This window comes from Streptomyces sp. 5-10, from assembly GCF_014712245.1.
Lineage (GTDB): Bacteria > Actinomycetota > Actinomycetes > Streptomycetales > Streptomycetaceae > Streptomyces > Streptomyces violaceusniger.
In genome coordinates this window covers 279,273-391,844 of sequence record NZ_JACVYG010000001.1, presented here as the reverse complement: position 1 = coordinate 391,844, position 112,572 = coordinate 279,273, and the positions used below count along the sequence as shown (strand labels likewise).

At 72.3% G+C, this 112,572-nt stretch carries 103 protein-coding genes and 1 pseudogene (2 of these 104 running past the window's edge); 51 read left to right on the top strand and 53 right to left on the bottom strand.

Features of this window, described 5'->3' with window-relative positions:
* A protein-coding gene (locus IEJ02_RS01840; protein WP_191063007.1) for a sodium/solute symporter crosses the window boundary here: on the top strand, window positions 1-178 show its 3' end. Its footprint begins 1,421 nt before the window's first position; 178 of the gene's 1,599 nt are visible here — the last part of the coding sequence; its start codon lies beyond the left edge, outside the window; its stop codon occupies window positions 176-178.
* A 37-nt stretch (window positions 179-215) separates the two neighbouring features.
* Here IEJ02_RS01840 and IEJ02_RS01835 read toward each other — a convergent pair whose 3' ends face one another.
* A complete protein-coding gene (locus IEJ02_RS01835; RefSeq protein WP_191063006.1) occupies window positions 216-797 on the bottom strand; it encodes a CGNR zinc finger domain-containing protein in 582 nt (193 codons plus the stop codon).
* Between the two features lie 57 nt (window positions 798-854).
* On the opposite strand from IEJ02_RS01835, the gene IEJ02_RS01830 reads away from it, so the two are divergent.
* Entirely contained in the window at window positions 855-2,117 is a 1,263-nt protein-coding gene (locus IEJ02_RS01830; RefSeq protein WP_191063005.1) for an MFS transporter, read from the top strand.
* 123 nt (window positions 2,118-2,240) lie between these two features.
* Here IEJ02_RS01830 and IEJ02_RS01825 read toward each other — a convergent pair whose 3' ends face one another.
* Window positions 2,241-3,218, bottom strand: a complete 978-nt coding sequence (locus IEJ02_RS01825) for a transposase (protein WP_191063004.1) — start codon at window positions 3,216-3,218, stop codon at window positions 2,241-2,243.
* Between the two features lie 508 nt (window positions 3,219-3,726).
* Between IEJ02_RS01825 and IEJ02_RS01820 the strand changes: the two are divergent.
* Window positions 3,727-4,212, top strand: a pseudogene (locus IEJ02_RS01820) (PTS transporter subunit IIC); the annotation flags it as partial.
* A gap of 51 nt (window positions 4,213-4,263) precedes the next feature.
* Here IEJ02_RS01820 and IEJ02_RS01815 read toward each other — a convergent pair.
* Window positions 4,264-6,513 (bottom strand): ATP-binding cassette domain-containing protein, encoded by a 2,250-nt coding sequence (locus tag IEJ02_RS01815; protein ID WP_191063003.1) that lies wholly within the window; start codon window positions 6,511-6,513, stop codon window positions 4,264-4,266.
* 135 nt (window positions 6,514-6,648) lie between these two features.
* On the opposite strand from IEJ02_RS01815, the gene IEJ02_RS01810 reads away from it, so the two are divergent.
* A complete protein-coding gene (locus IEJ02_RS01810) occupies window positions 6,649-7,383 on the top strand; it encodes a MerR family transcriptional regulator (RefSeq protein WP_191063002.1) in 735 nt (244 codons plus the stop codon).
* Window positions 7,384-7,440: 57 nt separating this feature from the next.
* Entirely contained in the window at window positions 7,441-7,923 is a 483-nt protein-coding gene (locus tag IEJ02_RS01805) for a VOC family protein (RefSeq protein ID WP_191063001.1), read from the top strand.
* Window positions 7,924-8,125: 202 nt separating this feature from the next.
* Here the strand turns inward: IEJ02_RS01805 and IEJ02_RS01800 are convergent, their stop codons facing one another.
* The gene (locus tag IEJ02_RS01800; protein WP_191063000.1) at window positions 8,126-9,076 is read right to left on the bottom strand and encodes a serine/threonine dehydratase; all 951 of its coding nucleotides are present in this window, start codon (window positions 9,074-9,076) and stop codon (window positions 8,126-8,128) included.
* Window positions 9,077-9,111: 35 nt separating this feature from the next.
* Between IEJ02_RS01800 and IEJ02_RS01795 the strand changes: the two genes are divergently transcribed.
* The gene (locus IEJ02_RS01795; protein WP_191062999.1) at window positions 9,112-9,762 is read left to right on the top strand and encodes a TetR/AcrR family transcriptional regulator; all 651 of its coding nucleotides are present in this window, start codon (window positions 9,112-9,114) and stop codon (window positions 9,760-9,762) included.
* A gap of 58 nt (window positions 9,763-9,820) precedes the next feature.
* On the opposite strand, the gene htpG is transcribed toward IEJ02_RS01795, so the two are convergent.
* From htpG to IEJ02_RS01755, 8 genes are all read right to left on the bottom strand, one after another.
* A complete protein-coding gene (gene htpG, locus IEJ02_RS01790) occupies window positions 9,821-11,764 on the bottom strand; it encodes a molecular chaperone HtpG (RefSeq protein WP_191062998.1) in 1,944 nt (647 codons plus the stop codon).
* Window positions 11,765-11,922: 158 nt separating this feature from the next.
* A complete protein-coding gene (locus IEJ02_RS01785; protein WP_165556222.1) occupies window positions 11,923-12,078 on the bottom strand; it encodes a hypothetical protein in 156 nt (51 codons plus the stop codon).
* A gap of 145 nt (window positions 12,079-12,223) precedes the next feature.
* Window positions 12,224-12,670, bottom strand: a complete 447-nt coding sequence (locus IEJ02_RS01780; protein ID WP_191062997.1) for a nitroreductase family deazaflavin-dependent oxidoreductase — start codon at window positions 12,668-12,670, stop codon at window positions 12,224-12,226.
* A gap of 150 nt (window positions 12,671-12,820) precedes the next feature.
* Window positions 12,821-13,009 (bottom strand): hypothetical protein, encoded by a 189-nt coding sequence (locus tag IEJ02_RS01775; protein ID WP_191062996.1) that lies wholly within the window; start codon window positions 13,007-13,009, stop codon window positions 12,821-12,823.
* A 169-nt stretch (window positions 13,010-13,178) separates the two neighbouring features.
* Window positions 13,179-13,856 (bottom strand): SCO2207 family protein, encoded by a 678-nt coding sequence (locus tag IEJ02_RS01770; protein WP_191062995.1) that lies wholly within the window; start codon window positions 13,854-13,856, stop codon window positions 13,179-13,181.
* Between the two features lie 188 nt (window positions 13,857-14,044).
* Window positions 14,045-14,752, bottom strand: a complete 708-nt coding sequence (locus IEJ02_RS01765; RefSeq protein ID WP_191062994.1) for a dienelactone hydrolase family protein — start codon at window positions 14,750-14,752, stop codon at window positions 14,045-14,047.
* Between the two features lie 229 nt (window positions 14,753-14,981).
* Window positions 14,982-16,043, bottom strand: a complete 1,062-nt coding sequence (locus IEJ02_RS01760; protein ID WP_191062993.1) for an aldo/keto reductase — start codon at window positions 16,041-16,043, stop codon at window positions 14,982-14,984.
* Window positions 16,044-16,182: 139 nt separating this feature from the next.
* Window positions 16,183-17,721, bottom strand: coding sequence for a Rieske 2Fe-2S domain-containing protein (locus IEJ02_RS01755; RefSeq protein ID WP_191062992.1), 1,539 nt, complete (start codon window positions 17,719-17,721; stop codon window positions 16,183-16,185).
* Between the two features lie 232 nt (window positions 17,722-17,953).
* Between IEJ02_RS01755 and IEJ02_RS01750 the strand changes: the two genes are divergently transcribed.
* The 5 genes from IEJ02_RS01750 to IEJ02_RS01730 all read left to right on the top strand — a co-directional run bounded on the left by IEJ02_RS01750 (window position 17,954) and on the right by IEJ02_RS01730 (window position 23,513).
* Complete coding sequence (locus IEJ02_RS01750; RefSeq protein ID WP_191062991.1) at window positions 17,954-18,652, top strand: histidine phosphatase family protein; 699 nt, start codon at window positions 17,954-17,956, stop codon at window positions 18,650-18,652.
* 52 nt (window positions 18,653-18,704) lie between these two features.
* On the top strand, window positions 18,705-20,186 hold the full coding sequence (locus IEJ02_RS01745) for an FG-GAP-like repeat-containing protein (protein WP_263407891.1): 1,482 nt from the start codon (window positions 18,705-18,707) through the stop codon (window positions 20,184-20,186).
* Between the two features lie 103 nt (window positions 20,187-20,289).
* Window positions 20,290-21,699 (top strand): serine/threonine-protein kinase, encoded by a 1,410-nt coding sequence (locus IEJ02_RS01740; protein WP_191062989.1) that lies wholly within the window; start codon window positions 20,290-20,292, stop codon window positions 21,697-21,699.
* Entirely contained in the window at window positions 21,696-22,058 is a 363-nt protein-coding gene (locus IEJ02_RS01735; RefSeq protein ID WP_191062988.1) for a hypothetical protein, read from the top strand. Before IEJ02_RS01740 ends, IEJ02_RS01735 begins: the two co-directional genes overlap by 4 nt.
* Window positions 22,059-22,196: 138 nt before the next feature.
* A complete protein-coding gene (locus tag IEJ02_RS01730; RefSeq protein WP_498067024.1) occupies window positions 22,197-23,513 on the top strand; it encodes a S1 family peptidase in 1,317 nt (438 codons plus the stop codon).
* On the opposite strand, the gene IEJ02_RS01725 is transcribed toward IEJ02_RS01730, so the two are convergent.
* From IEJ02_RS01725 to IEJ02_RS01700, 6 genes are all read right to left on the bottom strand, one after another.
* Entirely contained in the window at window positions 23,492-24,532 is a 1,041-nt protein-coding gene (locus IEJ02_RS01725) for an SMP-30/gluconolactonase/LRE family protein (RefSeq protein WP_223863195.1), read from the bottom strand. The two genes, IEJ02_RS01730 and IEJ02_RS01725, sit on opposite strands and share 22 nt — an antisense overlap.
* A 4-nt stretch (window positions 24,533-24,536) precedes the next feature.
* Window positions 24,537-25,181: a diguanylate cyclase gene (locus tag IEJ02_RS01720; protein WP_191062987.1), complete on the bottom strand. Its 645-nt coding sequence runs from the start codon at window positions 25,179-25,181 to the stop codon at window positions 24,537-24,539.
* A gap of 171 nt (window positions 25,182-25,352) precedes the next feature.
* Window positions 25,353-28,481 carry a glycoside hydrolase family 2 TIM barrel-domain containing protein gene (locus IEJ02_RS01715; RefSeq protein ID WP_191062986.1) on the bottom strand — a complete coding sequence of 1,043 codons (3,129 nt, stop codon included), beginning with the start codon at window positions 28,479-28,481 and terminating at the stop codon, window positions 25,353-25,355.
* A gap of 221 nt (window positions 28,482-28,702) precedes the next feature.
* Window positions 28,703-28,948, bottom strand: coding sequence for a hypothetical protein (locus IEJ02_RS01710; protein WP_137976290.1), 246 nt, complete (start codon window positions 28,946-28,948; stop codon window positions 28,703-28,705).
* Window positions 28,949-29,023: 75 nt separating this feature from the next.
* Complete coding sequence (locus IEJ02_RS01705) at window positions 29,024-30,193, bottom strand: cation diffusion facilitator family transporter (protein WP_191062985.1); 1,170 nt, start codon at window positions 30,191-30,193, stop codon at window positions 29,024-29,026.
* 179 nt (window positions 30,194-30,372) lie between these two features.
* Entirely contained in the window at window positions 30,373-30,972 is a 600-nt protein-coding gene (locus IEJ02_RS01700) for a hypothetical protein (RefSeq protein WP_191062984.1), read from the bottom strand.
* Between the two features lie 157 nt (window positions 30,973-31,129).
* Between IEJ02_RS01700 and IEJ02_RS01695 the strand changes: the two genes are divergently transcribed.
* Window positions 31,130-33,100, top strand: a complete 1,971-nt coding sequence (locus IEJ02_RS01695) for an APC family permease (RefSeq protein WP_191062983.1) — start codon at window positions 31,130-31,132, stop codon at window positions 33,098-33,100.
* 72 nt (window positions 33,101-33,172) lie between these two features.
* Here IEJ02_RS01695 and IEJ02_RS01690 read toward each other — a convergent pair whose 3' ends face one another.
* Entirely contained in the window at window positions 33,173-34,504 is a 1,332-nt protein-coding gene (locus IEJ02_RS01690; RefSeq protein WP_191063116.1) for a radical SAM protein, read from the bottom strand.
* 227 nt (window positions 34,505-34,731) lie between these two features.
* Here IEJ02_RS01690 and IEJ02_RS01685 point away from each other — a divergent pair, with 227 nt between their 5' ends.
* The 4 genes from IEJ02_RS01685 to IEJ02_RS01670 are packed head-to-tail and all read left to right on the top strand — an operon-like array spanning window position 34,732 to window position 39,576.
* Window positions 34,732-35,817 (top strand): NAD(+)/NADH kinase, encoded by a 1,086-nt coding sequence (locus IEJ02_RS01685; RefSeq protein ID WP_191062982.1) that lies wholly within the window; start codon window positions 34,732-34,734, stop codon window positions 35,815-35,817.
* A gap of 2 nt (window positions 35,818-35,819) precedes the next feature.
* Window positions 35,820-36,446, top strand: a complete 627-nt coding sequence (locus tag IEJ02_RS01680; protein WP_223863194.1) for a 2Fe-2S iron-sulfur cluster-binding protein — start codon at window positions 35,820-35,822, stop codon at window positions 36,444-36,446.
* Window positions 36,443-37,441, top strand: a complete 999-nt coding sequence (locus IEJ02_RS01675; protein ID WP_191062981.1) for an FAD binding domain-containing protein — start codon at window positions 36,443-36,445, stop codon at window positions 37,439-37,441. The genes IEJ02_RS01680 and IEJ02_RS01675 overlap by 4 nt, the downstream gene beginning before the upstream one ends.
* A complete protein-coding gene (locus IEJ02_RS01670; RefSeq protein ID WP_191062980.1) occupies window positions 37,438-39,576 on the top strand; it encodes a xanthine dehydrogenase family protein molybdopterin-binding subunit in 2,139 nt (712 codons plus the stop codon). The genes IEJ02_RS01675 and IEJ02_RS01670 overlap by 4 nt, the downstream gene beginning before the upstream one ends.
* 85 nt (window positions 39,577-39,661) lie before the next feature.
* Here the strand turns inward: IEJ02_RS01670 and IEJ02_RS01665 are convergent, their stop codons facing one another.
* The 8 genes from IEJ02_RS01665 to IEJ02_RS01630 form a co-directional block, all read right to left on the bottom strand.
* On the bottom strand, window positions 39,662-40,900 hold the full coding sequence (locus IEJ02_RS01665; protein ID WP_191062979.1) for a S1 family peptidase: 1,239 nt from the start codon (window positions 40,898-40,900) through the stop codon (window positions 39,662-39,664).
* Window positions 40,901-41,010: 110 nt separating this feature from the next.
* Window positions 41,011-42,036: an ABC transporter ATP-binding protein gene (locus IEJ02_RS01660; protein ID WP_191062978.1), complete on the bottom strand. Its 1,026-nt coding sequence runs from the start codon at window positions 42,034-42,036 to the stop codon at window positions 41,011-41,013.
* Complete coding sequence (locus IEJ02_RS01655; protein ID WP_191062977.1) at window positions 42,033-43,091, bottom strand: ABC transporter ATP-binding protein; 1,059 nt, start codon at window positions 43,089-43,091, stop codon at window positions 42,033-42,035. Before IEJ02_RS01655 ends, IEJ02_RS01660 begins: the two co-directional genes overlap by 4 nt.
* Complete coding sequence (locus tag IEJ02_RS01650) at window positions 43,069-43,992, bottom strand: ABC transporter permease (RefSeq protein ID WP_191062976.1); 924 nt, start codon at window positions 43,990-43,992, stop codon at window positions 43,069-43,071. Before IEJ02_RS01650 ends, IEJ02_RS01655 begins: the two co-directional genes overlap by 23 nt.
* Entirely contained in the window at window positions 43,989-45,008 is a 1,020-nt protein-coding gene (locus IEJ02_RS01645) for an ABC transporter permease (protein WP_191062975.1), read from the bottom strand. The genes IEJ02_RS01650 and IEJ02_RS01645 overlap by 4 nt, the downstream gene beginning before the upstream one ends.
* A complete protein-coding gene (locus IEJ02_RS01640) occupies window positions 45,005-46,594 on the bottom strand; it encodes an ABC transporter substrate-binding protein (RefSeq protein WP_191062974.1) in 1,590 nt (529 codons plus the stop codon). Before IEJ02_RS01640 ends, IEJ02_RS01645 begins: the two co-directional genes overlap by 4 nt.
* A gap of 359 nt (window positions 46,595-46,953) precedes the next feature.
* Window positions 46,954-47,907: a DsbA family oxidoreductase gene (locus IEJ02_RS01635; protein ID WP_191062973.1), complete on the bottom strand. Its 954-nt coding sequence runs from the start codon at window positions 47,905-47,907 to the stop codon at window positions 46,954-46,956.
* Window positions 47,904-48,314 carry an RrF2 family transcriptional regulator gene (locus tag IEJ02_RS01630; RefSeq protein ID WP_037959306.1) on the bottom strand — a complete coding sequence of 137 codons (411 nt, stop codon included), beginning with the start codon at window positions 48,312-48,314 and terminating at the stop codon, window positions 47,904-47,906. The genes IEJ02_RS01635 and IEJ02_RS01630 overlap by 4 nt, the downstream gene beginning before the upstream one ends.
* Window positions 48,315-48,409: 95 nt before the next feature.
* On the opposite strand from IEJ02_RS01630, the gene IEJ02_RS01625 reads away from it, so the two are divergent.
* A complete protein-coding gene (locus IEJ02_RS01625) occupies window positions 48,410-48,916 on the top strand; it encodes a cupin domain-containing protein (protein ID WP_191062972.1) in 507 nt (168 codons plus the stop codon).
* Window positions 48,917-49,034: 118 nt separating this feature from the next.
* Window positions 49,035-49,271, top strand: coding sequence for a hypothetical protein (locus IEJ02_RS01620; protein ID WP_191062971.1), 237 nt, complete (start codon window positions 49,035-49,037; stop codon window positions 49,269-49,271).
* Between the two features lie 28 nt (window positions 49,272-49,299).
* Here IEJ02_RS01620 and IEJ02_RS01615 read toward each other — a convergent pair whose 3' ends face one another.
* Window positions 49,300-49,896 (bottom strand): helix-turn-helix domain-containing protein, encoded by a 597-nt coding sequence (locus IEJ02_RS01615; protein ID WP_191062970.1) that lies wholly within the window; start codon window positions 49,894-49,896, stop codon window positions 49,300-49,302.
* An 88-nt stretch (window positions 49,897-49,984) separates the two neighbouring features.
* On the opposite strand from IEJ02_RS01615, the gene IEJ02_RS01610 reads away from it, so the two are divergent.
* A complete protein-coding gene (locus IEJ02_RS01610; RefSeq protein ID WP_191062969.1) occupies window positions 49,985-50,629 on the top strand; it encodes a class I SAM-dependent methyltransferase in 645 nt (214 codons plus the stop codon).
* Window positions 50,630-50,688: 59 nt separating this feature from the next.
* On the opposite strand, the gene IEJ02_RS01605 is transcribed toward IEJ02_RS01610, so the two are convergent.
* The 3 genes from IEJ02_RS01605 to IEJ02_RS01595 all read right to left on the bottom strand — a co-directional run bounded on the left by IEJ02_RS01605 (window position 50,689) and on the right by IEJ02_RS01595 (window position 53,705).
* The gene (locus tag IEJ02_RS01605; protein ID WP_191062968.1) at window positions 50,689-51,783 is read right to left on the bottom strand and encodes an acyltransferase family protein; all 1,095 of its coding nucleotides are present in this window, start codon (window positions 51,781-51,783) and stop codon (window positions 50,689-50,691) included.
* Between the two features lie 171 nt (window positions 51,784-51,954).
* Window positions 51,955-52,656, bottom strand: a complete 702-nt coding sequence (gene dhaL / locus IEJ02_RS01600; RefSeq protein ID WP_191062967.1) for a dihydroxyacetone kinase subunit DhaL — start codon at window positions 52,654-52,656, stop codon at window positions 51,955-51,957.
* 50 nt (window positions 52,657-52,706) lie between these two features.
* Window positions 52,707-53,705, bottom strand: coding sequence for a dihydroxyacetone kinase subunit DhaK (locus IEJ02_RS01595; protein ID WP_137976273.1), 999 nt, complete (start codon window positions 53,703-53,705; stop codon window positions 52,707-52,709).
* Between the two features lie 328 nt (window positions 53,706-54,033).
* On the opposite strand from IEJ02_RS01595, the gene IEJ02_RS01590 reads away from it, so the two are divergent.
* The 3 genes from IEJ02_RS01590 (at window position 54,034) to IEJ02_RS01580 (ending at window position 57,439) form a co-directional block, all read left to right on the top strand.
* Window positions 54,034-55,041: a 1-aminocyclopropane-1-carboxylate deaminase gene (locus tag IEJ02_RS01590; RefSeq protein WP_191062966.1), complete on the top strand. Its 1,008-nt coding sequence runs from the start codon at window positions 54,034-54,036 to the stop codon at window positions 55,039-55,041.
* Between the two features lie 161 nt (window positions 55,042-55,202).
* Window positions 55,203-56,000, top strand: coding sequence for an SDR family oxidoreductase (locus tag IEJ02_RS01585; RefSeq protein WP_191063114.1), 798 nt, complete (start codon window positions 55,203-55,205; stop codon window positions 55,998-56,000).
* 266 nt (window positions 56,001-56,266) lie between these two features.
* Complete coding sequence (locus tag IEJ02_RS01580; protein WP_191062965.1) at window positions 56,267-57,439, top strand: sialidase family protein; 1,173 nt, start codon at window positions 56,267-56,269, stop codon at window positions 57,437-57,439.
* Between the two features lie 34 nt (window positions 57,440-57,473).
* Here IEJ02_RS01580 and IEJ02_RS01575 read toward each other — a convergent pair whose 3' ends face one another.
* Complete coding sequence (locus tag IEJ02_RS01575; protein ID WP_191062964.1) at window positions 57,474-58,091, bottom strand: TetR/AcrR family transcriptional regulator; 618 nt, start codon at window positions 58,089-58,091, stop codon at window positions 57,474-57,476.
* Window positions 58,092-58,170: 79 nt separating this feature from the next.
* On the opposite strand from IEJ02_RS01575, the gene IEJ02_RS01570 reads away from it, so the two are divergent.
* Both IEJ02_RS01570 and IEJ02_RS01565 read left to right on the top strand, forming a co-directional pair.
* Window positions 58,171-59,721 (top strand): nitrilase-related carbon-nitrogen hydrolase, encoded by a 1,551-nt coding sequence (locus tag IEJ02_RS01570; RefSeq protein ID WP_191062963.1) that lies wholly within the window; start codon window positions 58,171-58,173, stop codon window positions 59,719-59,721.
* Window positions 59,722-60,042: 321 nt separating this feature from the next.
* Window positions 60,043-62,061, top strand: coding sequence for a spermine/spermidine synthase domain-containing protein (locus IEJ02_RS01565; protein WP_317985695.1), 2,019 nt, complete (start codon window positions 60,043-60,045; stop codon window positions 62,059-62,061).
* Between the two features lie 105 nt (window positions 62,062-62,166).
* Here the strand turns inward: IEJ02_RS01565 and IEJ02_RS01560 are convergent, their stop codons facing one another.
* Together IEJ02_RS01560 and IEJ02_RS01555 are read right to left on the bottom strand one after the other, a co-directional pair.
* Window positions 62,167-63,246: a hypothetical protein gene (locus tag IEJ02_RS01560; protein WP_191062961.1), complete on the bottom strand. Its 1,080-nt coding sequence runs from the start codon at window positions 63,244-63,246 to the stop codon at window positions 62,167-62,169.
* Window positions 63,247-63,533: 287 nt separating this feature from the next.
* The gene (locus IEJ02_RS01555) at window positions 63,534-64,511 is read right to left on the bottom strand and encodes a D-2-hydroxyacid dehydrogenase family protein (RefSeq protein WP_191062960.1); all 978 of its coding nucleotides are present in this window, start codon (window positions 64,509-64,511) and stop codon (window positions 63,534-63,536) included.
* Between the two features lie 306 nt (window positions 64,512-64,817).
* Between IEJ02_RS01555 and IEJ02_RS01550 the strand changes: the two genes are divergently transcribed.
* The gene (locus IEJ02_RS01550; RefSeq protein WP_191062959.1) at window positions 64,818-65,621 is read left to right on the top strand and encodes a prephenate dehydrogenase; all 804 of its coding nucleotides are present in this window, start codon (window positions 64,818-64,820) and stop codon (window positions 65,619-65,621) included.
* An 8-nt stretch (window positions 65,622-65,629) separates the two neighbouring features.
* Here the strand turns inward: IEJ02_RS01550 and IEJ02_RS01545 are convergent, their stop codons facing one another.
* Together IEJ02_RS01545 and IEJ02_RS01540 are read right to left on the bottom strand one after the other, a co-directional pair.
* Window positions 65,630-66,322: a response regulator gene (locus IEJ02_RS01545; RefSeq protein WP_191062958.1), complete on the bottom strand. Its 693-nt coding sequence runs from the start codon at window positions 66,320-66,322 to the stop codon at window positions 65,630-65,632.
* A complete protein-coding gene (locus IEJ02_RS01540) occupies window positions 66,319-68,004 on the bottom strand; it encodes a sensor histidine kinase (RefSeq protein WP_191062957.1) in 1,686 nt (561 codons plus the stop codon). The genes IEJ02_RS01545 and IEJ02_RS01540 overlap by 4 nt, the downstream gene beginning before the upstream one ends.
* 240 nt (window positions 68,005-68,244) lie before the next feature.
* Between IEJ02_RS01540 and IEJ02_RS01535 the strand changes: the two genes are divergently transcribed.
* The 3 genes from IEJ02_RS01535 (at window position 68,245) to IEJ02_RS01525 (ending at window position 71,039) form a co-directional block, all read left to right on the top strand.
* Window positions 68,245-69,057, top strand: a complete 813-nt coding sequence (locus IEJ02_RS01535) for an ABC transporter ATP-binding protein (protein WP_137976264.1) — start codon at window positions 68,245-68,247, stop codon at window positions 69,055-69,057.
* The gene (locus tag IEJ02_RS01530; protein ID WP_086881822.1) at window positions 69,050-69,925 is read left to right on the top strand and encodes an ABC transporter permease; all 876 of its coding nucleotides are present in this window, start codon (window positions 69,050-69,052) and stop codon (window positions 69,923-69,925) included. Before IEJ02_RS01535 ends, IEJ02_RS01530 begins: the two co-directional genes overlap by 8 nt.
* A gap of 82 nt (window positions 69,926-70,007) precedes the next feature.
* Window positions 70,008-71,039 (top strand): ABC transporter substrate-binding protein, encoded by a 1,032-nt coding sequence (locus IEJ02_RS01525; RefSeq protein ID WP_191062956.1) that lies wholly within the window; start codon window positions 70,008-70,010, stop codon window positions 71,037-71,039.
* Between the two features lie 191 nt (window positions 71,040-71,230).
* On the opposite strand, the gene IEJ02_RS01520 is transcribed toward IEJ02_RS01525, so the two are convergent.
* The gene (locus tag IEJ02_RS01520; RefSeq protein ID WP_191062955.1) at window positions 71,231-72,331 is read right to left on the bottom strand and encodes an MGDG synthase family glycosyltransferase; all 1,101 of its coding nucleotides are present in this window, start codon (window positions 72,329-72,331) and stop codon (window positions 71,231-71,233) included.
* Window positions 72,332-72,466: 135 nt separating this feature from the next.
* On the opposite strand from IEJ02_RS01520, the gene IEJ02_RS01515 reads away from it, so the two are divergent.
* From IEJ02_RS01515 to IEJ02_RS01505, 3 genes are read left to right on the top strand one after another with little or no spacing between them, the layout of a single operon-like run.
* Entirely contained in the window at window positions 72,467-73,285 is an 819-nt protein-coding gene (locus tag IEJ02_RS01515) for an SDR family NAD(P)-dependent oxidoreductase (RefSeq protein WP_191062954.1), read from the top strand.
* A gap of 6 nt (window positions 73,286-73,291) precedes the next feature.
* Window positions 73,292-74,245 carry a DMT family transporter gene (locus IEJ02_RS01510; RefSeq protein ID WP_191062953.1) on the top strand — a complete coding sequence of 318 codons (954 nt, stop codon included), beginning with the start codon at window positions 73,292-73,294 and terminating at the stop codon, window positions 74,243-74,245.
* On the top strand, window positions 74,242-74,973 hold the full coding sequence (locus IEJ02_RS01505) for a polysaccharide deacetylase family protein (protein ID WP_191062952.1): 732 nt from the start codon (window positions 74,242-74,244) through the stop codon (window positions 74,971-74,973). The genes IEJ02_RS01510 and IEJ02_RS01505 overlap by 4 nt, the downstream gene beginning before the upstream one ends.
* Before the next feature lie 8 nt (window positions 74,974-74,981).
* Here the strand turns inward: IEJ02_RS01505 and IEJ02_RS01500 are convergent, their stop codons facing one another.
* Both IEJ02_RS01500 and IEJ02_RS01495 read right to left on the bottom strand, forming a co-directional pair.
* A complete protein-coding gene (locus tag IEJ02_RS01500) occupies window positions 74,982-76,451 on the bottom strand; it encodes a class II fumarate hydratase (RefSeq protein WP_191062951.1) in 1,470 nt (489 codons plus the stop codon).
* A gap of 144 nt (window positions 76,452-76,595) precedes the next feature.
* Window positions 76,596-77,546 (bottom strand): sensor histidine kinase, encoded by a 951-nt coding sequence (locus tag IEJ02_RS01495; RefSeq protein WP_191062950.1) that lies wholly within the window; start codon window positions 77,544-77,546, stop codon window positions 76,596-76,598.
* A gap of 151 nt (window positions 77,547-77,697) precedes the next feature.
* On the opposite strand from IEJ02_RS01495, the gene IEJ02_RS01490 reads away from it, so the two are divergent.
* From IEJ02_RS01490 to IEJ02_RS01480, 3 genes are all read left to right on the top strand, one after another.
* A complete protein-coding gene (locus IEJ02_RS01490; protein WP_191062949.1) occupies window positions 77,698-78,579 on the top strand; it encodes an alpha/beta fold hydrolase in 882 nt (293 codons plus the stop codon).
* A gap of 220 nt (window positions 78,580-78,799) precedes the next feature.
* The gene (locus IEJ02_RS01485; protein ID WP_137976259.1) at window positions 78,800-79,123 is read left to right on the top strand and encodes a hypothetical protein; all 324 of its coding nucleotides are present in this window, start codon (window positions 78,800-78,802) and stop codon (window positions 79,121-79,123) included.
* Window positions 79,124-79,176: 53 nt separating this feature from the next.
* Complete coding sequence (locus IEJ02_RS01480; protein ID WP_191062948.1) at window positions 79,177-80,010, top strand: SAM-dependent methyltransferase; 834 nt, start codon at window positions 79,177-79,179, stop codon at window positions 80,008-80,010.
* 94 nt (window positions 80,011-80,104) lie between these two features.
* Here the strand turns inward: IEJ02_RS01480 and IEJ02_RS01475 are convergent, their stop codons facing one another.
* From IEJ02_RS01475 to IEJ02_RS01465, 3 genes are all read right to left on the bottom strand, one after another.
* The gene (locus IEJ02_RS01475) at window positions 80,105-82,882 is read right to left on the bottom strand and encodes an AfsR/SARP family transcriptional regulator (protein WP_191062947.1); all 2,778 of its coding nucleotides are present in this window, start codon (window positions 82,880-82,882) and stop codon (window positions 80,105-80,107) included.
* A gap of 167 nt (window positions 82,883-83,049) precedes the next feature.
* Window positions 83,050-83,985: a TauD/TfdA dioxygenase family protein gene (locus tag IEJ02_RS01470; protein WP_191062946.1), complete on the bottom strand. Its 936-nt coding sequence runs from the start codon at window positions 83,983-83,985 to the stop codon at window positions 83,050-83,052.
* Between the two features lie 377 nt (window positions 83,986-84,362).
* Complete coding sequence (locus IEJ02_RS01465; RefSeq protein WP_191062945.1) at window positions 84,363-85,256, bottom strand: LysR family transcriptional regulator; 894 nt, start codon at window positions 85,254-85,256, stop codon at window positions 84,363-84,365.
* An 88-nt stretch (window positions 85,257-85,344) separates the two neighbouring features.
* On the opposite strand from IEJ02_RS01465, the gene IEJ02_RS01460 reads away from it, so the two are divergent.
* The 6 genes from IEJ02_RS01460 (at window position 85,345) to IEJ02_RS01435 (ending at window position 90,733) form a co-directional block, all read left to right on the top strand.
* Entirely contained in the window at window positions 85,345-85,722 is a 378-nt protein-coding gene (locus IEJ02_RS01460; protein WP_191062944.1) for a YybH family protein, read from the top strand.
* Entirely contained in the window at window positions 85,722-86,912 is a 1,191-nt protein-coding gene (locus tag IEJ02_RS01455) for a flavin-dependent oxidoreductase (RefSeq protein ID WP_191062943.1), read from the top strand. Before IEJ02_RS01460 ends, IEJ02_RS01455 begins: the two co-directional genes overlap by 1 nt.
* A gap of 203 nt (window positions 86,913-87,115) precedes the next feature.
* The gene (locus IEJ02_RS01450) at window positions 87,116-88,258 is read left to right on the top strand and encodes an inorganic phosphate transporter (protein WP_191062942.1); all 1,143 of its coding nucleotides are present in this window, start codon (window positions 87,116-87,118) and stop codon (window positions 88,256-88,258) included.
* Between the two features lie 34 nt (window positions 88,259-88,292).
* Window positions 88,293-88,532: a hypothetical protein gene (locus tag IEJ02_RS01445; protein WP_191062941.1), complete on the top strand. Its 240-nt coding sequence runs from the start codon at window positions 88,293-88,295 to the stop codon at window positions 88,530-88,532.
* Window positions 88,533-88,609: 77 nt separating this feature from the next.
* A complete protein-coding gene (locus IEJ02_RS01440; RefSeq protein WP_191062940.1) occupies window positions 88,610-89,452 on the top strand; it encodes a pentapeptide repeat-containing protein in 843 nt (280 codons plus the stop codon).
* Between the two features lie 105 nt (window positions 89,453-89,557).
* Window positions 89,558-90,733, top strand: a complete 1,176-nt coding sequence (locus tag IEJ02_RS01435) for a damage-control phosphatase ARMT1 family protein (RefSeq protein WP_191062939.1) — start codon at window positions 89,558-89,560, stop codon at window positions 90,731-90,733.
* A gap of 79 nt (window positions 90,734-90,812) precedes the next feature.
* Here IEJ02_RS01435 and IEJ02_RS01430 read toward each other — a convergent pair whose 3' ends face one another.
* The 3 genes from IEJ02_RS01430 to IEJ02_RS01420 all read right to left on the bottom strand — a co-directional run bounded on the left by IEJ02_RS01430 (window position 90,813) and on the right by IEJ02_RS01420 (window position 92,014).
* The gene (locus IEJ02_RS01430; protein ID WP_191062938.1) at window positions 90,813-91,070 is read right to left on the bottom strand and encodes a hypothetical protein; all 258 of its coding nucleotides are present in this window, start codon (window positions 91,068-91,070) and stop codon (window positions 90,813-90,815) included.
* Window positions 91,071-91,278: 208 nt separating this feature from the next.
* A complete protein-coding gene (locus IEJ02_RS01425; RefSeq protein WP_191062937.1) occupies window positions 91,279-91,542 on the bottom strand; it encodes a hypothetical protein in 264 nt (87 codons plus the stop codon).
* Between the two features lie 208 nt (window positions 91,543-91,750).
* Window positions 91,751-92,014: a hypothetical protein gene (locus IEJ02_RS01420; protein ID WP_191062937.1), complete on the bottom strand. Its 264-nt coding sequence runs from the start codon at window positions 92,012-92,014 to the stop codon at window positions 91,751-91,753.
* A gap of 234 nt (window positions 92,015-92,248) precedes the next feature.
* Here IEJ02_RS01420 and IEJ02_RS01415 point away from each other — a divergent pair, with 234 nt between their 5' ends.
* Entirely contained in the window at window positions 92,249-92,917 is a 669-nt protein-coding gene (locus IEJ02_RS01415) for a pentapeptide repeat-containing protein (RefSeq protein ID WP_191062936.1), read from the top strand.
* Window positions 92,918-92,968: 51 nt separating this feature from the next.
* Here IEJ02_RS01415 and IEJ02_RS01410 read toward each other — a convergent pair whose 3' ends face one another.
* The 3 genes from IEJ02_RS01410 to IEJ02_RS01400 form a co-directional block, all read right to left on the bottom strand.
* Window positions 92,969-93,730 carry an ArsR/SmtB family transcription factor gene (locus IEJ02_RS01410; RefSeq protein ID WP_191063113.1) on the bottom strand — a complete coding sequence of 254 codons (762 nt, stop codon included), beginning with the start codon at window positions 93,728-93,730 and terminating at the stop codon, window positions 92,969-92,971.
* A gap of 87 nt (window positions 93,731-93,817) precedes the next feature.
* Window positions 93,818-94,324: a mycothiol transferase gene (locus IEJ02_RS01405; protein ID WP_191062935.1), complete on the bottom strand. Its 507-nt coding sequence runs from the start codon at window positions 94,322-94,324 to the stop codon at window positions 93,818-93,820.
* A gap of 133 nt (window positions 94,325-94,457) precedes the next feature.
* On the bottom strand, window positions 94,458-95,279 hold the full coding sequence (locus IEJ02_RS01400) for a maleylpyruvate isomerase family mycothiol-dependent enzyme (RefSeq protein WP_191062934.1): 822 nt from the start codon (window positions 95,277-95,279) through the stop codon (window positions 94,458-94,460).
* 244 nt (window positions 95,280-95,523) lie between these two features.
* Here IEJ02_RS01400 and IEJ02_RS01395 point away from each other — a divergent pair, with 244 nt between their 5' ends.
* From IEJ02_RS01395 to IEJ02_RS01370, 6 genes are all read left to right on the top strand, one after another.
* Window positions 95,524-96,255, top strand: coding sequence for a dienelactone hydrolase family protein (locus IEJ02_RS01395; protein ID WP_191062933.1), 732 nt, complete (start codon window positions 95,524-95,526; stop codon window positions 96,253-96,255).
* Window positions 96,256-96,284: 29 nt separating this feature from the next.
* Window positions 96,285-97,268 (top strand): ABC transporter substrate-binding protein, encoded by a 984-nt coding sequence (locus IEJ02_RS01390; RefSeq protein ID WP_191062932.1) that lies wholly within the window; start codon window positions 96,285-96,287, stop codon window positions 97,266-97,268.
* Window positions 97,265-98,074 carry an ABC transporter permease gene (locus IEJ02_RS01385; protein ID WP_191062931.1) on the top strand — a complete coding sequence of 270 codons (810 nt, stop codon included), beginning with the start codon at window positions 97,265-97,267 and terminating at the stop codon, window positions 98,072-98,074. The genes IEJ02_RS01390 and IEJ02_RS01385 overlap by 4 nt, the downstream gene beginning before the upstream one ends.
* The gene (locus tag IEJ02_RS01380; RefSeq protein WP_191062930.1) at window positions 98,071-98,895 is read left to right on the top strand and encodes an ABC transporter permease; all 825 of its coding nucleotides are present in this window, start codon (window positions 98,071-98,073) and stop codon (window positions 98,893-98,895) included. Before IEJ02_RS01385 ends, IEJ02_RS01380 begins: the two co-directional genes overlap by 4 nt.
* 79 nt (window positions 98,896-98,974) lie before the next feature.
* A complete protein-coding gene (gene mdlC / locus IEJ02_RS01375; RefSeq protein WP_191062929.1) occupies window positions 98,975-100,609 on the top strand; it encodes a benzoylformate decarboxylase in 1,635 nt (544 codons plus the stop codon).
* 7 nt (window positions 100,610-100,616) lie between these two features.
* Complete coding sequence (locus IEJ02_RS01370) at window positions 100,617-101,393, top strand: ABC transporter ATP-binding protein (protein WP_191062928.1); 777 nt, start codon at window positions 100,617-100,619, stop codon at window positions 101,391-101,393.
* On the opposite strand, the gene IEJ02_RS01365 is transcribed toward IEJ02_RS01370, so the two are convergent.
* Window positions 101,390-104,071, bottom strand: coding sequence for a carbohydrate-binding protein (locus IEJ02_RS01365; RefSeq protein ID WP_191062927.1), 2,682 nt, complete (start codon window positions 104,069-104,071; stop codon window positions 101,390-101,392). The genes IEJ02_RS01370 and IEJ02_RS01365 overlap by 4 nt on opposite strands.
* Window positions 104,072-104,376: 305 nt before the next feature.
* On the opposite strand from IEJ02_RS01365, the gene IEJ02_RS01360 reads away from it, so the two are divergent.
* Together IEJ02_RS01360 and IEJ02_RS01355 are read left to right on the top strand one after the other, a co-directional pair.
* Window positions 104,377-105,012 carry a TetR/AcrR family transcriptional regulator gene (locus IEJ02_RS01360; RefSeq protein WP_191063112.1) on the top strand — a complete coding sequence of 212 codons (636 nt, stop codon included), beginning with the start codon at window positions 104,377-104,379 and terminating at the stop codon, window positions 105,010-105,012.
* A gap of 90 nt (window positions 105,013-105,102) precedes the next feature.
* Window positions 105,103-106,338, top strand: coding sequence for a cytochrome P450 (locus IEJ02_RS01355; RefSeq protein ID WP_191062926.1), 1,236 nt, complete (start codon window positions 105,103-105,105; stop codon window positions 106,336-106,338).
* On the opposite strand, the gene IEJ02_RS01350 is transcribed toward IEJ02_RS01355, so the two are convergent.
* The 3 genes from IEJ02_RS01350 to IEJ02_RS01340 are packed head-to-tail and all read right to left on the bottom strand — an operon-like array spanning window position 106,328 to window position 108,707.
* A complete protein-coding gene (locus tag IEJ02_RS01350) occupies window positions 106,328-106,609 on the bottom strand; it encodes a non-oxidative hydroxyarylic acid decarboxylases subunit D (protein ID WP_191062925.1) in 282 nt (93 codons plus the stop codon). The genes IEJ02_RS01355 and IEJ02_RS01350 overlap by 11 nt on opposite strands.
* 47 nt (window positions 106,610-106,656) lie before the next feature.
* Window positions 106,657-108,081 carry a non-oxidative hydroxyarylic acid decarboxylases subunit C gene (locus tag IEJ02_RS01345; RefSeq protein WP_191062924.1) on the bottom strand — a complete coding sequence of 475 codons (1,425 nt, stop codon included), beginning with the start codon at window positions 108,079-108,081 and terminating at the stop codon, window positions 106,657-106,659.
* Between the two features lie 32 nt (window positions 108,082-108,113).
* On the bottom strand, window positions 108,114-108,707 hold the full coding sequence (locus tag IEJ02_RS01340) for a non-oxidative hydroxyarylic acid decarboxylases subunit B (RefSeq protein ID WP_191062923.1): 594 nt from the start codon (window positions 108,705-108,707) through the stop codon (window positions 108,114-108,116).
* Window positions 108,708-108,857: 150 nt separating this feature from the next.
* On the opposite strand from IEJ02_RS01340, the gene IEJ02_RS01335 reads away from it, so the two are divergent.
* Window positions 108,858-109,748 (top strand): helix-turn-helix transcriptional regulator, encoded by an 891-nt coding sequence (locus tag IEJ02_RS01335; RefSeq protein WP_191062922.1) that lies wholly within the window; start codon window positions 108,858-108,860, stop codon window positions 109,746-109,748.
* 147 nt (window positions 109,749-109,895) lie between these two features.
* On the opposite strand, the gene IEJ02_RS01330 is transcribed toward IEJ02_RS01335, so the two are convergent.
* Entirely contained in the window at window positions 109,896-111,956 is a 2,061-nt protein-coding gene (locus IEJ02_RS01330) for a phosphocholine-specific phospholipase C (RefSeq protein WP_191062921.1), read from the bottom strand.
* Window positions 111,957-112,349: 393 nt separating this feature from the next.
* Here IEJ02_RS01330 and IEJ02_RS01325 point away from each other — a divergent pair, with 393 nt between their 5' ends.
* On the top strand, window positions 112,350-112,572 hold the beginning of the coding sequence (locus IEJ02_RS01325; protein WP_137976237.1) for a SigB/SigF/SigG family RNA polymerase sigma factor. Its footprint extends 584 nt past the window's final position; the window shows 223 of its 807 coding nt (coding positions 1-223); its start codon is at window positions 112,350-112,352; the stop codon falls past the right edge of the window.

Here is a 112,572-nt window from a genome sequence, read left to right as displayed (position 1 = left end):
GGTCTTCCCCGAGCGCGACTTCCACTGGTTCCCGCTCCGCAATCCGGGCCTGATCACCATCCCCGCCGGGTTTCTGCTCGGCTGGCTCGGCTCCCGGATCGGAGGCCGCGGACGGCGGGCCCGGCATGTTGAGGACCCGGCGCAGGGGGACACGTCGTATGCGATGCACACCGGCTGACGGGTGGGTCCACGTGGGTCCCTTTACGTGGGATCCTTTACGGGGTTCGGGACCCGGCCCTGGCCTTGGCGCGCCGGTGGGCGGCCACCCGCTCACGGGTCGCGCACCGGCGTGAGCAGTAGCGCCGCTCCGGTCCGCTGCCCACGGTGAGGAAGACATCGCCGCAGCTGGGGGAGGAGCACAGACCGCCCGGTGGGCGCTGACCCTCCCAGAGCAGCACGGTCAGCGCCATGCACGACGAGGCGAGGAACCACTCGCCCCAGGGTGCCTCGTCATCGCTGTCCAGGTGCGGGTGCCAGGGCGAGCGGCCGTCGTGCGAGCTGAGCCGGAGCGGGCCCGTGCCCTCGCGCAGCAGCCGGTTCAGCACCCCGGCGGCGTCGTCGACACGACCGGCGGCGAACACCTCGCGCAGCCGCAGCGCCGCGGCGCGCATCCCCGCGACATCGTCGGCGGTGAGCTCGAGCGGGCCGGACTCACCGTGATCGAGCAGGAGCCCGGCGATCGCGGCGGGGTCCGGGCTCGGCTCCGCGGTCAGGGCATTGACGAGGGCGGCGGTGCGCCGGGCGGTGGCCCGCACCGAATGCCGGGTGGACCAGTCGTCGTTCGAAGGCGGTGACACGTGGCTCAATGTAACGCACCTGGTGAGGTTTTGCGTTAGCCCCGTAACGTGCTCGGCATGATGAGGCGTTACGCGCTGGGGTGCTATCTGGGCGGGGCGGCCGCCGCCCGCGCGGGGGACGAGATGTCCGGCCCCGCGCTGCTGCTGGCCGGGCCGGCGCTCACCGGCTCGCCCTCCTCCGGCTCATCGCTGCTGGCGGGGATCATGGCCGCGGCCGCGGTCGGCGGACCCCTCTTCGGGGTGCTGCTCGACCGCTCCGCCCGGCCCGGCCGACTGCTGGCCGTGGCGCTCGCCCTCTACGTGGCGGGGCTGGCCGCGATCCTCCTGGGCCTGGGACGGGTGCCGTTCACCCTCACGGTTCTCCTGGCGGTGGGCGCGGGGTTGCTGGGACCCGCCCTGTCCGGCGGATGGACCTCCCAACTGCCCCGAGTGGCACCGCCACCGGGCCTCCCACGCGCCACGGCGCTCGACGCGATGACGTTCAGCCTCGCCGCGCTGGTGGGGCCCGCACTCGCCGGAGCCGTCGCGGGGACGGCCGGTGCACCGGCCGCCGTGGCCGTGTCCATCGCGCTGATCGGCCTCGCGCTGCCCGCCGCCTGGACGCTCCCCGCGCCCGCGCGATCCGCACCGCCGGGCGCGTCGGCTCCACCGCCGGGCGCGTCGGCCCCACCGCCGGGCGCGTCGGCCCCACCGCCGGGCACGTCGGTCGTCGCCGATCTCACCGCCGGGCTGCGGGCCATCGTCCGCAACCGGTCCCTGGCCCGGGCGACCGCCACCTCCGTCGTCTCCTGCGTGGGTCAGGGCGCGCTGCTCACCTGCTGGCCGCCGCTCGGCGCGGCCGTGTTCGGCGGCGCCGACCGCGGCGCCCTGCTGCTGTCCGCCACCGCAGCGTCGGCCCTCGTGGCGGGCGCGGTACTCTCCCGCCACCCCCGGCCGCCGCGCCCGGACACCGTGCTCCTCGGCGGCACCCTGCTGCTCGTCCTCGCGCCCCTGCTCGCGGCCACCGGCCACCCGGCCGCGCTGATCGCCGCCGTGCTGCTCACCGGTGCCGCCGAGGGCCCCCAGCTCACGGCCCTGTTCGCGATCCGCCACCGGGAGGCGCCCGAGCGGCTGCGCGGCCAGGTCTTCACCACCGGCGCCAGTCTGAAGATCACCGGCTTCGCCCTCGGCGCGGCCCTCGCCGGTCCGCTCGCCACCTGGTCGCTGCCCGGCGCCCTGGTGGTTGCCGGGGGGTGCGAGGCGTTCGCGGTTCTGGTCTTCGTATGCTTGCCGGACCCTGCGGAGGCTGTCGCTCCGTTTTCGCCCCCCGGGGCTGTGTGACAGAGCCATGTCATCCATGATGACCTGCATGGAAGATGTGAAAGACCTGCTCCCCGTCGAAGCCGTCCGGCTCGACGTACGGGCGGCCGACTGGCGTGAGCTCACCTGGGTTTTCAACCGTTCCTAGGGCCGTTGGCCAGCGCTGGCCAACTCGCCGTAATCCGGCCCGATGGCCCGGTGACCCTCCAAACGGTCTTGAGGGTCGGGGAACAGCGCGAGTTGGTCACCTCGGCGTGGCCGGGTCTTGCCGCCCTTGGTGGGCGCGCCCGCCGTCCTGGGTGGACTCGCGGTCCCGCACGCCCGTGGGAGGGACACGGTCTGGCCGGTAGCTCTCCGCTCCACCATCCTCCGGTGGTGGGCGGTCACACCTGGCCGACGCCGGATCCCGTGCCCGAGGGCGCGCCGTCCGATGGCCACCGAAGCACTGTGGTGCCGAGTGACCGTAGTCCTCCGCGACTGGTCCTGAAGAGGCCGGGTCCAATGCTGTCCGCCCCAGCGACTGGTGTACGCCGGGTCGACCGCGATGACGACCAGGCCCCGGTGGTAGGCCATGCCACGCAGCCGCTCACGGAAGCGGCCGGTGGGGATGCCCGACACCGTGCGGCGGAACATCGTGCCACGCCTGCCGCGCCCCATGGTCTCGCGACCGGTGGCGCGGGCGTCGGCAAAGTCCAGATCCTCGATCGCGATCCCCACGCAGCCGTGCTCGTGAGCGAGGGCGATCAGCCCACTGATCGCGGCGCGCAGCCGTCCGTCCCGCGTGGTCGCCGGGCCGGTCAGGTCCAATGGGATCGTGACCGGTTCGCCGATCGGGTTGCCGTGCCGGTCGAGCACGCAGGCGGCCAGGTGATCCGAGTTGAGGTCGACTCCGAGTAGCCGCGCACCTGGGGTCTTGACCTCATTCAGGTTGGGCGGCTCGGCCGTGTCGGCCGTCCAGGACGCGTCCAAGTACCAGCGGTCACGGGCCGGGTCACAGGTGATGTCATAGCGCACGGCCCGGTGGGCGGTGACGCGGTCCAGCCACTCGCCACGCCGGTGCTGGAAGACCACACCGGAGCCCAGCCGGTAGCGGCCCCTTGGGGCGTTGGCCAGATGCCGCAACGGCTCGGGCGCAGGCTGGCGCGCTCGTCGTACAGGCAGCGCATCGACAGCTGGAACTGGTTCTCGCTGGCCCGGGTCATCGCCCCGGCCCAGCGGGCTGAGGACACCTTGGTGAGCTTCTTCTTCCGCTCGGCCCACTGCGTGTCCTTCCCGCTGGCCCGGCCGATCCGGACCCGCTCGGCCAAGTCGGCCCGCTGGTGGCGGCCGAGGTGCTCGCCCACCAGGCGCAGGACCTTCTCATCGGCCGGACTCAGCCTCAGGCGGCCCCTGATCCGCGCCCCCGGTGGCGCGGCCACGACGAACGGAGCGGCCAGCACACGAATTGCACGCTTTCTGCCACGTTCGCGTGCCACCTGTCGCTCCCCTCCGCCAGTCGCGTCGAACTCAACCGCCGTCACCGATCATGCGTTCTGGACACCTGCACGGCCTCGGGAACTGGTCTCGTTCACCCGTACGAAGGACATGATGGCCGACCACGGCCTAAACCCCAGAGTCAACACTTACTTACCCGGCCTTCGGCCTCGCCCTGGTGCTGCCCGGTCTGGTGCCGCACTTCTTCACCGGCGGCGCGGCCGGGGTCTACGGCAACGCGACCGGGGGCCGGCGCGGCGCGGTGGTGGGGGCGTTCCTCAACGGGCTGCTCATCACCTTCCTGCCCGCCCTGCTGCTCAAGGCGCTCGGCGCGTTCGGCGACCAGAACACCACCTTCGGCGACGCCGACTTCGGCTGGTTCGGCGCGCTCATCGGCAACGCGGGCAAGGCCGGTGGCGCCGCCGGGATCGTGGTCATCGTGCTGCTCGGCCTCGCGGTCCTCGGGGCCGCGATCCTGGTGCAGAAGCGGGTGGCGGACACCGGCTGGGACCCGGGCGCGGCGCGTGACGCCCTGATGCCGCGCGAGAGCGCGGTGGCGCCGGCCGAGCCGGGCACCACCACGGCCGCCTACGCCAAGATCCCGCCGCCCGCGGGCGCTCCCGCACCCCCGCCAGCGCCCTGACGCGGCGTGCCGCCCCGGTGGTCCCGTCGGCGGGACCACCAGGGCGGGGCCTCACACCTGCTTGACGTAGTCGCGCAGGTGGACGGCGGTGAGGGAGCCACCGGTGTCCACGAGGTCGGCGGGGGTGCCGGTGAACACCACCTGACCGCCGTCGTGCCCCGCCCCCGGACCCATGTCGACGATCCAGTCCGCATGGGCCATCACGGCCTGGTGGTGCTCGATGACGACGACCGTGTTGCCCGTGTCGACAAGCCGGTCGAGCAGGGCGAGCAACTGGTCCACATCGGCGAGGTGCAGTCCGGTGGTCGGCTCGTCCAGGACGTATGTCGTGCCGCTCCGCGCCATGTGGATGGCCAGCTTCAGCCGCTGGCGCTCGCCCCCGGAGAGCGTGGTGAGCGGCTGGCCCAGCGCCAGATAGCCCAGCCCCACCGCGGCCAGCCGGTCCAGGATCACCCGGGCCTGACCGGTGGTGAAGAACTCCAGCGCCTCGGCCACCGACATGCCCAGGACCTCGCTGATGTTCCGCCCGCGCAGCCGGTACGTCAGCACCTCGGGCCGGAACCGCCTCCCCTCGCAGTCCTCGCACACCGAGGCCACCTCGGCCATCATGGCGAGATCGGTGTAGATCAGCCCGATGCCCTTGCACCGCGGGCAGGCGCCCTCCGAATTGGCGCTGAACAGCCCCGGTTTGACGCGGTTGGCCTTGGCGAACGCCGTCCGGATCGGATCGAGGAGCCCCGTATAGGTGGCCGGGTTGCTGCGGCGGGAGCCACGGATCGCCGACTGGTCCGCGACGATCACCTCCTCCCGCCCGGACAGCGACCCGTGGATCAGGGAGCTCTTGCCCGATCCGGCGACACCAGTGACGACGGTGAGCACACCGAGCGGGATGTCCACGCTCACATCCCGCAGATTGTGCAGCCGCGCGCCCCGGACCGGCAGGTGCCCGGTAGGCTGCCGCACCTTCTCCCGCAGCCGCACCCGGTGGTCCAGATAGCGCCCGGTCAGGGTGTCGGAGGCGCGCAGGCCCGCCACATCGCCCTGGTAGCAGATGCGCCCGCCCGCCACTCCGGCGCCGGGCCCCAGGTCCACCACGTGGTCGGCGATCCGGATGGTCTCCGGTTTGTGCTCCACCACCAGCACCGTGTTGCCCTTGTCCCGCAGCTGGAGCAGCAGCCGGTTCATGCGCTCGATGTCATGCGGGTGCAGGCCGACCGTGGGCTCGTCGAAGACATAGGTGACATCGGTGAGGCTGGAGCCCAGGTGCCGGACCATCCGCACCCGCTGGGCCTCGCCGCCGGACAGGGTGCCGGACTCCCGGTCCAGGCTCAGGTACCCCAGGCCGATCTCGACCAGTGAGTCGAGGAGCGCGCGCAGGCTCTCCAGCACCGGCCCGACGGAATCGTCCCGGATCCCGCGTACGAACTCCGCCAGATCGCTGATCTGCAGGGCCGAGCAGTCCGCGATGGAGCGGCCGTCGATCCGGCAGGACCGGACGGCCTCGCACAGCCGGGCGCCCTCACACTCGGAACACTCGGTCAGGGTCATGGCCCGGTCGGCGAACGCGCGCATGCGCGGCTGCATCGTCTCCCGGTCCTTCGCCAGGTACTGCCGGCGGACCTTGGTCACCAGCCCCTCGTAGGTGAGGTTGTTCTTCCCCACCTTGATCTTGGTGGCCGGTTTGTGGAGGAAGTCCTCCCACTGGGCCGGGGTGTAGTCCCGGAGCCTGGTATCGGGGTCGAAAAGGCCGGAGGCCGCCATAACCTGCCAGTGCCAGCTGTCCACCTCGAATCCGGGGACGGTGATCGCCCCCTCCTTCAACGACTTCTTCCTGTCGATGAGTTGGCCGATGTCGATGTCGGTGACCCGGCCGAGCCCCTCGCACCGCGGACACATGCCCTCGGCGGTGTTGAAGCTGAAGGCGAGGGGAGGGCCGACGTACGGGCTGCCGATCCGGCTGAACAGGATCCGCAGCAGGGTGTGGGCGTCGGTGGCGGTGCCCACGGTGGAACGGGAGTTGGCGCCCATCGGCTCCTGGTCCACGATGATCGCCGCGCTCAGATTCCGCAGCGAGTCGACGTCCGGACGGCCGAGGGTCGGCATGAAGTTCTGGACGAACGCCGTATAGGTCTCATTGATCAGCCGCCTCGACTCCGCGGCGATGGTGTCGAAGACGAGCGAGGACTTACCGGATCCGGAGACACCGGTGAAGACCGTGAGCCGCTGCTTGGGAATGTTCACACTCACGCCCTGGAGGTTGTTTTCCCTGGCGCCACGGACCTTGATTTCGCTGACATCCATGCCTTCAAGTGTTTCATTGAAGTGCACGTTGAGACTTTTCCCGGCTTTCTGCCCAACCCCCGCCGGACGCACCGCGATGGAGCCGACGCTAACCTTCAACTCGCCCGTGAACCCCCGATCCGAAGGTGACGAACCGTGAGCCGTACGGACGCCGCGCTGCGCCCCGTCGATCTGGCCCGTATGGCGGGTGTCTCCACCCAGCAGATCCGCAACTACGTCGACGCGGGCATCCTGCCCCCGGCCACCCGCACCCCCGCCGGATACCGCAGGCTCGACGACCGGCACCGCAGAGCCCTGGTGACCTATCGGGCCCTGATGCCGGGGTACGGCGCGGAGACCGCCCGCGCGGTCATGCGGGCCGTCCACGACGGGGACGTCGCCCTGGCGCTCACCCTGGTCAACGCCGGCCATGCCGCGCTCCACGATCAGCGGCTCTCCCTCGAGGCGGCGGGGAAGGCGCTCGAAGCGGTCGCCGAGCAGACCCCGGACACCTCGGTGCCGTCACGCTCCGGGCCGCTGCGCATCGGCGAGGTGGCCGCACGTCTGGGGCTGCGCACCTCGGCCCTGCGGGTGTGGGAGTCCGCCGGTCTGCTGCGCCCGCGGCGCGACCGGAGCACCGGCTATCGCGTCTACGGGCCGTCCGACGTCCGGGACGCCCGGATGATCGACCTGCTGCGGCAGGTCCGCTATCCGCTGCCGCAGATCCGGCCCGTCCTCGACGGGCTGCGCCGCACGGGCAGCAGCGAGGCCCTGCGCACGGTCATCGCCCGACGTCAGGAAGGGCTCGCCCAGCGCGCCACGGCGATGCTCGAAGGCTCCTGCCGGCTGCACCACTACCTGACGGAAAACGGGTCGGCCGAGGACCGATGAGTTCCCGGCGGGGGAGCGGTCTCTATGGGTAAACGCTCCCCAGCGCAGGAGGTACCGATGGCCAGCGACGGATTCACCACGTGCCTGTGGTTCGACGGCCGGGCCGAAGAGGCGGCGCAGCACTACGTCTCGATCTTCAAGAACTCCAGGCTCGGACGGATCACGCACTACACCGGGGCCGAGCCCGGCGGCCCGGCGGGGAGCGTGCTGACCGTCGAGTTCGAGGCCAACGGACAGAAGTTCGTGGGGCTCAACGGCGGGCCGGAGTTCACCTTCAACGAGGCCATCTCCTTCCAGGTCCACTGTGCGGACCAGGACGAGGTGGACTACTACTGGAGCAAGCTCTCCGAGGGTGGCGAGGAGGGGCCCTGCGGCTGGGTGAAGGACAAGTTCGGGGTGTCCTGGCAGGTCGTCCCCACCGTCCTGCTCGACATGATCGGCGACGCGGACCCGCGGAAGGCCAAGCGGGCCACCGAGGCGATGATGAAGATGGGCAAGCTCGACATCGCCGCGCTCCAGGCGGCGTACGACGGCGCGTAGTCCATCGTGGTGGACGGCCGCCCGTTACGGCATCCGGTCAGCCTGCCGTACGGGCGCGTCCGCCGAGTCTTTCCCCTCCCCGCCTCTTCCCACAACTGGGGCTCCGCCCCAGACCCGGGGTCCAGGGGCGAAGCCCCTGGTAGCGGGAAGGGGCGGGGAGGGGAACAGCGCGCCGCAGGCGTCACGCTCCGTCGGACGCCGCTCAGCGGCCGTGGGTGAGGTCCGCGGGGTCGGTGTTGGCGCCGCAGAGGAGCACCGCGACCTTCTCCCCGGGGCGCGGCCGGTACGCGCCGGAGGTCAGGGCCGACAGCGCCGTGGCCGCCGCGTGCTCGACCGCGATCCTGCGGTCGTCCCACAGGGCCTGGCGCGCGGAGACGATCGCCTCGTCGGACACCAGGACGGACCGCACCCCGTCCTTGCGGGCCCACTCCAGCGCGGCCGAGGACACATGGCGGGCCCCGAGCGAGTCCGCCGCCACCGAGTCCACCGGGACGTCGACCACCGCACCGGCCTCCAGCGCGGCGTTCAGGGCCCGGCAGCCGTACGGCTCCACCGCGACGACCTCCACGCCGCGCTCCAGGGCGGACACCGCGACCCCGGTGAACAGCCCGCCGCCCCCGACCGCCACCACCACGGTGTCCAGGTCGGGCCGGGCCTGGAGGATCTCCTCCATCACGGTGCCCGCCCCGGCGGCGATCAGCGGGTGGTCGTACGCGTGCGAGAGCAGGGCACCGGTCTCGGCGGCGTGCTTCTGGGCGGCGTCCCGCGCGTCGGCGTACTCGGTGCCGATCTGGTGGACCTCGGCGCCGAGCCGGCGCAGCCGGTCCACCTTCACCGCGGGCGCGGTCTCGGGCACGAACACGGTGGCGGGCACGGAGTGCCGGGCGGCCGCCCAGGCGCATGCGAGCCCGGCGTTGCCGCCCGAGGCGATGATGGCACCCGCGTCCGGCAGGGTGCCCGCCTCCCGGTGGACCCTGATGAAGTTGAACGCGCCCCGCGCCTTGAAGGTGCCCGTGTACTGAAGGAACTCCAGGGCCAGCCATCCCTCGGCCGGACCCCATGCCCCCTGCTCCACCGGCGCGAGCGCCACGGGCCGGATATGTCCCGCGACCCGCTCGGCCGCGGCGGTTACGTCCTCAATGGAAACTGTCACTGAAACACTGTAACAACCACTGGTACGCTCGGGACGTGCGTAACAACCGGGACCGAGCCGACCAGCCCACCCTGGAGGCCATCGCCGAAGCCGCCCTGACCGTCGTCGACGACGAGGGGCCCGAGGCGCTGAGCTTCCGCAGGGTGGCGCAGCTGCTGGGGGTCTCCCACGCCACGGTCTTCCGCCGCTGTGGCGACTTCGACGGCCTGGTGAACGCGTGCGCGGACCGGCTGGCCGCGCGGATGCCGCTGGTGGGACGGGACCAGGACTGGGCCACCGCCACCGAGGCCCGCTTCCGCGCGTTCTACGAGGCGCTGATCGAACATCCCGGGCTGGTGGCGCTGCGGTCGGGCCGCGCCTGGTGGGGCCCGCATCTGCTCAGCCGCCTCGTGGAGCCACAGCTGGCGCACAGCATCGCCGCCGGAATGACGCCCGAGGCGGCGATCCGGGTCTACCGGCGGCTGTATCTGCTCACCCTCGGCGCCGTCGCCTTCGTCGACCACCGCAACGCGAAGCAGGTGCGCACCGCCGCGCGCACCGCGCTCGCCGCGCTGGACCCCGAGGACTTCCCGGCCCTCACCGGACACCTGGACGTGATCGTGTCCGCGCAGACCGACCACGAGGTCTACCACGGCGCGCTGCGACAGCTGATCGACGCCTCCGCGGCGGCCTGTCTCGGGCGGTGACCGACGCGAAGCGGGGCGGGTCCCGAGTGGACCCGCCCCGCTTCACGCCAAGGAATGGCTACAGCGTCTGCTGCACCCGCTCCGCCACCAGCTTGATGAAGCGCGACGGATCGCTCAGCTCACCGCCCTCGGCGAGCAGCGCCATGCTGTAGAGCAGCTCCGCCGTCTCCCCGAGATCGCTGTCGTCCTTGCGCTCGGCGTGGGCCTTGCGCAACCCGCTGACCAGCGGATGGGTGGGGTTCAGCTCCAGGATGCGCTTGATCTGGGGCAGGTTCTGGCCCATGGAGCGGTAGATGTTCTCCAGGGCCGGGGTGACATCGAAGGTGTCCCCGACGATGCAGGCCGGGGAGGTGGTCAGCCGCGAGGACAGCCGCACCTCCTTGACCTGCTCGCTCAGCGTCGACGTCATCCAGGAGAGCAATTCGGCGAAGTCCTTCTGCCGCTGCTCCCGCTCGGCCTCCGCCTCCTCGTCCTTCTCGTCCTTCGAGTCGAGGTCCACCTGCCCCTTGGCGATGGAGCGGAGCTGCTTGCCGTCGAACTCCGGCACGGCGTCGACCCAGAGCTCGTCGATGGGGTCGGTGAGGAGAAGCACCTCGAAACCCTTGTCCCGGAACGCCTCCATATGGGGCGAGCTCTCCACGATCGACCGGGACTCTCCGGTCATGTAGTAGATGTGCTCCTGCCCGTCCTTCATGCGCTCGACATAGCCGCGCAGCGTGGTCGGCTGCTCGGCGTCATGGGTCGAGGCGAAGGAACACACCTCGAGAATCGCCTCGCGGTTCTCCAGATCGCTGAGGAGGCCTTCCTTGAGAACGCGGCCGAATTCCTTCCAGAAGGTCGCGTAGCGCTCGGCGTCGGAGGACATGATGTCCTTCACCGTCGAGAGCACCTTCTTCACCAGACGGCGCCGCATCAGCTGAATCTGGCGGTCCTGCTGAAGGGTTTCCCGCGAGACGTTCAGCGAGAGGTCCGCGGCGTCCACCACGCCCTTGACGAAGCGGAGGTACTCCGGCATCAGCGCTTCGCAGTCGTCCATGATGAAGACGCGCTTCACATAGAGCTGCACACCCCGCTTGCGGTCCTGCATATACAGGTCCTGCGGTGCCCGGGCCGGAATGAACAGCAGCGACTGGTATTCGAAGGTGCCCTCCGCCTGCATGCGGATGGTCTCGAGCGGATCGACCCAGTCGTGGCTGATGTGCTTGTAGAACTCGTGGTATTCCTCGTCGGTGACCTCGTCCTTGGGACGGGCCCACAGCGCCTTCATCGAGTTGACGGTCTCGAGCTCGGGCGCCTTCTCCTCGCCCTCCTCCGCCTTCTCCGCGTCCGTGGTGGCCGGGGCCTGGGCGGGGGCCATCCTGATCGGCCAGGTGATGAAGTCCGAGTGCTGCTTGACGATTTCCCGGATCTTCCAGGGCGAGGCGTAGTCGTAGAGGTGGTCCTCGGTGTCCTCCGGCTTGAGCTTCAGCGTCACGGAGGTGCCCTGGGGGGCGTCGTCGATCGGCTCGATCGTGTAGGTGCCCTCGCCGCTGGAGACCCAGCGGGTGCCCTGGCTCTCCCCGGCGTGACGGGTCTCCATGGTCACCTCGTCGGCCACCATGAAGCTGGAGTAGAAGCCCACCCCGAACTGCCCGATGAGATCCGCGGAAGCGGCCGCGTCCTTCGACTCCCGCAGCTCCTTGAGGAATTTCGCGGTGCCGGAGTTCGCGATCGTGCCGATGAGCTCCACGACCCCGTCATGCGACATGCCGATGCCATTGTCGCGGACGGTCAGCGTGCGTGACTCCTGGTCGATCTCGATGGCGATATGGAGATCAGAGGTGTCCGCCTGAAGGCTTTCGTCGCGGAGCGATTCGAGGCGCAGTCTGTCCAGCGCGTCGGACGCGTTGGAGATGAGCTCGCGCAGAAAGACGTCCTTGTTCGAGTAGATCGAATGGATCATCAACTGCAGAAGCTGTCGTGCCTCGACCTGAAACTCGAAAGTCTCGACCCCTGTAGTCAACTGTTTCCCCTCGTGAGATAAGTGTCGACGCCATCAAGCACAGTGCGTCGTCGGCAGCTTATCGAAGGTGAGGGGCGTCGAGCGGCCTTCCGGGCAGATGACGGACGGCCGCTCATGGAGCCGGATGCGGTGGCCCCGGGCGACGGGGCCGGGGTGCGTCAGCCGCCGCCGCGCACCTTGCTCCAGTCCAGGGCCTCGGCGGCCTCGCGCTGGATTTCCTCGGCCGCCTCCCGGGCCTCCGCGGGGACGTCGCCGTGCTCCGCCACGAGGCTGTCGTAGATCGGCGCGAAGTCTGATGTGTCTGTCGTGGTCATGTGGCGCACTTCCTTGGGGTACGGATTCCGGGTCGGCTCCCGGCTACCCGATCTATCCAACAGGCATGCTTTGACGTCGATCACATGGGGGCTCCCGGTGATCCACAGGCGCCCCGGCGCGCCGGAGCGCGCCGGGACCCGCGGGTCAGTGCGGGGTGGCGGCCGGCTCCAGCACGAAGACCGGGATCTGGCGGTCGGTCTTGGTCTGGTAGTCGGCGTAGTCCGGGTACGCCTCGACCGCGCGCTTCCACCACCGGGCCTTCTCCTCGCCGGTGACCTCGCGCGCGGTCATGTCCTGCCGCAGCGGGCCGTCCTGCAGCTCGACCCGCGGGTCGGCCACGATGTTGTAGTACCAGACCGGGTGCTTGGGGGAGCCGCCCAGCGAGGCGACGACCGCGTAGGTGCCGTTGTGCTCCACCCGCATCAGCGGGGTCTTGCGGATCTTTCCGCTCTTCGCGCCCAGCGTCGTCAGGACGACCACGGGCATGCCCCGCATGGTCGTGCCCTCGGTGCCACCGGAGCTCTCGATCAGCTCGACCTGATCGCGTACGAACTTCTCCGGGCTCGGCTCGTACTCACCCTGCAACGGCATGATGTCCGTCCCCTCGTCTCGTGTGCGAAGACTCGCCTTGCGTCTCCCCGTGCCGATGAACAACACGGGGAGTACGCGAGATCATCCCGGCGGCTCCGGCCGTCGGGGCGGCGACGCGAGGGGATCGGTCGCGGGCTGGGGGTTCGTCCGTCACGCCGCCAAGCGGCGCTGCTCCGGGGAGGGGGTGGGGGCGGAGGTGGGGGTTTCCTTGTCACCGTTCCGCTCCGCCGCGCGCTTCGACTCATCGGAGTGACGTCCCTGAGGGGGGAAGGTCAGGTCCGGTACGTCGACGACCGGCGGCAGATCGGGAGTGAGCATCGGCTGCTCATTTCTGTCCATGGCGAGTGGGTACCCAGGTGTGGCGGCCTCACCCTGCGATACCGGTCACAGTCGGACATGGTGCCCAGATCGGCGGTTCGCGCCCATGCGGGACGGACCGCCGAACGGCCGGTGTGCACCCCCGTGGCACACCGGCCGCGGCCGCCGCGCGGCGGCCGGTGTGGCCGGATCAGCCCACGCGTTCGATGCGCGCGTTGCGGATCAGGAATTTGCCCGGCTCACGGACCTGCTCGAAGGCGGCGTTGTTGAGCAGGGCGCAGCTGCCCGAGGTCGAGGTGACGGAGACGGTTGTCGACTTGTCGTTGTCGAGGTTGGTCACCTTGAGCTTGGTGCCGACCGGGAACTCATTGCTGGAGGCGGCCGGGGCCCCGCCCTCGCCGGACAGGGTGACGGTCGACCCCGCGCAGACGACCTCGCCCGAGGCGCCGGCGTCACCGGCCCCGGAGTCCGAGGCCCCCGCCGATGCGGAGGCCGATGCGGAGGCGCCGCCCTCGGCCGGGGCCGCCGCCTCGTCCTGGCCCGCGGCCCCCTCCGCCTGGCCCGCGGCCTCGTCGACGGCGCAGCCCGAAGCCCGCTGCTTCCGCTTGATCTCCTCGATGACGTCCTGCCGGTTGGCTATCCGCGCCGGTGACTGCGCATCCGGGTTGGCCTGCTGATCGGCGATGAACTTCTCGTTGTTGGCCAGCGCCTGCTCCAGCCCGGCGCAGGCCGTCGAGGACTGCGCCGCCCCCTCGGTGCTGGCGTTGCTGGTGGCGGCCAGCACCCCGGCGCCGGTGCCCGCCAGCGCCAGCGAACCGATCAGCAGGCCGAGCTTCTTCTTGCCGCTGAGTGTCCTTTTGCGTGTCATGTCGACTCCTTTTCGAGCTGTCCGCCATGGCATACGGGCGGATGCCGGAGTCGTCTCAGGGCCGGACGGAAATTTTTCGGGGAAATGTGGTTGAGAATTGAACGGCGGTGGGTTCTCCGGGCCCGACCTTAAAAGGGCCTTAAGGCTTCATGAAGCCTTAAGGCCCTTTCCGGGGCAAGCCGATTTCATCAGTCCAGCCGCTGGTGCAGGAAGCCCAGCGTGCTCCGCCAGGCGGATGCCGCGGATTCCGCGTGATAGGACGGGCGCTCGTCATTGAAGAAGGCGTGACTCGCGGGGTAGAGCCGGAAATCCGGCTCCACGCCGGACTCCTCCCGCACGACCCGGCGCAGCCGCTCCAGACCGTCCAGCGGAATGGAGTTGTCGTTCTCCCCGAAATGGCCCAGGATGTCGGCCCGCAGTCCGGAGAAGTCCGGCAGCTCGCCCTGGATGACGCCGTAGAAGGGCACCGCCGCGCTGACCCGGGAATCGGCGGCGGCCAGATACAGCACGAAGCCGCCGCCCATGCAGAAGCCGACCGCCCCCACGGTGGCGGAGGTGACCTCGGGCCGGCCGAGGAGATGGTCCACCGCCCCGGAGAGCAACTCGACCCCGCGGCCCACCGGCAGTTCCCGCATCATCCGGTACGCCTCGTCGGCGTTATGGGCGACGCTGCCCCCGTACAGATCGGGCGCCAGCGCGACGAAGCCCTCAGCGGCCAGCCGGTCGGTGACATCGGCGATGTGGTGGTCCAGGCCCCACCACTCCTGGATGACGATCAACCCGGGGCCCTGCCCGGACGTCGGCAGCGCCAGATAGCCGTGCGCGGTGGCCCCGGCGCTGGGGAAGGTGACGTTCTGGCGGGCGGGGGAGCCGGTCGGCTTCGGGGCCTCGGGCATGGCGGATCGCTCCTGTCGTACCGGTCGTCGCTGGCCCCACCCATCGTAGGGACGGCCCGTGCCACCAGGGCGCGGCGCGCGCTGCCGCCGAACGCGCTCCTACGGGGTGGCCGCCGCGTGGCAGATGGCTTCGCCCCCGCACCCCGGGGCCTGGGGCGGAGCTCCAGCTGAGGGAAGGGGCGGGGAGGGGAACAGCCCGCCCCAGGCGTCGAGACCCGTCGGACACCCCCTAGAGGATTCCGCTCGTGGCGCGGCGGTGGGTGGAGCGGCGGTCGTCGATCTCGGCCCAGCGGTCGCCGTAGATGTTCTCGGTGATGCCCGGGTCCCGTACGAAGTCGTGCGGGAAGCCCAGCGGCACCGCGCTGACCTCGTCCAGTCGCGCCACCGCGGCGGCGTCGAGCCGGACGTCGACGGACCCGAGGGCGTCGGCGAGCTGGGACTCCCGGGTGACGCCGACGATCGGGACCACGGTGCCGGGGCGGCCGCGCAGCCAGGCCAGCGCCACCTGGGCCGGGGTCCAGCCGCCCTGTTCGGCGATCTCCAGCACCGCGGTGATGGTGGCCTCCTCGTTGTGTTCCGTGCGGTCGTCCCAGGTGGCGTGGGTGGTCAGCCGTCCCGGTTCACCACGGCGGTACTTGCCGGTGAGCTTGCCGCCCGCGAGCGGGCCCCACGCCAGCACGGCCAGGTCGAAGGCGCGCGCCTGCGGGAGGAGTTCGCGCTCGGGGGTGCGCTCCAGCAGGTTGTAACGGAGCTGCGAGCCCGCGAAGCAGGTCCAGCCGCGCAGTTCGGCGAGCGTGTTGGCCTGGGCGATCTCCCAGGCGGGCCAGTCGGACACCCCGATGTACAGCACCTTTCCGGCCCGTACCAGATCGTCGAGCGCCCGCATCACCTCCTCGACGGGGGTGAAGTTGTCCCGGGCGTGCACCCACAGGACATCGAGGCGGTCGGTGCGCAGCCGCTCCAGGCTGTCCTCCACCGAACGGACCAGGTTCTTGCGGTGATTGCCCGCCGCGTTCACATCGCCCGCGCGGGTCGCGCAGGTGTACTTGCTGGCCAGGACGAAGCTGTCCCGGCGGCCCTGGAGCAGCTCGCCGAGAATGGCCTCCGAACTGCCGCCGGTGTAGTTGTTGGCGGTGTCGACGAAGTTGCCGCCCGCCTCCGCGTAGCGGTCCAGCAGCCGCCGGCTGGTCTCCTTGGCGGCCCCCCAGCCCCAGTCCTCGCCGAAGGTCATGGCGCCCAGGCTCAGCTCGCTCACCCGGAGGCCGGTCCTGCCGAACAGTGTGCAGCGCACGGTGGTCCCCTTGCGTCGGTCGTGTCGTGACGTGCGCCGACGCTAGGAGTTGAAGAGCGCTCCAGGGCAACTCGGCGGGCCGTGGTGGCGATCGCCGCCACGGCCCGGCCCGGCGGGGGTCACGGCCCGGCCCGGCGGGTCACGACACGGCCGAGGCGCGGATGTCGTGTCCGTCCGCGGTCAGACAGCGGCCCGTGGTCAGGTCGTAGCGCCAGCCGTGCAGGGTGCAGGTGAGCACCTCGCCCTCGATCTGCCCGAACCGGCCGAGATCGGCCCGCAGATGGGGACAGCGCCGCTGCACCCGCCAGCCGTCCAGCACGATGTCCTGGCCGTCGTCCTGGCAGGAGTCGTAGTAGTTCTCCACGTACTCGATGCGCTCCATCGACAGGCACTTGAAGAACACATACAGGAACTCGTTGTACGGCCCGATCCGGCTGGCGGTGAACCGCATCGACAGCAGCAGGCTGTTGGACCAGTCCACCTCGCGCCGCTCGATGTTGGTGGCCACCAGATCGGCCGAGGTGGAGAGCGTGTAGCGGCAGCGCTCACCGTCCCAGAGGCGGACCTCCCGCGCCGGGAAGTCGATCACGATCGGCACCTCGCCCACATCCAGCCGCGCCGGGCCGCCGACGCCCGCGCAGATCCGGTCGGCCCTGGTCAGCAGCGGTTCCCACCACTGCTTCAGCTCGGCCAGCAGCCGCTCGCGCGGCAGTGCGGGTGACCGTGAGGCGCGCTCGGCGGCGAGCGCGGGCTGCTGCCGGCGGGCGAACTCCCGCAGGTACGCGGGCTTCTCGCCGAAGATGTGCTCGATCTCCGTCTCGGTGTAGCGGTGGGTGAGCTTGCACGCGGTGCCCTCCGGCTCCGCCACCGTACCCGGCAGCAGCAGATGCGCCGTCACCCGCGGGCGCGCCCGGCCCAGCCGGCGCAGGAACTCCAGCTGGTCCACGAAGATGCTCTCCCCGTCCTGACCGGTGCCGTTGTGCTCGAAGAGCTCGTCGTCCAGGAAGCACGGCGGGCCCGCGTTGGGGAACACATGCTTGGCTTCCACCGCGTCGATGTAGCGCAGCGCCCGCTCGAACTGTCCCTGCCGCTTGCGCGCGGCGAACTCCTTCTTGGCGGAGAGCGGCAGCTGGTACACCATCGGGTACCAGATCGCCCCGGAGAACTGGACGAAGTACGCGTCCACCTCGCCGAACTCCCGGATCGCCGCGATGTCCAGCGGATGGGCGTCGTTCTGGTTGAGCAGCACGGTCCGGCCGTCGTCCAGCGAGAGCGCGGAGTCTCCGATGGGTCCGTCCCCGGGGCCGGTCAGCGCGGTGATCATGATGCGCAGACCGTCGCGCTCGACCGGTGTCCCGGAGGGGACGCGGAGGAAGTTGGTGAAACCGAGCGCGCTCAGCTCGCGTTCCAGCTCATCGGTGGCGAAGGCCGGAAGCAGCACGGTGACGTTCTTGCGTACGCTCCGGCGCAGGTTCTCCGCGTCGAAGTGGTCGCGGTGGAGATGGGAGACATAGAGATAGTCCGCCGCGCGCCCGTAGTGCGCCCAGTCCAGATCGGTGTTGTCGGGGAAGGGAAACCAGGAGCCGAAGAAGGCGGGGTTGACCCATGGATCGCAGAGCACCGACCCCGCCGCGGTCTCGATGAACAGCCCAGCATGCCCAAGTCCGGTCACGCGCATACCACAGCACCCCAAACGGGTCGGTGATGTCCGATATCTCCACCGTGTCGGGGTTCATGGCCATGTGCATCCGCGGCTGGGCTTGCCGGGTGGCGCGATCCGCCACCCGGGTCACGCCGGTGTCTCCGCCATGAGACGGTGGGCGCGACGGTCGTCCGCCGCTCCGGCGCGGATCCCGGAAGGCGCCCTCGGCATGGGCGAAGGGTGCGGATCGCGGATGAGGAGGGGCTGGGTGGTGCGGATCACGTTGGTCGCGCCCGCCGTCAACGCGGCGCTGCGGCAGGTGCGGTTCGACGACGCCGCGCCGGACGCGGCCGGATTGCGCCGGGCCGCGGCGGCGGCCACGGCGCTGCCCCACCACGACATGGCGTTCACCGCGCCCTCCGAGCGCTGCCGCGGTACCGCCACGGCCCTGGGACTCGACGCCGCCGTGGCGCCCGAGCTGGGCGATCTCGACGTGGGCCGCTGGCGGGGCCGTTCGCTGGACGAGGTGGGGCAGGAGGCGCCGGAGGAGGTGGCCGCGTGGCTGTCCGACCCGGCCGCGGCGCCGCACGGCGGCGAAACGCTGCTGGAGCTGGTGGAGCGGATCGGTGCCTGGCTGGAGACGCGGCGGGAGGACCCGGCACAACCCGCACCCGCCCGTGCGACGCGCAGGGAAAGCCCGGCACCGGCCGCACCGCCGACCTCCGCCGGTGAGATACGCCGGGAAGGCCCGCCCCCGGCCGCACCGCCCGCCCCCGCCCGTGCGGCGCGGCTGCTCGCCGTCGTGGAACCGGCCGTGGTCCGGGCCGCGCTCGTCCACGCCCTCGGCCTTCCCGCGCCCACCTTCTGGCGGCTGGACGTCGCCCCGCTCACCGCGACGGAGCTCAGCGGCCGCGCGGGCCGGTGGAATCTGCGCTGCGGACATCCGCTGGCGGGGAGCGCGCCGTAACGAAATGATCTCTCCGATGGCGTGTCGCCACCGGATGCGCTGTCGTGTCCTGATGGCATCCCCCACCACCGGGCTCCGCCCCGCCACCGCCACCCTCTGCGCCGCCGCGCTGGCGTTGCTCACCGCCTGCGGCGGTGGCGGTGGCGACGACGAGACCAAGGGTGGCGACGGGGCCGGGAAGAGCACGGCCTCCCCCGTCGTCACCCCCACCGCGACCGCTCCCGTCCCCCGGGGCAAGGGCAGCGCGCTGGCGGACGACCTCAACGGCGACGGCCGCCCCGAGCTCAGCATCCCGATCGCCTCCGGCGACGAGGGACTCGGCGGCCTGCGCCGCATCGCCTATGTGTACGGCTCGGCGAAGGGCCCCGACCCCGCCGTCCGCACCGTGCTCGGCCGTGACGACCTCGGCCTCCCCACGGGCGCCGGGTGGAAGGGCACCGCGGGCGAGATGGACTCCGCGACCACCGCCGACCTCGACGGCGACGGCTACGCCGATGTGATCGTCACCGCCACCAAGGAGCGCGACCCGGCCAGTGGCGAACGCGTGCACATCACCACCCAGACGCTGCCCTACATCGCCTGGGGCGGCCCCGGCGGGCCACGCCGGGGAACCCCCGCCACTCCGGTGCGGCTGGCCGACGCCGACGACGGCCTCGGGAGCTCGCGGCCCCTGGCGACGGGCGACTTCAACGGGGACGGACACCACGACCTGGCCGCCGTGCGCCAGAGTGGCAAGGACTTCCACGTGCTGTACGGCCCGTTCGGCCGCGACGGCGAGGCGGCCCGCACCGAGACGTACGCCAACCCCCTCGGCCCCAGCGGCCAGATCGCGGAGCTGTACGCCGACGCCATCGACGGCGACCGGCCCACCGGTCTGGTGGTGCACGAGCAGGGCGACGCCGACCAGACCAGGTCCGCGCTGCTCACGGCGGGTCCGGACGGCCTCGCCCCCACCGGCCGCCCCCTCCGCAAGGGCAACGCGATCGCCTTCGGCGACTTCGACGGCGACGGGAAGCGGGATGTGGCGGTCGCCGACACCGGCAGCCGCAATGACGAACCGGGCTATGAGACCGAACCCGCGGACGTCAGCCAGTCGGTGAGCGTGTACACCCGGCGCACGGCCGGATCGACCCCCGAGCCGATCAGGATCCCCGCGCTGGGCGGCGATGTGCTCGCCGCCGCCGACACCGATGGCGACGGCACCGACGAACTGGCCGTCTCGCTGCGCACCGGCGGCACCGAACTGCTGACGATCCGCCCGGACGCCCCCGGAGAGATCGCCCACCGCCGCACCCTCGACCGCGCCGTCCCGTCCCGCGTGGACGGCCGCGAGGTGCCGAAGAAGCGGCGCGCCGTCAGGCTCTACGGCGCCGGGGACTTCGACCACGACGGCAAGGACGAGGTCGTGCTGGCCTGGGGGCCGGACCCGTTCTTCGCGCTCTACGGGGAGAAGCCGCAACGGTTCTGGGTGACCGACGGCACCGATGACACGGTGGTGTTCACCAGCGCGCCCTACGGCAAGGGCGGCGCATGAGGCCAGGTGCTCCACCGCACGCGTGTCCGTGCGCACGACCCTCTTCGCCCGGCCCCGCCGACGCCTTACTGTGGGCGTCAGCCGGCCGGTGAGGGGGAGGCGGATGACGACCGGGGGAACCTCCGGTGAGGATGAGCGGGGGAGTGGTCCGGGATCGCCGCACGGGACCGTGATCGGCGGCCGGTACGAGCTGCGGGGGCGCATGGGCGGGGGCGGCCTGAGCACGGTGTGGGACGCCTACGATGCGGTGTTGGGCCGCCCGGTCACCGTCAAGGAGCTGCACCCGGTCGAGGATCCGGACCCGGCGGAGTACCGGCGGTGGGTCGAACGGCTGCGCCGTGAGGTGCGCCTCCTCGCCACGACCGCGCATGAGCACCTGCCCGCCATCTACGACCTGGCCGAGCGGGACCGCCGGGTCTGGATCGTCATGGAGCGCCTCGACCGGCGTTCCCTGGCGGACCGGCTGCGGGAGTGGTACGGGCGGCCGGACGTGTCCGAGATCGCCCGGATCGGCCTGGGGGTGCTGGGCGGATTGCGCGCACTGTACGCGTTGGGCATGGCCCACGGGGACGTCAAGCCGCTGAACGTCCTCTTCCGCCCGGACGGCGGCCCGGTGCTGGTGGACCATCTCGGCCTGGTCTTCGAGCGCGAGGGCATGGTGGCCGGGACACCCCGCTACATGGCACCGGAACGGTTCACGCCCCCGTCCTCCCCGGCGGCCGAGGAAGCGATGATCGAGGCCGACCTGTGGTCCCTGGGCGTGACGCTGTACGAGGCCGTCGAGGGCCGCGCACCGTTCGAGGGGGACACGGTGTCCGAGGTGATGAGCGCGGTGCTCAACGACCCGCCGCCGCCCATGAGATACGCGGGTCCGCTGCGGCCGCTGATCGAGGGTCTGCTGGTCAAGGACCCCGAAGGACGGCTGACGGCCGACCAGGTCGAGGCGGTGCTCCGCGACCTGGCCCGGGATGAGCCCATGTCCGCCCCCATGGCCGGGGCGGCGGCCCTCCCGGCCCCCGCGGGGGCCGCGACGCCGTCGGCCCCCCGGGCGAGCCGCGCGGGCGCCGGAAGCCTCGCCCCGATCGCCGCCGTGCTGGGGGTCCTCCTGGCCGTTTCCGGGGCGGTGGCCCTGCCCTCACTGACCCCGGGCTCCTGGGACGACGTTCCGGGGTGGGTGGGGCCCGGATGTCTCGGCCTGCTGTGGCTGTGGCTCGCGGCGCGCGGCTTCGCGTCGGCCAGACAGCGGGACCGGCGGGCGCGCTGGCTCGACGCCCTGCGCCCGGACGCCGGGGAGGGACCCGCCCGCCCCGCCGGGCCCTGGCAGGCGCTGCGCGAGGGATATCTGGCGTCCCTGGCGGTGCCGCGGCCCCCGGCCCGACGGGGGCGACGTCCGGTGGAGCGAGAGATGGAGCGGGACATGGCCGACTTCCTCACCGCGCTCGGCCCGCCACCGCCACGGGCGGCGGGCCCGGACTCCGCACCCCGTCCGGACCGTCCGGGGGAGGCTCCGTGACCGAGAACACGAGTGAGAACCCCACGCCGGGCAGCCCGCCGGAGACGGCGGTGCCCTGGGGCGACCGGCTGCCGGTGGAGCAGGCCAGGGAGTGGGAGGCGGTCAGGCCCGGCACGGTGGAGTGGATGCTCACCGAGCTCCAGCGGGAGCGTGAGCACCGCCGCCGCATGGACTGGGTCCACACGGGGCTGCAGGCGTTCGGCTCGCTGCTGGGCGCGGGCACGGTCGTGGCGTACATCTGGGTGGCCACGTACTTCCTCGCCCACGACGCCGCCACCCAGGGCGCGGCCATCCTCGGCGGCGGCACGGCCGCCCTGGTCGGGGGGTTCCTCGGCAAGCGCTACGGCGACCGGCGCTGATCCCGGGAGCCGCGGGCCCCCGACGGGGATCCGCGGCTTACGTCCGGGGAGTGAGCAGGACGTCGCTTCCTTACGTATGAGGGGGTGGGCCTTCGCCGTCCGAGGCCCCCGGCTGGATCGACGTAAGGAGACAGGGTGGTGAAGCACATGCGGCGCGGCGTGCGCCGGGTCGTGCGGTTCGCGGCTGTCGGGGCACTGGTCTGTGGCGGGGTGATGGTCTCGCAGGCCGGGCCGGGCGGATCGGCCCACGGGACGACCGGAGGCGACGGTACGAGAGCCCTGAGCGCGGACCGGACGGACGATGTGGGCGGACGGCTGGTGTCCGCGCTCGGCGCCTCCCGTACGGCGGGCAACTGGATCGGCGCCGACGGCCGCCCGGTGGTCGCGGTGACGGACGACAGGGCGGCGGACGAGGTCAGCCGGGCCGGGGTCACCGCCAAACGGGTGCGCTACAGCATGGCGGACCTGGACTCCGCGACCGAGAAGCTGCGCTCGGCGCCCCGGGTGGCGGGCACCGCCTGGATGGTGGACCCCAAGTCCAACCAGGTGGTGCTGGTCGGCGACAGCACCGTCTCCACCGCCCGCTGGTCGAAGATGAAGGACCTCGCCGCGGAGGTGGGCGGCGAGGTGCGCGCACAGCGGACGGAGGGCTCCTTCACCACCAGAGCCGCCGGTGCCTCGCCCATGTTCACCAACGGCAGCCGCTGCTCGGCCGGTTTCAACGTGACCAACGGCCAGACCGGTTTCATCCTGACGGCGGGACACTGCGGCCCCAACGGCACCCCCTGGTTCACCGACGGCACCGGCTCCACCCGCATCGGCACCACGGTCCAGAGCAGCTTCCCCGGCAATGACTTCTCGCTGATCCGCTACGACAACGCCTCGCTCGACCAGCGCAGCGTGGTCGACGTCGGTGGCGGCCAGACGGTGCGGGTCACCGGTGTGGCCGATCCGGTCGTGGGCCAGGAGGTGTTCCGCAGCGGCAGCACCACCGGGCTGCGCTCGGGCAAGGTGACCGGGCTCAACGCGACGGTCAACTACCCCGAGGGCACGGTCACCGGGCTCGTCCAGACCACCGTGTGCGCCGAGCCCGGTGACAGCGGGGGGCCGCTCTTCGCCCAGGGCGTGGCCCTCGGCGTCACCTCCGGCGGCAGCGGCGACTGCGACCGGGGCGGGGTGACCTTCTTCCAGCCCGTGACCAAGGCGCTGACCGCGCTCGGGGTGTCCATCCCGGGTGCCAAGGCCCAGAGCCCCAACCCGTCCATCGCCTCCGGCGCCTCCGGCGGCTCGGGGATCGACGACGACGTCTCGACGCTCGACGACGTCGTGGCGTACGCCCAGAGCTTCGGCCCCGGTCTGGCCGTCATCGTGGTGGGGTTCGTGGGGCTGCTGTCCACGCTGACCATCCGGCCCCGGCGGCGCCGCTACCGCGGCTACTCCACCGGCTGGGGGTGAGCCGGTGAGGTGGCCTCCCGGGGCGGTGGCAGCGGGCAGATCGCGATGCCCCGTTCGAGGAGGCTGCCCATGACGAGGAGGCCGCCGAGCGCACACACGCTCGTGGCCATCCGGTACGGGCTCCGGCGCCGCACCAGATGGCGGACGACCCGGCCGTCGGGGCCGATCGCCAGGGCGCGCACCGTGCGCCGCGGGCGGGGGCGGAGCCGGGTGGCGACGGGCACCGCCGCCCTCCTGAGCGGGGCGGGTGCGCGGTGCAGCAGATCGAGGGCGGGCTCCCGTGGCGCGGCCATGGCCACCCAGATCACGCCGTCGGGGCCGCGGGTGAGATTGTCCGGGAAGCCCGGCAGATCGCGGAGGAGAAGGTCCCGTGTCCCCGCCCGGCGGCCGGTCAGCCACAGCCGGCTGATCCGGTAGGCGCCGCTCTCGACCACGGCCACATACGACTCGTCGGCGGCGAGGGCGACCCCGTTGGCGAACCGCAGCCCGTCCAGCACCACCTCCGGGCGGCCGCCCGGCCGCAGCCGGAGCAGCTGCCCGGTGGCGGTGTTCTCCAGGATGTCGCCGAGCCAGTCCTCCAGGCCGTGGCGGCGGCTGGAGACGGTGAAGTACACCGTGCCGTCCTCCGCGGTGGCGACATTGCTGCAGAACCGCAGCGGCCTGCCGTTCACCTCGCCGGCCACCACCCGTACGGACCCGTCGTCGGGCCCGATCCGCAGCAGCCCGCGCCGCGCGTCGCACACCAGCAGCCCGCCGTCGGGGCAGGGGACGAGCCCCAGCGGCCGGCCACCGGTGTGCGCGAGCACCTCGGAGCGGACGAGTTCATGGCCCGGGGACAGCGTCAGCCGCCGGACGGCCCCGTCCGCCGTCCCGGTGAGGATCCGGCCCTCCGCGTCGACGGCGACGTGTTCCGGCCCGTGCGCCTCCGGCGCCAGGACGCGTGGACACGGCAGCGGTTCGGCCGCCACGCCCGTCCGCGTACGGGATCGGGGCCACATACCGGCTCGCGTGCGCGGCATGGGCTCACGCCGCCTTGACTGCCTTGGCGGCCCTGAGGCACCGCCGCATCTCCTCGGCGTAGGGCAGCACCACACAGGCGCCGATGCCGAGCCCGATCGCCGCCAGATAGCGCACGGGCAGCGGGTTGTCCTTGGGCAGCAGCTTCCAGTCCTCGGGCCGGTCCCCGCCGCGCAGCGCCGCGCGGACCTGGTCCCAGTGCAGACAGCAGGTGAACGCCATCGCCGACAGCGGCAGCACCTCCAGGAAGCTGTGGATGTGCTGCTCCACCGGGCGCACCTCGCGCTCCTCGGTGGCCAGGCTCACATCCCACAGCGCCGTGGCGCCATGGGCGACGGCCGCTCCGCCCATCACCGACAGCACCAGCGGATTGACCCGGGCCAGCAGCCCCATCGCCACGGGGACACCGGCCTCCGTCATCATCAGGGCGTGGATCGCCGACTCCTTGGTGCCCGACGTATCCTCGATCCTGGTCCGGCGGTGCATGAGCCAGTCCGCCACCGCCGGGACGAACCACAGCGGCATCACCCCGTACATCAGGAACCGCCGGTTGGCGTCCTCGACGTCCACGGCGTTGCGCGGCACCTCCAGATCGCGTGGCCGCCGCCACCGCCGCCAGGCACGGGTCACCGGGCTACGGGAAAGAGTCATCTCGCCTCCAGCACGACGTCGAAGAGGTCGGGTGCCCTCTTCGTATCGCGGACAAACGGCCGCGGGAGGCTTCCACCCGTCCGGCGTGGCGCGGCTCAGCGTGTGACGCGGCGGCTCAGCGTGTGACGCGCCGGCTCAGCGTGTGACGCGACGGCTCACTCAGCCGGCTCCTCAGCCACCTCCTCGGCCGTCATCGGCCTCGAGGGCGACGATGCGCTGGGCGCCGTCCGCCGCGCCCGGATGACGGCTGGTGAGGTCCAGCCGCAGCCGTGAGGTGCGCACCGGGTCGAAGGCGATGACGGTCGGGGTGTCGGAGGCGGTGGCCCAGGTGATGGACGCCCCGCGCACCGGGACGTACGCGTGGCCGTTCCACGCCGAGACCTCGATCGAGGCGGGCAGGGTGTGCTCGGCGTCCACGGTGAAGGACACCTCGACGCGGCTCAGCCGCCGCCTCCCGCTCCAGGTCACCGAGACCCAGTCGGCCTTCCGTGCGCCGTCGAAGGCGGGGAGCAGCGCCGTGGCGGGCTTGTGGAAGGCGTTGGACCAGCCGGTGGCCGGATCGCCGTCCAGCATCGCCGAGGGCAGGGTCGTCGGCGCGCCCGAATAGCTCGCGTCGGCCAGTGGGTGGCGAGGAGCGCCGGGGCCGGGATCGGGTGCGAACGGCGTGGGGCGGGTGACCGGCTCCGAGGTCCCGCCGGTGGCGCGGACGGTGGCGGTGGCGGTGCGCAGCCCCGCCGAGCGGGCGGTGATGGTCAGCGGCCCGGCCTCGGTGCCGGCGCGGACGATGGCCAGGGCCTTGCCGTGGAAGGCGGTGCGGGTGCTCGCCTGGTAGCGCTCGGCGCTCTCCTGGCGGCCGTTGTCGACCCCGGCCAGGGAGCCTCCGGTGACCTTGAAGGCGATCAGATGGTCGGCGTCCGGCACCACCACACCGTGGGCGTCGACGACTTCGGCGGTCACGAAGCACAGCGAGCGGCCGTCGGCGTGGACGGTCTCGCGGTCGGGGGTGAGCCGTACGGTGTGCGGGCGTCCCGCCGTGCGCAGCACATCGGTGGCCACCACCCGGCCACCGCGCCGGGCCACGGCCTTCAACTCGCCCGGTGCGAACGGCACCTTCCAGGTGAGGTGGAGCTTTCCGGCGCTGCCGCCCGGGCTGGTGTAGCTGCCGGGGTAGGGGCCGGAGGTGACGGTCTTGTCGTCGCCGGTCGGCTCGGTGGTCTCCAGGTAGGTGCGGCCATCCGTGGTCTTCTTGGTGTCGAACTCCCGGACGCCCAGCGATCGGCCGCCCAGAAACAGCTCCACCGTGGCGACGTTGGAGTAGGCCCACACCTCGACGGTCTCGCCCGGCCGGTGGCCGGTCCAGTCCATGGGGACCAGATGGACCATCGGTTCGCTCGTCCACTGGCTCCTGAAGAGGTGGTACATGTCCTTGGGGAAGCCCGCGGTGTCCACCGCGCCGAAGAAGGAGGCCTTCACCGGGAACACGTCGTACGGCGTGGGCTCGCCGATGTAGTCGATGCCCGACCACAGGAACTGCCCGGCGAAGAACTTCCGGTCCCGGTCCTTCTTCAGCCCGTACTCGCCGCTCATCGTCCAGGAGGCGAGGTTGTTGTCGTAAGAGGAGGTCTGGCGCCTGCCAGGGGTGTGGTTCTCGCCCGTGTTGAGGTGTTCGGGCTCCTGATAAGCGCCTCGGGTGGAGGTTTCCGAGGATGACTCGGACTCGAAGAGGAACAGATGCGGATAGCGGGCGTGCAGGGCGTCCACCGAGGCGGCGGTGTTGTAGTTGAGGCCCAGGCCGTCCAGCTTGGCCAGCATCAGATCGGCGGGGGAGCCTGCGGCGGGCAGCGTGCGGTACTTGTCCGAGCCGATCACCACGGGTCTGGTGTCATCGGCCGCGCGCACGGCGTCGATGAGCCGCTGGGCCATCTCCAGCCCCGGGGCGCTGGTGGAGTCGGGGATCTCGTTGCCGATGGACCACATGACGACGGCGGGGGAGTTGCGGGCGGCGCGCACCATCTCGGTGATGTCCGCCTCGCAGTGCTCGTCGAAGAAGCGCCCGTAGTCATAGGTGTTCTTGCCGGTGCGCCAGCAGTCGAACGCCTCCACCAGCATCACGATGCCGAGCCGTTCGCAGACCTCGATCAGCTCCGGCGCGGGCGGATTGTGCGAGGTGCGCAGGGCGTTGACGCCCATGCTCTTCATGATGGTCAGCTGGCGCAGCACGGCGTCGGCGCTGACGGCGGCGCCGAGCGCGCCCAGGTCGTGGTGGAGGTCGACGCCCCGGAGCTTGGCGTACCGGCCGTTCAGCGAGAATCCGTGGTCGGGGTCCAAGGTGGCATGGCGGAGCCCGAAGGGGGTGCGGTAGCGGTCGGCGGTGTCCTGGCCGACCCGCAGTTCGGTCTCCAGGACGTAGCGCCGCGGGGTGTCGAACGACCACAGCCGCGGCCGGTCGATCCGCAGCTCCTGGGTGGCGGTACGGGTGTCACCCGCCCCGACGGTGAGGGTGGAGTGCGCCTGGACCACCATGTGCCCGTCGGGGTCCTTGACCGTGGAGACCACGGTCACCGGCTTCCGGCCGTCCGACTCGTTGACCACGAGGGTTCGCGCCCGCACCGTGGCATATCCGGCGCGCAGGGTGGTGGCCAGGCCGGGGGTGGTGATGTACGTGCCCCACCGGGCCACATGGACCGGGTCGGTGACCTGGAGCCGGGCGTGGCGGTAGATGCCGCTGCCCGAGTACCAGCGGCTGCTGGGAAGCCGGTTGCGCACCTTGACGGCGAGGACGTTCGGTGTGGCGCCGTCGGTGTGGGCCACCTCGGTGAGGTCGAGGGCGAAGCCGGTGTATCCGTAGGGGTGCTCGCCGATGAGCCGTCCGTTGCAGTACACGGACGAGTCCATGTAGACGCCGTCGAACTCGACGGAGATCCGCTTGCCCTCGAGGGCGCGCGGCAGGGTGAAGGTGGTGCGGTACCAGCCGAGTCCGCCGGGCAGGAAGCCGGTGCCGCCGCTGGTGCCGTGGTCGGTGGTGGGGGTGAGCTCGATGCTCCAGTCGTGCGGAACCGCGACCTCGCGCCAGGCCGAGTCGTCGTACGCCGGGTCGTGGGCGTTTTCGTACGCGCCGGTCGGGTCGGTGATGCCGCCGGGGTTGACGAGTGCGAAGCGCCAGCCGTCCGTGAGCGGGACGGTCCGGCCGCCCATGGCGCGGGACGCGGTGGCGGCCTGGGCGGGACCGGCCGTGACCAGTGCCCCGGCCATCGGGGCGGCGGTGCCTGCGATCAGTAACGATCTGCGCGTGACCGCCATCGCGATCCCCTTCTCTTCGATTGTGTGGTGTGCAAGAGCTCGTGTGGTGTGTGAGGGGCGATGACCGACCACAACAGCCCTTTGCGCACCAGATTCTGACAGTTTCAAACAGGGAACTGTCAAGGGTCCCGCAGGGGGCCGGGGGCTCAGCTCCTACGAACGACGAGGTGGCCCCCGCCCGTGGCGGGGGCCACCTCGTCGGAAAGGGGACTGGCCGGCACTCAGTAGTCGTAGTGGTGGTGGTGCCGGTGATGCTCGGGCTCCTCGACCACCGGGGGTGCCACGGCGCCCGGCTCGACGATGCGCCGGCGCTTGTAGACACTCACATACGCGCATGTGCCGATGATGCCGACTGCCATCAGGATCAGGCCGACCAGGTGGACGTTGAAGCCGTTGGCGTTCCAGTCGGTGGCGAAGGTGAGAATCCCTCCCACCGCGATCATCAAAATGCAACCGCCGAGGCCCATCAGTTCTGCCTCCGTACATGAGTTCGCTGTTGTGGGCTGGTCGTCACCGGGTACCCAGGCCCGCCGGGGCCAATCTCACGCCCCGCCGTCCTCGCGCTCCACGGCCGCCACCGCCTCCTCCAGCGCCTGGCGGTCCGCACGCGCCTTCGCCCGGTCCCTGGCCGAGGCGTCGGTGACATCGAGGAAGATCTGGTCGGCATGCGGCCAGAGCTCCGCCATCGCCGTCTTGACGCGCACCAGGACCTCCTCGACCTCCTCGCTGTCCCGACCGGGGTTGAGATCGATCCGGGCCGCCACCAGCGTCGAGTCGTTGCCCAGACGCATCGTCAGCAGCGTGGTCACGGTGTCGATCTCCGGCTGGGTCTCGAGGAACCGGCGGAGCTCCCGGCGCTGGACCGGGTCGATCGCCTCGCCGATGAGCTGCCCGCGCGACTCCCTGGCCAGCCGGTAGGCCACGTAGACCAGCAGCGCGCCGATGAGGAAGGAGGCCGTGGCCTCGTAGACCACCTGGCCGGTGACCATGTGCAGCCACATGCCGAGCAGGGCGAACACCACGCCGAGACAGGCGGTGGAGTCCTCGGCCAGGACGGTGCGCAGCGTGGGGTCGTCCCCCCTGCGCAGCTCGGTCACCATGCCGCGGCCCGTCTGCCGGGCGTGCCCGCGCACCTGGACCAGCGCCCGGACCAGCGACGAGCCCTCGGCGATGAGCGCCACGCCCAGGACCGCGAGGCCCACCAGATAGCCGCTGCGGTCCTCGGAGCTGCCCGCGCTCAGCGCCTCGGCGCCCTGGAAGAAGGAGAAGCAGCCGCCCATGACGAAGATGCCGACGGCGGCCAGCAGCGCCCAGAAGTAGCGCTCCTTGCCGTAGCCGAACGGGTGCTGGTCGTCGGGGGCCCGCTTGCTGCGTTTGAGGGAGGCGAGCAGGAACACCTCGTTGAGGCTGTCCGCGACGGAGTGAGCGGCCTCCGAGAGGAGCGCGGGGGAGCCGGCGAAGATTCCGCCGACGGCCTTGGCCAGCGCGATGACCAGGTTGGCGCCGAGCGCGACGAAGACGGTGACGGCGGTCCGGGAGTCCTCGCCCGGCCGCGCGCCGGACCCGTCCGGCCCGTGGTCTGCGTCGGGTGCGTCGGGTGCGTCAGGTGCGTTCGGCGCGCGCGAGGTCTCCGGCGGGTCCGGCGTCTGCGGTGTGCGCGGCGTACGCGGTGTTCCGTGCCGGTCGGAGGAGTGCGTGGTGGAACGGCTCATCGGCGGGAAACTCCGTCTGCGGGAAGTCCGTGCCGTCCCTGTGGCCCTCTCCGCCGGGGCGGCCGGACGGCCTGTCCCCTTCGCGTGTGTCCCGATGTCGGGACCTCAATCCTGACACGCCCGCCGAGGGAGCGCGCCCCGCCGGGTCCATCCGGTCCACGGGGCGCGCTCGGACGGGGTCAGCCGGCCGGGGCGTTCGGGGTCGCGGGCACCTTCGGCAGGTCGCTGAAGACGTCGAGCCCCATGGCGGCGGCGATCAGCAGACCGATCACGCCCAGCGCCACCGCTCCCCAGGCCACCGCGGTCACCCAGGGTGCCCCGGCCGGGACGGGCCGCCGCTGCCGCAGCAGCACCACGGCGGCGATCACCACGGCGGCCAGCGCGAACAGCCCGTTGACGAGGGCCGTGGTGTGCCACGGAGTGCCGTACACCGCGGAGATCTGATCGGCGGCCGACCCGGACTGGGCCTTGATCTGGCCGGTCAGCTGCTTGCGTTCCTGGAGCATGGTGCCGAGCCAGGTGCCCGAGAGCGAGGCGAGCCCGAGACCCGCGGCGACGACCGAGGCGGCGCCGGGGAGGACGCCCGGTGTGGTGGCCGGGGGAGGGGTCGCGATGTCGTCGGCGTGGCCGGACGTTTCCAGCGGGTCGGGGGTTTCCCGCTGGTCCGCGGATTCCCGCTGGTCGGAAACAGCGTCCGGGACACTCTCCGCCGTGGCTTCCTCGGCCTCCGCGGGCTGTGGTGCGGTGTCGGTCGGTTGGTCGGTCTTGGTGGTGTCCATGTGCCGCAACCGTACGGACCGAAGATGAAAACCCACTGAGAAAGCGATGTCCTTCGGCCGGCGGCACCGGCCGGGTGGTGGCCGGCCGCGCCGCATACGCTGACCGAAGGGTCTCACCGATGGCCGGGACCTCCTCGCCGTACGACGGGAGCACCTCGTGGTCTCCTCCACCTCTGGCGGCGCCGCCTCCGACGGCGGGGCACGGCACCGGCTGCGCGCATGGCTGCTGGAGGGCCTGACCGACATCGCCAAGCGCCAGCCCGGCCCGCACGCCGAGCCGGAGGGCGTACACCGGGGCCAGCCGTGGTGGCGGGTGATGTGCCTGACCGGTCTGGACTACTTCTCCACCCTCGGCTACCAGCCCGGTATCGCCGCCCTGGCGGCCGGGCTGCTGTCCCCGCTGGCCACCGTGGTGCTGGTGGTGGTGACCCTGGTGGGCGCGCTGCCGGTGTACCGCAGGGTGGCCGAGGAGAGCCCGCACGGCCAGGGCTCGATCGCGATGCTGGAGCGGTTGCTGACCTTCTGGAAGGGCAAGTTGTTCGTCCTCACCCTGCTGGGCTTCGCGGCCACCGACTTCCTCATCACCATCACCCTCTCCGCCGCCGACGCCACCGCCCACCTGGTGGAGAACCCGCATTTCGCCGCGACCCTGCGCGGCCACGAGGTGGCCATCACCCTGGTCCTGGTGGGAATGCTCGGCGCGGTGTTCCTCAAGGGGTTCACCGAGGCCATCGGGATCGCGGTGGCGCTGGTCGCGGCCTATCTGCTGCTCAACGCCGTCGTGGTGGCGGTCGGGCTGTGGCATGTGGGCACCGCGCCCCATGTGGTCCCCGACTGGTCCCATGCGCTGGTCGCCGAGCGCGGCAGTCCCCTGGTGATGGTCGGCGTGGCGCTGGTGATCTTCCCGAAGCTGGCCCTGGGCCTGTCCGGGTTCGAGACGGGCGTGGCCGTCATGCCGCATATCGAGGGCAAGCCGGGCGACACCGAGGAGCGCCCCGCCGGACGCGTCCAGGGCGCCCGGAAGCTGCTGACCACCGCCGCGGTGATCATGAGCGTCTTCCTCATCACCTCCAGCTTCATCACGACCCTGCTGATCCCACAGCGGGCGTTCGAACCGGGCGGCGCGGCCAATGGGCGCGCCCTGGCCTATCTCGCCCACGAGTACCTGGGCTCGGCGTTCGGCAGCGTCTACGACGCCTCCACCATCGCCATCCTCTGGTTCGCCGGCGCCTCGGCCATGGCCGGACTGCTCAACCTGATGCCCCGCTATCTGCCCCGCTACGGCATGGCACCCCACTGGGCGCGCGCGGTCCGCCCCATGGTGCTGGTGTTCATCGCCATCGCGTTCCTGGTGACCTGGATCTTCAAGGCGGATGTGGACGCCCAGGGCGGCGCCTACGCCACCGGGGTGCTCGTGCTCATCACCTCGGCCGCCATCGCCGTGACCATCGCCGCCCGGCGCGCCCGGCAGCGCGGCTGGACCATCGGCTTCGGCGTCATCTCGGTGATCTTCCTGTACACCACCGCGGTCAACGTCATCGAGCGGCCCGACGGCGTCAAGATCGGCGCCTGCTTCATCGCGGGCATCCTGGCCGTATCACTGCTGTCCCGGGTGGCCAGGGCGTTCGAGCTACGGGTCACCAGCGTCACGTTCGACCCCCTGGCCGAGCGGTTCATCCGCGACACCGCCCACCGCAGGATCCGCTTCATCGCCAACAAACCGGAACGCCGCGACCTGGCCGAATACCGCGAGAAGCAGCACCAGATCCGGGCGGACAACGACATCCCGCCCGAGGACGACATCATCTTCGTCGAGGTCACGGTGGCCGACCCGTCCGAGTTCGAGAGCGAGCTGCGGGTGTGCGGCGAGGTGGCGCACGGCCGCTACCGCGTGCTGACCCTGCAGAGCGCCACCATCCCCAACGCGCTGGCGGCGCTGCTGCTGCGGGTGCGGGACATGACCGGGCAGCGCCCGCACATCTACTTCGAGTGGACGGAGGGCCATCCGCTGGCCCACTTCCTGCGCTTCTTCCTCTTCGGCCAGGGAGAGGTCGCCCCGGTCACCCGTGAGGTGCTCCGCGAGGCCGAGCCCGACCGCGGCCACCGCCCCCACGTCCACGTCGGCTGAACGGGTCCCGCCGAGCGCGGGGGCGGCCGCCGCGTCAGGGGGCCGTCGGTGTCCGGGCGCCACCGGCGTCGGTCAGGGCGCCACCGGCTCCGGGTCCACGGCGGGCAGGCTGTCCATGAACGAGCTCACCGAGAACACCGCCCGCCCCGGCCCCGGCGGGCCGTATCCGGGTGGCGAGGACAGCCCGAAGTCCTCGAGCGTCGCCCGGTAGGTCTCCAGCAGCCGGATGTGGTACTCCAGCGGGGCACCCTGCGGATTCTCCTTGCCCAGCGGTGTCGTCGGCTCGGGGCACCAGGTGGTGAACCGGGGCACGACCCCGTGCGACATGAAGAACCGCAGCCCCTCGGCGGTGGAGTCGATCGCCTCGGCCACGGACGCGAAGCCGAGCGGCTGGGCCATCTCCACGCCCGCCACGAAGTTGGGGATCACGTTCCGGGCGCCGAACACCTCGGCCGAGTCCAGGATCCGGCGGTGCCACTCGTCCCGGCCGATGTAGCGCTCCTTGCCCGGGCAGTACAGCTCGAACAGCCGTCGGTCCCACACCTCGAAGTTGGGGTGGTAGATCCGCACTCCGTAGTCGTGGAACCGCTGGACATCGGCCTTGGGCAGCGCCTGCGCCACCACCTTGCCGATCCACCGGCCCGGGAAGCGCTCCTCGATGGCCTTCGCGTACTGACCGTAGAAGTCGGCCTCGTCACGGCCGCCCACATGCGAGGTGATGGCGCCGCCGGTGAGGGTGTACGCCTGCGAGGTGCGGGCGGTGTCATGGCGGTCGATGATCTCCAGCGCCTCCAGCACCTCCTCGACCGGCTTCACCCCGGTGTACGGGCGGCCCGCCGCCTTGTGCTGACGCCAGTTGTGGTTGATGTCGCAGTACTGGCACTCCTCCTTGGCGCCGAAGTACTGGCACACCCGGAAGACCGTCAGATAGACCAGATAGCCCCACTGGATGGTCGGCGCGACCTCCATCACCGACTTGCCGTTCGACAGGGTGTGGCGGTAGTAGTCCGGCATCGGCGGCAGCCCCACGTCGGCGATGCGCGCACCGTCCAGATACAGCCCCAGCGCACCGTCCTCCCCGGCCCGGACCACATACGGCGACGCGGGGTTGACGCGGACGGACACCACGGTGCGGCGCAGCTCGTACGGCCCGCCGGTGAGCACGATCTCCTCGGGCGGCCGGTTGAGGGCCGCGGCGCCCAGCTCCGGCAGGGTGCGGTGGTCGAACGAGAAGATGAAGTACGACTTCGGCTTGACGTCGCCGTCCTCGTTGCCGCTGAGCGCGGACTCGTCGAAGGCCATGCCGCCGCGCAGCAGGTCCTCCTTGAGCACGGCCTCCCGGGGCACCTGGGGGAAACGCCCCATCAGCCCCTCGACCAGGGCGGTTCGTCTCTCGCTCGCCATCTGCTGCACCATCCCCCTGGCTCCGTACGGATGCGGTGTGGTTTCCGCGTGGGTTTCCGTGCCGCTGAACACCATAGATCAGGACGGATGTACGGCTCCAGGGCGCCCGCCCCGGGCCCGCCCGAGCCCGCCCCGGGCCCGCCCGAGCCCGCCCCGGGCCCGCCCGAGCCCGCCCCGGGCCCGCCCGATGGGCGCTTCGGGGCCGGCCGACCTACGGTGGAAGGGCCATGGCTGTCAACCGGCTCGGCATGGTCGTCCACCGGGCCCGCCCCACCGCCGTCGCGGCGGCCCGCACCGCCCGCGCATGGGCCGCTGCCCATGGCATCTCCTGCTTCGAGCTGGACGTCTGGCGCGGCGACCAGCCCCGGCGCAGCGCCCAGGAGGAGTCCGCGGCCGCCGGCCACCCCGATCTGATCGCCACCTTCGGCGGCGACGGCACCTTTCTGCGCGGCGCCCGGCTCGCCGCCAGGAACGGGGCCGCGGCGCTGGGCGTGAACGTGGGGCGGGTCGGCTTCCTCACCGAGATCGGCGTCGACCAGGTGGAGGACGCGCTGAACGCCGTCCACGAGGGCCGTGCCACGATCGAGGAGCGCATGCTGCTCACCCTGCGGGCGTCCCGGCCGCTGGAGATGCCCGAGGGCATGGAGGCGCTGCTGGCTTACGGGCGGGGCCCCGTACCGCCCCCGCCCAAGGTCCGCCCCGGCCGCGGTCCCGAGGAGGCCGGCTGGGGCATTCCGCTGGATGTCAACGCCGTCAACGACGTGGTCTTCGAAAAGCTCGCCCGCGACCGCCAGGCCGGTCTCGGCGTGTATGTGTCCGCGCAGCTGCTCGCCTCGTACTCGGCCGACGCGATCATCGTGGCGACCCCGACCGGCTCCACCGCCTACAGCTTCGCCGCCGGCGGGCCGGTGGTCTCGCCGTACCTGGACGCGGTGGTCTTCACCCCGGTCGCCCCGCACATCGCCTTCGACCGGACCGTGGTGGCCGCGGTGGACGAACCCATCGCCGTACGGGTCCTGCCGACCTCCGGGCAGGTGGCGGTCAGCCTCGACGGGCAGCTGCGCGGGGTGCTGAACCCGGGCGACTGGGTGGCGGCCTACCGGGCACCGGTCCGGCTGCGGCTGGTACGGCTGGTGCCGACGCAGTTCTACCACCGGCTGCGGGACCGCTTCCGGCTGGCCGACTCGCCCGCCGCCGACCCGGCCCCGCCGTTCTACCGCCCCAGCACCCCGGTCCCGCCGGACCTGGCCCATCTGCGGCTGCCTCCGGTGCCCGACGACGCGGCGGAGCCGGGACCGGACGGCCCACGCTGAAGATGCGGGGCGCACACCCCGGTGCCAGGCTGAGGGATGTGACAGCCCACGCGTTTCACAGCGACGTCGCGCTGCGTGTCAACGGTGCCGACCGCCCCCTCACCCTCGACCACCGGGTGACCCTGCTGGACGCGCTCCGCGAACACCTGGCGCTGACCGGGGTCAAGAAGGGGTGCGACCACGGGCAGTGCGGGGCCTGCACCGTCCTGATCGACGGGGAGCGCGTCAACAGCTGCCTGGTGTTCGCCGTGGCCGCCCAGGGCCGGGACATCACCACCATCGAGGGCGTGGCCGGGCTCGCCGCGCCCGGGGAACTCCACCCGCTGCAGCGGGCGTTCCTGGACCACGACGGCTTCCAGTGCGGCTACTGCACACCCGGCCAGATCTGTTCCGCCATCGGCGCGCTCACCGAGGCCGCGCGCGGCTGGCCCAGCCATGTCACGGAGGACATGGCGGCCGGGGTCGGCGCGCCGGGTGAGCTGGACGCCGACGAGATCCGGGAGCGGATGAGCGGCAACCTGTGCCGCTGCGGGGCGTACCCCGGCATCGTGGCCGCCATCCGCGAGGTCGCCGGGGCCCACGGCGGCGGGGCGCCCACCCGCGCCGGCGCGGCGGGAGGGGCCCGATGAAGCCCTTCGGCTACGAGCGCGCCACCGACCCCCAGGCCGCCGCCACGCTCGTGGCCGACTCCACCGAGGCGGTGTACCTGGCCGGGGGCACCAACCTGGTGGACCTGATGAAGCTCGGGGTGACCGAGCCCGCCCTGCTCGTCGACATCACCGGGCTCCCGTACGACACCGTCGAGCACCGCCCGGACGGCGGTGTGCTCATCGGCGCGCTGGTTCCGGGCAGCCGCCTCGCCGGGGACCTGGGCATCCGCGAGCGGTTCCCGGCGCTGGCCGAAGCGCTGCTGTCCGGCGCCTCCGGGCAGCTGAGGACCGTGGCCACCACCGGTGGCAATCTGCTCCAGCGCACCCGCTGCGTGTACTTCCAGGACGTGACCAAACCCTGCAACAAGCGGCGGCCGGAGACCGGCTGTTCGGCCGTCCAGGGCCTCCACCGCGACCTGGCCGTGCTCGGCACCTCCGACTTCTGCGTGGCGGGCCACCCCTCGGACATGGCGGTGGCGATGGCCGCGCTCGACGCGGTCGTCCATCTGCGGCGGGTGAACGGCAGCCCCCGTACGGTGCCGCTGAACGACTTCTATCTGCTGCCCGGTGACACCCCGCACCGCGAGACGGTGCTGCAGCCCGGCGACCTGATCACCGGTGTCGAGTTGCCACCGCCGCCCGAGGGCGCCGCGATGTCCTACCGCAAGGTCCGCGACCGCTGGTCCTACGCCTTCGCGCTGGTGTCGGTGGCCGCCGTCGTGGCCACCGAGGCCGACGGCACACTGCGGGAGATCCGGCTGGGGCTCGGTGGAGTGGGCACCCGCCCCTGGCGGGCCCGCGAGACCGAGCGGCTGCTGACCGGCCGGCAGCCGACCGAGGAGCGGCTGCGGGAGGCGGCACGGGCCGAGTTCGCCACGGCGCGCCCGCTGCCGGGGAACGCGTTCAAGATCGACCTCGCCGTGGACGTCATCACCGCGGCCGTGCGCGACCTCGCGGGAGGGCAGCGGCGATGACCACGCTCCAGCGGACCGTGGGCGCGGAGGTGACCCGCGTCGAAGGGCGCGAGAAGGTCACCGGTGCGGCGCTCTACGCGTACGAGTACCCGGTGCCGGACGCCCTGTACGCGTGGCCGGTGCAGTCCACCGTTCCGCGCGGCACGGTGCGCGCCGTCGACACCGTCGCGGCACTGTCCCTGCCGGGCGTCGTCGCCGTGCTGGACAGCCGCAACGTGTCCCGGCTGCGCCCGACCGACACCCCCGAACTCGCCGTTCTCCAGTCCCCCGAGGTGGCCTACCGCGGGCAGATCGTGGCGGCCGTGGTGGCGGACACCTTCGAGACGGCCCGTCAGGCGGCGGCCGCCGTACGGGTCGAGTACGACGTGGACGACCACGACTCCGAGCTGATGGACGGCGATCCGCGGATCTTCGTCCCCGAGACGGTCAACGGCGGCTACCCGGGGCACACGGAGACCGGGGATGTGGACGCCGCCCTCGCCGCGGCGCCGGTCGTCCTCGACGCCACGTACACCACACCCCCCGAGCACACGGCCACGATGGAGCCGCATGCCACCATCGCCGTCTGGGACGGGGACACGCTCACCCTGTACAACGGCGACCAGGCCCCCTGGATGACGGCCGCCAGGGTGGCCGAGCTGTTCGGCCTGCCCGAGGGCGCCGTCCGGATCGTGGCCGACCACACCGGCGGCGGCTTCGGCTCCAAGGCGATTCCCCGCCCGCCCACGGTGCTCGCCGCGCTGGCCGCCCGCGCCGTGGGCCGCCCGGTCAAGGTGGCGGCCACCCGGCAGCAGATGTTCACCATGGTCTCGTACCGCACGCCCACCCTCCAGCGCATCCGGCTCGGCGCCGAACGGGACGGCAGGCTCACCGCCATCTGGCACGACGCGCTCCAGCAGAGCTCCACGCTCACCCCGTACTGCGAGCAGACGGTCACCTGCACCCGCGTCATGTACGCCGCCCGCCACCGCAGGACCACCCACCGGCTGGCGCAGCTGGATGTGCCGACGCCCTCGTGGATGCGCGCCCCCGGCGAGGCGCCCGGGATGTTCGCGCTGGAGAGCGCGATGGACGAGCTGGCCGTGGAGCTGGGCATGGACCCCATCGAGCTGCGGGTGGCCAACGAGCCGTCCGTGGACCCCGGGACCGGTCAGCCCTTCAGCAGCCGCAATCTGGTGGCCTGTCTGCGGGAGGGCGCGGCGCGCTTCGGCTGGGCGGGCCGCGACCCCGCGCCGGGGCGCCGCCGGGAGGGGCAGTGGCTGGCCGGCACCGGAGTGGCGGCGTGCAACTACCCCGCGCTCACCTGGCCCTCCACCGCGACCGCCCGCGCCGAGCCAGGCGGGGGCTTCACCGTACGGATCGCCGCGGCCGACATCGGCACCGGCGCCCGCACCGCGCTGACCCAGGTGGCGGCGGACGAACTCGGCGTGGAGATCGACCGGGTCACCCTCGACATCGGCCGCAGCGCCTACGGCCAGGCGCCGTGGGCGGGCGGCTCGATGGGCCTGAGCTCCTGGGGCTGGGCGGTGTCCAAGGCGTGCCGGGCGCTGACCAAACGGCTGGACGAGGTCTCCGGCGCGATCCCGCCCGGCGGTCTTGAGGAGCGGGCGGACACCGCCGAGGACGTCGAGGCGCGCCGGGCGTTCTCGCGCCACGCCTACGGTGCCCAGTTCGCGGAGGTGCGGGTGGACGCCGTGACCGGCCAGGTGCGGGTCGACCGGCTGCTGGGGATGTTCGCCGCCGGACGCGTCATCAACCCCCGGACGGCGGGCTCGCAGCTGCGCGGCGGCATGTGCATGGGGCTGTCGATGGCGCTGCACGAGAACCTGGAGACCGATCCGCGGTTCGGCGACTTCGCCAACCACGACCTCGCCACGTATCACATCGCGGCGAACGCGGATGTGCGGGACGTCCAGGCGCACTGGCTCGAGGAGCACGACGACGAGCTCAACCCGATGGGCAGCAAGGGCATCGGGGAGCTGGGCATCGTCGGCACGGCGGCGGCGATCGCCAACGCGGTGTACCACGCCACGGGGGTACGGGTCCGCGATCTGCCGATCACGGTGGAGCGGGTGCGCGCGGGGCTCTCCGCGGGGCCGTCCGCCGGGTTCTCCGCGGGGCCCTCCGCCCGCTGAGCGGCCGCCCGGCCCGTCGCGGCTCCCGTGTCACGGCTCCCGGGGTGTCCCGCGGTGACGGCGCGGGACACCCGGTCGCGGGAGATCAGCCGTTGTCGGCTGCCCCACCGGCGCCGTCCGCGCCCGCGCCGTCCCCGGCGGCCCCGGAGCCGTCAGCGGCGCCGCCGTCCGCCGCGCCACCGTCATCCGCCGCGCCGCCGCCTCCGGCCGCGCCACCGTCCCCGATCTGCGCGCCGACCGCCTCCAGCGCGGTCGTCACCGGCTGGAAGAAGGTCTCACCGCCGGAGGTGCAGTCACCGCTGCCGCCGGAGGTCAGGCCGATGGCCTGGCCGTCCGCGCTGAACAGCGGGCCGCCGCTGTCACCGGGCTCCGCGCAGACATCGGTCTGGATGAGCCCGCTGACCGTGCCCTCGGGGTAGTTGACCGTCGCGTCGAGACCGGTGACCGAGCCGTCGTTCAGCCCGGTGGTGCTGCCCATGCGCTGCACCTGCTGGCCCACCGTGGCCTCGCCCGCCCCGGTGATGTCCACGGTCTGGTCGCCGGTGTTCACCGTGCTGGGGGCCTCGGTGTTGGCGTCGTCGTAGGTGACCAGCGCGAAGTCCCCGTCACCGGGGAAGGTGGCGTCCTGCACGGTGCCGATCGCCGCGCCGTTCTGCGAGTCCGACCACTGCTCGGCGGCGACGCCGCAGTGACCGGCGGTGAGGAACGCCGGGGCGCCGCTGTCCGTGGTGACGTTGAAGCCGAGCGAGCAGCGCGCGCCGCCGCCGAAGATGGCGTCGCCGCCCGCGACGAAGGGCTTGAACTCGCCCGTGGACTTCTTCAGGGTGGCCATGCCGTCGCCCAGCGACTTCACGGTGGACTCGAGGGTGTCCCACTTCGCCCCGGTGACCGTGGAGTCCGCGGTGACCCGCAGCTCATTGGTCTTGGGGTCCACCGACCAGGCGGTGCCCGGGATGGTCGCCTTGGTCTTGAGGGTCTTGGCGGCGGTCTGCAGCGCCTTGGTGCTGTTGTCGACCTTTCTGGCCACCGCCCCGGCGCTCTTGACCTGGACGTTCACATTGTTGTTGTCGCCGACGACATTGACGATGACCTGCTGCTTGTCCTTGTCGTAGTAGGCCCCGCCGAACGCCTCGCCCAGCTGCGACGCGAGTTCCGCGGCGATGTCCGCCGCCGACGCGGCGTCCACCTTCTTGGGCTGGGCCGCCTCGGCCTTGTCGTCCTGTGAGGCGTTGGCGTTGGGCAGGATGATCGCGGCTGCCGCCACGGCGGCGGCCCCGGCCCCCGCGAACACGATCTTTCGCTTGGGTACCCGTTTGTGGCTCAACTCATGACCTCCTGTTGGGGGGTTACGGGATCCGCTCATCCGCGACGAGCACGACCCGGCAGTGGATACGGGCGGCGCACGAGTTGCGTTCAGAGTGATTGAGGAGATCTTTACGGGGCCGCCTCCAGCAGGCCGGTCCCCGGCGGACCCTGCGCGGTGACCGGGCCGGCGATCAGCTCACGCCACTCGGACACCCGGTGGCAGGCTGCCGTACGCCCCCGGCCCACCGGGGCCGGTACGGGCGCGGTGCGGCAGGCGTCGGTGACGAACGGGCAGCGGTGGCCGAAGACACAGCCCTCCCGCGCCGTCCACGCGGGCGGTTCGGCCGACCGGCGCAGCGCCGCAGCGCCCGGCCCGCCCTCGGCCCGTACGCTCGGCCCCGAGGCGATGAGCAGCGCGGTGTACGGATGCGACGGCCGGTCGAACACCTCGCGTACGGGCCCCTGTTCCACCACCCGGCCGCGGTAGAGCACCGCCACCCGGTCGGCGATGCCCGCCAGCGAGCTGAGGTCGTGCGAGATGACCACGACGGCCATCCCGCGCTCGGTGCGCAGCCGGTCCAGCAGCCGCAGCACCCGATTGCGGTTGGAGGCGTCCAGGGCGCTCACCGGCTCATCGGCGATCAGCAGCCGGGGCCGGGTGACGATCGCCCGCGCGAGCAGCACCCGCTGGCGCTGACCGCCGGAGATCGCGCCCGGCAGCCGATCGCCGAGGCGCGCCGCGTCCAGGCCCACCGTCTCCAGCGCCTCCTCCACACGGGCGGCGATCTCCGCGTCGCCGAGGTCCCCCGCCACGGCGAGCGGCTCGGCCACGGCCCGCCGGACCGTCAGCTCCGGGTCCAGCGCCCGCAGCGGATCCTGGAAGGCGTAACTCAGCTGCCCCGAACGGCGGAACGCGCGCAGCGCCCGCCCCCGCAGCCCGGAGATCGCGCGCCCGTCGAAGACCACCCGGCCCGAGCGCGGCGGGACGAGGCCCACGGCCGTACGCGCCAGTGTGGTCTTGCCGGAGCCGGTCTCCCCGATGACCCCGATGATCTCCCCTTCACCCACGGACAGTTCCACGCCATCGAGCACCGGCCGCGCGCCCCGCCGGCCGAAGGCCACGGTCAGCCCGGAGAGCTCCAGCAGCCCGCTCATACCGCCACCTCCCGGGTGGAGCGCGCACCGGCCCGGGACAGATCCAGCTCCCCGCCGCGGACACACCGCACCCGCCGTCCGTCGGCGGTCCGCCGCAGGGGCACCGGACCGCTGAGGCACTCGGGCGCGGCGAACGCGCAGCGGTCGGCGAACCGGCAGCCCGGCAGCCGCGCGCCCACCTCGGGCGGCGCGCCGGGGATCACCTCCAGCTCGCGCCGCTCCCAGTCGCCGACCGTGGCCACGCGCAACAGCGCCTCGGTGTACGGATGCAGGGGGTCGTTCAGCACCCGCTCGGCCGGGCCGTCCTCGACCAGCTCCCCGGCGTACGCCACCAGAACGCGGTCGCACACCTCGGCGATCACCGCCAGGTCGTGGCTGACCAGCAGCAGCGCCAGATCATGCTCGGCGCGCATCCGGGCCAGCAGCTCCAGGACCTCGGCCTGGACCACCACATCCAGTGCGGTGGTCGCCTCGTCGGCCACCAGCAGATCCGGTGCGCAGGCCACCGCCACGGCGATCAGCACACGCTGGAGCATTCCGCCGGACAGCTCGTACGGATGGCGCCGGGCCACCTCGGCGGGGTCGTGCAGCCCGACGGCGGCGAACAGCTCGACGGCCCGCGCATCGGCCCGCGCCCGGTCAAGACCGAGCTTCACCCGCAGCACCTCGGTCAGCTGACGCCCCACGGTCAGCGAGGGGTTGAGATACGAGGCGGGGTCCTGGAAGACGGCGCCCACCCGGGTGCCGCGTACGCGGTCCCACTCCCGGCGGGACAGCCCGGTCAGCGCCTCACCGGCCAGTGTGATCTCGCCCTCGGACACCGCGCAGCCCGCGGGCAGCAGCCCGAGCACCGACCGGCAGATGAGGGTCTTGCCGCTGCCGGACTCGCCGACCAGGCCGACGGCCTCACCGCGGCCCACGGTGAACGACACATCGCGTACGGCCGTCAGCCGCCCGGACGAGACGGTGACGCCGAGCCCCTGGACCGACAGTGTGGCTGACGGGTCGGCGGGCGCGCCGGGCGCGGCGGGGTCAGACGACGGGGAGTGTGGCATCGGCCCGCTCCTTGGTGGTGTCGGGGGATTCGGCGGTGGCGCCGGGGGAGCCGGTGGCCGGGTCCGGAGCGCCGCCGGGCAGCAACTCGTCCGCCCCGGCGTCCCGTACGGCGTCGGCCAGCAGATTGAGCGCACCGGCGGTGATGACGATCAGCGCGGCCGGGAACACCGGCGCCCAGATCTGCTGGGTGAGGAAGCCCAGATCGGTGGCGAGCATCCCGCCCCAGGTGGCGGCGGGCGGCTGCACACCGACCCCGAGGAAGGTCAGCGAGGAGACCACCAGCAGGGAGGTGGCCAGCGCATGGGCGGCCGTGACGATGACCGTCGGCAGGACCTTGCTCCAGATGTGGGTGCGCAGCACCCGCCCCACCGAGGCGCCGAACAGCTCGGCCGACTCCACGTACTGGGCGTGCCGCAGGCTCAAGCCGGCGGCACGGGTCATCCGGAAGAACAGCGGGGCGTAGAGCACCCCGAGCGCCAGCATGGCCTGGTGCATCCCGTTGCCCAGCGCGCCCACCACCGCGATGGCGAACACGGTGAACGGCAGCGTCATCAGCGCGTCCACGGCGCGCTGCGCGAGCCACTCGCCCACCCGCCCCATCCACAGCGAGGCCAGCCCGGTCGGCACCCCCACCGCCATCGCGGCGGCCACGGCCTCCACGGCGCCCGCCACCGAGCGGCCACTGCCCTCCAGCAGCCGGCTGAGCACATCGCGGCCCAGGTAGTCGGTGCCCAGAAGATGGCCGGGGCTGGGCCCGCGCAGCATGTTCCGGGGGTTCTGGGCCAGCGGGTCATGGGGCGCGAGCCAGCCGCCGAACACCGCCAGCAGGGCGATGGCCAGCAGCACCAGCAGCGCCACCTTGGCGGACGCCGGCCGCCACGCCCGTCGCAGCGTCCTCATCCGCGCGTCACCTCCCGGCGCCGGGCGGCCGGATTCAGCGCGAGCAGTGCCGCGTTGACGGCCACATTGACCACCAGGACCACCGCGATGGTCACCAGCAGCGTCCCCTGGATCACCGGGATGTCGTGCTGCTCCGCCGACTGCAGGGTGAGCTGGGCGAGCCCGGGCAGGGCGAAGATCTGCTGGGTGACCACCGCACCGCCGAGCAGCATCGGCACGCTCATGCCCAGCGCCGTCAGCGCGGGCCCCGCGGCGTTGCGCAGGGCGTGGCCGAACACCACCCGCCGGGCGGGCAGTCCACGCATCACCGCGCCCGTCACATAGTTCTCCCGCAACGTCCCCACCAGCGAGGTGCGCAGCTGACGGGCGATGGCGGCCGCGGCCTCCAGGCTCAGCGCGAACGCGGGCATCACGGTGTACCGCAGCCACTGCGCGGGGTTCATGTCCAGCGGCACATAGCCACCGGACGGCAGCCACCCCAGCTTCAGCGAGAACACCGTGACCAGCGCGATGGCCACGACGAAACCGGGCAGGGTGCCGAGCAGCGCGCACAGCGCGGTGACGGCGCGGTCCAGCCGTCCGCCCGCCCTGAGCGCGGCGGCGACACCGGCGGCCCCGCCCAGCACCACGGCCATCAGCAGCGCGAGCCCGGCGATGGACAGATCCACCGGAATGGCCTGCCGGATGCTCGTCGCCACCGGGACCGTGGTGAACCACGAGCGGCCCAGGTCCCCGGTGAAGGCATGCCCCAGCCAGGACACGTACTGCTCCCACAGGGGCCGGTCGAGGCCGAACTGACGGTTCATCCGGGCGATGTCGGCGGGCGTCGCCGTCTCGCCGAGCACGGCCGCCGCCGGATTGGCCCCGGAGAGCGCGCCGAGACCGAAGGTGAGCGCGGACGACAGCAGGAACACCGTGCCCGCCGTGGCGAGGACCCGGCCGAGCGAGCGCGGCAGCCGGGCCGGGCGCACGGCCCTACCTCGCGTACGCGCGAGATGTGCGGTGAGCGCGGTCATCCGGCCGTCACCCCCTCGAACCGCTGCACCACCGGGAGCGAGGGGATGGCGGAGACGGAGGAGGTACGGGCGAGGGCGCGCGGCACCGTGTAGAGGAACACGTTCGGCATCGTGCGCACCGCCACCGCGGTGGCCGCCCGCAGCACCTCCGGATAGCGCGGCGACTCCAGCGGGGTGCGGCGCACCGCGGCCACGGCCGCGTCCAGTTCGGGCGTGGTACGGCGGGAGGGGTTCATCAGCCCCTCCGCGCCGAAGAGCACCTGCATCGCCTGTACCGGTGACTCCCGCCCCGCGAACTGGTCGATGTACAGGGCGCGGGAGTGCTGGACGTACACCACCTGCGACGTCCGCGCCTCGGGGATGACCTCGATCCGGGCCCGGAACCCGACCCGGTTCAGCTGGGCCTGCAGCTGCTCGGGCGCGCCCTGCGGCTGGGCGGTGGTGATGGTCACCGGGACGCCGTCGTGATACCCGGCCTCCTCGAGCAGTGCGCGCGCCCGCTCCGGATCGTGCCGGTACACCGCGCCGAGCGACGGGTCGAAGCCCGTGTAGCCGGGCGGGAAGGGCTGGTGATCCACCTCGCCGTGGCCGAACTGCTCGCTGTCCAGAAGGGCTTGGCGGTCCACGGCGTACTTCAGGGCCTTGAGGACGGCCGGGTCGTCGAAGGGCTTCATGGAGGTGTTCACATCCAGGACGCGCACCACCATCGACGGGATGAGCTGCACCGTGAAACCGGCCTCACGCGCCGCCTCGACCTGGCTGAACGGGATCTGGGCCACGTTGAGCCGCCCGGACTGGAGCGCGGCGAGCGCCGTGGTCTCATCGGGCTTGGGAAACGCCTCGAACCGCTCGACGGCGATGTGCTCGGCGTTCCAGTAGCCGGGGTCGCGGCGCAGGCTGGCCATGGAGTTCTGGGTGTACGACACCAGCCGGAACGGGCCGTGGCCGACCGGCCTGGTGGCCAGCCGCGCCTCGTCCTTCCCGAACGCGGTGGGGCTGACCACCATGCCGGTCTTCCCGGCCAGCAGCGCGGGCAACTGGTAGTCGGCCTCGGTGAGGTGGAGGACCACGGTGTGCGGGTCGGGCGCCCGCACCGTGTCGATGGTGGTCAGCTGGGAGGCGATCAGGGACTTGGGGTGGTTCTTGCCGCGTTCGAGGCTCTTCTTGACCGCCTCGGCGTTCACCGGTGTGCCGTCGGAGAACCGCAGGCCCCGGCGGAGGGTGAAGGTGAGGCGCCGGCCGTCGTGGGAGTAGCGCCAGGAGGAGGCGAGCGCGGGCTCGGCGCCGCCCTTGGCGTCGAGTTGGGTCAGCCCGGAGTAGACGAGCGACAGCAGATGGACATCCCAGCCCTTGGAGGAGAACACCGGGTCCCAGGTGGAGGGAAGGTCCCAGCCCCAGCGCAGGGTCTCGCCCCCGCCGCCCGCGCCGGTGGTCGCCACCCCGCCGCAGGCGGCCAGCAGCAGGGAGCCACCCGCCCCCAGGGCGAGCCCGAGCACGGAGCGCCGGTCCGGTGCCGGGGCCGGAGCGGGGACCGGTGGCGGATCGGGCGGACGGCGGACGGGATGCGGCGGGGCGGCGGGAGTCATGGCTGGACGTCGCCTTTCGTGGGGTCAACTGCCCCCGGACCGCAGGGACCCATGGCCACACACACGTCAGCGAGGGGCACGCGGACGGGCAGCGGTCATGAAGGCCGGAAGCGGTGGGCCCGGGGAGGAGAACGAGGGAAACCAGGGATACGAGCGGCACGAGGCGCTCAGGACGCGGCGGACCGTGGCGGATCGCGAAAGCGGAAGAGGGCGATCAGCGACAGATGGCGCTGGCGGTGCGCCGGAAGTCCACGTATCGGCACACCACACCGGGGTGCGTCGTCAGCATGTGCCCATGGTGAGGGCCGAGGACCGGCGAAGTCAATGGACACCTTTCGATGTCTCATTGGCCAAGATGGCTACGACCTGGGGCTTTTCGGCTCCGCGGCGGCGATGAGCGCCGGATGGGTGGCCGCCTCGTCCGGGTGCAGCCACAGCGGCCCGCCCGCCGTATCCAGCCGTACGGCCGTGGGCGGGGGAGTGGTTCCCCCCGTCAGCAGGGCCAGATCGGGCCCGGTCAGGCTGCGGTACTCGGCCAGGGCCTCCTCGGGGCCGATCGGGGCCGCCTCCCAGAGCTGACGGGGAGCCACCGTGCGCAGCGCCGCCAGGTACTCGGCCATGCTCCGCCTGCCGGGTGCGGCCACGCGCCCGCCGGGGCCGGAGAACACCAGCGTGGGCAGCGCGTAGCGCACCCCGTCGTCGGTTTCCTTCACCCCCGTGCCATGCGGCCCCGGGGCGTGGAAGGCGCGCGCCTCCGGGATGGGGTCACGGGCCTCGGCGTGGTCCCGCCGGACGGCCGCCACCACCTCCGGGTCGCCCATCTCCGCGCCCAGCCGCCCCACATCGACTCCGTCGAGGCCGGCCAGGGCGCCGAGCACCCGCTCCGCCGTATCGGCCGGAGTGCCCAGCACGAACGTGGTCTCGCGCAGCCGCCGCAGCACCCGCTCCGCGGCCGTCGCACCCTGCCGCTCGGCCGCCTTCGCGGCGAGCGAGGCCGGCCGGCTGGTGGCCGCCACCCAGCGCAGCCGGTGGGCGTAGGGCGCCCGCGTGTGGCGGGCGATATCGGCGATGTAGCGGCCGTACCAGGCGGTCTCGGCGGCCGGATCCGGCGCCGGATCGTCGTCCTCGTCGAAGAGGATGCCGAACACCCGGCGCCAGCGGGCCCGCCCCGCGGTGAGCGCCCGCAGCAGGCGGAACGCGGGCTCGGAACCCCATGCCCACGGGCAGGCCGGATCGGTGTACTCCACGATGTCGACGGCCCCGTCGCCGTCCGTCTCGGCGCTCCGGGGCCGGTCCGGGCTCGCGGACGTCATGCGGCCAGCCGCTCGCGGACCAGATCGCTCAGGGCGGTGGAGGTCAGCACCTGGCGCACATGGTCCTCCATCCCGCGCCACACCCCGGGCAGCCCGGCCGCCGGGCCGCGGTAGCCGAGGTCGTCCAGCCGCTCGCCGCGCAGCGTCAGGAACGCCCCGTCCACCGCGAGCACGATGTCCGCGAGTGTGGTCTCGGCGGGGTCGCGGGCGAGCCAGTAGCCACCCTCGCAGCCGCGCTGGCTGCGCACCAGACCGGCCTGGCGCAGATCGCGGAAGACGGCCTTGAGGAACCGGAAGGGGATGTCCTGGGAGGTCGCTATCGCCTCACACGTGAGTGGCCTGCCGGTGTCCGCGGCCAGCTCCGCCAGCGCCCGGACCGCGTAGTCCGCCTTCGCCGAGATCTGCATACGGCCATTATGCAGCGTGGATTCCACGGTGTTGTGCCTGGTGAGCGAAAGGACACCTGTTGACATCCATTGCCGGTGCTTTCTACGGTCGGGGCATGACGACGCCCGGCGGCGACCCCGCGCAGCAGCATGACGCGTTCCACCCCCATCTGAAGGCCACCGGCCCCGACGGTCCGTTGCGGTCGCGTCTGCACCACATCCGCACCGAGGACGTCGACCCCGGCACCGCCCAGACCGAGGGCATGCGGCGGTTCGCCGCGATCAGCGGTCAGTCGGTGGGGTCCGAGCGGCTCTGGATGGGCCAGACCCATGTGGCGCCGGACACCGCCTCCGACAATCACCACCACGGCGCGTCCGAGACGGCCATCTTCGTGGTGCGGGGCCACCCCGAGTTCGTCTTCGCCGAGGAGCGGGACGGACAGGTCGAGGAGGTGCGGCTGCGCACCCGGCCCGGTGACTACATCTTCGTACCGCCCTATGTGCCGCACCGGGAGGAGAACCCGGACCCCGACGACGAGGCGGTGGTGGTCATCGCCCGCAGCACCCAGGAGGCCATCGTGGTCAACCTGCCGGAGCTGTATGTGCTGGAGCGCGGGGAGTGACCGGCCGCGCGCACGGATGACGGCATCGGACCGGCCGGCCGTGCATCCGCCCGGCGCTCGTGGGTAATCGCCTCTGCTGTGCCCCCTCCATCGACGAATCGACGAAAGGAGCGGCATCGTGAGCGACGACCGGCGACCGGAGGAACGCGAGGAGCGGGGCGGTATCCCCAGGGACTTCCCCGACCAGCAGGCGCAGGACGGGCCCGACCACCTGGACGTGGCGGGCGCCGGCGACGAGCCGGACGACGCGGACGACGTCCCCGAGACGGACGAGTCCGGCACCGGACGGCAGGGGAGGCCGCAGACCGGGAGCGTGCACCCCGAGCAGCCCGTCCCGGACGAGCCCTCGGGGTGAACACCCCGGGGCGTACAACGGGGGCGGGTCAGGTACCGGCGGGGCGGGCGCGGACATGGATGCGCTCGCCCTGCGCCCCGAACAGGGAGAGGAACTCCACCGGCTGGTCCCCGGCGCTGGCGAAGCCATGGGGGGTGCGGGTGTCGAATTCGGCGGCCTCGCCGGCCGTGAGCACCAGATCGTGCTCGCCCAGCGCCAGCCGTAGCCGCCCGGAGAGCACATAGAGCCACTCATAGCCCTCGTGCACCCGCTGCTCCAGCGGTTCGTCGCTCCTGTCCCGCGGCCGGGGCGGCATGATCTGCTTGTACGCGTGCAGCCCGCCCAGATAGCGGGTCAGCGGAATGAACGTCTGGCCGTGCCGGGTGAACGGCCGTGGATGGACGCGGGGATCCCCGGTGGCCGGCGCCCCCACCAGCTCGTCCAGCTGCACTCCGTACGCCTTGGCCAGCGGCAGCAGCAGCTCCAGGGTCGGTTTGCGCTGCCCCGACTCCAGCCGCGACAGGGTGCTCAGCGAGATGCCCGTCGTCTCGCTGAGCTGGGCGAGGGTGGTGCCACGGGTGCGCCGCAGCGCCCGCAGCCGGGGTCCTACGGCGGTCAGCACCTCGGTGAGGTCTTCGTCAGCCATGCCTTCATTTGCCACCCCGGCAAAGAAGTTTGTCAAGTGGCCACGGCCGGACGCACTCTCTTGACCCAACGAAGGGAGCGCATCCGATATGACCACCAAGCCCGACATCCCGCCCGGCACCACCCACGGGGAGTTCTGGGACACCTTCTACGGCGCCGAGGAACGCGTCTGGAGCGGCAGGCCCAACGCCGCCCTGGTGCGCGAGGTCACCGGGCTGACCCCCGGCCACGCACTGGACCTGGGCTGCGGCGAGGGCGCCGACGCCATCTGGCTCGCCCGGCAGGGCTGGCGGGTCACCGCCGTCGACGTCTCCCAGGTGGCCCTGGACCGCGGCGCCGGACACGCGGCGTCGGAAGGTGTCGGCGACCGCATCGCATGGCAGCCGCACGATCTGTCCGTGTCCTTCCCGGCCGGCACCTTCGACCTGGTCTCCGCCCACTTCCTCCACTCCTGGCTCGAGCTGCCCCGGGAGCGGATCCTGCGCGGCGCCGCGGGTGCCGTCGCACCGGGCGGAGTGCTGCTGATCACCGGACACGCCGGATTCCCGTCCTGGGTGACGGACCCCGACCCGGACTTCCACTTCCCCACCCCCGAGGAGGTGCTCGCCGGGCTGGACCTCGCGGACGGGGAGTGGGACGTCCTCGTCAGCGAGGTGCACGAGGAGAAGATGACCGACCCCGAAGGAAAGCCGGCCACCCGCACCGACAACACCGTGAAGGTCCGCCGCCGCTGACGGCGGTTCCGGGCCGCCGACGAGGAAGCGCCCCACTGCCCTCGGGAAGCGCCCCGCCCTCAGGAAGCGGCTGACGAACCGGTGCGCCGGAACGCCCAGTCCATGCGTGGCTCCACCAGAGCGCGCAGGACCCGTCGCACCGGTTCCGTGCACAGTGCGGTGATCATGAGCACTGCGGCCGCCGTGACGGTGAGCTCCCCGAGCGGGGTGTGCAGCCACGGATGGTCGTACCAGTCCCAGAAACGGGACGACTTGATGATGAAGCCGTGCAGCAGATAGCCGTAGAGCGTGCCCGAGCCGAGCGCGGTGAACCAGGTCCGGCGCCCCGGTACCCAGGCCAGGAAGCAGGCCGTCAGCACCAGCGCCAGACCGAAGAGGGCGGGCGTGGTGAGCAGACCGGCCCAGGACGGCACGCCGTCCAGCTTGGCGACGCTCTTGCGGTGGTAGAACCACTCGGCGTCCATCCAGGGCGCCACCGCGTACGCCGTGCCCAGGGCGAAGGCCGCCACCGGAAGGGCGGCCAGCCGGACCCGCCGGGTCCGCAGCCGGGTGAAGTGGTCCGGGCGCAGGGTGAGCCCGACCACGAAGAACGGGAGGAACGCCAGCACCCGCTGGAAACCGAGATCGCCGCCCGCCTCCGGCGAGATCGAGGCCAGCGCGGCCACCGCCAGCGCGACCGGCACCGGATGGCGCAGCGCGAGCCACAGCGGGGTGGTGATCCGCCAGATGAACAGCGCGGCCAGGAACCACATCACATACCAGGGGTCGAGCAGGCTGATCGGATAGCCCGGATCGTCCTGCGCCCAGCGGTAGAAGAGCGTGTACGCCACCTCGAAGACCACGTACGGCACCACGACACCCGAGAGCAGCCGCTTCACCCGCCCCGGCGCCATGTCGAAACTCCGCGAGAAGTAGCCCGATATGAGGGCGAACGCGGGCATGTGGAACGCGTACACCATCAGGTAGATCGCGGTGGCCGCCCGGCTGCCGTAGGTGAGCGGTTCCCATGCGTGGCCACACGCCACCAGCACGATGGTGAGGTACTTCGCGTTGTCGAAGTACGGGTCGCGCGTCCGGCCCCCGGACGCGCCGCCATCGCGCGGCCGTGGAACGGCCGGTGGTGTGGTCACACGGGTGGAGGTCTCCTGCTGCACAGATTCTCCCGGACACCTTCGATCGAGCCGACAGTGGAATCCTGGTCGTCTGCCCCGCTCCGCTCCGCTCATGCGGCCCGGGACTCGGATCCCAGTACGTGCGGCCCGGCCGCGGTGTTCACCGGCGGGCGGCACGTCCCGGGGATCCCCTCATGGCCTCGGCCTTCCTCCTCAGGACACGGGGAGCCGGCTGAGCGAGGTGAGCTCGGCGTGTGCGGAGGCGAACAGCAGGGCGATGGCCAGGGCGCCCGGGTCCGGCACGCCGCGCGAATGGTCGCCGGTGTAGCTGGCGCGCCCACGGCGGGCGCGCAGATCGGTCGTGGAGCGGGCGCCCTGGTGGGCCGCCACCGCGGCCACATGGAGCGCGTGCGCGGGGTCGGCGGTGGGTGCGCAGGAGGCGAGGGCGCGCGCGGCGGGGACGAGGGCGTCCACCATCGTCTTGTCGCCCACCTCGGCCTCGCCGACCCGCTGGATCGCGGCCGCGCCCGCGGCGGTGCCGAGGGCCAGCGCCGCGGTCCCGGGCGGGTCGGCGGCCATCCCCAGCGCGTCGGCGAGCTCCTGGAAGAGCAGCCCGAACAGGGGGCCGCTGGTGCCGCCCACGTCGTCGAGGAAGACCCGTGCGGCGGCGTCCAGCGGTGCGTCCGGGCCCCTCCGGTCCCGCTCGCCGTTCCCCGCGCCCGCCGCCAGGGCGTCCAGCGCGCGGCGGACACCGTCCATCCCGGTGACCAGATTGGCGCCGAAGTCCCCGTCGCCCGCCTTCTGGTCGAGCGCGGTGAGCTCGGGCTCCACGGAACGTACGGTGGCGGCGAACCGGGTCATCCAGTCCATGACGGCGGTGTGGGTGAGGCCCTTGGGGCCGGGCTGGTCGGGCATGGGCGGGGCAACTCCTCAAGGTGGTGGCGGGGTCACGGGGGCCGGTCGGATCACAGGGGCCAGGCGGGGGTGCGGGCGGGGGCGTCCCACAGCCGCAGCGCCTCCGCGTCGGTGGCGAACAGGGTCAGCGAGAAGCCCCGCATGTCCAGGGCGCTCACGAAGGTGCCGGTCAGGGAGCGGTCGAGCCCGACACCGCGGTCGTCCAGGGCCTTGGCGACCGCGTGGCGGATGCCGTACAGCTCCAGCGAGGTGATCGAGCCCAGCCCGTTGACCAGGGCGAGCACCCGTGTTCCGGCGCTGTCGGGCAGCGCGGCAAGCAGCTGGTCGGCCATGGTCTCGACCAGCTTGCCGAGCGGTGCGTGCGGGGTGGTCCCCTCGGCCCGCTCGCCGTGGATGCCGACCCCGAACTCCAGGACGTTGTCGGGCAGGGTGAAGGCCGGTGTCCCGGACTGGGGCGTGGTGTGGGCGGCCGCGGCGACGGCGAGGCTGCGGGCCCGCCGGGTCACATCGGTGCCGAGCGCGACCAGGTCCTCCAGGCCGCGCCCCTCGTCGGCGGCGGCGCCGAGGATCTTCTCGACGATCAGGGTGGCGCCGGTGCCGCGGCGGCCGACCGCGATGTCGTCGGAGTCGGTGGCGAGGTCGTCGTCGATGAGGACCCGGGCGCAGTGGATGCCCTCGTGGGCCAGGCGCTCGGCGGCGATGCCGAAGTTGATGCGGTCGCCGGTGTAGTTCTTGACGATGTGCAGCACCCCGTCGGGCCGGGCGACGGCCCGGCTGGCCTCGAAGATCTGCCGGTTGTGGGGCGAGGCGAAGATCCGCCCGGGGCAGGCGGCGTCCAGCATCCCCGTCCCGAGGAAGCCGGAGTGCAGCGGTTCATGGCCGGAGCCGCCGCCCGAGACCAGCCCGACGCGGCGGGTGGGTGCGGTGTGGCGGGTGCGGAAGTATCCGTGGTCGGGGTGGTAGGCGACGAGATCGGCATGGGCGGCGGCGAAGCCCGCGAGCGCGTCGGGAACGAGAGACTCGGGCGAGTCGCGGAAGTACTGGGGCATGGTCTCGGCTCCCTGGGCGAGTGGGGCGGACGGGGTGGACTCGGCGGTCGAGCGCCGTCTCGGCGGTATGAGGGCTCAGGCACAGATCGTCGCCGCGACCCGGCGGCAGGGTGCTCAGGCTGGACAGCAGCGGGACCCCAACGGCCTACTGGCATACGCCGGTCGGGTACTGACGGGGCGGCCGGGGAGGGGCCGGGAGGGCTCGGCTCGGGTGCCGAGCGGACGGTGGAGTGTGTGCCGAGGGGACGGTGGAGGTGACTCGTGTACCGAGGGGGAGGGGCGGGGTAGGGATCGGCGGACATCCGGCACCACCCACAGGGAGTCACCCATGCCCCTCGATGACTTCGAGCGCCACCCCCTGCTGTTCGGCCCCAGCCCGATCCACCCCCTGGACCGGCTGAGCGAGCGTCTCGGCGGGGCGCGCGTCTGGGCCAAGCGCGAGGACTGCAACAGCGGACTGGCCTTCGGCGGCAACAAGACCCGCAAGCTGGAGTACCTCGTCCCCGACGCGCTCCGGAAGGGCGCGGACACCCTGGTGAGCATCGGCGGTGTGCAGTCCAACCACACCCGCCAGGTCGCCGCGGTGGCGGCGAAGCTGGGGCTGAAGGCGGTCCTGGTGCAGGAGAGCTGGGTGGACTGGCCCGACTCGGTCAACGACAAGGTGGGCAACATCCTGCTCTCCCGGATCATGGGCGCGCGGGTGGAGCTGGTCGACGCCGGATTCGGCATCGGCTTCAAGGACAGCTGGACGCAGGCCCTGGAGGACGTCCGCGCCGCGGGCGGCACGCCGTACCCGATCCCCGCCGGGGCCTCCGACCATCCGCTGGGCGGCCTGGGCTTCGCCAACTGGGCGCGGGAGGTCCAGGCGCAGGAGCGGGAGCTGGGGGTCTTCTTCGACACCATCGTGGTGTGCAGCGTCACCGGCTCAACCCAGGCGGGCATGATCGCGGGCTTCGCGGGCCAGGACCGCCCCCGCCGGGTCCTGGGCATCGACGCCTCCGCCAAGCCGGCCGAGACCCGCGCCCAGGTGGAGAAGATCGCACGCGAGACCGCCGGGCTGATCGGTCTTGGCCGGGAGCTGCGCGATGAGGAGATCACCGTGCTGGAGGGCTGGGCCGGGGACCTCTACGGCGTCCCGGTCGACTCCACCCTCGAGGCGATCCGGCTCACCGGAAGCCTCGAAGGGGTGATCCTCGACCCGGTCTACGAGGGCAAGTCCATGGCCGGGCTCATCGACCTCGTCCGCGACGGCGACATACCCAAGGACTCCAACGTGCTCTACGCCCACCTCGGTGGCCAGCCCGCGCTCAACGCCTACAGCGGCGCCTTCCGCTGAGAAGTCCGCTGAGAAGTCCCCGGAGGAGTCCCCGGAGAAGTCCGCGGAGAAGAAGGAACGGGGGCGATGGGCGGCCTCCGCCGGGGTACCCGATCCAGACCCCGGGCCACGTGACCCCGTGGCCCCACCCTCCGTAAGACCTGGGAGCCTGGGTGACGGAAATGAACACCGGGAACGACCGGCACGCCGGAGAAGCCGCGCCCTCCTACGGCCCGCTGTCGGGCTGCACCGCGCTGGTGACCGGCGCCTCCAGCGGTATCGGAGCGGCCACCGCCTTGGCGCTGGCCCGGCAGGGAGCCGATCTCGCGCTGGTGGCCCGCCGCACCGAACGGCTGGAGGACCTGGCCGCCACCGTCCGGAAGGAGGGCCGCTCCTGCGCCGTCCTCACCGCCGATCTGCAGGACGCGGCGCAGGCCCGCCAGTGCGTCGAGGACGCCGTCGAGCAGTGCGGACGGCTCGATGTGCTGGTGAACAACGCCGGCTATGCGGCGACCGGCAAGGTCGAGGAGAGCGAGCCCGAGGGCTGGGAGCGGATGATCGACCTCAACGTCCGGGCCGTGCTGCACACCTCCCAGCAGGCGCTGCCGCATCTGCTGCGGACGGCGTCCGACGGCCCGCGCGGGGTGGCGGACCTGGTGAACGTCAGCTCGGTGGCTGGCCGGCTGGCACGGCCCGGCAACGGCGTCTACTCGGCCACCAAACACGCGGTGGGCGCCTTGAGCGAGGCCATGCGCCAGGAGGTGACCGCCCGCGGTGTCCGGGTGGGGCTGGTCGAGCCGGGCGTGGTCGCCACGGAGCTGACGGCCGACAGCGCGGTGGCCACCGCCGCGCGCGGCATGCCGCGCGAGTCCTGGCTGCACCCCGAGGACATCGCCCGCGCGATCGCCTTCATGGTCACCCAACCCTCGCGTGCCGCCGTCAACGAGATCATGGTGCGCCCCACCGCCCAGGAGCACTGACCGCACCGCCCCGACCGCCCCGTTGCGCCGTGGCGTAACGGGCCGGAGGCGCACGCCGCCCCCGGCCCGGTGCCCCGGCCGGGGCGAGACCGGTCCCGGGCACTTCGCGACAGCGCGACCCCCGACTCGGTCCCGCCTCGGCCTCCGCTCGGCCCTCGCGGAAGCCTGCGCGAGGGATTTACAACGTTGGAAATTCTCTCTAGCGTTGCGCCACGCCGGGCCCGGGCCCCTCTCCCCCCTTCACCACTCCTCCCGAGGGAGCGTGCATGACCACGCCGTACCGAAGACACCTCCTGCCCACCCTGCTGACCCTCCTGGCCGTCCTGGGCTCGCTCCTGGCCGTCCAGGCACCCCCGGCCGCGGCCGCCTCCGGGACCTTGCTGCGCGACGGCACCGGCCTCTACCCCCGCGCCCTGCGCCTCCAGCACAACGGCGCTGCCAACGGCCGCATCCTCGCCTCGGTGGTCACCTTCCGCGACTCGGACGGGCTCGGTGCCATCTACGAGAGCACCGACGACGGCGCCACCTTCCGGCAGGTGGGCGAGGTGGCCGACCCCGAGGCGTCCGGTGGACAGGGCGAATGCTGCGCCACCCTGTACGAACTGCCGCGGGCGGTCGGCAGCATGCCCGCCGGGACCCTGCTGTGGGCGGCCTCCATCGGCCAGGACGAACCGGACCGCCGGATGGCCATCCGGGTCTTCCGCAGCAACAACCAGGGCCGTACCTGGTCCTATCTGTCCACCGTGGCCACCGCCCCCAACACCAAGGGGCTGTGGGAGCCGGAGTTCTCCATCGACTCCAGCGGGCGGCTGGTGGCCCACTACTCGGACGAGACCGACCCCGCGCACAGCCAGAAGCTGGTCGCCGCCCGCAGCGCGAACGGGACCACCTGGACGGGCCACCACGCCACCGTCGCCAGCAACCTCGCCTCCGACCGGCCCGGTATGCCCATCGTGCGCAAGCTGCCCGACGGCCAGTACTTCATGGCGTACGAGATCTGCGCCGCCCAGGGGCAGTACTCATGCGTGGTCCACTACCGGACCTCGTGGGACGGCTGGAACTGGGGCGACCCCGCTCACCTCGGCTACCGCCCCGAGACCGCCGACGGGAAGTACTTCACCCATACGCCGAACCTCGCCTGGGCCCCTGAGCCCGGAAATCCCCGGGGCAAGCTGTTCCTCATCGGCCAGGTCCTGAACAACGCCGACGGCACCACCGCCGTCGGCAGCGGTGCCACCGTCTGGACCAACAGCAACGGCGGCACCGGAGCCTGGCGTTCGATCTCCGCACCGGTGCGGGTGGACTCCAAGGTGGTCGACTGGTGCCCCAACTACAGTTCGGCGCTGCTGCCCTCGGCGGACGGCAGCCGAGTGCTGGAGATCGCCACGGACTACGTGGGCACTGTGTGCAAGCCGTTCTACGCCACCGGGGGGAGCTGACCCGGTGAACGTCGTCCGCTGATCGGCGTGGTGTTCACCCGGCAGCGGATCCCCCGTCCGGCCGCTCGGGGCCGGCGCCCAGCATGGTGCGCACCACCGTCTCCACCAGGGCGTCGGCCTCTGCGCGTGTCGGTGTGCCGAGCCGTTCGTCGAGCAGCAGTGTGCTCAGCCCGTGGACGAGGGCCCAGATCCCGATCCGCAGTGGCTCGCGCCGCTCCGGTTCCGCGATGGCCGCGATGCGCTCCGCCACGATGGCGATCGCGGCGTCGGAGGCGGCGATGGCGTCGGGGTGGCTGCTGCACGCCTGCCCGAACATCAGGCGGTACACCCCGGGGTGGTCCAGCGCGTAGTCGACCGCCGCGCACGCCATGGCGATGACCTCCGCGTCGGGGTCGTCCCCGGGGGCGACCGCGGCGAGGCGTTCGCCCAGCTCCGTGAAGCCCCGGGCGGCGAGGGCGGCGAGCAGCGCCTCCTTGTCGCGGTAGTGGCGGTAGGGGGCGTTCGGGGAGACCCCGGCGTGCCGGGCGACCGCGCGCAGCGACAGCTCACCCGGGCCCTCGGTGTCGAGGAGTGCCAGGGCGGAGTCCAGCAGGGCCGCTCGCAGATCCCCGTGGTGGTATCCCGAGCCAGTGGATGTTGACAGTGTCCACACCTCCATCCTTCAATGTGGGCATCGTACACATCGATGCGGGCCGGTCCGTGGGGACGCGGCCCGCGCACAGGAGTGCCCGATGACCGAACGACTCGTCCCACCCGCTCAACGCCCCTGGCTGTGCCTGTGGGGCGGCGCCGCGGCGTCCTTGCTGTCCGTCGGCGGCCGGTTCGACGTCCCCCTGGCCGCATGGGTGGCGCCGCTGCTCCTCCTCGGCTTCCTGCGCCACACCCGTCCGCTGGTGGCCCTGCCCGCGGTGTTCGCCGTGACGGTGGCGTCGGCCGCGGTGTGGATGGTCGAACTCGCCGTGCCCATCACCTGGCTCACCTTCCTGGGCGATGTGGCCTTCGGAGTGGCCTACGGTCTGCCGTATGTGGTCGACCGGCTGCTCGGCCCGCGCGCCGGCACCCTCGGCCGGGTGCTGCTGTTCCCCGCGGCGGCCATGTCCGTGGAATTCCTCCTCGGCACGTACGGCCCGTTCGGCACCGCCTACGGCATGCGGGCCGCGTCCCAGCACGCGAGCACCGCACTGCTCCAGATCACCGCGCTGACCGGGCCGTACGTCATCGCGTTCGTCATCGGGGCGGGAGCGACGGTCGGCAATCTGGTCTGGGAGCGGGGGCTCCACCGGCCCGCGGCCCACTGGGCCGCCGCCTACGCCGCGGCCGTCGCGCTGATCGTCGTCGGCGGGCAGCTCCGCACGATGTCCACGGACACCGGCGGCGACACCGTCAAAGTGGCCGGCGTCAATCCGAGCCAGGCGGCCATCGACGCCGAGACGGCGGTGCACGGTGCCTCCCGGCTCGCCGTCACCGACCCGCGCCGCGTCGACCGGGCCGATGTGCGCCGGGCCATGCGACCGCTCCTGGACGACCTCTTCCGCCAGACCGCCCGGGCGGCCGCGGCCGGTGCGCGGATCGTCGTCTGGTCGGAGAACGCTGCGCGGGTGGCCGACGAGGACCACCGCGCGTTCCTGCGGCAGGCATCGGCGGCGGCGGACGCCCAGAACGTCTACCTCCTGGTGGCCGACCTGACCTATCTGCCGGACGCGCCCCACGGCAGGGACGAGACCCATCTCTTCGGCCCCGACGGCAGGAAGCTGTGGGACTACGAAAAGGCCCGGCCCATCCCCGGGCTCGAGATCTACACACCCGGTGACGGCCGCGTGCCCGTGGTCGACACCCCGTACGGACGGCTGGCGAACGTCATCTGCTACGACGCCGACTTCCCGGCGGGCAATCACATCGACGCCGACATCGTCTTCGTCCCCGGCGGCGACTGGCCCGAGATGGGGCGCACCCACACCGCCATGGCCGGGCTGCGCGCGATCGAGAACGGCTACGCGCTGGTCCGGCAGGACTTCAACGGCCAGTCCAGCGCCTACGACGCCACCGGGCGGCTGCTGTCCACGCAGGACACCACCACCGAGGCAGGGATCTGGTACGCCGACGTTCCCACCCACGGCTCGCGCACCCCGTACTCCCGCACGGGCGACATCGTCTCCTGGGGTGTGCTCGCCGGCACCGTGGCCGCCGCGGTGGTGCTCGTCAGGCGCACACGGCGCCACCCCGCTCCGCCATCCGCCTCCGCCTCCGCCGCGCGGGCGTCCGCCGTTGGCCCGGGCAGGTGACGGACACCGGCCCGGCCATGACCCGAACGCCGTACGGCGGTGGCCCAGGGAGTGGGCCCAGGGCACGTACCGGGGCGTGACCACCCCACCCCGCACGGCCGTTGCACCGCACCCCAAGCCACGCCGCTGACCTGCGCCGACGGCCCCGGCGGTGGCGCGGTGGCGGGGCAGCGCACGGACGGAAGACGGGCGGCCGGGGCCACTCTCCGATGCACCGGACGCCCGCCATCCGGCCGACGGCACGGCCCGTGTGGGTGCTCGACCTGCCCCGCCCCGGATGACAGCGTGGCCGACATGGAGCACAGCCCAGGACCGCAAAACGTGCGCGCGAGGCTGCTGCTGGCCAGCGCCACCATGCTCTTCGTCGAGCTGGCGCTGATCCGGTGGACCGGCGCCAATATCGTCCATCTGAGCTATTTCTCGAACTTCATCCTCTTGGGCTCGTTCCTCGGGATCGGCCTGGGATTCCTGCTGCCCGCCGGCCGTGGGCAGTGGCTGACCCGCTGGACGCCCGTCCCGCTCGCCGTTCTCGTCGTCCTGGTGCGCGAGTTCCCCGTGCAGGTGCGGCAGACCAGCGGCGAGGTCATCTACTTCACCGCCGTGAAGACCACCGGTCTGCCCCAGTGGGTGACCCTGCCGGTGCTCTTCGGGCTGACCGCGCTGATCATGATGGCCATCGGCAAGATGACGGCCGATCAGTTCCGCCTGCTGCCCTCGCTGGAGGCGTACCGCTTCGACCTGCTGGGCTCGCTCACCGGCTCGGTGTCCTTCGCGCTGCTGTCGTGGCTGCGCGCACCGTCGGTGGTGTGGGGGGTGATCGCCGCGGCGGCGCTGCTGACCCTCGGCGGCCGCCGCAACAGCATCAGGTATTCGGTACCGCTCGCGCTGATGGTGGCCATCCTGGCGCTGGAGACGGCGGCCAGTGGCATCTCCTGGTCCCCGTACTACAAGATCGAGGTCACCAGGCCGACCTCGGGCAGCCGGGACTACAAGATCTCCGCCAATGGCGTACCGCACCAGTCCATCGCCCCGCTGAAGGTGCTCAGACGCCCCGACTCCCCGTACGAGCGGCCCTACCGCGAGACCCCGCGGAACTCCCACCGCCGGGTGCTGGTCATCGGGGCGGGCAACGGCAACGACGTGGCGATGGCGCTCGCCCACGGCGCCCAGCGGGTGGACGCCGTGGAGATCGACCCCCGGCTGCAGGAGATCGGCGCGTCACTGCACCCGGCCCGGCCCTACGACAACCCCCGGGTGCACGTGCACATCAACGACGGCCGGGCCTTCCTCGAACGCACCAACACCCGCTATGACCTGGTCGTCCTCGCCCTGCCGGACTCCCTGACCCTGGTGTCCGGCGCGAGCAACCTGCGCCTGGAGAGCTATCTGTTCACCCGGGAGGCGTTCGAGGCGGCACACCGCCACCTCGCCCCCGGCGGCGCGTTCGCCATGTACAACTACTACCGGCAGAACTGGCTCATCGACCGGTTCGGCTCCACGCTCACCTCCGTCTTCGGACACGCCCCCTGCATCACCCACTACGGGGGCAAGAAGGCGGCCATCCTGGTGGCCGGTGTCACCTCCGGCGACCAGTCCTGCACCGCCTCCGCGTGGCGCCCCTCCGGTCCGGTGCCCTCGGCCGCCGGTGACGACCACCCCTTCCCGTATCTGCTGCACCGCACCATCCCCACCCTCTACATCGGGGTCCTGGGCGCGATCCTGCTGGTGACGCTGGTGTCGGTACGGCTGACCGGGGTCCGGCTGAGGCGTACCGCCCGCTATGTGGACATGTTCCTGCTCGGCGCGGCGTTCATGCTGCTGGAGACCAAGAACGTGATCGGGTTCGCCCTCTACTTCGGTACCACCTGGCTGGTCAACGCGATGGTCTTCGCGGGGGTGCTGCTCGCCGTGCTGTGCGCGGTGGAGGTCCGGCGCAGGCTGCGCCGGGTCAATCAGCTGGTGCTGCAACTGATGCTCTTCTCCAGCCTCGCGATCGCCTGGCTGATCCCGTCCCACGCGGTGCTGGGGCTGCCCTTCGCACCCCGGCTGGCCGCCGCGATCGCGCTGGCCTTCGCCCCCATCTTCTGCGCCAACCTCATCTTCTCCGACCGGCTGGCGGCGGCCGCCGACCCCACGGCGGCGTTCGGCGCCAACCTGCTGGGCTCCCTGTTCGGCGGCACCCTGGAGTATCTGGCCCTGCTCACGGGCTATCAGGCGCTGCTGCTGGTGGTGGCGGTGCTGTACGCGGGTGCCTGTGTGGCCATGCGCTTCACCCGCCGCGGCCCCGGCGGCGTCGCCGCCCGGGAACCCCTCGCCGTGCGGACGGCGCCGCGCCCCTGAGCGCTCCTTCCCCGGCCGCCCCCAGCCGCCTCCGGCCGCCCTCCGGCCGGGGGCGGCCGCGTTGCGTGGCGCGGGCCGCCCAACGCGTGGCGCGGGCCGCCGCGGTCACTCGAACATGACGTAGTCCGGGCGTGGCCGCAGGGCCAGCACCTCCTCCGGGGTCATCAGCCGGCTCCCCTCGGTGTCCTCCTCGTAGAAGAGCTTGAAGCCGGTGCGCAGGCCCTCGGGCTGGTTCCTGACCAGCTGCCGCCAGGTGTCCCGCTTCATCCCCGGCGATCCGATGCCGTCCGCGCTCTTGATGAGCACCACACCGGGCTGCGGGCGCAAGCCGGACTGGTCGCGGACGACGGACACGGCCACCTGGTGGAAGACGAGCGGCTTCTGCGGCAGGTCGTGTTCGTCGACGATCCCGGAGAGATAGCGGGCCACATCGGTGAGCTCCTGGCCGCTGGTGTGGCCGTAGGTGTCCCCCGGCACCTCGCCCGGACCCATCTCCCACTCCGGGTCCAGGGCTATGCCGACATCGGGATGGACCAGCCACTCGCGCAGCGCCTTGACCTCGCCGAGGACCGAGGCCCGGCCAGGCTGGATGTTCAGCAGCAGCAGGGCGCGGTGGCGCTTGGCCGCGTCGTGGAAGCGGCGGATCGTGTCGGGGGAGGTGCGTGAGCGGTAGGTGCCGCCGGGGCCCGCGGTGCTGTTGGCGACGGTCGCGAGGAGTTCGAGCACCGGCTGCGGTTCCCGGTCCGCCGCGTAGGCCCGGGCGGTCTTCTCGATCTGGCGCACCTGGTCGTCGAGGTCGCCGATGCCGAGCCGGCCGAGCGCGGCGGCCCCGGGCAGCCCGCAGTAGCCCACCAGCCGGTAGCGGGACAGCTCCCGGCCGCCTCGCGGCAGTTCGGGCCGCGGTTTCGGGGTGGGCGAGGGGGAGCGCTCGGACGGGGTGGCGGACGGGGAGCGGTCCGCCTTCGTGGACCCCCGCGGGCCCGCTCCGGAGGCGGAGCCGGCCGACTCCTCGCCGCAGCCGGCGAGCAGGCCGAGCCCGGCCGCCGCGGCCACCGAGAGCATGCCGCGCCGGGTCGGTGGCGGGGTCCCCGATCCTCCGCCGCCGCCTCCGTCGCCGTACCGCAGGGCGTGCTGCCCGGCCGGTGCCCCGTCGGTCGTCGGCTTTCCGGATGTGCTGTGAGCCACGTTCCCTCCGTCCGCGGTGCCGGGTCGGTGGACCGGGCACCGGTCTGTTGTGCGGGCCGATGGGTTGTCCGTGCCAGGCAGCCTGTCCGGTATGACGAAGGCGAAACGGAATAGTGTCCACCGGGCGGAGGGCATGCGTCGCTTTCGGCCCCGGCAGCCGGCCGATGGCCCGGCGCCGGACGTGCGAACCAGGCCGGACGGCCGCCGATACCCTCAACGCGCCCTGGAGGGTGCCCTTTTGACGCTCGTCGCGATCGGTCCCGCCCGGGGCCGCGGCTCCGGGGCGGTCAGCCGGCCAGTGCGGGCGGGGTCAGCCGGCGGATCGGCTCGCCCGCCAGATAGCCGCGGATGTCCTCCACCACATCCCGGTAGAACCGCTCGTAGTTGCCCCGGGTGACATAGCCGAGATGCGGAGTGGCCAGCAGATTCGGCAGCGTACGGAACGGATCGCCCGGCGGCAGCGGCTCCCGCTCGAACACATCGACCCCCGCGCCCGCGATCCAGCCGTCCCGCAGCGCCCGCGCGAGCGCGGCCTGGTCCACGATCGCGGCGCGGGAGGTGTTCACCAGCAGCGCCGTGGGACGCATCCGCCTCAGCTCCCGCGCGCCCAGCAGCCCCCGGGTGCGGTCGCCGAGCACCAGATGCACCGAGACGATGTCACTGGTCTCCAGCAGTTCCTCCTTGGAGTCTGCCGCCCGGACCCCCTCCGCCGCCGCGCGCTCGGCCGTCAGGTTCTCGCTCCAGGCGGCCACCTCCATGCCGAAGGCCCGGCCGACCCGCGCCACCTGGGCGCCGATCCTGCCGAGACCCAGCAACCCCAGGCGGCGGCCGCACAGATCGGTGCCGACGGTGCTCTGCCACGGCCCGCCGTCCCGCAGCGCCGTGCTCTCCGGCACCACATGGCGGGCGAGCCCCAGGATCAGCGCCCAGGTGAGCTCGGCGGGCGGTTGCGAGCCGCTGCCCGTGCCGCACACGGTGACGCCGTGCCGGGCGGCGGCCTCCAGGTCCACCGAGGCATTGCGCATCCCCGTGGTGACCAGCAGCTTCAGCCGTGGCAGCCGGGGATAGAGCGACGCGGGAAAGGGAGTGCGCTCCCGCATGATGACCACGATCTCACAGTCCCCGATCGCCTCGGCCACCGCGTCCTCACCGGCGATGTGCTCATGGACCGGCACCACGTCCACCGCGTCGAGCACCCCCGACCAGTCGGCCGCCGACAGCGCCACGTCCTGATAGTCGTCGAGCACGGCGCAGCGCAACTTCATGGGACTACCTCGGCTACCTCGGTCTCCTCGGACAGGTACGGTGTTTCTACCACCCGTGTGAAGCCACCCCGCAAACGGGGGCCTGACACGTCGTCACCGCGTTTGCGGCGCCACCCTTCCGGATGACATCGGTCGTGCGGGCCTGTTGTCACAGGCGTGTGTTTTCACCGAAAGTTGGCCTCTCATGGGGTGCTGAGACATGTGTGGTTGTTTTGCGTAGTGGCACACAGGGCACCGCACACCACTGACAGCAGGCATAATCGCTGCTGCGATGGGCGCAGACGCCCAGAAAGGGGACGAAGTGAAGTGAACGCGTTGAGCGCGGACAGCAGTGTCGGTTCGACCATCGAGGTACTGGAGGCCGAACTCCCCCACCTGCAGAAGCAACAGGAGGCACTCAAGGGTGATTTGGAGGCCGTCACCAAGCGGCTGGAGGCGGTCAGCACCGCCCTGAGCAGCCTTCAGGCGCTCTCCACCTCCGCGGCGCCCGAGCAGGGCGGCGACGGCACCCCGGTGGCGGTGGCGGAGCCCGTGGCCCAGGCCACCGATGCCCAGCCGGCCGCGGAGTCGGCCACCGAGGCCACGGCCGAGGCCGCCGAGCCGGAGTCCGCCGAGGACACGGCCACCACCGGCCGTGCCTCCGCCGCCACCCGCAAGGCGGCCATCGGCCGTCAGCGCAGTGGCGGCAAGGCGGGCAAGGCGCCGGCCACCGGACGGGCCACCAAGGCGGCGGCCAAGAAGACCGCCGCCAAGAAGACCGCCGCGAAGGCCACGGCCAAGGCTCCCAAGTCCGCCAAGGCCACGGTGAAGGCCACCAAGGCCACGGCCAAGACCGCCAAGAGCACCAAGGCGGCGGAGAAGCCGGCGGAGAAGGCCACCAAGGAGACGGTCACCACCTCCGAGCGCTCCACCGGGCTCTCCGACAGCGTGCTGGCCGCGCTGCGCAAGGCCGGCCGCCCCATGCGGGCCTCCGAGGTCAACGAGGCCCTGGGCCGCGACGAGACCCGTACCAATGTGAACTCGGTGCGCAACACCCTCGAGCGGCTGCGCTCCTCGGACCGGGCCCAGCGCTCCGGCCGTGGCCTGTACGAGGCCACGGCCACCAGCTGAGGGTGCCGTCAGTTCACCGCCACCCATGTGTAGCGGTGTTCGGGGCGTCCGGTGTCCCCGTACTTGAGCGTGAGGCTGATACGGCCCGCATGCTCGAGGTACTTCAGATAGCGCTGGGCCGTGGAGCGGCTGATGCCGGTGCGCTCCGCCACTTCATGGGCGGAGAGCGGGTGGTCGGCCTGGTCCAGGACCCGGCGTATGAGGTCGACGGTGGGCGCGGAGTGGCCCTTGGGGAGGGCGGGACCGGAGGTGTCGGCGGCCGCGAAGGCGCCGAAGATCCGGTCCACCCTCTCCTGGCCGGTCTCGCCGCGCCCGCCGACGCCCTCGAGGGTGCGGCGCAGTCCCGCGTAGCCGTCCAGCTTGGCCCGCAGTCCGGCGAAGCTGAACGGCTTGACCAGGTACTGCAGTGCGCCATGGCGCATGGCGGCCTGCACGGTGGCCACATCACACGCCGCCGTCACCATGATGACGTCGGCGTGGTGGCCGAGCTGGCGCATCCGGCGCACCAGCGTCAGCCCGGTCTCGTCCGGCAGGTAGTGGTCCAACAGGACGAGGTCGACCGGGTTGCGTTCGAGGGTCGCGAGGGCCTGGGCGGCGGTATGGGCGCGGGCGGTGACCCGGTAGCCGGGCACCTGGGCCACATACGCAGCGTTGATCTCGGCGACGTGGAAGTCGTCGTCCACGACAAGAACGTCGATCATCGTGACTCTCCTGCTGCGGTGAACTCATGAGTGGGTGTGTCGTCCCCGGTGAGGGCCTCGGGCAGGACGACGGTGAACACCGCCCCGCCACCCGCCCGGGCGGTGACCCGGGCCATTCCTCCGTAGCGCTCGGCCAGCCGCCGTACCAGGGCCAGTCCGATGCCACGGCCGCGCGGCGACACCGCGGCGGACCCCTCGTGGGCATCGGGGCCGTCCGGTGAGCCGGGAAGGGCGGGCCGTTTGGTGGACCAGCCCTCGGTGAAGATCTGCTCGCGCATCCCCGGCGGCACCCCCGGGCCGGTGTCGCTCACCCGCAGCACGGCGGTGGTGCCCTCGGCCCTCAGCTCGACCTCGATGAACGGGGTGGGCGAGGGGTGCGCGGCCACCGCGTCCAGCGCGTTGTCGATGAGGTTGCCGAGCACGGTCACCAGATCGCGCGGGTCGACCACCCGCCCCGGCAGCAGGGTGGCGGGGGAGATGCGCAGGGCGACCCCGCGCTCGGCCACGATCGCCGACTTGCCGACCAGCAGCGCCGACAGCATCGGATCGTGCACCCGTTCGGAGATCTGCTCGGCCGAGGCGCGCCGGGCGTTGGTCAGCTCGGCCACGAACTGTGCCGCCCGCTCGTGCAGTCCGAGCTCCAGCAGCCCCAGCAGGGTGTGCAGCCGGTTGGCGTGTTCGTGGTCCTGGGCGCGCAGCGCGTCCAGCAGCCCGCGGGTGCTGTCCAGCTCGCGGCCCAGCAACTCCAGCTCGGTGCGGTCGCGCAGCGTCGCCACCGCCCCGCCGTCCTTGGTCGGCATCCGGTTGGCCACCAGCACCCGGCCGCCGCTGACGGTCAGCAGATCCGCCCCGTCCACCCGCCCCGCCAGCACATCGGTGGTACGGCCCGGGGGCAGTGACTCCTCCAGGGTGCGGCCGGTGGCGTCCGGGTGGATCCCCAGCAGCCGTCCGGCCTCGTCGTTGACCAGGCGGATCCGGCCCTGCCGGTCGAAGGCCACCACCCCTTCGCGGATGCCGTGCAGCATCGCCTCCCGCTCGTCGAGCAGCGCCGAGATGTCCGCGAACGCCACACCGTGGGTGCGGCGGCGCAGTTGGCGCGAGACGGCGATCGCCGCGAGGACGCCCACCGCGAGCGCCGCCCCCGCGTACAGCAGCAGCCGGGGCACCGCCGCCAGCAGCTGGTCGCGCACGCTGCCGTAGCCGATGCCCACCGACACCGCCCCGATGATCCGGCCGTCCCTGGCCCGCAGCGGCACCTTGGCGCGGGCCGAGCGGCCGAGCGTCCCCACGTCGATCTGCAGAACCTCACGGCCGGAGAGCGCCTCGCGCGGATCGGTGGAGACGTGTTCGCCGATCCGGGCGGTGGTGGTGTGCGACCAGCGCACCCCACGGGGGTCCATCACCACGATGTACAGCGCCCCGGTGGCCCGGCGGATCCGCTCCGCCGCCCGCTGCACCGGACCCGACGGGGTGGGCTTTGTGGCGGCGAGGTCCCGGGCGATGTCCGGATCGGCCGCGGTGGTCTGGGCGATGGCGAGCGCCTGGTGCATCGCCTGGTTGTCGATCTCGGAGCTGAGCGGGGCCAGGAACAGCGCGGTCGCCAGCACCATCACCCCGGCGGTGATGGACAGCTGCGCGGCGAGCACCTGACCGGAGACACGCCGGGGCCATCGGATACGCATGATGGGCCCCCTGTCTCCCGTCTCGAGGTCCCGTGTGGTCCCGTACGCGAGCGGTAGTACTTCGTCCGTTTATGGTGCTGTGAAGGCACCGTAAAGGCGCCCGGGGCGTATGCCCAGTCTCCGTAGCGTTTTCGTTGTGCGGGCGCGAGCAAAACGAGCAGAACGCGGTTTGTGAGCGCAAGGGGGCGTTGTGCTCACAAGACTGCCGCTGTGGCGCGGGTCACTCCTACCCTCCCGGCCATGAGCAGCCACACCAGCCCCGCCATCGAGCTGCGGGGAACGAGCAAGGCGTTCCGGACTCCGTCCGGGGCCCTCCACACCGCGGTCAGGGATCTGGACCTGACCGTCGGACACGGTGAGTTCGTCGCCGTCGTCGGGCCCACCGGCTGCGGCAAGTCCACGACGCTGACGCTGGTCAGCGGGTTGGAGGAGCCCACCGATGGCGATGTGCTGGTGGCCGGTGAGCCGGTCCGCGGCATCGCCTCCAACGTCGGCTTCGTCTTCCAGCAGGACGCGGTCTTCCCCTGGCGCAGCGTGCTGTCGAACGTGATGGCCGGTCCGCGCTTCCGCGGCGTGCCCAAGGCGGAGGCGAAGGAGCGGGCCCGTGAGTGGCTGGCCCGGGTCGGCCTGACCTCCTTCGAGGACCGCTATCCGCACCAGCTCTCGGGCGGTCAGCGCAAGCGCGTGGCGCTCGCGTCCACCTTCGTCAACGACCCCGAGATCCTGCTCATGGACGAGCCGTTCTCGGCGCTCGACGTGCAGACCCGTGCGCTGATGTCGGACGAACTCCTGGAGCTGTGGGCGGGGACCGGCGCGTGCGTCGTCTTCGTCACCCACGACCTGGAGGAGTCCATCGCCCTGGCCGACAAGGTCGTGGTGATGACGGCCGGACCGGCCACCGTCAAGGAGGTCTTCGAGATCGATCTGCCCCGGCCCCGCAAGGTGGAGTCGGTGCGGCTGGAGCCGCGGTTCGTGGAGATCTACCGGGAGATCTGGTCCTCGCTCGGCGAAGAGGTCCGCATCACCCGCGAGAGGGGTGCCGTCGATGCCTGAGACCATCTCCGCCACGGCCGCCCCCGCCGTCGGCAAGACACCCGGTACGGAGCGCTCCAGGGCCCGGGCGCGCGCCGCGCGCAACCGCGCCATCCTCGTCCAGAGCACCCGCGCCCTGGTGCTCCTCGGCGTCATCGGGCTGTGGGAATGGCTGGCCCGCGCCTCCGTCATCGACCCCTTCAACTTCTCGATGCCCTCGAAGATCTGGGAGCAGCTCAAGCAGTGGGCGCTGCACGGCACCGCGCAGGGCTCGCTGTGGGAGCAGATCTGGTACACGCTCTACGAGGCGCTCCTGGGCTGGGGCATCGGCGTCGTGGCCGGTGTGGTCCTGGGGATCGCGTTCGGCCGGATCGCCTTCCTCGCCGATGTGCTCGGCCCGTACATCAAGGTGCTCAATGCGCTGCCGCGGATCGTGCTCGCGCCCATCTTCCTCATCTGGTTCGGCCTCGGCCCGGCCTCGAAGGTGGCCTCGGCCGTCGTCCTGGTCTTCTTCCCCGTCTTCTTCAACGCCTTCCAGGGCGCCCGGGAGGTCGACCGCAACCTGGTGGCCAACTCCCGGATCCTCGGCGCGAGCAACCGCCAGGTCACCCTCCAGGTGGTGATTCCCTCCGCCACCTCATGGATCTTCACCAGCCTCCACGTCAGCTTCGGCTTCGCCCTCATCGGCGCCATCGTCGGCGAGTACATCGGCGCCACCAAGGGGCTCGGCCTGCTGGTGTCCTCCTCGCAGGGCACCTTCAACGCCGCCGGTGTGTACGCCGCCATGGTGATCCTCGCCGTGGTGGCCCTGCTCGCCGAGGGGCTGCTGACCTTCCTCGAGAAGCGGCTCTTCCGCTGGAAGCCCGCCCAGCCCGGCGAGGACCGCTGAGCCCCGCCTCCTTCTTCCCGGCTCCCGCCGAGCCCCCACCCTCCTTCTCCCCGCTCATCACCGCTCACAAGGACGTGACCTCATGCGCAGCAGTGCCAAGTTCTCCGCGGCCGCGGTCGCCGCGGCGCTCGCTCTGACCACCCTCACCGCCTGCGGCGGCGACTCCAGCGCCTCCGGTGGCGACGACGGCAAGGTCAAGATCATGGTGGGTGGCCTGGACAAGGTCATCTACCTGCCCGCGATGCTCACCCAGCGGCTCGGCTACTTCAAGGCCGAGGGCCTCAAGGTCCAGCTGCTCACCGAGCCCGCCGGGGTGCAGGCCACCACCTCGCTGGTCGCGGGCGATGTCCAGGGCGTCGTCGGCTTCTACGACCACACCCTCGATCTGCAGGTCAAGGGCAAGCAGGTGGAGTCCGTCGTCCAGCTCGCCCAGGCCCCCGGCGAGGTCGAGGTGGTCTCCAACAAGGCGGCGGGCGGGCTGAAGTCGCCCGAGGACTTCAAGGGCAAGAAGCTCGGTGTCACCGGTCTGGGCTCCTCCACGGACTTCCTGACCAAGTACCTCGCGGTCGACAGCGGCGTGAAGACCAGCGAGTTCACCCCGGTGGCGGTCGGCGCGGGCCAGACCTTCATCTCGGCCCTCAAGCAGGGCTCCATCCAGGGCGGTATGACCACCGATCCGACGGTCGCCCAGATCGTGGAGCAGAAGATCGGCAAGGTACTGATCGACATGCGTACACCCGAGGGCTCCAAGCAGGCGCTCGGCGGTCTGTACCCCTCCTCGTCGCTGTACATGAACACCGACTGGGTGAACAGCCACAAGGACACGGTGCAGAAGCTGGCCAACGCCTTCGTGAAGACCCTCAAGTGGATGTCCACCCACTCGGCCGAGGACATCGCCGCCAAGATGCCGAGCGACTACGCGCAGGGCGGCGCCAAGCTCTACGCGGAGTCCATCAAGAGCACCCTGCCGATGTTCACCAAGGACGGGGTGATGCCGGCGGACGGCCCGGCGACCGTCGAGCGCGTCCTCAAGGCGTTCAACCCCAACCTGAAGAACGCCACGGTGGATCTGAAGAAGACCTACACCACCGAGTTCGTCAAGAAGGCGGGCTAAGCGGATCGGCGGAAGTCGGCTGCGGTTCGGTGCGCCCCGAAGGGGCGCGGGGCTGTGTCGATGTGCGGCTCCGCCGCGCGGCTGTGTCGATGTGCGGCTCCGCCGCGTGGGACCGGCCACGACGGCTCCGCGGACGATCGACGGCAGGTCAGGGCACTTCCAGCGGAGCGCTTAGCTCCTCCCGGGGCCGCTCAGGCGGCGACCCCGTTGTCGATCAGCCGGGCGGCGGCGTCGTCGGCGAACAGCCGGCGGCCCGCCGCGACACGGCGCTCCCGCCAGGCGGAGGGCTCGGTGAGCGTATCGAGCAGCCGCACCAGGTCCCACGCGTCCCGCGCGTGGTCCGAGAGCCCCAGCGCCGCCATCCGCCGGACGCCCTCGCGGCCGTGGCCCGGGATGGGGCGGTAGCCGATCACGGGCACCCCGGTGGCCAGCGCCTCCAGGGCGGTCTGACCGGCCGCGTTGTCCACCACGGCCCGTGCGGCGGCCAGCAGACCCGGCATGTCCGGCTCCCAGCCGAGGGCCGCCACCTCCGGGCGGCGCGACAGCTCGGCGCGCAGCCGTTCGTCCCGGCCGCACAGCACCACCGGCAGATACCCCGCCCCGGACACCAGCCGCGCGGTGTCCGCCACGCGGGTGCCCGCGCCCCACGCCCCCACGGACAGCAGCACCGGCGGCCTCCCGGGCCCGAGCGCGCCCAGGCGCCGCCGCCACCGCGCCGCCCCCCGCGCCGGGCCGAAGAAGCGCGACGCCACCACCGGTCCGGTGGCCACCGACGGGCGGCCCAGCGCCCGGCGCACCGTGTCCGCGGCGTCCGGGGTGATACACAGATGCAGATCGTTGCCCGGGTGCAGCCACTGGCGGTGCACCGCGAAATCGGTCACCACGACCGCGCTGGGCACCCCCAGGGCCCCGCGCGCCCGCAGCCTGCCGGTCAGCTGCGCGGCCAGATGGAACACCGGGACGACGACGTCCGGCCGCTCCCGCTCCACCAGCGCCAGCAGCCGGTCCTCGGCGAGCGCGGCCAGCGGGGCGCTGCCCGGCCGGGGGCCGCTGCCGGGGCGGAAGAACGCCCGGTAGATGCCCTCGTACACCATCGGGGCGCGGCGGATGGTCGTCCGATAGAACGAACGCAGCCCCGCCCCGATCCGGTGCGGCAGCAACTCCAGCACATCCACCCGGCCGGCCCCCTGGCCCCGGTCCTCCAGCCTGCGGACCAGCTCGGCGGCGACCGCGTCGTGTCCGGCCCCCATTCCGGCGCTGACAACGAGAAAGCGTGCCGACGGCGGGTGCATGACCACCTCCGATGGTGCGAGGCGCGGCTCCTCATGGCTCACTGGAGGTATCCGCCCCGCATGCCGTCAAACCGCGCGCTCGACGGCCGGTGACCCAGGACCAGCGGCCGGTCGGCGGCGAGACAGGGAGATGCCATGATCCGCCCCCTCCCGGACACCCCCCTGGATCGCGGCCAGGTGCGGGACACCGGGCATCCGGCAGCCACCGAAACGAGGGTCGCGCTGGTGACCGGCGCCTCCTCGGGCATCGGGGCCGCCGTCGCCGACCGGATCGCGGCCGAGGGCGGATGGCGGCTGCTGGTCAGCGGCCGCCACCGGGAACGGCTCGACCGCGTGGCCGCCAGGACGTCGGCCCTCGCCCTCCCCGTCGACCTGGCCGCGCCGGAGGGTCCGGAGGCGCTCGTCCACGACGCCCTCCGTGCCGCCGGACGGGTGGATCTGCTGGTCGCGGGGGCGGGCGTGGGCTGGGCGGGCCCCTTCGCCACCATGCCGCCCGCCGCCATCGACCAGGTGGTCCGCGTGGATCTGCTCGCCGCGATGCGCCTGGTCCGCATGGTCGTCCCCCGGATGGAGGCCGAGCGGCGCGGACACATCGTGCTGATCGGCTCGGTGGCCGGGACCGTCGGGGTGCGCGGTGAGGCGGTGTACTCCGCGGCCAAGGCCGCGCTCGGCGTCTTCGCCGACGCCCTGCGCCACGAGCTGAGCCGGGCCGGTGTGCGCGTCACCCATGTGGTCCCCGGCGTGGTGGACACCCCGTTCTTCGCCCGGCGCGGCGCCCCGTACACCCGGCGGCTGCCCCGCCCGCTGCCGCCCGAGCGGATCGCCGACGCGGTCTGGGACGCCGTCGAGCGCGGGCGGGACGAGGTGTACGTACCGGCCTGGATGCGGCTGCCCGCGGTGGTCCGGGCCCTGACCCCCCGGCTGTACCACCGGTTGGCCACACGCTTCGGGTGACCCCCGGTGAGCGCCCTGACCGTCGTGCTGGCCCTGCTGTCCGCCCTGGGCAACGGCGCGGCCTCGGTACTGCAGCGGCGGGCCGCGATGGACCAGGTCCGGGAGGAACGGGGTAACGGTGGGCCGCTGCGGAGCCTGCTGCGGCTGGCGCGGCTGCTGCGCCGCCCGTTCTGGCTGGCCGGCCTTGCCGCCATGGTGGTGTCGGCGCTGGCGCAGGTGGGCGCGCTGGCGGTCGGGCGGCTCTCGGTGGTCCAGCCGCTGCTGGTCAGCGAGCTGCTGTTCACCCTGGTGGTCGGCAGTCTGGTGTTCCGCCACCGCCCGGACGGCCGGACCTGGCTGTCGTTCGTGATGCTCGCCGCCGGGCTCGCGCTCTTCCTGGTGGCGGCCGACCCCTCCAGCGGCTCGCCCACGGCACTGGGCGGCCACTGGATGCCCGTGGGGGTGGTGGTGGCGATCGTCGCGGGCGCCCTGATCGCGGTGGCCCGGGTGCTGCGCGGGGCCGCACGCGCCGCCGCCCTCGGCAGCGCCACCGCCGTCTGCTTCGCCTGCACGGCGGCGCTGATCAAGGAGCTGACCGGGCGGTTCGCCGGTGGGGTGGTGGCGGTGCTCACCGACTGGCCGCTGTACGCGGTGTGCGCCGTGGGACTGCTGAGCTTCCTGCTGCTGCAGAGCACCCTGCGCGCGGGCACCCTGGCCGCCTCGCAGCCCGCGCTCACCCTCGGCGACGCCCTGGTCAGCATCGCGCTGGGCTGGATGCTGTTCGGCGAGCGCATCGAGCTGGGGCCGCGCATCGTGCCCGAGGTGGCCGGCATCCTGCTGATGGCCATCGGCATCGTGGGCCTGACCCGCTCGCCCGCCATGTGCGGCGGCTGGGACCAGGCCGTCCCCGAACCGCGGCGGAACACCGGGACACCGCTCCCCGGCGGGCGGAGCGGGCCCGGCGGCGAGGGAACACCATGAGTGTCCGCCACCGCTCCGGTGTCCTGGTGCGCGACGCCGCGCTGCTCGCGGTGGCCGCGCACCTCGCCCCCGCCGGTACCTGGCTCCCCGGGCCCCGGCGCGCCCTGTTCCCCGCCCTGGCGGGCCGCGGACGGCGCGACCACGTGGCCCTCACCTTCGACGACGGGCCCGATCCACGCACCACCCCGCGCTTCCTCCAGGTGCTCGACGAGCTCGGCGTCCGCGCCACCTTCTTCGTCCTGGGGGACGCCGTGACGCGCTTCCCGCACACCACGCTGGACATCGTCCGCCGGGGCCATGAGCTCGCCGTCCACGGCTGGACCCACAGCCGCCCCTGGCTGCCCACGGTGTCCAGGGACGCCCACGAGGTGGCCCGGGCCGCCCGCGCGATCCGGCTGGCCACCGGCGCGGTGCCGCGGTGGTACCGGCCGCCGTACGGCATCCTCACCGGCGGCCGCTGGCTGGCGGCGGCACGGGCCGGGCTCACCCCGGTCCTGTGGTCGGCCTGGGGGCGCGACTGGACCCAGGACGCCACCCCGGGTTCGGTGGCCGCCGCCGTACGGCGCGATCTGCGCGGCGGGGCCACCGTTGTGCTGCACGACACCGACCGCGCCGCGGCCACGGGCTGCTGGCGCGCCACGCTGGCCGCGCTGCCCGTGGTGGTGGCGGAGTGCCGGGCCGCGGGTCTGGAGGTGGGGCCGCTGGCCGAGCACGGGATGCGCCGATGAACTGAGCCTCAGCCGTCGCGCAGGCGGGCCATCTTCCGGGGGTCCACGATCCGGTCGAAGTCCTCGGCGCCGATGTGGCCGCTGGCGATGGCCGCCTCGCGCAGGGTCGTTCCCTCGGCGGCGGCCTTACGGGCGATCTCGGCGGCCTTGTCGTGGCCGATCCGCGGGGTCAGCGCGGTGACCAGCATCAGCGAACGGGCCAGGTACTCGTCGATCCGCTCGCGGTTCAGCTCGATGCCCTCGACGCAGTACGCGCGCAGCTTCTCGCAGGCGTCGGCGAGGATGCGGGCGGAGTGCAGGAAGTCGCTGATGACCAGCGGCCGTGCCGCGTTGAGCTGGAAGTTCCCCCGGGTGCCCGCGTGTGCCACGGCGGCGTCGTCGGAGAGCACCTGGGTGCACACCATCATCATGGCCTCGCACTGGGTCGGGTTGACCTTGCCGGGCATGCTGGAGCTGCCCGGCTCGTTCGCGGGCAGTGTGAGCTCCCCGATCCCGCCGTGCGGGCCGGAGGCGAGCCAGCGGATATCGTCGGCGATCTTCATCAGGGGGACGGCGAGCCCCCGTAGCCCGGCGGAGGCGGCCACCATGGCATCCACACCGCTCTGCGCCGCGAAGGAGTTGGACGCCACCTTGAACGGATGGCCGGTGGCCCCGGAGATCTCCCGCGCCACCGCCGGACCGAAGCCCTCGGGGGCGCCCAGACCGGTGCCGACGGCCGTGCCACCGATGGCCAGCTGGTACAGATCCGGCACGGTGGCCCGCAGCCGCTCCAGCGCGTCGGAGAGCTGGGCGGCATAGCCGGACCACTCCTGCCCCACGGAGAGGGGGACCGCGTCCCGCAGATGGGTGCGGCCGGTCTTGACGATGTCGTACCAGGCGCGGGACTTGGCGGCGATGGCCTCCTGGAGCAGGCTGACCTGCGGCAGCAGCGGGTCGTGCAGGACGCGCACCGCGGCGATGTGCATGGCCGTGGGGAAGGTGTCGTTGGAGGACTGGCCCAGATTGACGTGGTCGTTGGGGTGCACCGGCTCCTTGCTGCCCACGAGGCCGCCGACCAGCTGGATCGCGCGATTGCTGATGACCTCGTTGACGTTCATGTTGGTCTGGGTGCCGGAACCGGCCTGCCACACGTACAGCGGGAAGTGGTCGTCCAGCGCGCCGGAGACCACCTCGTCGGCCACATGCGCGATCAGATCCGCCTGCCACCCCGCCAGCCGCCCCTCCCGGCCGTTGACCAGCGCGGCGGCCTTCTTCACATAGCCGTACGCGTGGTAGACCGCCTTGGGCATGCGGTCGTCACCGATCGCGAAGTGGACCAGGGCGCGCTGAGTCTGGGCGCCCCAGTACCGGTCGGCCGGGACCTCGACGGTCCCCAGCGCGTCCGTCTCCGGTCGGGTGCCGGTGGCGTCGATGCGGGTGGGCAGGTCCCGCACCCTCGGGGTGCCCTGGGCGCCCCGGCGCCGGTGGGGCGTGTTCATCGCGCGCTCTCCCAGACGGATGGCAGCCCATCCATACGCACACTCCGCATCACGGCTGTTGCCCTCCCCGCCAGTGTCGCCCCGCGCCGCCCCGGCCGCATCCGGCCGGGGCGGCGCGAACTGCCGGCCAGCCGATCGGGGACGTCAGATCCGGGTGCGCAGCCGGATGACGGTGCCGTCCGCGTCGGCCTGCATCTGCACCACGTCGCACAGCATGCGGACGCCCCACAGCCCGAACCCGGGCTCGGAGTCGGCCGGCGGGGTGAACCCCCACAGCGCGTCCGGGTACCAGTGGCCGGGCCCGGAGATCTCGCAGACCAGATCGCCGTCGTGGACCCAGGTGCTCAGCCGCGCCGGGGCCCCGCCGTGCCGGATCGCGGTGGTGGACACCTCGCTCACGGCCGCGACCATGTTGCGCAGCGCCTCATGGCCCATCCCGTGCCGGCTCGCCCGCTCGGCCACGAAGGCGCGCACGGCGTCCAGGTCGGTCGAGACGATCGGCACGGACTCGGCCGTGCGCGGGGCGGACGGCAGGGGGCGCCGGTCGCAGGTGGCGCTGAACGGGCCGGGGTCGGTGTAGGCGTCGCTCCTCTCCGGCCCGTGACCGTCGATGATCTCGGGGTGGGTCTGGCGCGCGTAGGCGAGGATCTCGGGGTGCAGCAGACGCCGGTCGTAGCAGCAGATGGCGCGGGCGCCGGAGTGGGCGAAGGCCGCGTTGACGATCGACTCGTAGCGCGCCCACTCCACCACCTCGAGCGGGGTGCGGCCCTGCCACACCGGTTCGGCGATCACCCGGACCCGGCGCGGCTTCTCGGCCTTCACGAAGGAGTCATAGGCGGCGATGGTCTTGACCGGGTGCTGGTACCAGCTGAGCGCCTCCTCGAACTGCACCGCCTTGGCGTCCTGCCCGAGCGCGTCCCGCAGCGCGTCGATGTTGGAGGTGGCCGCGACGACGGCCACGGCGTCGTCCGCCTCCAGGCCCTCGCGGAGGAACGGGACGCAGATGTCGACCACTTCCTCCTCGTCGCGGTAGAGGAATCCGCGGTGCATCATCGCGTCGCGGTGGTCCGCGACGGGGCTGCTCGGGCTGGTCATCGGGCCTCCCTGGGGCTCGGCCGGCGAAAACACGCGGTGCGTCATCGAATTTCCGGACGGTATGGCGCAGTCTGCCACTTCCCCGACCCGGCGCGCACCCGTTCCGGCCATACATGGACGGCGTCCTGACGGTGCATTAGCATCCTCGGGCGTGACAGAGCTGAAGAACATCAACGCAAATGGACTTGATTTCGGGTATTTCGAAGCGGGCCCGGCGGACGCCCCATTGGCACTCTGCTTGCACGGCTTCCCCGACTCCGCGCACTCCTGGCGTCATCTGCTTCCCGCGCTCGCGGACGCGGGCTACCACGCCGTGGCGCCCTTTATGAGGGGCTACGCGCCCAGCGGCATCCCCGCCGACGGCGCCTACCAGGCGGGGGCGATCGCCGCGGACGCCAACGCGCTCCACGAGGCGTTCGGCGGCGACGGCGACGCCGTGCTCATCGGCCACGACTGGGGCGCCATCGCCGCGTACGGCGCCACCGGCAGCGCCCCCGAGCGCTGGCGGCGCGCGGTCACGATGTCGGTGCCCCCGCTGGGCGGGGTGCTGGCCGACTTCTTCAACTACGACTACGGCCAGTTCAAGCGCTCCTTCTACATCTTCCTGTTCCAGACGCCGCTGGCCGAGGCCGGGGCGGCGGCGCACGACATGGCCCTGATCGACGGCCTGTGGCGCGACTGGTCGCCCGGGTACAAGGACGCCGCCGAGGACATCGCGCACGTCAAGGAGAGCCTGCGGGACCCGGCCCACCTCGCCGCCGCGATCGGCTACTACCGGGCGCTGTTCGACCCGTCGCGCCATGTGGAGGCGTACGCGGCCGAGCAGGAGGCGGTCACCCGGACCGGGGAGGTCCCCATCCTCTATCTGCACGGCACCGACGACGGCTGCATAGGCGCCGATGTCGTCCAGGGGGCCCCGGACCACCTGCCCGCGGGCTCGCGGATGGAGCTGGTCGACGGCGCGGGGCACTTCCTCCACCTGGAGCGCCCCGAGCGGATCAACCGGGAGGTCCTGGCCTGGCTCGCCGGGTGACCCGGCGGCCCTGAGCCCACGCCATGCCGCCATAGGCGTGTGACCAGGGCCTTTTCGGACGCGGAACGCGATGCGGCCGCGGCGGTACCCCGACCGGGGCGGACCCGGTCGAGCCGCCGCGGCCCTCGCTTTACCGCCGGTATACCGCCGCTGATCCGCCCTCTTCCATGCTGGACGCATCGCTACAGCCGCCCGGTAGGGACGCGTCTGGAGAGGGCCTGTGAACGTCGACCAGCAGCACCAGCCTCATGTCGGGGACGAACCCCTCTACGCCTGGAGCACCTTCCAGCTCTGCGGCGGGGTGGAGGGGTCCGGCCCGAGCGGCACCTGCCGGGCCGAACGCACCGCCCGTGCCTGTCTCGAAGCGGCACTCCAGGCCACCGCGGCCCACTCCGGCGCGTACTCCTGGGGCCAGCTCAGCCGGGTGTCCGCCGATGTCGACCTGCCCTTCCACCTGTGGGCGCGGGATCCGGTCGCCTGGGCCGAACCGGGGCCGAGGAAGACGGTCACGTGGCGTCCGGGTGCGGCTCCGCACCCGCAGTGATCCGCAAGCCGTCGGCGGTGAGGCGAGGCAGTGCTAGTGGTAAGGGAATCACGATGAAGAGCAGCGGACCCGGCATCGGGCTCAGGACGAGGGAGTGGCGACCGGCCGACCACGGACGTCTTGCGGTCAGCGAGGCGAACCCGGCCAGGGTCTACAACTATCTCGTCGGCGGCAAGGACAATTACCTCGCCGATTACGAGCAGGCCCAGCGATTTCTCGGTGTCGCACCGGAAGTCCGCGACACCGCGCTCTCCAATCGGAGATTTCTGCACCGCGCCGTCCGCTATCTCGCCGCCAATGGAATCAGCCAATTCCTGGATATCGGCGCGGGATTGCCGGCCACCCCGAATGTGCATGAAATCGCCCAGGCCGTGAATCCCCGGGCCCGGGTGGTCTACGCCGACAACGACCCCATCGTGGCGAGCCACGGCCAGGCCCGGCTCTCGGTCTCCGGCACCACGATGATCAAGGCCGACATCCGCTCGCCCGAGGACCTTCTGGGCCATGAGGAGCTGCGGCGGCTGCTCGACCCCGCACAGCCGGTCGCGATCCTGCTGACGCTCGTCCTGGACTACATCGAGGACCTGGCGAACCCCGTCGGCATCGTCCGCCGGCTCATGGACTGGGCCGCGCCGGGCAGCTGTCTGGTCCTCTCCCACGCCACCGGTGACTTCACCGTCGACATCGACCGGGACTGGGAGGTCATCAGCTTCGAGGGCCCGGTGTCCCTGGTCGCCCGCGACCGGGCCGGGATCATGGAGTTCTTCACCGGGCTCGACCTGCTCGCCCCGGGCCTGGTGCAACTGCCCTCCTGGCGCCCGGGCATCGGCGCCGAGTCCGACCCGAGCCGGGTGTGGGCCTACGGCGGGGTGGCCCGCAAGCCGTAGCCCCCGGCCGCGCCTTCGACCGTAAGCCCCGGCCGCCCCTCCAGCCGTAGCCCCCCGGCCGCCCCTTCGCCCGACGTACGCCCCGGACCCCGCCTCAGCGCGGGCCGGGGCCGATCTGCAGGGTCATACAGGCGGGGAAGAGCCCGCTCCAGGTGTGCCCGCGCCAACTCTCGTACGTACCGGGGCGCTTCCACACCGGCAGGGCCTGGTCCATATGGGCCCGGCCCTCGGGGAACCTGCCCTGTTCCATATAGGTGATCCCGATCTCGTAGAGGGCGAAGCCCTCATGGTGGATGTTGCCCGTGCGGCGGGCGTACTCCAGGCTCTCCTTGAAACAGGTCAGGGCGTCCTCGGGGTGGCCCAGGCCCCGGTGGGCCCGGCCGAGGTTGCCCAGGCCGATCACCTCGGCCGGCAGATCGCCGACCTCCCGGGCGAGGGCCAGCTGCCGCTCCTGCACCGTGATGGCCTCCTCGTACAGGCCCAGTTCGCACAGCGCGTCCGCGAGATTGCACGCGGTGCGCAACTCGCCTTCCCGATGGCCCAGTTCGCGCCAGATCTCCAGCGCCGACTCCAGGGCGGTGCGTACCTCGTCATAGCTGTGCTGCAGCCAGTACGCGGCGGAGAGGCCGTCCAGCGCCCATGCCTCGCTCTCCGGGTCGCCCAGGCGGCGGGCGGTCTCGACGGCCAGCTCGTTGACCGTCTGGAGGTCCTGGGCGTGGGCCCGGGGGAAGAGGAACCACTGGAGTGCCCGCGCCAGCCGCAGCCCCAGGCGCGCGATCGGCTCGGGCTGGGCGGGCTCGGCCGCGTGCGCGACGGCGGCCAGCAGATTGGGCAGCTCGTCCTTCAGCCAGCCCTCGGCCTCGTCCTGGCCGGTCAGCGGCACCGCCGGTCCCTCGGCCGGGTGCCGCGGCCAGGGGCGGAGCGGGTCGAGCAGGGTGACCGCCCGCTGCGCGGTGGCCGCGTAAGCGGACAGCGCCCGCTCCAGCGCCGCCGAGCGCTCCGCCTCGGGCTCCTCCTGCTCCGCCTGCTCCGACGCGAACAGCCGCAGCAGATCGTGCATGTGGTAGCGGACGGAGTCCCGGCTCTCCAGGAGCTGGGCGTCGACCAGCCGCTCCAGCGCGTTCTCGGTGCGGTCGGCGGGCAGGTCCAGCAGCGCGGCGGCCACCGGCAGGCTCATATCGTGCCCGTGCACCACGCTGAGCAGCCGGAAGGCGCGGACCGCGTCCAGGTCGTCGGAGCGCCGGCCGAGCCGGAAGCCCTCGTAGCTCACCTGGAAGCTGACGCGGACGGCCAGATCGCCGAACCGCAGCTCGTCCAGCCGGCCGCGGGCGTCGGCCAGCTTGGTCACGAGGGTGCGCAGCGGCCACGCGGGGCGGGCGGCCAGCCGGGCGCCGGCGATCCGCAGCGCCAGCGGCAGCCAGCCGCACAGCCGGGTGATCTCCTCCGCCTCGGCGGGCTCGGCCCGCACCCGCTCCGCGCCCACGACCCGCTCCAGCAGCGCCACCGCCTGGTCCTGCGGGAGCACATCCAGGTGCAGATGGGTGGCGCCCTCCAGGGTGGTCAGCATCTCGCGGCTGGTGACCAGCGCGGCGCAGCCCGGCCCGGCGGGGATCAGCGGCCGTACCTGGTCCACACTGGCGGCGTTGTCGAGGATCACCAGCAGTCTCCGGCCCGCCGCCAGCGAACGGAACTGCGCGGACGCCTCGTCGGTGTCGCTCGGCACGCTGGAGCCGTCCACGCCGAGGGCGCGCAGGAACCGGCCGAGCACCTCACCGGGGTCCAGGGCCGACTGCCCGGCGGTCGCCCCGTACAGATCCACGTAGAGCTGGCCGTCGGGGAAGCGGTCGGCGAGCTGGTGCGCGGCGTGGATGGCCAGGGTCGACTTGCCGACCCCGCCCGTGCCGTCGATGGCCGCGAGCACCACCGACCGCCCGCCCTCGCCCGCCTCCGGGTCCCCGGCCGCGTCCATCAGCGCCTGGATCACCGCGACCTCGCCGTGGCGCCCGGTGAACGCGGGGCTGGCGGGCGGCAGCTGGCGGGGCCCCCGGTGGGCCTTGCGGGCAGCGGCGGCGGGGTCGGGCCGGTCCGCCTCCGGGGCGGGCGCGGCCATCAGGGAGGCGTCGGCGTTCAGGATCCGCTCATGGAGCCCGCGCAGCGGCGGGGTCGGCTCGACCCCCAGCTCCTCGCTCAGCAGCCGGTGCAGATCGCGGTAGGCGGCCAGGGCGTCGGCCTGCCGGCCGGACCGGTACAGCGCCAGCATCAATCGGCCGCGCAGCTCCTCGCGGAACGGATGCTCGGCGGTCAGCGCCTCCAGCTCGCCCAGGACGGCCGTATGGCGCCCGCACCGCAGGTCCGCGTCGATCCGGGCGTCCACGGCCTGGAGCCGGCACTCCTCGAGCCGGGTGGCCTCCGCCGTCACCGCCGGGGTCGGGGGCACATCGGCGAACGGGGTGCCGCGCCACATCGCCAGCGCCTCCCGCAGCCGCTCCGCCGCGGTCTCGGGCGCCTCCCGGTCGAGAGCCCGCCGCCCCTCCTCGATCAGCTGCTCGAAGCGGTGGGCGTCGAACTCGGCGGCCTCCACCGCCAGTCGGTAGCCCTGCGCCTTGTAGCCCTGCTTCTCGGTGATCAGGGTCTTCCCGGCCTCGTCGCCCAGGGTCTGGCGGAGCCGGGAGACATAGGTCTGCAGCAGCTTGGTGGCGCTCTGGGGCGCCCGGTCCTCGCCCCAGAGCTCGTCCAGGAGCCGTTCGGTGGAGACGGTCTGGTTGGCGTGGCACAGCAGCACCGCGAGCAGCGTCCGCCACTTGGCCGGCCCCAGGGAGGCCCACCCCTCGCCGTCGCGCAGCTCAAGCGCCCCCAGGACCCGGTATCGCACCCGTCCCCTTCCACAGGCTCGTCAACTGACCACTCCGCAATGGTTATACCTCCGATGTGGCCGCTGCCGTGCATCGTTTCATCCGCCGGGAACAAGCCCGCGCCGGGTAGGGGGCTCGCGCGGATGGCCGAAAAACGCCGCACCAGGAGCCGTAGCGGAGGTCGACGTCAGAACGGCCGGTCACCCTCGATGGCGACGCGCTCGGCGACCCTGCGATGCGGGGCGTAGTCGTTGACCGCGTAGTGCTGTGTGGCGCGGTTGTCCCAGAACGCGATGTCGCCCGGCTGCCAGTGGAAGCGCACCTGGTACTCGGGGACGTGCGCCTGCCGGCACAGGAAGCTCAGCAGCCGGTCGCTCTCCTCCCGCTCCATCCCGGTGATCCGGGTGGTGAAGGAGGTGTTGACGAACAGCATCCGCCGGCCGGTCTCCGGATGGGTGCGCACCACCGGGTGCTCCACCGGCGGGAACATCTCCTGGAACGGGGCCAGCCGCTCCGGCCCGTAGAAGCGGATGAAGCCGGGGATGACGTCGTGGACGGCGGTGGCGCCGTCGACGCGCTCCTTCACCTCCGCCGGGAGGTTGTCGTACGCCGCCGCCATGTCGGCCCACATGGTGTCCCCGCCCACCGGCGGCACCTCGCGCAGCTGGAGCACGGCGCCGAGCGCGGGCCGGGTGCGGAAGGTGACGTCGGTGTGCCAGACGTTCTCGAAGGTCGGCGTGGCGCCGGACGCCTTGTCGAAGCGGACCACGTCCTCGCTGGAACCGGCGGCGAGCAGCGGATTGGTCTCCAACTCGCCCCAGTGGCGGGCGAATCCGCGCTGCTGCTCCGAGGTGAGGTGCTGACCGCGGAAGAAGAGCACCTTCCACTCCAGCAGGGCGCGGTTCAGCTCCTCGCGCAGCGCGGGCTCCAGCGGCCGGGAGAGGTCCAGGCCGCGGATCTCGGCGCCGATGACGCGCCCGAGGGGCACGATCTCGAACCGCTCGTACGGACGCTCCTCCCATCCCTCGGGCAGCCGCCGCAGAACGCGCGGGCCCTCGTACATGCCGTCCGGGGGGATGGTGGCTTCGCGGAGAGTCGTGGATGGGGTGTCGACGACGGTCATGGCGTCTCCTCATGCGTGACGGCGGACAGGGGGGCAGGCGGGGTGGGGAGGTGCCCTCGTGCCGCGGGGGAGACCACGGGAGTGTCGTCCGGAGCGTCGCGATGTGCGGATCGTCAGGGGGTGACCGGCGATCGCGAGAGGAATGACCGGCGTGGTTTCGGGGGCGCGGGGGCGGTGGCCGCGGGACGCGGAGAGTCCCGTTCAGAGGCCCGAGCGCTCACACCCGGTCCGGTCCGGGGCGCGTAGGAATCCCGTCGCGTCGAACCGGTGCCTGATCATGAGCGCAATTGTGGGATCCGCCCTGGTGAGCTGTCAATGGTGGCCACGGGGAGTGCGGTGCGGGCGCACGGAAGGCGAGGGCTCACCCGGCGGCGCGCTCAGGGGGACGAGGCGGACGCCAACGCGGTGCGGGCGCGCTCGACCAGGGCCCGGCCGGCCGGGCCGCTCGGCCCGCCCGCCCGCCAGGCGAAGGCCAGCCGCCCCCGCAGGGCCGGCCGGTCGATGCGGACCGACCGCAGCCGGTCCGACCGGGCCTCGGCGAACGCCCCGGGCAGGATCGCCGCGCCAAGACCCCGCTCGGCGAGCTGCGCCAGCACCTCCGGATCGCTGGCCTCGAAGGCGATGTGCGGGGTGAAACCGGCGGCCGCGCACGCCTCGTCGATCCGGGTGCGTAGCCCCGTGCCGCGCGGCAGGCTGATCAGCGCACGGCCCCGCAGGGTGTCCAGCGAGATGGCCGAGTGCACGGCGAGCTCATGGCCGGGGCTGACCGCGGCCACGATCGGCTGGTCCGTGATCACCTCCAGCTCGACCCCGGCCGGGGTCGTGGCGCCCACGCTGACGATCGCCGCGTCGAGCCGTCCGGTGCGCAGACCCTCCAGCAGCTCGTCCGATGTGGCCTCGGTGAGGGTGATCTCCACCGCCGGATGGGCGTCGTGGAACTCCGCCAGCAGCCCCGGCAGATCCACGCTGTGCGAGGTGACCATCCCGACCGCCACATGCCCGCGCAGCAGTCCGGTCAGCTCGTCCACCGCGAGCCGGGCGCCCTCCACCGCCGCGAGCGCGGCCCGTGCGTAGGGCAGCACCGCCGCGCCCGCCTCGGTCAGCTCCACCGAGCGGCCCGAGCGATCCAGCAGCTGCTCGCCCAGCTCACGCTCCAGCCGGCGGATCTGTGCGCTGACGCCCGGCTGGGCCACATGCACCTTCTCCGCGGCCCGGGTGAAGTTCCGCTCCTCGGCCACCGCCACGAAGTACTCAAGCTGACGCAGCTCCATAACAGATGATTCTAGCAACCAGAACAACCATCTCTTGGACTTCTGGCCGCGCCCGCCGGAGGGTGGAGGGGAAGGAAAGGAGACGACCATGACCGAGACCCGTACCCGCGCCACCACCCCCGAGGATCTGGCCCGGCTGTTCGTGGAGCGCGCCAACGCCGGGGACGCCGAGGGGCTGGCCGAGCTCTACGAGCCCGACGCGGTGCTCGCCTACCCGCCGGGTGCCACCACCGTCGGCCGCGAGGCGATCCGCGCCGTGTGCGAGCGGATGCTGGCGCACGCACCGCGCCCCTTCCAGGTGGAGGAGGCGCTGCCCACCGTGCGCTACGGCGATCTGGCGCTCACCTCGACCCGTCCCGCCGACAACACCGGCGGCCGGGTGCAGGTGGCCCGCCGCCAGCCGGACGGCACCTGGCTGCGCATCATCGACCGCCGCGAGATCCGCCCGGAGTCCGGAGCCGAGTGATGCGTGTGCTCATCGCCGGTGGCGGGATCGGTGGGCTGGCCACCGCCCTGAGCCTCCACGCGGCCGGGGTCGAGACGGCGGTCGTCGAGAGCGCCCGTGAGATCCGGCCGCTCGGCGTCGGGATCAATCTGCTGCCGCACGCCGTGCGCGAGCTCATCGAACTCGGCCTCGGCGACGAGCTCGCCGCCATCGGCGTGGCCACCGCCGAGAACGTGTACTGCGACCGGTTCGGCAGGCGGATCTTCACCGAGCCGCGGGGCATGGCCCAGGGCTACCGCTGGCCGCAGTACTCGGTCCACCGCGGGGAGCTCCAGCGGCTGCTCCTCGCGGCGGTCCGCGAGCGCCTGGGCGCGGACGCGGTCCGCACCGGGGCACGGGTGGTGGGATTCGACGACCCGGGGCAGCGGGAGAGCGTACGCGTACGCCTCCTCGACCGGGCGACGGGGACGGTCGAGGAGACGGCCGCGCGGGCGCTGATCGGTGCCGACGGGCTGCACTCGACGGTCCGCGCCGAGCTGCACCCGCAGGACGGCCCGCTGCTGTGGTCGGGCATCCGGATGTGGCGGGGCACGACACCGGCCGAGCCGTTTCTGACCGGGCGCTCGATGGTGATCGTGCACGACGGGGACGCCGAGCTGGTCGCGTATCCGATCCGCGGCGGCCGGGTCAATTGGGTCTGCCAGGTGCGGGTGGCCGAGCCCGGGCCGCTCACCGGTGACGCGGCCTGGAACCAGGCGGGGCGGCTCGCCGATGTGCTGCCGTACTTCGAGGACTGGCGGCTGGGCTGGCTCGATGTGCCCGGTCTGCTGACCGGCGGCGGCGAGATCCTCGAGTACCCGATGGTCGACCGGGAGCCGCTGTCGTGGTGGGGACGTGGCCGGGTGACCCTGCTCGGCGACGCCGCACATCCGATGTATCCGGTGGGGGCCAACGGCGCGTCCCAGGCCGTCGTGGACGCCCGCGTCCTCGCCCGCGAACTCGCGCGGGCGGACGACGTGCCCACCGCGCTGGCCCGCTACGAGGCCGAGCGCCGCGAGGCGACGGCGGCCGTCGTACGGGCGAACCGGGCCATGAACCGGGCCGGTGCCCGGACCCCCGAGGAGCTCGCCCGCGTCACCGACACCTACCGGGACACCACGGGAGCCGATGTGCGCACGCTCAACGCCCGCCCCTCCCTGAGCCACCGGTGAGCCGTCCGACCGGCGGGGCGGTACGGCACCGGAGCCGGGCGGGGCCGTATGTCCACGGCGCCGACCCGGCCCGGCCGCCTGGCCGGGCGCCAGCGTTGGCGCCCGTCTGACACCGCGCTTAGCGTGGACATCAGACAGCGGTCCTCACGAGACGGTCCGACGCGGTCGAGGTGCCGGACCACTCCTGGTGCGGGAGGTCGGGAATGGACTCCGTCTCCTTCCTTCTGGCGGCCGTCATCCTCACGGCACTGGCCTTCGACTTCACCAACGGCTTCCACGACACGGCCAATTCGATGGCCACATCCATCGCCACGGGGGCGCTGTCACCCCGGCTCGCCGTCCTCGTCGCCGCGGTGCTCAATCTGGCCGGGGCCTTTCTCTCCACGGAAGTGGCCAAGACGATCTCAGGCGGCATCGTCGACGACGCCAAGGTCTCCCCGGTCATGATCTTCGCGGGGCTGATCGGGGCGATCCTGTGGAACCTGATCACCTGGCTCGCCGGACTGCCGTCGAGCTCCTCGCACGCCCTGTTCGGCGGGCTGATCGGCGCGGTGTGGGTGGGCGCCGGTGAATCCGCGGTGCGCTTCACCGCGATCGTCGAGAAGATCGTGATTCCGGCGGTCGCCTCACCGGTGGTGGCCTGTGTGGTGGCCATGCTGGCGACCTATCTCGCGTATGTGATCACCCACCGCGCGGCCGCCCCCGTGGCCCGGAAGGGCTTCCGCGCGGGCCAGGTGGGATCCGCGTCCCTGGTGGCCCTCGCCCACGGCACCAACGACGCGCAGAAGACGATGGGGGTCATCACCCTCACCCTCATCGCCGGTGGTGTGCTCGGCCACGGCTCCGGGCCACCGTGGTGGGTGGTGCTCACCGCCGGTCTGGCGATCTCGCTGGGCACCTATGTCGGCGGGTGGCGGATCATCCGGACCATGGGCAAGGGGCTGACCGACATCCAGCCCCCTCAGGGCTTCGCCGCCGAGACCAGCGCCACCGCGGTGATCCTGGCCTCCTCCCACCTGGGCTTCCCGCTGTCCACCACCCAGGTGTGCACGGGCAGCATCCTGGGCGCCGGGCTCGGCCGCAGGCTGGCCCAGGTGCGCTGGGGGATCGCCGGGCGGATCGCGGTGTCCTGGCTGCTGACCCTGCCCGCGGCGGCGGCCGTGGGAGGTGTCGCGGCCTGGGTGGCGGGCCAGGGCAACGCGGGGGTGGCCTTGGTGGCGGGCGTCGCCGTCGCGGCGGCGGTCGGCTTCTACGCGCTCTCGCGCCGGCGCCCGGTGAACCCGGACAACGTCAACGCCCCGCGCGTCGCCGCACCCGCCGGGCGCACCCTGGACACGACCGTCTGACCCGGCCACGACCCTCGTCAAGGAGCTGATCCGCATGGGCACCACCTGGGGCACGATCGGCGGGGTCTTCGGGGTCAGCCTCGGGGTCACCGTCCTGGTCGTCGTCATGTTCTCCCTCGGCGTCGCGGCCTGGGCCCGCGCCGGTGGCGGCACACCGCGCCACGGGGCGCGCCGCGGCCGTCTCGACACGGTGGCGACGGCCGCGGCGGCGGTGTGCTTCGCCGCCTGCCTGGCGATCGCCGCCTACGGAATCGACCTGATCATTCCCGGCTGAGCCCGCTTGCGACAATGGAACGTCATCGAGCACCGCCCGCCCCGCGGTGCTCTGGTCCACGCGGGAGATCACGCACGGTGTCAGATACGACCGAACCCCCCTCCGCCGGCCCGGCCGCCGCGGACCGCCCCGCCCTGCGGGCCGACTGCGCCGACTGCTTCGGGCTGTGCTGTGTCGCCCTGCCCTTCGCGGCCTCCACGGACTTCGCGATCGACAAGGACGCGGGGGAGCCCTGCCGCAACCTCCGGGCCGACTTCCGCTGCGGAATCCACTCCCGGCTGCGCGCGGAGGGCTTCCCGGGCTGCACGGTCTACGACTGCTTCGGCGCCGGGCAGAAGGTCTCCCAGCTCACCTTCGAGGGCCGGGACTGGCGGCGGCACCCCGGGACGGCCTCGGAGATGTTCGCCGTCTTCCCCGTCATGCGCCACCTGCACGAGCTGCTCTGGTACCTCACCGAGGCGCTGGCCCTGCCGGCCGCCCGGCCCGTCCACGGCGCCCTGCGCGAGGCGCTGCGGGAGACCGAGCGCCTCACCCTCGGCAGCGCCTCCGAGCTGAGGGAGCTCGATGTGGCGGCCCACCGCGACCGGGTCAACCAGCTGCTGCTGCGCACGAGCGAGCTGGTACGGGCCCGGATCCCCGGCAAGAAGAAGAACCGCAGGGGAGCCGATCTCATCGGCGCCGACCTGAGGGGAGCCGATCTGCGGGGCGCCAACCTCCGCGGCGCCTGTCTCATCGCGGCGGACCTCACCCGGGCCGATCTGACGGCGGCCGATCTGATCGGGGCCGACGTCCGCGATGCCGACCTGAGCGCGGCCGACCTGCGGGGAGCCGTCTTCCTCACCCAGGCCCAGCTGAACGCGGCCAAGGGCGACGCCACCACCCGGCTGCCGCCGTCCCTCACCCGCCCCGCGCACTGGTGACCCCGCCGCGCGCACTGGTGACCCCGCCCCGCGCACTGGTGACCCTGCCCCGCGCACTGGTGGTGACCCCGCCGCGCCACCGCGCGGTGTGCGACCCTGGCTGCCATGTCCGACACCGTCGACGCGCCCGTGATCCGCAGCGATGAACCCGGATCGTTCGCCCGGAGCGTGCTGGCCGAGCGCCACCCCGCACTGATCGAGAAGGTGCGCGACGCCTTCCCGTACGGCCCCGGGCAGCACCGCGCCCTCGACGCGCTGCGCGACAACGCCGCCGAGGGCACCATCGCCCCGCTCCCGCCCACCGCGTACGACCACGACCGGTGGGCGGTGTGGGGCCGGGAGCACTTCGGCCGGTCCTGGTTCGACGTCCCGTTCCTGTGGGCGGAGAGCTACTTCTACCGCCGGCTCCTGGAGGCCGTGGGCTTCTTCGCGGACGGCCCCTGGCGGGGCGTCGACCCGTTCCGCCCCTTCAAACAGGCCGAGCTGGACACCCCCGAGACCGAGGCCGAACTGGCCACGCTCGACGACATCCTGCGCAAGCCCGCCGGGGAGCAGGCGGACGCGCTGGTGCACGGCTCGCTCTGGGGCAACCGCGCGGACCTGGGCTTCCGCATCTCCTCGTCGGCCGCGGCCGCGCCCGGCGCCGACACCCCGCCGCTGGTCGCGGACGACTCGGAGGCGCTGTGGTCGCTGCTGCCCGTCGGCTCCCCGGCCACGCTGTGCGTGGTGGCGGACAACGCCGGGCGGGAGCTGCTCCCCGACCTCGTCCTCATCGACCATGTGCTCCACCACGGGCGCGCCGAGCGGGTGGTGCTCCAGGTGAAGCCGTATCCGTACTACGTCTCCGACGCCACCACCGAGGATGTCGTCGACTGTCTGCGCCGTCTGGTGCGGGCGGAGGGCGCCGCTTCCGGGACCGGCAGGCGGCTGTGGGCCGCCATGGGCGACGGGCGGCTCACGGTGCGGGCGCACGACTTCTTCCGCGCCCCACTGCCGTACGAGGAGATGCCGGACGATCTGCGGAGCGAGTTCGCCGGGGCCACGCTCACCGTCATGAAGGGCGATCTGAACTACCGCCGCCTCGTCGGCGACCGGCTGTGGCCCCCGACCACCTCCTTCGCCGACCGCACCGGGTACTTCCCCGGCCCGGTGGCCGCGCTGCGCACCCTGAAGTCGGATGTCGTCGTCGGGCTCGACGCGCGGACCGTGGCCGCGCTGGACGCGAACGAGGACCACTGGCGCACCAGCGGCGCCCATGCGCTGATCCAGGTACGGCGGTGAGGCACGCGCTCCCCCCGCCCCTGAGGGGCGGGGGGAGCGCGGTGGGCCGGTGACCGTGGTCGCCGGCCCCTGCCCCGCGTCAGCCGCCGATGGCGTTGACGCAGGTGCTGCCGATGTTGATCTCACCCGTCGGGCCTGCCACGGCCGTGGAGGTGGTCGCGCCGGTGGCGGTGTCGCAGTCGTTGCTCTGGAAGATGAGGCTGGACAGGTTGAAGGTGGTAGGAACGTCGGCGCTTCTGTCCGAGCCGTAGCCGTTGGCGGCCGCGGTGCCGGTGCCGAGGAGCACCAGGGTGCCGGCGGTGGCGGCCAGCAGGGCGGCCTTCTTCGCGATCTGCATGGTTTCCTCCGTGTTGGGTCGCGGAGCGAGACATCTGACGATCAGATTTAACGGAGGAAATCTGGAAAAAGTCGGGTAAGCGCACCGGGGAGTGGCCCGTTCGGCGTACCAAGCCATCGAGTCGAAGATGGGTGCGCTCCCCCCGCCCCCGAGGGGCGAGAGGAGCGCGGTGGGCCGGTGACCGTGGTCGTCAGCGGCTGTTCCTGCGTCAGCCGCCGATGGCGTTGATGCAGGTGCTGCCGATGTTGATCTCACCCGTCGGAGCGCCGACGGCGGTGGCGGTGGTCGCGCCGGTGGCGGTGTCGCAGTCGTTGCTCTGGAAGATGAAGCTGTCGATGTCGAAGCTGGTGGGGACGCCGGTGCTCCTCTCGGAGCTGCCGCCGTAGCCGTTGGCGGCCGCGGTGCCGGTGCCGAGGAGCACCAGGGTGCCGGCGGTGGCGGCCAGCAGGGCGGCCTTCTTCGCGATCTGCATGGTTTCCTCCGTGTTGGGTCGCGGAGCGAGACATCTGACGATCAGATTTAACGGAGGAAATCTGGAAAAAGTCGGGTAAGCGCACCGGGGAGTGGCCCGTTCGGCGTACCAAGCCATCGAGTCGAAGATGGGTGCGCTCCCCCCGCCCCCGAGGGGCGAGAGGAGCGCGGTGGGCCGGTGACCGTGGTCGTCAGCGGCTGTTCCTGCGTCAGCCGCCGATGGCGTTGATGCAGGTGCTGCCGATGTTGATCTCACCCGTCGGAGCGCCGACGGCGGTGGCGGTGGTCGCGCCGGTGGCGGTGTCGCAGTCGTTGCTCTGGAAGATGAAGCTGTCGATGTCGAAGCTGGTGGGGACGCCGGTGCTCCTCTCGGAGCTGCCGCCGTAGCCGTTGGCGGCCGCGGTGCCGGTGCCGAGGAGCACCAGGGTGCCGGCGGTGGCGGCCAGCAGGGCGGCCTTCTTCGCGATCTGCATGGTTTCCTCCGTGTTGGGTCGCAGAGCGAATAAATCGGACAGTCCGATTTAACGGAGGAAGTCCTGGGGAAATGCGTTCAGCACACCGGAGTGTGGGCCATCCGGCGCACGTTATCCCTCAGGTGAGCGTACGGCGGCCCGGGGGCTGCCCCTCCGGCGGTCGCGGAGGGGATGTCGGTCGCGGGTGGCAGTATCGGCCTCGTACGCGGTCCGCCCCAGGAAAGTGAGCCCCGCATGGTGCCGTCCCCCCGTGAACTCGCCGATCTGCCCTTCGCGGACCATCTGCGGCCGTTCGACGGGGACTTGGCGGAAGGAGGCGACTACGACACCGTTCATCTGGACGGCGACGCCTTCGACGGCGCCGTGTGCGACCACGCCCGGTTCCTGGAGTCCGCGTTCTCCTCGGTGACCTTCACCGGGGGCCGTGGCCGCGGGGCCCGGTTCAACGAGGTGTGGCTGGACGGGGTGCGATGGGTCGGCACCGACCTGGCGGACACCGACTGGCTGGACGGCGAGCTGGGCGGCTGTGTGCTGGCCGGTCTTGAGATGTTCTCCGCGCGGCTGCACCGGGTGACCTTTCACCGATGCAAGCTGGAATCGGTGAATCTCCGCACCGCCACGCTGCGGAACGTCACCTTCGTGGACTGTCTGCTGCGCGATGTGGACCTCGGTGGCGCGGGGCTGACGGAGGTGGCGTTTCCGGGGTCGGCGCTGGAGGGGGTGCGGTTCGGCAAGGCGCGGATGGCGAAGGTCGATCTGCGGGGGGCCACCCGGCTGGAGATCGCCGACGGCTATGACGCGCTGGGCGGCGCCACCATCGACAGCGGGCAGTTGATGGAGCTCGCGCCGATGCTCGCCGACGCCTTGGGGATCGCGGTGCGGGACGGTGGGGCCGCGCGGTGAGGCCCGGCGAGCCCCCACGTCCCACGCCCCACGTCCCACGCGGGCCGAGGTTCACCGGGGGATCAGCCAGGGCTGCTGCGGCAGCGGGCTCCCCGTCTCGATCAGCGACTTCAGATTGGACAGCACCGCGGCCCAGCCACCGGCCACCGCGGTCCGCTCGGCCTCGTCGGCCAGGTTCTCATGGGTCACGGTCAGCCGGACGATGTCGCCGTGCGGCTGGATGTCGAAGGTGACCCGGGAGGGCTCGGCGGCGGCATCGGCGTCGGGCGCGGCCCAGGTGGTCACCAGCCGGGTGGGCGGTGAGCTCTCCACGACCGTGCCGACGACATCGGCGGTGCCGGAGCCGTCCGTCCGCTGATGCTCCCACGGGGAGCCGACCCGCCAGTCCGACACATTGCGGTGGCCCCAGTACTCGGCCGTGAGGTCGGCGTCGGTCAGCGCGTGCCAGACCTTCTCCGGGGTGCTCTCGATGTAGATGACGTACACGAACGCGGGCTTGTCGGCCATCGCTTCCTCCGCTTGTCGCTTCACCAGGCTCAGCGCGCGCAGCCGCGGGCGCTCGAACTTGTCGATCCAGCGCTCCTGGATCTCATTGAGGGGGACGGGGTTGAGGTAGTGGAGTTTTTCGCGGCCCCGCCGCACCGTGCTGACCAGATTGGCGGCCTCGAGGACGGCCAGATGCTGGGTCGCCGACTGGCGGGTCATCTCCAGCCGCCGGCACAGCTCGCCCAGCGTCTGGCCGTTGTGCTCATGCAGCCGGTCCAGCAGATACCGCCGGGTCTGGTCGGCCAGCGCCTTGAAGACCTTGTCCATCTCTGAGCTCACACCGAACGTTATGCAGGTGATTGCCTGCATGTCAATGCGGGCGAGGCGACGGTCTCTGTTCCCGGTGGTCTCGCGCTATCGCCTGCGGATCGCGCCGCGGATGAACGCCGCCTGCCCGGCGTGCTGCAGATCGTCCGCGATCACACTGACCAGCCGGACACCGAGGGTCACCGCCGGGGTCCACCGCTCGTCCACGATCCGGTCGAGATCGGCCTCGCGCAGGCCGCGCACGTACGCCAGCGTGTTCTCGTGGACGGCGTCGTAGTACCCGGTGAGCAGCTCGGCGTCCGCCCGCACCGCCGCCACGTCCTTGCTCCGGTGGCCGTAGCCGGTGGCCTCGGGCGGGAACGGCAGGCCGAACCGCTCGGCCCAGCCCTCGGACGTCCACAGCTGTTCGGTGCCCGCGGCGTCGGCGATGTGGTCGTCCTGGATCCGGGTCAGATGCCACACCAGCCAGGCGATCGAGTTGGCCCCGCTGTCGAGCCGTACGGCCAACTCGTCCTCCGAGAGCCCGTCCACGGCCGACCGCACCTCCTCGCGCACCCGCTCGAAGGCGTCGGCCAGCAGATCGGCGCTGTTCATTCGCGGCTCCCTCGCTCGTGGTCAGCTCCCGGCCATGGTCGCACCCCGCGGCCTGGGCCGCGGGACGCCGACGCGCCGGGCGCGGTTCACACGGGCTCGCCGGGCACGGCTCACACGGGCTCGCCGAGGCGGTTCACACGGGCGGGACGAGGGTGAAGTAGCGGTCGAGCACCGCCTGGTCGCCGGTCACCTTGTCGAGCCGGTCCGCGGGGAGCCGCTGCCACAGGAACAGCATCAGGTCCGACGCGGTCCCGGCCAGCTCCACATCGTGGGACGCCCCGTCGGTGTCCTCGTCCGCGGCGCCGGTGGTGAGCCGTACGTCGTCGCCGTCGAAGCGGACCGCCCACAGCTCCGGACCGTCGGTCCGGCGGAACCGGAACGACTCGCCCGCCCCGGCCGGGGCCTCCCGCCACGCCCGCCGGGCCGGGGCCATCACCTCGAAGGTCTGGGCCACGGCGTCCACCGCGAGGTCGGGCTCCATAGGCCGGGTCCGCCCGCCGGCCGCCTGCTCGGCGTCCCAGCGGTGCAGGGCCGCCTCGATGGTCTGCATCCGCAGCCAGAATCCCACGGTCCGCTCCGCCGACCAGGTCCACACCGCCAGCCCCGGATCCTCGCTCCGGAACAGCGCCTCGAGCCGGGCGGCCCCTTCGGCGAACCAGTCGACCAGGCTCACCGGCACCGGGCCGTGATGCGGCCCGCCCGTGGGCGCCGGCCAGCCCTCGCGGTCCTCGGGAAGCTCGAAGAGGGTGGCGTCCGTGATGTCCGGCTGCTGGTCGAGCCGTTCCCGGATGACGCGGGCGACCAGGCGATGCACCCCGCCCAGGTGCAGCACCAGATCCGACATCGTCCAGCCGGGGCAGGAGGGGATCAGCGGCGCGTCCGACCCGTCGGCGGCGCCACGGGCCGCCTGCTCGAACGCCACGATCTCACGGTGGAAATGGGCTGAATGGTCCATGGCCCGCACTCTGCCAGGCGCCGACCGCCGTTGCCATACGCCGCCCGGCCACTCGGTGCGCCTTCGCTGTCGGCAGACCGAATCGGCCCCCGGCGAAGCGGCACGGGCCCGGCACGCCGCCGCTGTTAGCTTCCCCCCATCCGGCTCGAAGTCCAGGAACGCCCCAGAGCACACACTTCGACGCCCAGAAGCCCCAGAAGCCCCAGAAGCCCCAGCCCAAGGACAAGGACAAGGAAACGCGGCGATGGTGACGACCAGACGCATCGAATACCCCGTGGACGGCACGACCATGGTGGGCCATCTGGCACTGCCCGGGGGCACGGACCGGCGCCCCGCGGTGCTGATCGCCCATGAGGGGCCCGGCATCACCGACCACCAGCGTGAGCGCGCCGACCGGCTCGCCGAACTCGGCTATGTGGCCTTCGCCCTCGACTACCACGGCGGCGGACGGTTCATCGAGGACCGCGAGGAGATGTTCGCACGGGTCGACGAACTGCTCGCCGACCCCGACCGCATGCGCGCCCTCGCCGGAGCCGGGCTCGCGGTGCTGACCGCGGAGCCCCGGGCCGACACCTCGCGGCTGGCCGCCATCGGCTACTGCCTGGGCGGCACCATGGCCCTCGAACTCGCCCGGAGCGGCGCGGACCTCAAGGCCGTGGTCGGCTTCCACCCCGGTCTGCAGAGCACCCGGCCCGAGGACGCCGCCAACATCACCGGCAAGGTCCTGGTCTGTGTGGGGTCCGAGGACCCGTTCATCCCGGTCGAGCGGCGTCTGGCCTTCGAGGAGGAGATGCGGGCCGCCGGGGTGGACTGGCGCATGCACCTCCACGGCGGCGCCCCGCACAGCTTCACCCACCCCGACCTCGAACCCGATCCCGTGGCCCGCCCGGGGATCGGCTACCACCGGCCCTCCGCCGAACGCGCCTGGCGGGCCATGCTCGACCTGTTCGACGAGGTGTTCCCGACCATGGTGTGAACGGCGCACGGCCCCTATCGTGAAATGCCATGAGAGTCCAACTGCGCTTGTCCCCGGCAAAGTTGGCTGCGACCGCCACGGTCACCGCCGTGCTCATCGCCGGATGCGGCGGCTCCGACCAGGACTCCGGCGCCCCGGGCGGGCCGGAGAAGAAGACGATCACGGTGGCCGGACTGCCGCTCGCCGACGTGGCCGCCCTGCACATCGCCATGGACCGCGAGCTCTTCGCGAAGGAAGGGCTGGACGTCCGCGTCCAGCCGGTCCAGCAGAGCGTCCAGGCGCTGCCCGCGCTCGCCCACGGCCAGGTGGACGTCATCGGCGGCGCCAACTTCGTGACGTTCCTCCAGGCCCGCGAGAAGGGCACCCTGGCCACCCGGGTGCTGGCCGAGGGCGCGCGCAACGCCCCGCACATGATGGATGTGCTGGTGCCCTCCGACTCCACGATCAAGGAGCCGCGGGACCTCGAGGGCAAGAAGGTCGCGGTCAACATCCTCAACAACATCCAGTCGCTCACCCTCAACGCCACCCTCGGAAAGGCCGGAGCCGGCCGGCCCGAGTACCGGCAGGTGCCGTTCCCGCAGATGGGCTCGGTGCTGGAGCGGGGCCAGGTGGACGCCGTGCACGCCGCCGAGCCGTTCGTCACCGCGCTCAAGCGCGAGCTGAAGGCCCGTACGGTGGTCGACGGCAACGCGGCGCCCGTCGCGGGACTGCCGCTCAGCGGCTATGTCACCACCGACACCTTCATCGACAAGTACCCCAAGACCGCCGCCGCCTTCCAGCGCGCCATCTCCGCCGCCCAGGCCGTGGCCGCCAAGGACCGCGGCGCCGTGGAGAAGGCGCTGCCCGGGTATACGAAGATCAAGCCGACGGAGGCCGCCGCCATCGGCCTGCCCGACTACCCGGTCACCTCCAGCGCCGCCCAGCTGAAGCGGCTCATCTCCCTGATGCGGGCGCAGAAGCTGCTCACCAAGGACCTCGACCCCGCCGCCGTCCTCTACCAGCCCGCCGAGTGAGCCCCGCGACGGCCGGGCGGAAGCGCACCGGGCGGGCCAGGAGCGCGCTGCTCGGCGCCGTCGGCGTGCTGGTGGCCTTCGCCGCCTGCGAGGCCCTGGGCCGCTCCGGGATGGTGCGGCGCGCCTACCTGCCGCCCGCCTCGGAGGTGCTGGTACGGGCCGTCGAACTCGGCGGCGACACCGCCTTCCTGAACGGCGTCGGCGCCACCCTCGAGGCATGGGCCACCGGGCTCGCCCTCGCCTGCGCCCTCGCGATCCCCCTCGGGCTGCTGCTGGGCAGTGTGCCGACGGCCGCGCAGGCCGCGCGGGTGCTGATCGAGTTCCTGCGCCCGGTGCCGTCGGTGGCCCTCATCCCCCTGGTGTCGCTGCTGCTCGGCGCCGGCAGCGGGACCACGGTCGCCCTCGTCACCTACGCGTGCGTCTGGCCCGTGCTGTTCAACACCGTCTACGGGCTCGGCGAGACCGATCCGCTGGCCAAGGACACGCTGCGCGCCTTCGGCTTCGGGCGGCTCGCCGTCCTCTTGATGGCCAGTCTGCCGTCGGCCGCCCCGTTCATCGCCGCCGGGGTGCGCATCGCGGCGGCCACCGCCCTGATCCTCGCCGTGGCCAGCGAGATCCTGGCCGGATTCGGCGAGGGCCTTGGCACCTTCATCGCCCAGGCGGGCATGGCCACCGACGGCACCCGCGATGTGCTGGCCGGAGTGGTGTGGGCGGGAGCGCTCGGCCTCGTCATCAACCTCGCGCTCACCGCGGTCGAACGGCGGCTGTTCCCCTGGGCGCCCGAGCACCGCGGGAGCCGCGCATGACCACGCCGGCCACTTCGGCCGGGGCCGCACGGCGGCTGCCCCGGACCCTCGCGCTGCGGCTCGGCGTCCCGGCGGTGGCGGTGGTGCTGTGGCAACTCGCCGCGCGGGCCCATGGCAGCGTCTTCTTCCCGACGCCCTCCCGGATCGTCGAACACGGCTTTCACCTGTGGTTCTCCGGCCCCGCCGAACGGGCGTTCCTCACCGACGCGGCGGTCCGCGATCTGCTGCCCAGCCTCGGCCGGGTGCTCGCCGGATTCGCCCTCGCCGCGGCCGGTGGCATCGTGCTCGGGCTCGCGCTGGGCCGCTCGCGCACCGTGTACGCGCTGTGCGATCCTGTGCTGCAGTTCGCCCGCGCCGTGCCCCCGCCCGCGCTGGTGCCCGTCTTCGTCGTGGTCTTCGACCTCGGCACGCCGATGCAGCTGGCCTCCATCGTCTTCGGCGCCATCTGGCCCGTACTGATCAACACGGCCGAGGGGGTCCGTGGCATCGACCCGCTGCGGCTGGAGGTCGCCGCCACCGTGCGGATGCGGCCGGCCGAGCGCATCGTGCTGCTGTATCTGCCCGCCGCGCTCCCGCGTATCTTCGCCGGGCTGCGGCTGAGCCTGTCGCTCTCGCTCATCCTGATGGTGTTCTCGGAGCTGCTGCCCGGCACCGCCGACGGCATAGGCTTCTCGCTCACCGACGCGCAGACCCGCTCCGATCTGCTCACGGTGTGGGCCGTGATGGTGCTGCTCGGCGCGCTCGGGCACCTGCTCAACACCGCACTGCTCGCCGTCGAGCGCCTGACTCTCGGCAGACACCGCGCCGCGCACCGCACCTGACCACCCGTACGTACGCGGGACACGCCCCCATCCAGCAGAGGCAGGACCCGCCCCCACACCCAGCAGAGGAGGTGGCCCCATGGCCGAGCCCACCGCCCACCCCCCGACCACGACGGTCCGCGAGGCGGTGCTGGCCCTGTGCCGCGCCACCGGGATGACGACCGTCTTCGGCAACCCCGGCTCCACCGAGTTGCGGATGTTCCGCGACTGGCCCGAGGACTTCCGCTACGTGCTCGGCTTGCAGGAGTCCACCGCCGTCGCCATGGCCGCGGGCCACGCCCTGGGCACCGGGCGGGCGGCGCTGGTCAGCCTGCACTCCGCCGGGGGAGTGGGCCACTCCCTGGGAGCGGTGTTCAACGCCTACCGGGACCGGGTGCCGGTGGTGATCATCGCGGGGCAGCAGTCGCGTGCGCTGCTCCCGCTGCGGCCCTTCCTCGGCGCCGACGAACCGGCCCGGTTCCCGCGCCCGTACGTGAAGTTCAGCAGGCAGCCGGAGCGGGCCGCCGATGTGCCGGCCGCGCTCGCCGAGGCCCACCGCGTCGCCATGAGCCACCCCCGGGGCCCGGTCTTCCTCTCCGTACCGGAGGACGACTGGGACCGCCCCGCCGAGCCGGTCGCCCCGCGCACCGTCCACGGCGGCTACACCGCCGACCCCGACGCGCTCACCGGTCTCGCCCGCGCACTCGACGCCTCGGCACGCCCCGCGCTGGTCGTCGGGCCGGGCGTGGACGACGAGCGCGCGGTACGGGAAGTGGCGGAGCTGGCCGAGCGGCTGCGGGCCGCGGTATGGATCAGCCCGCTCTCCGGACGCTCCGGCTTCGACGAACGCCACCCGCTCTTCCAGGGCTTTCTGCCGCCCGTCGCCGACCAGCTGGCGCAGCGGCTGGCCACCCATGACGTGGTGGTCGCGCTCGGCGCGCCACTCTTCACCTACCACGTGCACACCGAGGCCCCGCCGCTCGCCGACGGCACCGAGCTGTACCACCTCGACTGCGACCCCGCGCAGGCCGCGTGGCTCCCGGTGGGCACCAGCATCGTCACCACCCTCCGCCCCGCCCTGCGCACCCTCACCGATCTCGTCCGGCCCGCCGACCGGCCCGCGCCACCGCCGCGGCCCGCCCCCGGGCCGCTGCCGGCCACTTCGGCGGAGGAGATCTCCGCCGAGCTGGTGATGGACCTGCTGCGCCAGCGGCTGCCCCGGGACACCGTGCTGGTCGAGGAGACCCCCAGCCACCGCGACGCCCTCCACGCCCGCCTCCCCATCAGCGGCGAGGGCCGCTTCCTCACCACCGGCAGCGGCGCGCTGGGCTGGGGGCTGCCGCTCGCGGTCGGCCGCGCCCTCGCGGACGGCGAACGGGTGGTGTGCGTCGTCGGCGACGGCTCGGCGCTCTACTCGGTGCAGGCCCTGTGGACCGCGGCCCGGCACCGCGCCCCGGTGAGCTACGTCCTGCTGGACAACGGCGGCTACGGCGCGGTCAAGGCGCTGGGCCACCGCATCGGCATCGCCCCCGTGCCGGGCACCGACATCGGCGGCATCGACTTCGCCGCGCTCGCCGGGTCCTTCGGCTGCCCGGCCGAACGGGTGGAGCGCCCCGACCGCCTTCCCCAGGCCCTCGACCGGGCCCTCGCCCTCGGCCGCGACGACGGCCCGCTGCTGCTCCAGGTCCGGGTCCCCGCCGACGACTCCCCGGCGTACGAGCCCTGGGCCCGGTGAGGCGGACATGCTGCGGATCGACCGTCTCAGCCATCGCTACGGCGACGGCCCCGATGTGCTCCGGGACATCGAACTCACCGTCCCCGACGGGCAGTTGCTCACCCTCGTCGGCCCCTCCGGCTGTGGCAAGTCCACCCTGCTGCGCTGTGTCGCGGGCCTCCTCCGCCCCTCCGCAGGGCGGATCACCCTGGACGGGGAGGCGATGGACGGCGTCCCGGACCGGCTCGGAGTGGTCTTCCAGGACTACAGCCGCTCGCTCTTCCCCTGGCTCTCGGTGCGGGAGAACGTGGCCCTTCCGCTGCGGCGGCGCGGACTGCCCCGCGCGGAACGCCACGCGGCGGCGGTGGCCATGCTGGAGCAGGTGGGCCTGGCCGACGCCGCCCGCCGCCACCCCTGGCAGCTGTCGGGCGGCATGCAGCAGCGCGTCGCGCTCGCCCGCGCCCTGGCCGCCCGGCCCGCGCTGCTGCTGATGGACGAGCCGTTCGGCGCGCTGGACGCCCAGACCCGGGAGGATCTGGAGGATCTGCTGCTGCGGCTGCACCGGGCCGAGGGGATGACGATTCTGCTGGTCACCCATGACATCGACGAGAGCGTCTATGTGGCGGACCGGGTGGTGGTGCTGGCTCCGGGGCCGGGCCGGGTGCGGGCGGACCTGCCGGTGGCGCTGCCCGCCGAGCGCGACCAGATCGCCACCCGGGGGCTGCCGGAGTTCATCGCGCTGCGGACGGAGGTGGGGCGCGCGGTCCGCCAGGGAGCGGCCACGCCCCCACCTCCTCGGGGCTAACGCAACGTCAGCCAGTCCACGGCGGCCACCCGGTGGCCGCCGGTGGCGACGAGATAGACATCACGGGAGCCGGTCACCGTGCGGGGGAGACGCACCGAACGCTCCCGCCACTCGTCGGTGCCACCGGTCCCGCGCACCGGAAGCGTGGCCGCCACCGGTCCTTCGGGTGAGTCCAGGCGCAGTCGCAGGGAGCAGTCCCCGCAGCCGCCGGACGCCAGCCGTACCGTCAGCGTGTCCGCGCCCGCGCCGAACCGCACGCCCCGGAAGCCGATCGCGTCCCCCGTTCCGAGGACCGAGGTGGCCGCCTCGCCGCGCTCGACGCCCCGGACCACCTCGGCGCGCTCGGCCTGAAGGGTGGCGGCCGCGTCGGGGCCGTCGGCGTAGAGCCGGATCTCGTTCACCGCCCACGGGTTCTCGCCCGGCTTCGTCAGCTCGATCCGCAGATAGCGGGCGGTGCGCTGCTCGAAGACGGCGTCCTGGGTGAAGGAGCGGCCGCTGACCCGGGCCACCGGCGTCCCCCAGTGCTCACCGTCGCGGCTGACCGAGACGGTGAAGCCGTAGGGGTGTCCGGTGGCGTCAAGACCCGCGTCGATCGCCAGCCGGCCGAAGGTCTTGGCGGTGCCCAGATCGACGGTGAGCGACTGACCGGCGGCCTGGGGAGCGTCGCCCTTCCACTGGGTGGTCTGCACCCCGTCCACGGCGGCCGAGGCATCTGCGCCACCCGAGGCGGTCGCCTTCCAGCCGTCGTTGCGGACCCGGGACTCACAGCCCGCCAGCCGGCAGCCGGACGACCAGATGGGCTCGCCGTACTCGTACGCGCCCTGGTCCGGCCCGTCGCCCCGGACCTCGCCGGTCACCCCGTCGACCTTCTCTCCCGCGTCGATGGCGGGGGAGTCCGCGCGCGGCCAGAGTTCGCCGTTGCGCGCGTCGGTGTAGCGCGGATCGGTGGGCGGCAGCAGGTTGTTCCGTACGACGGGGGCGGGGTCGCCGGGGCCGGAGATCTCCATAGGCGTGCGCGCCACGTCGTTGCTCACATACGTCCCGGTGGCGTCGGTGGCGCCGCTCAGCCGGACGGCGGCGGTGGAAATGCCCGTGCCGTACGAGGAGTTGTGGTCGCGGTTGCCGAGGCTGACACCGCTGTGGCCGTTGAAGAAGGTGCCGCGGGTGCCGGTGTTGTACGCCACGTTGTGGTGCAGCAGGAAGTTGCTGGAGGAGTTGTCGATGTAGTAGCCCACCTGGCCGTCCGCGTCATGCACGGTGTTGTGGTCCACGCTGGTGCCCGTGGCGTCCAGGTTGCAGCACACATAGAACGGGCTGCCGTCGCGCGAGGTGCGCATCGCCTCGGAGAGGTCGTTGTAGGCGATCCGGTTGTCGTGGAAGGGCACACCGTTCAGCTGCCAGGCGGTGTCGATGCTCGCCCGGCCGGTGCGCCGGATGGTGTTGTGGGTGACGGTCTGGCCGCTGCCGTTGACCTCGATACCGGGGGTGTAGCTGCCCATCCAGCCCACGTCGTGGATGTAGTTGCCGGTGACGGTGTTGCCGCTGCCGCGCAGCAGCACACCCGTGCCCGCCGAGTAGCCGATGTCGCTGTCGCGCAGGGTGTTGCCCCGGCCGAGGATCTGGACACCGGAGTTCAGCACCCGCGAGGCGACGATGTGGCCCTCGCCCGGCGGGATGGCCAGTTCGTCGTCGCGTGGCATGGGGAGCGTGGAGAACTCCGAGATGTAGCGGGCCTGGATCCCCTCGACCAGCACACCGGTGCTGTCGGCGCCGGTACGCAGCGAGGTGCCCCACAGATCGAGGCCGCGGACGGTGACATGGGAGCTGCGCGAGAGGTCCACGCCCCAGCTCTCGTACTTCGCGGTCACGGTGTGGCCCGCGACACCGCCCTTGGGCGGGACCAGATAGAGGCGGCGCGCGTCCTTGTCGTAGTACCACTCACCGGGCTGGTCCAGCGTGGTCTTGGCGCCGACCAGGTAGTAGTTGCGGTAGTTCTGGTCGCCCATGCACAGCGGGGTGCAGCGGTAGTTGCCGCCCTTGAAGTCGAGGGCGCCGCCCGACGTGGCGGTCACGGTGCCGGTCTGCTGGCTCCACGGGTTGGAACCGGCCCACAGATGGACGGTGGCGCCGGTGAAGTCGCCGTCCGGCAGATCCGGGTCGTCGATGTGCTGATCGGTGGAGGAGCGCTCGGCCACCGCCCAGGACGGATTGAGCGGATCGGGGCCGGAGTTGGGCCAGCGGCCCTCCATGGCGCGCTCGCCGTCCAGGAACAGCGCGTTCTCGCTGCGGTCGAGCGGGAGGTCCACATCGGCGGCCACCAGACCGCCGCCCGCGTCCTTCCAGCCGGTGACGGTTCTCGTGCCGTCCACCGTGACCGTGCCGTCGCCGTACGCGGCGAGCGTGATCGGCGCGTCCTCGGTGCCCGAGGGCGGGGCGACCCGCTCCTGGTAGCGGCCACGGTGGATCAGACAGGTGTCCCCGGGCCGCACCTGTTCGGTGCAGCGGCCGATGGTGCGGAACGGATGGAGCGAGCTGCCGCTGTCGCGGTCGGCGCCCCAGGTGGCGACGTGATACATACGCCCCTGGGGCCGTCCTTCGGCCGATGCGGCGCCCGGCAGCGCGGTCAGGACCGCCGCTGCCGCGGCGACCACGGATATGCGCCTGAGCGCGGGTCTCATCTACAGCCTCCCCGGTTGCGATTCGACCGCAACGTAGGAGAAACATCGGATGGGGTCAACGGCTGGAGAGGAAATGGCTGGAGGTGTGTCGAAGTAACTAGACCATGTTTCCGGCATAGTTACCGCTATCGCCATAAAGGGGCCCGATCACAGATCCGATGTCTCTTGGGTCTCGCTTCAATCAGTTGCTTTATTTAATTCATGCGTTTTAGAGTGGCCGCCACAGCTCACAGGAACCACGGAGACGGGAGGCCACGGTGGCCGACGCACGCACCGTCCGCTCCGCCGGGACCCGCGAGGCCATCATGGCCGCGGCGGAGCGGCTCTACGCCGAGCACGGCCTGGTCGCGGTGTCGAACCGGCAGATCAGCGAGGCGGCCGGGCAGGGCAATGTGGCCGCGGTCGGCTATCACTTCGGCACCAGGGCGGATCTGGTGCGCGCCATCATGCGCAAGCACTCCGAGGCGATCGAGGAGATCCGGCAGCGGATGGTGGAGGAGACCCGCGGCAGCGAGGAGGTCCGGGACTGGGTCGCCTGCCTGGTGCGCCCCGCCACCGAGCACCTGGCCACCCTGGGCGCCCCCTCCTGGTACGCCCGGTTCGCCGTCCAGGTGATGACCGACCCCGTGCTGCGGGCGATCGTCACCGACGAGGCCCTCACCCGGGAGCCGCTGCGGGAGACCCTCTACGGCCTGGGCGGCTGCCTGGACGCGCTGCCCGCCGAGGTGCGGGCCGAACGCGGCGACATGGCCCGCCAGTTGATCACCCACACCTGTGCCGAACGGGAGCGCGCCCTCGCCGAGGGGACCAGTACGCGCCAGCCGTCCTGGGACGACACGGCAGGCGCGCTCACCGACGCCATCACCGGCCTGCTCCTCGCCCCCGTCACACCGCCGTCCGGGAGGCCTCGAGCGTCTGCCCGGCCGCCGCGATCCAGCTGAGCGAGTCCACGTGACCATGCCGTCGAGCGTGGTGGTGGCCGGTGCCTCCACCGCGGGGGCCCACTCCCGACCGACCATCGGAGGAAGACCATGACCACCTCGCCCGTGGCCGACGACGCGTCGGCCGAGATCCCCGCCTTCCCCCAGCCGCGCGCCGCGGTCTGCCCCTTCGACCCGTCCCCGGAGCTGCGCGGGCTGGCGAGCCGGGGCCCGCTGACCCGGGTCCGGTCCTGGAACGACAGCACCCCCTGGGTGGTGACCGGCCACGCCGAGCAGAAGACCCTGCTCTCCGACCCCCGGCTCAGCGCCGACTTCTCCCACCCCGGCTTCCCCAGCCCCGTCCCGCACACGGGCGGCGAACGGCCCTCCACCGACCTGAGCTTCGTCGGCATGGACGATCCGGAGCACGCCCGGCTGCGCCGCATGGTCAGCGGCGCCTTCACGATCAAGCGGGTCGAGGCGATGCGCCCGGTCGTGCGGGAGATGGTGGACGACTTCATCACCCGCATGCTGGCCGGGCCCAAACCGGCCGACCTCGTCCAGGCGCTCGCGCTGCCGCTTCCGTCGCTGGTCATCTCCGAGCTGCTGGGCGTCCCGTACGAGGACCACGAGTTCTTCCAGACCAACAGCAAGGTCCTCGTCTCCGCCGTGGCCACGCCCGAGGAGCGGGCCGCCGCACACACCAATCTGTACGGGTATCTGGACCAGTTGGTGGGGGAGAAGCTCGCCCGGCCCGGTGACGATCTGCTCTCCGGGCTCGGCCGGCAGATCACCGCCGGTGAGCTGACCCGCCGTGAGGCCGCCGCGATGGGTGTGCTGCTGCTCCTCGGCGGCCACGAGACCACGGCCAACATGATCACCATGGGGACGCTGCTGCTGCTCCAGCACCCCGAACAGCTCGCCCGTGTCCGCGAGGCCGACGACCCCAAGGTGGTCGTCTCCGCGGTGGAGGAACTCCTGCGCTACCTCAGCGTCGTCCACCTCGGACGCCGCCGGACGGCGCTGGAGGACATCGAGATCGCCGGCCGGACCATCCGGGCCGGTGAGGGGGTGATCCTCCTCGGCGAACTGGCCAACCGGGACCCGGCCGTCTTCCCGGACCCGGACCGGCTGGACATCGGCCGGGACGCCCGCCACCACCAGGCGTTCGGCGCGGGCACCCATCACTGCCTCGGCCAGCCGCTGGCCCGGATGGAACTCCAGGTGGTCTACCCCGCCCTGTTCCGCCGCGTCCCCACCCTGCGGATGGCGGCGGACCTGGCGGACATCCCGTTCAAGTACGACGCGGTGATCTACGGAGTGTACGAACTCCCCGTCACCTGGTAGCCGTTCCGGCTTCGGGCCCGCGCAGCGGCGGAACGGCCGGGACCTCCGGCGCGGCGCCGATGTCCTCGGGCGTCAGCATGAACTCCGCGGGGTAGGCGTCGCGCCGGGTGCGCCGTGCGGGCTCGCTGGTGCGCCACATGTACAGGCACCGTGCGCACTGGAGCACCTCCCAGGCGCCGGGGACGGGGGAGCCGGTGATGTGCTCGATCGTCTCGTGGGCACAGCGTGGGCACAGCGCGGCCGGGCGCGGGGGAGCGGTGTTGTCGGACATCCGAGGTCCTTCCGTGAGGTGGGGTGGGGCGGGGTGGTGTGGTGTGGTCAGCGGGCGGCGGCGAGCCTCTGCAGCCGGGCCAGCCACTCGGCGGTCTCGGGCAGATCGCGCACCTGGGTGCCGTAGTTGCCGCGGTGGTCGGGGGCGACGGGGGTGGTGGCGTCGATGATGAGCTTGTCGGTGATACCGGGCGTGATGGCCTGCGGGGCCAGCTCCAGCACCGGCAGATTGGGGATCCGCACCAGATCGCCCGCCGGGTTCATCTTCGTGGACAGCGCCCACATCACCTGGGGGAGGTCGAACGGGTCGACGTCCTCGTCCACCACGATCACGGTGGCGGCGTAGCCGAGGCCGTGCGGAGTGGTGAGCACCCGCATGCCGACGGCCTTGGCGAAGCCGCCGTAGCGCTTCTTGGTGGACACGATGACCACCAGCCCGTGGGTGTACATCGCGTTGACCGCCTGGACCTCGGGGAAGTCGCGGCGCAGCTGCTTGTACAGCGGCACACAGGTGCTGGCGGCGATCAGATAGTCCACCTCGGTCCACGGCATGCCGAGGTAGAGGTGCTCGAAGATGGGGCTGGTGCGGTAGGAGATCCGGTCGATGCGGATGACGGGCATGTTCCGGCCGCCGGAGTAGTGGCCGGTGAACTCGCCGAACGGCCCCTCGATCTCCCGCTTGCGGCCCTCGATGACGCCCTCGATGACCACCTCGCTGCCCCACGGCACGGGCAGCCCGGTGAGCGGTGCCCTGGAGATCGGGGCGGGGGCGCCGCGCAGGGCGCCGGCCAGCTCGTACTCGTTCTGCTCGTACTCCATGGGGGTGGAGGCCACGATGGAGATCACCGGCTCGTTGCCGAGCGTGATGGCCACGGGCAGGTCCTCGCCCCGCTCCTCGGCGGTGTGCAGGTGCTGGGCGATGTCATGCATCGGCACCGGCTGGATGGCGAGCGTGCGCCTGCCCTTGACCTCGATGCGGTAGACGCCGACGTTCTGCTTGCCGCTGTGCTCGGGGTCGGCGGGGTCCTTGGAGATCACGGCCGCCTTGTCGAGGTAGAAGCCGCCGTCGCCGTCGTTGAGCCGGATCAGCGGAAGCACCCGGAAGATGTCGGCGTCCTCGCCCTCCAGGGTGTTCTCGGCCCACACCGGGTTCTCGCGCCACTCGGGGGCCACCGGGAAGGTGTCCCAGCGGCGGATGAACTCCTCCACCTGCTCCTTGGTGCCGGTCTCCTTGGGCAGGCCGAGCGCGAGCGCGTGATTGGCCCAGGAGCCGTGCACATTGAGCGCGATCCGCGCGTCGGTGAAGCCCTTGACGTGGTCGAAGTACAGGGCGGGGGCGTGGCCGCCCAGGCGCGGGGCGGCGTTCGCGGCGGCGGCGATGTCCGGCTCGGGCATCACCTCGTCGTCGATGTGCAGCAGCTGACCCTCCTTCCGGAGGGTGTCGAGGAAGCCGCGGAAGTCGTCGTAGGCCATGGGAACTCCAAGTGGGGGAGAGGTGGGGGGAATCAGGCGGCGGTGGGCTTCGGGCCGCGGGCGGCGCGCATGCCCTCCCACCGCTTGGCGGCGGGCGCGGGCAGGTCGAACTGGTCGAGGAGGCGGGCCGTGATGTGGTCGACGATGTCGTCCACCGACCGGGGGTGGTTGTAAAAGGCGGGCATGGGCGGGACCATCCGCACGCCCATCCGGGAGAGCGCCAGCATGTTCTCGAGGTGGATCTCGCTGAGCGGGGTCTCCCTCGGTACGAGGACGAGCCGGCGCCGCTCCTTGAGGACCACGTCCGCGGCGCGGCCCACCAGACCGTCGGCGTATCCGGCGCGGATCCCGGCGAGGGTCTTCATCGAGCACGGCGCGATGATCATGCCGTCGGTGCGGAAGGAGCCGGAGGAGATGGTGGCGCCCTGGTCCTCGGGGGAGTGGGTCACATCGGCGAGCCCGGCCACCTCACGGGCGGACCGGCCGGTCTCCAGCTCGATCGTGGTGCGCGCCCAGCGGCTGAGCACCAGATGGGTCTCCACCTCGGGCAGCTCGGCCAGCGTCTCCAGCAGCCGGACGCCGAACACGGCACCCGTTGCTCCTGTCATGCCCACGATCAATCGCACGGCGGCGCGCTCCCTCGGCTCTCTCGGTGGAATGCTCTCGGTGGAAGGGGAAACGGTGACCACGGGGACTCTTTCGGTCACCCGTTCACCGCACCGCACTCCACGCTAGATGCGGACCAGGGCACACCAGCCGTACACTGAAGACGCGCTATGGACAGAAACGGACACCATGATGTCACCGAGGTTCCGTTCCGGCCCTCCGTGGGAGCCCCGCCGGGAGCGGCCGTCCTGGACTTCCCCGGACTCGCCGCCCGCGCCCGGAGCCATGGCCTCGATGTCCACGCCCCGATGCGGCTCGCCTTCCACCAGCTGATCACCGTGTGTTCCGGGACGCTCCGCTGCTCGGTGGACTTCACCGAGCACGAGCTGACCGAAGGCGGCTGGATGTGGGTGCGCCCCGGGCAGATCCACCAGTTCCGGTCCGCCCTCGGCGCGGCGGACGGCACCGCCGTGCTCTTCCCGCCCGGCTATCTCGGCGCCGCCACCGCCGCGGTCGCCCGGCTGGACCGGCCCGCCTCGCGGTCCCCGCTGGTGGTGCCCGAGGGTGCCGACGCCGAGGCCGTCCGTGGCGTCCTGAACCTGCTGGAGAGCGAGTACCGGACGGTGGCCGGGCCGCTGGAGGCGCATGTCGAGGTGGTGCGCCACCTCGTCGCCGTCCTCGTGCTGCGGCTGGCCCATCTGCCCGGCACCCAGAGCGGGGACACGGCGGGCAGCGAGGCGTTCCGCCGCTTCCAGCAGGCCGTGGAGCGCGACTACACCCGCACCCACCGGGTCGAGGCTTACGCGGACCAGCTGGGCTACAGCGTCCGCACGCTGACCCGGGCCACCCGCGCCACCGTGGGATGCGGTGCCAAGCGGTTCATCGACGACCGGGTGCTGCTCGAGGCCAAGCGGCTGCTGGTGCACACCGATCTGTCCGCCACGGCCATCGGTGAGCGGCTGGGCTTCCCGGACGCCACCGTCTTCACCAAGTTCTTCCGGCGGCGCTCGGGCGAGACCCCGGCCGGGTTTCGCGTCCGCGCCTCGGGCGCGCGGCACTGACGGCCCGCGCGTCACATGCGATGGCGACGGCCCGAGCGTCACGCGTGACGCCGACGGCCCGAGCGTCGCATGCGGCGGGGAAACGCACCGCGCGCCCGCCCGGCGGGGAGCCGGACGGGCGCGCGACGAGGGACCGGTGGCGGAGGCTCAGTCCGCCGAGAGCGCGGGGTCGCTCATCCCCGCACGGCCGGTCTCCACGTGCCCGGCCAGCCGGCGCAGATAGCCGCTGTCGTGGTCGGAGACCACCGACAGGTCGTACCACTGGTGGCTGCGTCCGGTCCGCGCGATGTGCACGACACGCGCGCCCGGCCGGAGCCGGTAGTTCACCGGCTTCTCCTTGTGGTAGCCGTCCCGGACGGTGAGCCGCACCGTCGCGTCGCCCCGGTTGACGAGGGTCAGCCTGACGTCCCCGGTCGCCCGGTCGTGACGGGCGCTCACCTCGGGACCCGCGCCGGTGGCGTGGCCGGTGAAGTGGCGCAGGAAACCGGCCGGACCGTGCACCTGGAGGTCATAGGCGCCGTTGTCCGCCGAGGAGCGCTGCCAGCTGCCGGACAGCCGCTTGCCCGCCTCGACGGTGTAGCCCCACGGCCCGCCCTCATGGCTCGCGGACGTCACGTGGAAGTGCGCGGCGGTGCCCTTGCCGTGGTGGACGAAGTCGACCCGCAGACCGCCGTCGGCGCCGGTCGTGGCATCGGCCGACAGGTCGTACGGCAGCGGCCTGGCAGGGCGCAGCCCGGACTCCTGCCGGGGCAGCGAGGGGTGTGCCGGGAGCGCCGGCACGTAGTCCGGGTGACGCTCGTTGTCCTTGGGCCGGTAGCCGCTGGTGTCCGGCAGGGCCGGGACCTTCACATCGGTCCGGGAGAAGTCGAAGGCCTCGGTCAGGTCGCCGCACACCGCCCGCCGCCACGGCGAGATGTTCGGCTCCTCGACGCCGAAGCGCCGCTCCATGAGCCGGATGACCGAGGTGTGGTCCAGCGTCTGCGAGCACACCCAGCCGCCCTTGCTCCACGGCGACACCACCAGCATCGGCACCCGCTGCCCCAGCCCGTACGGGCCCGCGGGCTGCGAGGAGGACCCGGCGTACAGCTCCCCGGTGGTGTCCACGGTCGAGGCGCCCCGCTCGGCGGCGGGCGCGTACGGCGGCACCACGTGGTCGAAGAAGCCGTCGTTCTCGTCGTAGGTGATGAGCAGCGCGGTCCTGCTCCACACCTCGGGGTTGGAGGTGAGCGCGTCGAGCACCTGGGCGACGTACCAGGCGCCGTAGTTGGCGGGCCAGTTGGGGTGCTCGGTGAAGGCCTCGGGCGCCGCGATCCAGGAGACCTGCGGCAGTTTCCCGGCCTTCACATCGGCCCGCAGGACGTCGAAGAAGCCGTCGCCGTTTTTGGCGTCGGTACCGGTGCGGGCCTTGTCGTACAGCGGGTCGCCGGGCCCCGCCTCGCGGTACTGGTTGAAGTACAGCAGCGAGTTGTCGCCGTAGTTGCCGCGGTAGGCGTCCTCGATCCAGCCCCAGCCGCCCTTGGCGTCGAGCCCGTCGCCGATGTCCTGGTAGATCTTCCAGGAGATCCCGGCCTTCTCCAGGCGCTCGGGGTAGGTGGTCCAGCCGTAGCCGGCCTCCGCGTTGTCCAGCACCGGGCCGCCGCCCTTGCCGTCGTTCCCGGTGTAACCGGACCACAGGTAGTAGCGGTTGGGGTCCGTGGAGCCGATGAACGAGCAGTGGTAGGCGTCGCAGATGGTGAAGGCGTCGGCCAGCGCGTAGTGGAACGGAATGTCCTCGCGGGTCAGATACGCCATGGTGGTGGCCGACTTCGAGGGCACCCACTTGTCGTACTTGCCGTCGTTGAACGCCACATGGCCGTCGCCCCAGCCGTGCGGCAGGTCCTGGAGGAACTGCAGCCCGAGGTCGTTCACCTCGGGGCGGAACGGCAGGACCTCCTTGGAGCCGTCGGACTGGTGCCACACCGGCTTGCCGTTCGGCAGCCGGACCGGCCGCGGATCGCCGAATCCCCGTACCCCGCGCAGGGTGCCGAAGTAGTGGTCGAAGGAGCGGTTCTCCTGCATCAGCACGACGATGTGCTCGATGTCCCGCAGGCTTCCGGTCCGGCGGTTCGCCGGAATCTCCGCGGCGCGGGCGATGCTGGCGGAGAGGAGGGACATGGCCGTGCCGGTGCCGGCAAGTTGCATGAATCTTCGACGGTCTATGGAGGTCATGACGCTCCGGTCTCCTGTGGCGTTCGAAGGGAAGCGGGGGGAACCGGTGCAGTCTCTTCCGCCGAGACGGTACGGACAACGGCACACGGGCGAAACGGCGGGAAAGCCTCCGTAAATCTTGGTCGTGGACCGAATCCTTGTCGCGGGCCTCCCGCATGCCCATACGGGCCACGCACCGGACCGATGTGACGTACGACGCACCGGATGGACCGGCATCCATGGGGACGAACTCCGTTTCGCCCTGCCGAGGAGGGGCACGCGCACAGTGTGCTTCGGACCGGAGGCACGCCATGGGAGCAGCCCGGCTGCGCAAGGCGTGTTCAGGTTCGCCCGAGTTGTCCGGATTGCCAGAGCCCGTGGTGACACCGACGACAGCCCAAGGGAGACCGGCTCATGACGTCCGCACGAGCACACCCCCGCACACATCCCAAGCACGCACACGACGACGCCCCCGACACCTCCGCCGACTTCCGCCGGATCGCCGACCTGCCGGACGGTCAGGAGAAGGAGAACCTGCGGCAGGATGTCGTCCGGGCCTGGATGCCGATGGCCGAGCGCATCGCCTCACAGTTCCGCAACCGCGGTGAAAGCCCCGAGGACCTGCGGCAGGTGGCCA

Bases quoted from the DNA above. Each gene is read 5' to 3' on its own strand.
- IEJ02_RS01680 (WP_223863194.1), top strand. From the start codon at position 35,820: ATGCGGGGCGCACACCCCGGTGCCAGGCTGAGGGATGTGACAGCCCAC.
- IEJ02_RS01715 (WP_191062986.1), bottom strand. From the start codon at position 28,481: ATGGCGGTCACGCGCAGATCGTTACTGATCGCAGGCACCGCCGCCCCG.
- IEJ02_RS01625 (WP_191062972.1), top strand. From the start codon at position 48,410: ATGACGACGCCCGGCGGCGACCCCGCGCAGCAGCATGACGCGTTCCAC.
- IEJ02_RS01410 (WP_191063113.1), bottom strand. From the start codon at position 93,730: ATGGACAAGGTCTTCAAGGCGCTGGCCGACCAGACCCGGCGGTATCTG.
- IEJ02_RS01740 (WP_191062989.1), top strand. From the start codon at position 20,290: ATGACGACCGGGGGAACCTCCGGTGAGGATGAGCGGGGGAGTGGTCCG.
- IEJ02_RS01645 (WP_191062975.1), bottom strand. From the start codon at position 45,008: ATGACCGCGCTCACCGCACATCTCGCGCGTACGCGAGGTAGGGCCGTG.
- IEJ02_RS01365 (WP_191062927.1), bottom strand. From the start codon at position 104,071: ATGAGACCCGCGCTCAGGCGCATATCCGTGGTCGCCGCGGCAGCGGCG.
- IEJ02_RS01520 (WP_191062955.1), bottom strand. From the start codon at position 72,331: ATGCACCCGCCGTCGGCACGCTTTCTCGTTGTCAGCGCCGGAATGGGG.
- IEJ02_RS01380 (WP_191062930.1), top strand. From the start codon at position 98,071: ATGACCACGCCGGCCACTTCGGCCGGGGCCGCACGGCGGCTGCCCCGG.
- IEJ02_RS01525 (WP_191062956.1), top strand. From the start codon at position 70,008: ATGCGCAGCAGTGCCAAGTTCTCCGCGGCCGCGGTCGCCGCGGCGCTC.
- IEJ02_RS01755 (WP_191062992.1), bottom strand. From the start codon at position 17,721: ATGCGCGTGACCGGACTTGGGCATGCTGGGCTGTTCATCGAGACCGCG.
- IEJ02_RS01390 (WP_191062932.1), top strand. From the start codon at position 96,285: ATGAGAGTCCAACTGCGCTTGTCCCCGGCAAAGTTGGCTGCGACCGCC.
- IEJ02_RS01395 (WP_191062933.1), top strand. From the start codon at position 95,524: ATGGTGACGACCAGACGCATCGAATACCCCGTGGACGGCACGACCATG.
- IEJ02_RS01430 (WP_191062938.1), bottom strand. From the start codon at position 91,070: ATGCAGATCGCGAAGAAGGCCGCCCTGCTGGCCGCCACCGCCGGCACC.
- IEJ02_RS01640 (WP_191062974.1), bottom strand. From the start codon at position 46,594: ATGACTCCCGCCGCCCCGCCGCATCCCGTCCGCCGTCCGCCCGATCCG.
- IEJ02_RS01585 (WP_191063114.1), top strand. From the start codon at position 55,203: ATGAACACCGGGAACGACCGGCACGCCGGAGAAGCCGCGCCCTCCTAC.
- mdlC (WP_191062929.1), top strand. From the start codon at position 98,975: ATGGCCGAGCCCACCGCCCACCCCCCGACCACGACGGTCCGCGAGGCG.
- IEJ02_RS01400 (WP_191062934.1), bottom strand. From the start codon at position 95,279: ATGGACCATTCAGCCCATTTCCACCGTGAGATCGTGGCGTTCGAGCAG.
- IEJ02_RS01705 (WP_191062985.1), bottom strand. From the start codon at position 30,193: ATGAGCCGTTCCACCACGCACTCCTCCGACCGGCACGGAACACCGCGT.
- IEJ02_RS01505 (WP_191062952.1), top strand. From the start codon at position 74,242: ATGAGTGTCCGCCACCGCTCCGGTGTCCTGGTGCGCGACGCCGCGCTG.
- IEJ02_RS01775 (WP_191062996.1), bottom strand. From the start codon at position 13,009: ATGGACAGAAATGAGCAGCCGATGCTCACTCCCGATCTGCCGCCGGTC.
- IEJ02_RS01450 (WP_191062942.1), top strand. From the start codon at position 87,116: ATGGACTCCGTCTCCTTCCTTCTGGCGGCCGTCATCCTCACGGCACTG.
- dhaL (WP_191062967.1), bottom strand. From the start codon at position 52,656: ATGCCCGACCAGCCCGGCCCCAAGGGCCTCACCCACACCGCCGTCATG.
- IEJ02_RS01495 (WP_191062950.1), bottom strand. From the start codon at position 77,546: ATGACCAGCCCGAGCAGCCCCGTCGCGGACCACCGCGACGCGATGATG.
- IEJ02_RS01415 (WP_191062936.1), top strand. From the start codon at position 92,249: ATGGTGCCGTCCCCCCGTGAACTCGCCGATCTGCCCTTCGCGGACCAT.
- IEJ02_RS01590 (WP_191062966.1), top strand. From the start codon at position 54,034: ATGCCCCTCGATGACTTCGAGCGCCACCCCCTGCTGTTCGGCCCCAGC.
- IEJ02_RS01615 (WP_191062970.1), bottom strand. From the start codon at position 49,896: ATGGCTGACGAAGACCTCACCGAGGTGCTGACCGCCGTAGGACCCCGG.
- IEJ02_RS01720 (WP_191062987.1), bottom strand. From the start codon at position 25,181: ATGACTCTTTCCCGTAGCCCGGTGACCCGTGCCTGGCGGCGGTGGCGG.
- IEJ02_RS01330 (WP_191062921.1), bottom strand. From the start codon at position 111,956: ATGACCTCCATAGACCGTCGAAGATTCATGCAACTTGCCGGCACCGGC.
- IEJ02_RS01555 (WP_191062960.1), bottom strand. From the start codon at position 64,511: ATGAAGTTGCGCTGCGCCGTGCTCGACGACTATCAGGACGTGGCGCTG.
- IEJ02_RS01630 (WP_037959306.1), bottom strand. From the start codon at position 48,314: ATGCAGATCTCGGCGAAGGCGGACTACGCGGTCCGGGCGCTGGCGGAG.
- IEJ02_RS01830 (WP_191063005.1), top strand. From the start codon at position 855: ATGATGAGGCGTTACGCGCTGGGGTGCTATCTGGGCGGGGCGGCCGCC.
- IEJ02_RS01435 (WP_191062939.1), top strand. From the start codon at position 89,558: ATGTCCGACACCGTCGACGCGCCCGTGATCCGCAGCGATGAACCCGGA.
- IEJ02_RS01580 (WP_191062965.1), top strand. From the start codon at position 56,267: ATGACCACGCCGTACCGAAGACACCTCCTGCCCACCCTGCTGACCCTC.
- IEJ02_RS01445 (WP_191062941.1), top strand. From the start codon at position 88,293: ATGGGCACCACCTGGGGCACGATCGGCGGGGTCTTCGGGGTCAGCCTC.
- IEJ02_RS01780 (WP_191062997.1), bottom strand. From the start codon at position 12,670: ATGCCGTTGCAGGGTGAGTACGAGCCGAGCCCGGAGAAGTTCGTACGC.
- IEJ02_RS01480 (WP_191062948.1), top strand. From the start codon at position 79,177: ATGAAGAGCAGCGGACCCGGCATCGGGCTCAGGACGAGGGAGTGGCGA.
- IEJ02_RS01420 (WP_191062937.1), bottom strand. From the start codon at position 92,014: ATGCAGATCGCGAAGAAGGCCGCCCTGCTGGCCGCCACCGCCGGCACC.
- IEJ02_RS01785 (WP_165556222.1), bottom strand. From the start codon at position 12,078: ATGACCACGACAGACACATCAGACTTCGCGCCGATCTACGACAGCCTC.
- IEJ02_RS01770 (WP_191062995.1), bottom strand. From the start codon at position 13,856: ATGACACGCAAAAGGACACTCAGCGGCAAGAAGAAGCTCGGCCTGCTG.
- IEJ02_RS01670 (WP_191062980.1), top strand. From the start codon at position 37,438: ATGACCACGCTCCAGCGGACCGTGGGCGCGGAGGTGACCCGCGTCGAA.
- IEJ02_RS01685 (WP_191062982.1), top strand. From the start codon at position 34,732: ATGGCTGTCAACCGGCTCGGCATGGTCGTCCACCGGGCCCGCCCCACC.
- IEJ02_RS01530 (WP_086881822.1), top strand. From the start codon at position 69,050: ATGCCTGAGACCATCTCCGCCACGGCCGCCCCCGCCGTCGGCAAGACA.
- IEJ02_RS01515 (WP_191062954.1), top strand. From the start codon at position 72,467: ATGATCCGCCCCCTCCCGGACACCCCCCTGGATCGCGGCCAGGTGCGG.
- IEJ02_RS01460 (WP_191062944.1), top strand. From the start codon at position 85,345: ATGACCGAGACCCGTACCCGCGCCACCACCCCCGAGGATCTGGCCCGG.
- IEJ02_RS01765 (WP_191062994.1), bottom strand. From the start codon at position 14,752: ATGCCCGAGGCCCCGAAGCCGACCGGCTCCCCCGCCCGCCAGAACGTC.
- IEJ02_RS01405 (WP_191062935.1), bottom strand. From the start codon at position 94,324: ATGAACAGCGCCGATCTGCTGGCCGACGCCTTCGAGCGGGTGCGCGAG.
- IEJ02_RS01360 (WP_191063112.1), top strand. From the start codon at position 104,377: ATGGCCGCGGCGGAGCGGCTCTACGCCGAGCACGGCCTGGTCGCGGTG.
- IEJ02_RS01545 (WP_191062958.1), bottom strand. From the start codon at position 66,322: ATGATCGACGTTCTTGTCGTGGACGACGACTTCCACGTCGCCGAGATC.
- IEJ02_RS01745 (WP_263407891.1), top strand. From the start codon at position 18,705: ATGGCATCCCCCACCACCGGGCTCCGCCCCGCCACCGCCACCCTCTGC.
- IEJ02_RS01500 (WP_191062951.1), bottom strand. From the start codon at position 76,451: ATGAACACGCCCCACCGGCGCCGGGGCGCCCAGGGCACCCCGAGGGTG.
- IEJ02_RS01660 (WP_191062978.1), bottom strand. From the start codon at position 42,036: ATGAGCGGGCTGCTGGAGCTCTCCGGGCTGACCGTGGCCTTCGGCCGG.
- IEJ02_RS01690 (WP_191063116.1), bottom strand. From the start codon at position 34,504: ATGGCGAGCGAGAGACGAACCGCCCTGGTCGAGGGGCTGATGGGGCGT.
- IEJ02_RS01595 (WP_137976273.1), bottom strand. From the start codon at position 53,705: ATGCCCCAGTACTTCCGCGACTCGCCCGAGTCTCTCGTTCCCGACGCG.
- IEJ02_RS01350 (WP_191062925.1), bottom strand. From the start codon at position 106,609: ATGTCCGACAACACCGCTCCCCCGCGCCCGGCCGCGCTGTGCCCACGC.
- IEJ02_RS01540 (WP_191062957.1), bottom strand. From the start codon at position 68,004: ATGCGTATCCGATGGCCCCGGCGTGTCTCCGGTCAGGTGCTCGCCGCG.
- IEJ02_RS01805 (WP_191063001.1), top strand. From the start codon at position 7,441: ATGGCCAGCGACGGATTCACCACGTGCCTGTGGTTCGACGGCCGGGCC.
- IEJ02_RS01635 (WP_191062973.1), bottom strand. From the start codon at position 47,907: ATGACGTCCGCGAGCCCGGACCGGCCCCGGAGCGCCGAGACGGACGGC.
- IEJ02_RS01710 (WP_137976290.1), bottom strand. From the start codon at position 28,948: ATGGGCCTCGGCGGTTGCATTTTGATGATCGCGGTGGGAGGGATTCTC.
- IEJ02_RS01455 (WP_191062943.1), top strand. From the start codon at position 85,722: ATGCGTGTGCTCATCGCCGGTGGCGGGATCGGTGGGCTGGCCACCGCC.
- IEJ02_RS01465 (WP_191062945.1), bottom strand. From the start codon at position 85,256: ATGGAGCTGCGTCAGCTTGAGTACTTCGTGGCGGTGGCCGAGGAGCGG.
- IEJ02_RS01570 (WP_191062963.1), top strand. From the start codon at position 58,171: ATGACCGAACGACTCGTCCCACCCGCTCAACGCCCCTGGCTGTGCCTG.
- IEJ02_RS01675 (WP_191062981.1), top strand. From the start codon at position 36,443: ATGAAGCCCTTCGGCTACGAGCGCGCCACCGACCCCCAGGCCGCCGCC.
- IEJ02_RS01535 (WP_137976264.1), top strand. From the start codon at position 68,245: ATGAGCAGCCACACCAGCCCCGCCATCGAGCTGCGGGGAACGAGCAAG.
- IEJ02_RS01345 (WP_191062924.1), bottom strand. From the start codon at position 108,081: ATGGCCTACGACGACTTCCGCGGCTTCCTCGACACCCTCCGGAAGGAG.
- IEJ02_RS01725 (WP_223863195.1), bottom strand. From the start codon at position 24,532: ATGCCGCGCACGCGAGCCGGTATGTGGCCCCGATCCCGTACGCGGACG.
- IEJ02_RS01370 (WP_191062928.1), top strand. From the start codon at position 100,617: ATGCTGCGGATCGACCGTCTCAGCCATCGCTACGGCGACGGCCCCGAT.
- IEJ02_RS01700 (WP_191062984.1), bottom strand. From the start codon at position 30,972: ATGGACACCACCAAGACCGACCAACCGACCGACACCGCACCACAGCCC.
- IEJ02_RS01610 (WP_191062969.1), top strand. From the start codon at position 49,985: ATGACCACCAAGCCCGACATCCCGCCCGGCACCACCCACGGGGAGTTC.
- IEJ02_RS01655 (WP_191062977.1), bottom strand. From the start codon at position 43,091: ATGCCACACTCCCCGTCGTCTGACCCCGCCGCGCCCGGCGCGCCCGCC.
- IEJ02_RS01650 (WP_191062976.1), bottom strand. From the start codon at position 43,992: ATGAGGACGCTGCGACGGGCGTGGCGGCCGGCGTCCGCCAAGGTGGCG.
- IEJ02_RS01425 (WP_191062937.1), bottom strand. From the start codon at position 91,542: ATGCAGATCGCGAAGAAGGCCGCCCTGCTGGCCGCCACCGCCGGCACC.
- IEJ02_RS01470 (WP_191062946.1), bottom strand. From the start codon at position 83,985: ATGACCGTCGTCGACACCCCATCCACGACTCTCCGCGAAGCCACCATC.
- IEJ02_RS01355 (WP_191062926.1), top strand. From the start codon at position 105,103: ATGACCACCTCGCCCGTGGCCGACGACGCGTCGGCCGAGATCCCCGCC.
- IEJ02_RS01815 (WP_191063003.1), bottom strand. From the start codon at position 6,513: ATGGATGTCAGCGAAATCAAGGTCCGTGGCGCCAGGGAAAACAACCTC.
- IEJ02_RS01335 (WP_191062922.1), top strand. From the start codon at position 108,858: ATGGACAGAAACGGACACCATGATGTCACCGAGGTTCCGTTCCGGCCC.